This window comes from Oryzophilus luti, from assembly GCF_059726245.1.
This window is the reverse complement of sequence record NZ_AP040874.1, coordinates 345,789-461,131: the sequence shown is the minus strand read 5'-3', so window position 1 is coordinate 461,131 and position 115,343 is coordinate 345,789. Positions and strand designations below refer to the sequence as shown.

Genomic DNA, 115,343 nt, shown 5'->3' with positions numbered 1-115,343 from the left:
CCACAATCTTGGTGCCGTATTCGGCGCAGGCCTTGGCGTGGAACGTGCCTTCACGCCCGGTGAGCCCCTGCACGATGACCTTTGTGCTTTCGTTGACCAGAATGCTCATCGCGCACCTCCCGCCGCAGCCACCACCTTCTTGGCCGCATCTTCCATGTTTTCGGCCACGATGAACTTGAAGCCGCTGTTCTTCAGGATTTCGCGGCCCTGCTCCACATTCGTACCCTCCAGACGCAGCACGATGGGCAACTGGATGTTGGTCTTCTTGGCCGCTTCGACCACGCCGGTCGCCAGGGTGTCCACGCGCAGGATGCCGCCGAAGATGTTGATGAGCACGGCCTTCACGTGCTTATCGGCCAGCAGGATTTCAAACGCGTGCGTCACCTGCTCGGCGTTGGCGCCGCCGCCCACGTCAAGGAAGTTGGCGGGCATGCCGCCGGCAAACTTGATGATGTCCATGGTGGCCATGGCCAAGCCCGCGCCGTTCACCATGCAGCCCACGTTGCCGTCGAGCTTGATGTAGTTGAGGCTGTACTTGCTGGCCTCGACCTCCAGCGGCTCCTCCTCGGTCACGTCGCGCAGTTCCTTCAGGTCGGCGTGGCGGTAGAGCGCGTTATCGTCGAAGTTCACTTTGGCGTCGAGCGCAAAGACCCGCCCGTCCGTGGTGGTGATGAACGGGTTGATCTCAAACAGCGAACTATCGGTGTCCTCATAGGCCCGATAGAGCGCGAGCATGAACTTGACGGCCGGGGCGATGAACTCCGGCTTCAGGCCGAGCTTGAAGGCGATTTTGCGCGCCTGGAATGCCTGGAAGCCGATCGCCGGATCAATGTACTCCTTGATGATGGCGTCGGGGTTCTTTGCCGCGACCTCCTCGATCTCCATGCCGCCCGCGGCGGAGGCCATGAAGACCGGCCGCGAGACCGCACGATCGAGCAGGATGCCGAGATAAAGTTCGCTGGCGATGGGCAGCGTCTCTTCCACCAGCAGACGGTTGACCACCTTGCCTTCCGGGCCGGTCTGGTGCGTCACCAGCGTCATGCCGAGCATCTTGGCGGCCAGTTCTCCGGCCTCCTGCCAGCTCTTGGCAATCTTGACGCCGCCGCCCTTGCCGCGGCCTCCGGCGTGAATTTGCGCCTTGACGACCGCGCCCGTGGCACCGGCGCTCATCAAGTCCTTTGCGGCGCGCTCGGCTTCCTCGCGTGATGTGACCATCACGCCGCGCGGCACCGCAACTCCGTACTTCGACAGAATGGCTTTTGCCTGGTACTCGTGAATTTTCATAGTTCGGTGGTGCAGGCTTTGGCCTGCAAGTTGCCGGGTACCAAGACCCCAACAGCTTGCTCCCGGCGGTTGGTTCGTCCTTTCAATGGTCTCAGCCGGCGGACGTCACCGGCCTGCGTCGAAACACGCGATTATATTTGCCTGGCCGTTGGAAGTAAACACGAAGCGCATGGACGCGCAAACGTGAATTCTCCGACCGGATTTCCTGCATACGAGAATCTGTTTCCTCCATCATCCGCGAAGCAATCATCTGCCGCCGGAGACAGGATGCAGAGAAGCATTCCAGTTGTTTTGCTGTTTATGAGGTGAGGGTTCGCGCGCGGCGCAGTTTCAGTAGCGGCGGCGCATTTCCGCAAAAGCGTTGGGCATTCCTGCAAAAGGAAGCGGGCCGAATCTTCGGCCCGCCTGCAACTCGAAACCTGAAACTGGGAACTATTTCTATTCCACCGCCACCTTCTGCTTGTAGCTCGCAATGGAGACATTCCAGCGCAGCGTATCCACAATCGCCTCCTTCAAGGCCTGCGCGGCCTCCGGTTCGCCGTGGACGATGTGCGTGATATGCGGCGTCTTCTTGAAGGTCTCCAGCCACTCCAACAACTCAGGCGTATCGGCGTGGTCGCTGAACTGCTCCAGCGACGCCACCTGCGCGTGCACGGGAATGATATTGCCGTAAATTTTTACCTCAGGAGCTCGGTCCTTGATCTGGCGTCCACGGGTGCCCCGTGCCTGGAAGCCGATAAACAGGATGAGGTTGCGCGAGTCCGCCAGCCGCTGGGAAAGATGGTGCTGAATGCGCCCGCCCATGCACATGCCGTTGGAAGAGACGATGATGCACGGGTAGCGGCATTCGTTAATCTTCTTCGACTCCTCGGCCTTTTCCGCGAAGTGGAACTCCGGCCACTCCAGCGGCGAGCCGTAGCTGGCGATCATCTCTTTGGCAATCTCACTGAACTCTTCCTTGTGCTTCAGGAAGATCTCCACCGCCTTGATCGCCATGGGCGAATCAGCAAAAACGGGAACGCGCGGAATCAGGTTCTGCTCCATCATCAGCTTGAGCAGGAAGAGGAACTTCTGTGTGCGCTCCACGGCAAAGGCCGGCACCAGCACGCTGCCGCCTCGGGCCGCCGTCTCCGTAATCAGCTTTGCCAGCTCCGGACGAGGGTCCACATGCGGATGGCGGCGGTCTCCGTAGGTCGACTCCATCACCAGCACATCAGGGCCTTCGCCTTCCACGGGACCGGAGTGCACCACCTTGCCCGGCGCAATGTTGTTGTCGCGCACGCGGCCAATGTCGCCGGTGAACAGCAGCAGGCGCGGGCCGTTCGGAGTATTGAGAGTGATTTCCGCCATGGCCGCGCCAAGGATGTGCGCCGAGTGCACGAAGCGGAAGCTCAGCTCCGGCGTAATCTGCACGCTCTCGCGGTACGCAACGGGCTGCAACTGCCGCAGAGCCGCGTTGGCGTCTTCCACCGTGTAAAGCGGCAGGGCGGGCGTGTGCTTGGAGCTCTTGGTCTTGTTGTGGTACGCCGCGTCTTCTTCCTGCAGATAGGCGGAGTCCGGCAGTACAATGCCGCACAGATCGACCGTGGGAGGCGTCGCGTAAATTGGCCCGCGGAAGCCTTCGCGCACCAGGCGCGGCAGCCAGCCGCTGTGGTCAAGATGCGCGTGCGTCAGGATGACTGCTTCCAGGTTGCGCGGGTCCAGCGGCATCTCTTCCCAGTTCTTCAGCCGCCATTCCTTCGGCCCCTGGAACATGCCGCAATCGACAAGGATCTGCGAGCCGGTTTTGCCGGCCACGTCGCCATTTGTGTTAATGAGATGTTTGGAGCCGGTGACCGTGCCCGCCGCTCCCAGGAACTGTATGTAACCCACAGCGCCCTCCTTGTCCCTGCCCGACAGAATGTTGTAGTCCCGGGCGGAGCCGCGCGCAAGTCCGCAGCACTATTTGGAGGAGGACTCCACGCGGTAGGAGTTGTTGCTCACGTCGCCCTCGGGCACGCTGCCGTCATTCACAGTGACTTCCGTTGGCTCGTCCGTTGTGGGGATGCGGATGGTGGCCTTGCCATGCGCGGGCACTTCCACGCGGCCCACGCGTTCGCCACGGAGCGAGCGCACAACCACCGGCACTTCCGCGCCGGCACCGCCCAGGTTTTGCACCGTGACGGCGGCCACGTATTCGTTGTTCACCAGCAGCTTGCGCACGCCAACGCTCTCCACGGTGAAGTCCGGTAGGCCGCGGTCACGGTAGACCCAGTCGTCAAAGAACTGCTCAAGGCTGCGCTTGCCGATGCGCGATTCAATCAGCCGCTGCATGTAGGAAGGCTCGTGGTCATCAGCGGCGCGGTAGGCGGCGATAGCGCCGCGCAGCGCATCATCGTCGAGCATGTCGCGCAGCATCCACCACACAAACGTTGCCTTGGTGCGGAAGAAAAGTTGATCGCTGGTCTGCGTGAGCGGCTGCGGGGCAATTACCGGCGTGGGCTGCGCGGCATCGCCGGGAGCAGGCTCGGCTGCCGCCGCACTCAGCTTTGCCCCGGGGCGGTCGGCGGTGGCCAGCGCGTCTGCAAACTGGTTGAGGTAGGTGACGGCGGCACGGCGACCGAACTCGCGCTCCCGAACCAGCACCTGCGCAAGCCCCGCGAGGCCCTCGTTGATCCACGGGCGCGGCGAACTGAAGCAGGCATGCGCAATGGTGCGCGCCAATGCTGTGTCGAGCGCGCCTTCCGCATTGTGTTGGAGCGGCACGAACAGAAACGAACCAGCGTCGAACGGCAGAGCCTTTGAATCCGCAAGATCGACGATGACAACCTTGCGGCGCGGCCTGCCAAGCCAGTCTTCCAGCACCCCCGCCGTCCGCTCCACGGAGATGGCATATTCGCGCGCAGCATTGCCGTGCGGCGCAAGATAGTAAACGACGCTGCCTTCGTGGTCCTGGATGGAAAACGGGGCAAGAGTGAAGACCGGAACTTCCGACGCCTTGAAACGGATCGTCGCAACCGCGCGGCCCTCGGCGGGCTTCTCGCCCGCGGGCTGCGCCTCTCCGTTGGTCACCAGCCGGATGGGCGAAGACTTCTCGCCCTCGCTCCACAGGAATGTTACTTCCAGCGTTGCGCCGGCTTCGCGCGCCTTCCACAGCGCAATCTCGTCGTAGAGTTCGCTGCCGTTTGAGAGGCTGGCAGCCTCGGTCTCCACTGGATACCACGCCACGTTGCCAACGCCGCGCACGGCGGCAAACTGCGGCGCAAGCTGGTCCCACTCGCTGCGTGCGGCCACTTCGGCCGGCGTGCCAATCGCGGTCAGCCGCGTGCCATCGGCTTCGATGGTCCCTTCATATTCCACGCGCAATGTTGTGCTCGCGCCGGGTGCGAGCGGCTCCGGCAGGCGCACCACGGCCTCGGAGAGAACGCCGGTGTGGTCAATATCAGTGGTGTAGTCGGCAGCGACGAAGCTGAGTTCCTCCTCGCCGAACAGCACGCGTTTCCACTCCAGCGAGGAGCTGATTTGCAAGGAGACATCCCGCTGCGGCTGCTGCGAGATGTTGCGAACCTCCACGGTTCCAGTGGCCGAAACGGCGTGGCCCGCGGTGTTGACCATCACGCGCAGGCGCGTCTGCGGAAAGGCAAAGGCGTGACGATCCAGCGCGTGCGCCGGCGCGAACAGCGAACAGACAAATGCAGCAAGCGCCAACGCGCGCAGAATCTTCACCGCTTCTTCTTCCCTTTCTCCGGCGTCGCTTTGCGCTGCCGCAGCACCTCGTACATCACAATGCCTCCGGCCACGGAAACATTCAGCGAATCGACGGCGCCCATCATCGGAATGGACACCAGCATGTCGCACTTTCGGCGGACGAGGTCGTGCAACCCATGCCCTTCGGCGCCCATCACGATGGCGCAATTCATGTGGTAGTCCAGCTCGTCGTAAGTCTGTTCGCCGCGCTCATCCAGTCCGACGATCCAGACGTTCTTCTGCTTCAATTCGTCGAGAGTGCGCGCAATGTTCACCACGCGAGCCACCTTCAGGTGTTCGGCGGCTCCGGCGGAACTCTTCACCACCGTGCCGCTGATGCCCGCGGCGCGGCGCTCCGGAATGACGACGCCATCGACGCCTGCGCCGTCGGCCGAGCGCAGCAGCGCGCCCAGGTTGTGTGGGTCCTCCACGCCATCCAGAACAAGAAGGAAATTGTGCTCGCCGCGCTTGGACTCCAGCAGGTCCTCAACGTCGAGAAACTTCTTGCTGGAGGTCTGCGCCATCACGCCCTGGTGGTTGCTGGTGCGGGTCAGGCGGTCAATGTCTTCGCGCGGCACAAAGCGCACGCTGATGCCCTGCGCGCGGCAATCTTCAATGATGCGCTGCACGCGAGGATCGTTGCGGTCCTTCGCGATGGAAACATGGTCGAATCGGCGTTCGGCGCGCTTCAGCGCCTCGCTTACCGGGTGTATGCCAAAAAGAATGTCGCTCATAGGGCTCTCTGCTGTCCGGGCGCGGCTGCGCCCATCCAACCATTCTACAGGCATCAGACGATTGAAACCCGCGGACGCGAGCAGAATCCCATTCCGCAAGCCTGCGGTGCCCGCGCACCGTCCACGCCTCACACGCCATCAGCTATACTTTTCCGCAGGAGCTACCCATGGCACTTTCCGTGGTGATCGTGGACGACGAACAACTGGCGCGCGACGAACTCGCCTACCTGTTGCAGGACGTACCGGACGTAGAGGTCATTGCGCAGGGCAAGAACGGCCTCGAAGCCGTCAACCTCATCCGCGAACACTCTCCCGACCTCGTGTTTCTTGACGTGCAGATGCCCGGACTCGACGGCTTCGGCGTCATCAAGAAGCTGCTGGAGCACAAGGTCACGCCGCCGCAGATCATCTTTGCCACCGCCTTTGACCAGTACGCCGTGCGTGCCTTTGAGGTGAACGCGCTCGACTACCTGCTGAAACCCTTCGACAAGAAGCGCGTGGTGCAGGCCGTGGAACGCGCCCGCAAGAACCTTGAGGCCGCCGTGCCTCCCACCCAGAAGCTGGACACTCTGGTGCGCCTGCTGGAAGAACAGCAGAAGCCGCAGACCTCGAAGGTGCTGCTGAAGTCCGGCGGCCGCCTGTTCCTGGTCGACCAGAAGGACATCTGCTTCGCCTCCATTGAGGACGGCGTCATCACCGTGGTGGCGCAGGGCATGGAGGGCCAGTCAAACTGCCGCACGCTGGAAGAACTTTTGGCGGCGCTCGACCCGTCAATTTTCTGGCGCGCCCACCGCTCGTATCTGGTCAACATCAACCGCATTAAAGAAGTGGTGCCGTGGTTCAAGAGTTCGTATCAGATCCGCATGGACGACAAGAAGCAGACGGAAATCCCCGTCAGCCGCGCACAAACGCGCCGCCTGCGGGAACTATTCGGACTCTGATCGCTACGGGTTCTTAAAGAAGGAAGAAGGGCGGCATGATGCCGCCCTTCTTCTTGTCCGTGAAGCTGTCTCGACCTTCTCAGTGTTGGGCCACGGCAGCGTCATAGATCGCGCGGGCCGCTGCAGCGATGGTGCGATTGCGCGCATCGGAATCCGCGCGCGAATCCGTGAGGAAGATCGCCACGGCGAGCCGACGTCCGTCCGGCAACTCAATGAGGCCGATGTTGTTGGTTGCCGCAGCCAGACCATCGCGCGTGCCGGAGCTTCCGGTTTTGTCGTAGGTCACCGTCTGCGGCGGCAGTTCGGCCCGTATGCGCTGCGCACCGATCGGCGAATTTCGCATCCAGCCAAAGAGCAGCGCCGTGTGCTCCGGCGTCAGCGGCGAGCGGTCATTCAACAGCCTCAGCAGTGCCACGGCCGCGACCGGCTCAAACCAGTTGCGATATTGCGCCTGCCAATCCTTGTGCAGCCGGTGTTCGTTGTCCTCGATATGGAATCCCCGAATCCCCAGCTTTGCAATCGCCTGCTGCGCCGCTTTGGGGCCGCCGACGGCCTTTAAAACCAGATCGGCTGCCGCGTTGTCACTTGTGGTGACCGAGAGGGCCAGCAGCTCACGCAATGTCACATCCGCGTTTCCGTGAGGAAAGCGGTCCTGCAACTCGCTGTGCGTGCGCGGCAGAATGCGGTCCGCGGGCGCGAAGTGCACCTTTTGGTCCAGCGAGAGCCGCCCGGACTCCACCTGCTGCAGCGCAACCACCGCCACCGGCAGCTTGAAGACCGATTGCATCGAAGGGTGCCCCCGCGGATTCAGGTCGCAGTCCAGCACCGTGCCCGGCAGCGAGCAGGCTACATGGAGCTTTCCCTGGGAGGCTCCGGCGATGGCTGTCAGCCGCTCATGAAGCGGGCTCTGCGCAAACAACTGCGTGGTCAGCAGCAGGAAAAGCAGTGGACGAAACATGGAATCATCATAGAATTGAGTCCGCGTCCCTGTCTCCGCCGCCAGAAGGAGAATCTCAGCGGGGTGCGTTATAATCAGACATTCGCGATGAAAGCCTACGTTTACGTTTCGCTGAAGAAGAGTGTCCTCGATCCGCAGGGCAAAACCATACAGGGCGCGCTGGCCAAGATGGGGTACCAGGGCATGGCCGACGTTCGCCAGGGCAAATACTTCGAGATCACGCTCGACGACTCATTAAGCAAGGAAGCCGCCAAGACCGAGATTGAGAAGGCAGCACGCGAAGTGCTCACCAATCCCGTCATTGAAGAATTCCGCTACTCCATCGAAGAGTAGCCTGCCTCGCGTTCCCCCTCGTTGTCACGCGGCCGAGACTTCTTGCGGCTTGCGGTGTTCAATTCGCGGAGAAGGAGTGTTCCCATGTGCGGAATTGTCGGATACGTTGGCAAAAAGCGCGTCGTCCCCGTCATTCTTGATGGACTGAAGCGGCTGGAATATCGCGGTTACGACTCGGCGGGCATTGCCGTGGGCGGCAACGGAGACGGATTGCAGATCCGCCGCGCCGAAGGCAAGCTGCGCAACCTCGAAGAGGTCATCCGCCTGAAGCCGATCGACGGCACGTATGGCATTGGCCACACGCGCTGGGCCACGCACGGCCGTCCGAGCGAAGAGAATGCGCATCCGCACCGCGACTGCACGGGCAAGATCGTCGTCGTCCACAACGGCATTGTGGAAAACTACATGCCGCTCAAGCGCCAACTCCGCGAAGAAGGCCACACCTTCAACACGGAAACCGACACCGAGATCATCGCCCACCTGATCGAGAAGTTCTACTTCCAGGGCGAAACCAAGATTGCGCTGGAAGAAGCGGTGCGCAAGACCGTAAAGCTGCTGACCGGCGTCTTTGCGCTCGCCGTCATCTGCTCCGATGAGCCGAACAAGATTGTTGCCGCTCGCAACGGCCCCCCGGCGGTCATCGGACTGGGCAACGATGAATACTTCGTCGCCAGCGACGTGCCGGCCATCCTGCATCACACACGCGACCTGTTCTTTATGGCCGATGGCGACCTCGCGGTGCTCACGCCCAACGGCGTCACGCTTACCGACTTTGACGGCAAGCCCATTCATCGCGATGTGCAGCATGTGACCTGGGACCCGATCATGGCGGAAAAGGGCGGCTTCAAGCACTTCATGCTCAAAGAAATTTACGAGCAGCCGCGCGCCGTCCGCGATACCTCGCTGGGCCGCATGTCGCTTGAGACCGGAAAAATCTTCCTCGATGAGATGGAGTTCACCGAGGCCGAGTTGAAGGCCGTCGACAAGCTCTACATTGCCGCCTGCGGCACCAGTTGGCACGCCGGCATGGCCGGCAAGTACATGATCGAGCGGCTGGCGCGCGTGCCTGTCGAACTCGACTACGCCAGCGAATTCCGCTATCGCGACCCGATCATGGAGCCGAGCGACATCGCGCTGCTGATTACGCAGTCGGGCGAAACCGCCGACACGATCGCCGCGCAGCGTGAGAGCAAGGCCAAGGGCTGCAAGACCATCGCGGTGTGCAACGTGGTGGGCGCCATGATCGCGCGCGAAGCCAACGGCACCATCTACACGCACGCCGGCCCGGAGATTGGTGTTGCCTCAACCAAGGCATTCACCTCGCAGTTGGCCGCGCTGTTCCTGTTTGCCATGTATCTGGGGCAGGTGCGCGGCACGCTGAATGAGGAACAATCTCACCACCTGGTCACGGAGCTTTCACGCCTGCCCGGCAAACTGGAAGCACTGCTCGGCTGCGACGAGGAGCTTGAGGCGCTCGCAAAGCGCTATCAGCGTGCCCGCGACTTCCTCTACCTTGGACGTGGCATCCACTTCCCCATCGCGCTGGAAGGCGCGTTGAAATTGAAGGAAATCTCCTACATCCACGCCGAAGGCTATGCTGCCGGCGAGATGAAGCACGGCCCCAACGCGCTGATTGATGAGGACCTGCCGGTCGTCATCATGGCCACGCGCGATGACAATGATCCGGGCAGCGTGCTGCGCTACGAGAAGACCATCAGCAACCTGAAGGAAGTGAAGGCGCGCTCCGGCCGTGTGATTGCCATCGCCGTCGAAGGCGACGAGGAGATTCGCGAGTCGGCCGACCACGTCATCTACATCCCCAAGGCGCCGGAGCTGCTGCTGCCAATTCTGGAAATTGTGCCGCTGCAACTGCTGGCTTACCACATCGCCATCCGCCGCGGCTGCGACGTTGATCAGCCGCGCAACCTGGCCAAGTCTGTGACGGTGGAGTAACCCTCCACCGTCGTTTCCTTCCTTTTCTTCTGGAAAATCGATAGTCGCGGCTGCTACCAGCCGACTTGGCTCATGCGGCGCAGGATGACCGCGCTGTAATGGCTCATGCGTTCGGGCTTGCGTTTGAGTGGTGAAGGCAGAATTGCCGCTAGCCGCGCCGCCTGTTCCCTGCCAATGCTCCGCGCAGAAGACTTGTAGTGGTAGCGGCAGGCCGCCTCCGCGCCGTAAACACCGGGACCCCACTCGACAACGTTGAGGTAAAGCTCCAATATCCGCTGCTTGCCGAGAATCAGCTCTGCCATGGGAACGATCGTCGCCTCGGCGCCCTTGCGCAGGAACGAGCGCCCGGTGCCGAAGAAGATGTTCTTCACCAGTTGTTGTGTGAGCGTGGAGCCGCCGCGCGTGCGGCCGCCTTCCATGTCTTCCTGCGCCGCAAGCTGAATGGCCCGCCAGTCAAAGCCGTGGTGTTTGTAGAAGCGCGCATCTTCCGCCGAAATGACGGCGTGCTGGAAATTCGGAGAAATCTGGCTGAGCGGCACGAACTTGTAGCGCTCCTGGTACGGCGTCTGATGAATGAAGGCCTGCACGCGGCGCTGTACGTGCACGGCAGTTGTCGGCGGATCGATCCACTTGATCGCCACCAGCGTCAGAACCGCAAGCCCCCACCCCGCCACGAGACAGAGAAATAGCCACTTGAAAAACGAACGGATGAATCCCCTTCCACGCGGGGAGCGCGAGCGTGTGCCTGACACTGCATTCATATTTGTAATGATATCCGAGTGAGGCACGCAGCGGCCGCACGATCCACCGCACCATCGTTACCGCAGAACAGGGGACTCACGCGCGATTCGAACACCTGCCCCGAATCTAATTCTGCTGAGCCATCTCCGCCGCCTGCTCAAACTCGGCGGGCGTGTTGGCGTTGAACAGACCCCGCGCCGGGTGCTCCACGAGCGCGGTGCGCGGGTGATCGAAAAGCTCGGCAATGCGCATACGCTCCGGCTCCTTCACCGTAGCCGAGTGCTCCAGCACCTCGAGCGCCTGCGGTTCAAAGAGCGCGAATGTTGGGCAGGCGTGCCCGTCCGGCTGCTTTGGCACCACCGCCCAGCGCCCCGGACGCCGCTGCCGTATCAGCCTCTGCACATCGTCCGCGCTCAGCAACGGGTGGTCACACGCGGCCAGTACCCACGCGGCTTCGGGCTTCCAGCGGTGTGCCGCCAGCAGGCCTGCGATTGGCCCGAACATGCGCGGCACATCCGCGAGCCGCGTTAGATCTTGGAGCGAAGGCGGCAACTCACCCCCACCGAGGATGGCCAGCGATTCGCCATGCCCCTCTGTTTTCGCGGAAATTCCTCCACTGAGCGCACCCGTCACAATCTCTCCCAGCGTGCTTCCCCGGAACGGCAGCAACTGTTTGGGACTGCCCATGCGCGTGCTCTTTCCGCCGATGAGGACTCCCCCAAGAATCGGCCGCGACGTCCATGCGCGCGCCACGCTCTGCGCCAGAGAGGAGACAAGCTGCGGCAGTTGCTGTTCGCCATGCGGAATTGTCAGCAGATTGTTTCGAGCGCCCACGGAAGGCTCAGGCGCGTCGTCACCAGCCAGCCACACCTTCGCCACCGCAGACTCGACGCTGCACGTCACCAGCAGCAGGTCATGCGCAAGCGCGAGCCGAGCGAGCGGCCCATCGTCCGTGTGCACCACGGCAACGTCCAGCCCCTGCGCTGCCAACTGCACGGACGCGGCTTCCACCAAGCCCGCAACAGCCACCGGCGAGACGCCGCACACGCCCACAACCGCGGCGCCCGGAGCAATCACCTCATTCATGATCCCTGTGTCCCAGGCCATCATTGGTCCTGTTTGCCATTCGTCGTGGTCGCTGTGGTGGCCTTCACCATCCGGTCGGCGTCGTTCTCCGGATGTGCCGTCTCGTTGCGCATCATCTTCACCGCGTGCGGCAAAATCGGCAGCAGAGCCGTCAGGTTTTCGGTCGCAGCCTTCTTGCTGCCGGGCAGATTCACCACCAGCGTTTGGCCGCGTGTCCCGGCAATCGCGCGAGAGAGCCACGCATTGGGAGTCACCTGCGCCGAGCTGACGCGCATGGCTTCGGCCAGCCCCGGCATCTCGCGGTCAATCACCGTGCGCGTTGCCTCCGGCGTCACGTCGCGTGCGCTCATGCCGGTGCCGCCCGCAGTCAGAATCAACTCGGCATGCTGGTCGCAAAGCTCGCAGATGGCGGCGGCGATCTGCTCAACCTCATCGGGCACCAGACGCATGGCGACGATCTCTGCTCCGAGCTTTTCGCGCAACAGATCGGCCGCCGCCGGTCCTGCCGTGTCAATCATCGTCCCGGCCGCGCAACGGTCGGAGACGGTGATGACCGCCGCACGAATCGGCGCAGCCTTCGGTGTCTCGCCCGACTTCGCTGCCCCTACGGCTGCCGCATGCATGTCTGTCTTCTGCTCCATGACTCTCCTTTGCCGCTGCCCTTCCCGGCCGCCGGACTTCATGGTTCGGCGCGTTGGCACCCTCGACGCGCTTTTAGATCTTGGCCAGCATGATGTCGATGATCTTCTGGTCCACGCTCGCCATGGAAACATTCAGACTTGCCAGGTTGTGAATGGTCTCCGTGGCCGTGTGAGCCACAATTCCGTTGTCGTCCGGCACCTCGGCGTGGCGCATGGCCAGCATGGCTGCGCGCAGTGCCATGTCGGAGGCGCTGCTGACCTTGAGCGCGCATCCGGCCTTGGCGCCGTCGCAGATCATCCCCGTCAGCGTGGCGGCCATGATTTTGACCGCCCGCGAAATCTCTTCGAGCCCGCCGCCCATCAGCCGCGTCAAGCCGCAGGCCGCGCCAATGCCAGCCTTGATGGCCACGCCGCACAGCGCCGACAGGTAGCCGACATGCGTGGTGATGTACATGGTCACCAGGTGCGAGAGCGCCACAGCCTTCAACAATTCGTCTTCCGCGATGAAGCGCGAGCGGGCGTAGACCACCAGCGGAATGGTGGCCATGATGCCCTGGTTGCCCGAGCCTGCCGAGCTCATGATCGCCACCGGGTAGCCGGCCATGCGGGCATCGCTGCCGGCGGCGGTGAGGTTGGCAATCTGGTGAAGCTGGGCACCGTTCTCTCCCGCGCCCCAGTAGCCGGTGCCCACGCCCATCGGCTGGTCAATGGCGGCCTTGCAGGCGGAAACATTCATCTCGATGGCGCGGCGCAGCAGTTGCTCCACATCAGGCGGCAACTGGTCCACCATCGCAACCACGTCTTCAAACGGCAGCGCGCGAAACTCGCGCAGCATGGCGTCTTCCGTTACACCTTCGTTCTGGGCATCGGAGCCATAAACCACTTTGCCGTCGCGCCACAGGCACTCCACGCGCGTGTGCTCGCCGTGGATGACGCAGGCAGCACTCGCACCTTCCAGTTCGATCTCGGTGCGGATGTAGACGTCCGACGGAAATACATCGGCAATCTCAATGGCGATGCGCCGCTCGGCCACCAGTTGCTCGGCCGCACGCAGCTTTTCCTCGTTCAGGTCTTCCAACAGGCTCATGCCCTTTGCGGGGTCGCAGAAGAGGCCCAGCGCCGCCGCCATGGGCAGCCCCTTGTGCCCGGCGGCATTGGGAATGATGATGGCAAAGCTGTTCTTGAAGATGCTGCGCGAGACCTGCACGCGCACGCGCCGCACCGCAGCAGGCGCGGGAAACGACAGGGGGGGGACAGCATCCGGCGTCCAGCCGGAAAGCGACTGGCAGGCTGCAGCCGAGGCCAGCGCCACCGAAACCGGCTCCGTACAACCCAGGGCCGGCTTCAGAATTTTCTGGAACAACAAGCTCACATTCATGGGGTTTACTCTCTGGAACGATTGTAGCGGTTCCGGGCGGTGGAACTCATGGCAAATTCACCGCACGTTGCTAGAATGGCCGGTCCGCGAACTTTGCACCGAGGTGAGCCTGATGCGATCTCCCCTGCGAGTTTCCCTGCCGCGCCCCGTGCTGGCGCTGCTCCTGCTTTCTATTCTGCTTCCGACGGCCTGCGCGTGGGCGCAGGAACGTGCTGAAGCCACGCGAGCCGACGGCTTGCGCACGCCTCTGATGGTCTACTCCGCCGCGCACCCTGTGGGCGAATGTGCGCCGCTGGCCATCATCTCGCACGGCGCGGGCGGCTCCGAACGCGGCTACCGCTACCTGGCGCAGGCGCTCTCCGAGGCTGGCTACACAGCGATCGTCATGGGCCACCGCGAGAGCGGCATGAAGGCCCTGCGTGGCGACATTCGCCAGCAGGGCTTCCGCAACGGCGTGGAAGCCTTGGTGAAAGATCCCGAGGCCGAGCAGGACCGCCTTGTCGATGTGACCGCCACCCTGCGCTGGGCCGACGCGAAATGTCACGCGCCCTACCGCGTGCTGATGGGCCACTCCATGGGTGCGATCACCACCATGCTTGAGGCGGGCGCACAAAACATCATCGGCATCCGCACCCCACCGGCTGGGGCCGACCGCTTTGATGCCTATGTTGCCTTTTCCCCGGAAGGTCCCGGCGTGGTCTTTGGCGAACACGGCTGGCGCGGCATCCACAAGCCCATGCTCATCCTGACTGGCACGCGCGACCAGTCGCTCAAGGGCGGCCCGCAGGCGCGGCAAATACCCTGGCACGACCTGCCCGGCACCGGCGCGCAGCAGTGCCAGTGGATGGGCGTCATCGACGGCGCCACGCACATGAACTTCGGCGGCAACGGCCTTGGAGCCGACCGCGTGGTCAACATGGTGAACCCGACCATCAAGGCCTTCCTTGCCGGGGCACGGCAGGACCGCTGCACGCTGCCGCCTGCGCTTCCCGGCATGAACCTGCAAGCCAAGTAATGCATCTGACAATCCACCGGCAGACACCCGTGAGCGAGCAGACTTTAGAAATTCTGCTTCGTGGGGCGTGGGAGTAGTATCAAATCGATGTTGCGGCCTGTTGGCGTTGCCGCGGGCCGCAATGTTGTGTTGTATGAACTAGGTTGTGCCGATCCCAATGAACGCCGATACGGCGCAGGTGACTCCGTGGAACGTGACCTTCTCTCAGCGCGGTTGACCAAATCCGTGCTCCTCAGCGAAAAGACCAAGCACCTTGAGTTCGAAGTGCTCGACACGCCGCGCTTCGACTTCACCGCCGGACAATTCGTTTCCGTGCGCGAGCCGCGCCCCGACGGCAAGGTTGTCACTCGTGCCTACTCGATCGCCAGCGGCCCGAACGAGCGCAACACCTTCGAGCTTTGCCTCAACCGCGTCGACGAAGGCTTCATGTCGAACTACCTCTGTGACCGCGAGCTTGGCGAGGTGGTGCGCTTCCACGGCCCGCACGGCACGTTCACCCTGCGTTCTGAGCGCCGCGACACGCTGTTCATCGCCACCGGCACCGGCGTTGCGCCCTTCCGCAGCATGGCCGAGTGGCTCTTCAGCGACCCGAGCCACCATGACGACCGCGAGTTCTACCTCGTCTACGGCACACGCTACCCAGAGGACGTTTATTACAAGGAAGAGTTCGAGCGCCTGGCGCAGGAGCAGCCCCGCTTCCACTACATTCCAACGCTCAGCCGAGCGCCGGAGACTTGGACTGGCGCGCGCGGATATGTGCAGGAGCACGTCCGCCAGATTGTTGGCCAACGGACCGACATGGAAGCCTACATCTGCGGCCTGAATGAGATGGTCAGCGGCGTCCGCGCACTGCTGAAGGATGAGCTCGGCTGGGATCGCAAACAGATTGTCTACGAGCGCTACGATTGACCCTGCTCATGTGCGGAGTCTGCCAGTTTCGGAGGTTTGGAAGGGCTGACGTTCTGACAAAGCGCGGGATCAACAAGGGGAAGGGATTTGAAAGGGCACGGCTTTAGCCGTGCCACTGCGAGCCGTGTGTTGAGCGGCTTCAGCCGCTGAGGGAAAAGCCAACAGCATTGTTCGTTCAGTCTTTCACTTCCGTCACCAGAGTCTCCTGCTCGTTTCCGCCGCGCAGGGCGCGCACAGCCACATAGGCCAGCGGCCCGGCGGCGATCAACGCCAGCCCCAGTTCCAGCGAGCTGAAGCGCCCGAGGCTCTCCGTGCGGTTGCGCCAGAAGTCGACGGCCACCAGCAGCGTGGGCGGCACCGCCAGCAACACACAGCCAAGCACTCCGCCGGGCACGCGGTACGGACGCGCCAGCCCTGGCTCTCGCAGGCGCAGCACAATCAGCGCGGCAAACTCCAGCACGAGACTCAGGCCCCAGAGCATGATGTCCAGCAGCACGAGCTTGGAGAAGCTCAAACTCAGCGAAAGCATCCAGGCCACGGCGCAGACGAGCACACTCACCCACGGCACGCCGTTTGGCAGCACGCGCCCGAACGCCCTCGGCGCCAGCCCGTCACGAGCCATCGCGAACGGCAGGCGGGTAAAGGTCATGGTCAGCGAGTTGAACATGCCCAGCCCGCAGATCATGCCGCTGAGCGCCACGGCCACCTCCAGCCCATGACCGGCAATCGCGCCCGCCGCATCCGCCCAGCCGCCGGTCTCCCAGCTTGCCGCCGGCAGGCCGAAGTGAGCCACCGCCGCCAGGCACGCAAGATACATGCCGACAATCAGCACCATGGCCCCGGCAATCATCTTCGGGTAGGTGCGCTGCGGGTCTTCCACCTCGCCCGCCACGCACGAAGCGTTGTCCCAGCCCATGTAGTTCCACATGGCCACGGTCATGCCGCCAAGCAGATCGGGCGCGGCATTCATCGGCGTCGCAAGGTGCGCCGCCGGGTGCCGGAAGGCGACGATCACCATCACCGCGAACGGCGAGAGCAGCAGAGCGCCCAGCCATTGCGAACCGTTGCCGACCGAGACTGCGCCTTTCAGGTTCCACAGCGCGCACACCACGATGAGCGCCGCGCCGATGAAAACGCCGTTGTGCCCTTTGTCCGCCGCCGGCCACAGCCGCGCCAGATAGCTGACGAACAGCACCGGGTAGATGGCCATGTCGAAGATGCTGGAGGCCAGCGAGAGCCACGCTTCCTGAAAACCCCAGAAGCGCCCAAGCGCGCGCCGCACCCAGACGTAGTAGCCGCCCTCGGCCGGAATGGCGGTCGAAAGCTCCGCCACCAGCATCGCCGTGGGCAGCGACCACAGCAGAGGCGTCAGAATCAGAATGAGGAACGAGGCACGGTAGCCGGCCTTCGTGAATAGCTCCTCCAGCCCAAACGGGCCGCCGGAGACCATAAAGAAGGTCGCCATCAGCAGCGGAAGCGTGGTGAGGCGGCTCCTGCCCGCCCGCGCGTTGGTCATCGTCGGAAGATTCGATGATACGGAAATTTCCGCCACGTGCAACGGGCAGCACCGAGAAATTCAGTCTTGCGAGAGCGGCGCCTCAGTTCGAGTGTGCCGCCAATGTCTCCGTGCCCCGGCCCAACTGCTTTGCATCAAAGCGGTAGACGGTCTGGTCTGCGGTGAGCACCAGAAAGTCCCCATTGGCGCCAAACCAGATGGAGGTGAATTCGCTGGCAAAACTTAGTTCGTCTTTGCGCGCCATGGTGTTCGTGTCGTAGATGGTGAGCCGGCCTCGCCCGGTCTTCACAAAGAGCCATTTGCCGTCCGGCGAAACCGTTGCATCCTTCCCCTGCGCGCGCCCGATCAGCTTGTTGCCATCCAGCGTGTAGGCCAGAATGCGATCCTGGCTGTCACTCACAAACAGGCGGTCCGCTGAGCTGAAGATGGTGCGAGGCCAGTAGGCGCCCCTACCTGTGCTCAGCAAGGCCCGGCTTGCCACGTTGCCGGTGGCTACGTCCAAAATCTCCAGGTAATATGCGCCATCCCGTTCGTTCGGCTTGATGTTGCGCTCCAGTTCACGGTGCGCAGAGAGCGCCGCGCGGGCCACGTCCTGGTAATAGTGCCAGAGACAAATCACGGTCTGAGTGCGGTGAGCCAAGTACACCAGTGGTTCTTCCTTGGTGAATGTGCGGCTCCAAACCAGCGCATCGCTCTTGACATCATGAATTTCGACCTTGCCCGGGTGCCCGCCAGCACCCTTCTTTTCGAGATCCATCTTTGCACGGTAGTGCTGCCCCACGTGCATGCTTCCGGCGTCGTCTTCCAAGGTGGGCAACTGGTCAATGCGCGGCGCAGGCTGCAACACGGCCTCGGCCAATACACGCTTCGACTCTCCTGCCCGTGGAAACTCCATCAGCAAGGTGCCGTTGTCCTCAAATTGCGCCAGGGTGAAGCCGCGCACGTAGACCGGCCTCTGATTCGACTCCAGCGACCAGACGCCACCTCGGCTCCTCGAGGAAAGCGCGAGTAGCTTCATGTCCGGAGACAACGCGCTGCTCCACAGGTGCGCCAGCTTTGTGTCCGGCATGTCAATCTCCTCGACCTTGGCGCCATCCTTCATGGCGTTGACGATCAACTGGCCGTTGGCATGCTCGCGGACGGAAATGTCGTCATAGATGTCCATGCCCGGACTCTTCGCTCCGAAGAGCATCTTATTGTCCTTGATGGAAAAGACGCCGACAGCGTACCCGGCCGACGGACGCAGCATCACATAGTCGCCGTGCGCCGCCGCCGTCGGGAGGCTGCCGACGGTCTTGAGGCCTTCGGCAACCACCTGCCCATTGGAGAGGCGGACGATCAAGCTTGGTTCCTTCTCCGGCGTGCTGATGATGCGGTCGTCATCCAGGAAAGCAAAGCGGGAGTGAAGCGCGCGCTTCAGGTTCGCATTCAGCGGAAAGTTCTTCCCCGTCGTCAGATCCACCGCGAGCACATCGTCTTGCCGGACGCCAATCAACAGCTGCGCGTTGGGAGAGAACTCAAGTTGATCCAGAATCGCCATTTCCTGCCGGTCGCGCATCGAGATCATCGTTGCATAGCGCGCACTCCACCAATCAATAATCTGGAAGGTCTTCTTTTCAAAAACGACCTCGCCTGTGGCCACGCGCTGCACCTTCAAATCGAAGGCCGGCTCAAGACCACGTCTCTCATCCGGAAGGATACAGGCCAACAGACTGCCATCACGCGAGAGCGCCGACTGCACGCACCCGCTCCGCTCGCGCAGCTCGTAGACCTCGTGTGACTGATCGGCAATGGTCCAGCGCTCCACGCGCGGCGAGGCCCGATACGAGGTCTCGTAGAAAGCGATCGTGGTGGAATCCGGTGAGAAGCTGGCGGGCTTTGCGCCGGGTGCGTCAATGTTGAACAACAGCTTGTAGCCCTCGCGCTGGAAGACGCTGATGGTGTTTTCGTCCTGGGCGAGGAAGTAACGGCCATTGGGGCTGATGCGTATCTGGTCGAGTTCACTGCGTAGGGCCGGACGGAGCGGCTTGCGCTGCAGCACGCCGTGCAGGTTCTCCTTGTGCCCGGTGCCGTTGTAGTTCTGCACCATCGTCTGCCAGTGCTTAAACTGCCCGGCATCCGCCTTGGGCGCGGTTGAGACGCAGTTGGCAGGCAAGGTAGCACTCTCCCGAGCCAGCTGCCGCAGTCGTTTTGACTCATTGCTGGTGGTGCCGAACAGGTCGGCCAACCAGTTGCCCTTGTTGCCACGCGTCTCAAAGAGCCGATCCATGAAGTCGACCATCGTGCTGGGTGAGTACCCGGCGCGGACGAGGGCTTCGATCCCCACCCGATCCGCTTCCAACTGGTCGCCGGACATGCTGTCTTTGCCGCGCCAGCTGCTGAGGCGCGCCTTTTCTATCAGCTCGTTGTAGCGCTGGAAGACTTCATCCGGCTCCACGTGGTTGATCTTCAGCACTCCGCGCATGGCCTGTGAAACTTCCACCGCAATCTGGTGCGTCACCGAGTGCCCCAGCTCGTGCGCCAGTATCCCGGCCAGTTCGTCCTCATTGCGGAACATGGCCATCAATTTCCGCGAGACCAGGATGCGGCCGCCGGGTAGCGAGAACGCATTGGCGCCTTCCAGATCAAACAGCACGAAGCGGTAGTGCAACCCGGTGGGTGGCATGGATGCGGCAACCCGCTCGCCGACCGACTGCAGATATCCCGTCAGCTCCGGGTCATCAATCACCCGGTAGCGCAGCTCCAGATCGTATTGAACGATATTGCCCAGTTCCATCTCCATTTCGCCGGTAAACATGTTCTGCGAGTTGGAGAACTGGGGCAGTGGGCTGAGTTGGCAGGGCGTCGCTTGGGCCGCCAGCATGACTGGAAGGAACAAGAGCAAGATCAAAGACCACAGCATGGCGCTGCGATGGATCACAGAGGCCTCCCCGGGGATATCGCGCAGCGTAGCTCACTTCTCCGGCAGTGTCACCTGAACTTTGAAGCTTTTGGAATGAATTCTTTCCTTCTCCACTCTCCTAAACGATTGAAAATCCTAAGCAATACCGCTGCAACCATTATAGCGGGAGACGCATCTAAAAACTTGACAATAACTCACTCAGGTCTTATGCTCACAAACGTAGAAGGCCGGAGTCAAAGGCATTAGATCCAAGCATCGCCCAAGCGTGGCCAAGCACATGGCCGCTGGCAAGACCGGCAAACATCAGATTTCTGTTTTCAAGTTTCAGCGTTTCAGGTTTCAGAGTTTCAAGTTTCAGGCTTTCAGTTTTCAGCCCCAGGAGGCAGTTTCAATGGCAAAGATTATCGGCATCGACCTCGGCACCACGAACTCCGTGGTGGCGGTCATGGAGGGCGGCGAGCCCAAGGTGATCGCCAACGAAGAAGGCGGCCGCACTACCCCGTCGGTGGTTGCGTTCACCAAGAACGGCGAGCGGCTGGTCGGCCAGGTTGCCAAGCGCCAGGCCATCACCAACCCGGAGAACACCGTCTTCTCCATCAAGCGGTTCATGGGCCGCCGCTATGACGAAGTCAGCGACGAGATGAAGATGGTGCCCTACAAGGTCACACAGTCGGGCGACCACGTGGCGGTCATCGGACAAGACAAGGAGTACACGCCGCCGCAGGTCTCGGCCATGATTCTTCAGAAGCTGAAGAAGGCCGCCGAGGACTACCTTGGCGAGCAGGTGACCGAAGCGGTCATCACCGTGCCTGCCTATTTTAACGACGCGCAGCGCCAGGCCACCAAGGACGCCGGCAAGATCGCCGGTCTGGAAGTGAAGCGCATCATCAACGAGCCGACGGCTGCTGCCCTGGCCTACGGCCTGGACAAGAAGAAGAACGAGACGATCGCCGTCTACGACTTCGGCGGCGGCACCTTTGATATCTCCATCCTTGAGGTGGGCGAAGGCGTCATTGAAGTGAAGTCGACCAATGGCGACACGCACCTGGGCGGCGACAACATCGACCAGCGCATCGTCGAGTGGCTGATCGCCGAGTTCCAGAAGGATGAAGGTCTCGACCTGAAGGGCAAGGGCAATGAAATGGCCCTGCAGCGTCTGCGTGACGCCGCCGAGCGCGCCAAGATCGAGCTTTCCACCACCATGCAGACCGAGATCAACCTGCCGTTCATCACGGCGGATGCGACCGGCCCGAAGCATCTGGTGAAGACCCTGACGCGCGCCAAGCTGGAAGAGATGGTCCGCGAGCTGATCGACCGCTCGATTGAGCCTTGCCGCCGCGCCCTGGCCGATGCCGGCCTCGACGCCAGCAAGATCGACGAAGTGGTGCTGGTTGGCGGCCAGACCCGTATGCCGAAGATTCAGCAGACGGTGAAAGAGTTCTTCGGACGTGAGCCGCACAAGGGCGTGAACCCGGATGAAGTGGTTGCCGTGGGCGCTGCCATTCAGGGCGGCGTGCTGCAGGGCGAAGTAAAGGACCTGCTGCTGCTCGACGTGACCCCGCTGACGCTCTCGATTGAGACCCTCGGTGGCGTGGCTACGCCGATGATTCCGCGCAACACGACGATCCCGACGCGCAAGACCGAGACGTTCTCGACCGCCGCCGACAGCCAGACTTCGGTGGAGATCCACGTCCTGCAGGGCGAGCGTCCGATGTCGGCGCAGAACCGCACGCTTGGCAAGTTCCACCTGACGGGCATTCCGATGGCGCCGCGTGGCGTCCCTCAGATCGAGGTGACGTTCGACATCGACGCCAACGGCATCCTGAACGTGACGGCCAAGGACACCGCCACTGGCAAGGACCAGAAGATCACCATCACCAGTTCCAGCGGCCTGAGCAAGGAAGAAGTGGAACAGATGGCCAAGGAAGCCGAGGCGCACTCGGCCGAAGATAAGGCCAAGCGTGATGAGATCGAGACCAAGAACCAGCTCGACGGCATGGTCTACCAGGTCGAAAAGATGCTGAAGGAAAACGGCGACAAGATCAGCGGCAGCGAACGCGGCGACGTGGAAAACGCGCTGGCCGACGCGAAGAAGGCCGTTGAAGCCGGCGACCTGAAACAGATGCAGGGGGCGCGTGATCGTCTGCAGGAGGCTTCGCACAAGCTGGCCGAGGCCATGTACAAGGCCACGGCTGGCCAGGCGCAGCCGGGTGCGGGTCCGCAGGCAGGTCCGGCCGCGGGCGGCCCCAGCGCGGAAGCCGGTCAGCAGAAGAAGGACGACGGCGTGATCGATGCTGAGTACGTCGACGTCGAAGAGAAGAAGTAATCGCGTCTGGCGGGTGTCTGAACCCGCCGCGATGATCCTGAGGAGCCTTCGCGACGAAGGATCTAATTCCCGGGCGGCGTGGACACGAAGTTCACGCCGCCTGATTTCTTCGGTCACCTGTGCACGCAAGCCGGGCACGCAGAGAGGTTTTAGTTCCGGCTGGCGGCTCAGTGACGAAGGTTTGGCTTTGCGGGTACACGCGTGTTGATTCTCTTTGACAGCGCACCGGCAAGGCCCTAGAGTAGCGGAACCTGATTGGGGTGTTGGGCTTAGAAAACAATGCGCCTTTTCGCTCCACGCGGAGTCCAATAGGCAAGCAGCCGTGACGGTCGTGGGGGACCGCGCGGACAACAAGCAAGGTGGGGAGGGCTCTATGAACTTCGATGTGAACGGTGTGAGATATTTTCTGACGTTCAACCCGGCGGAGGGTGAGTGGGTGTTGCTGACGCTGGCCGAAGAAGGCCTGCGCCGCATCGAGATCGTGAATGACAACGAGCCGTTGATCCCTGTCATCCAGCCCGGCTACGAGCCAGGCGACCAGCACACGCTGTGCTAGACGCGGGCTGCTGAGCCCTCAATTGCGAAAGTTTTCTGGTTGCGCCGGGCTTAAGGCCCGGCGTAACTGCATGTGGACAACAATTGCCACGCGCCGTGCAATCGCACCAAAGGTCACGGCGAAGCGTTAAGATTCTCTCAACCGCGCGCGTTTCAGTTGCCGCCCGGGCACGCGCAGTGCGATGCTGAACCGGAGCGGCAGACGAGGCTGAGGACAGCCTCCGGACAAAGAGCAGACAGATGGCAGCCACTGACAAAAAGGATTACTACGGCACGTTAGGCATCAAGAAGAGCGCCTCGCAGGAGGAGATTCGCAAGGCTTTCCGCAAGCTGGCGCGCAAATACCACCCGGACGTGAACCCGGGCGACAAGAAGGCCGAGGAGAAGTTCAAGGAAATCTCCGAAGCCAACGACGTGCTCAGCGATCCCAAGAAGCGCAAAATTTACGACCAGCTCGGCTTCTATTCGGACAACATTGATCCGGCGGCGGCCGAGGCCTATGCCCGTGGCGGCGGCTCGCAGGGTGCTGGCGGCTTCCCCGGCGGTGGCTTTGGCGGTGCGCAGGGCGGCGGCTTTGACTTCCGCGACTTCGACTTTGGCCAGGCTCGTCAGGGCGGCGCACGCGGCGGTGGCGCAGGCGGCTTCCGCGACATTTTCAGCGGCATCTTTGGCGGAGGCTTTGGCGAGCCGGTTCCGCAGCACGGCACCGACCTCGAATACCAGGTGAACGTCGACTTCTGGCAGGCCATCAAGGGCGGCGAAGTCTCACTCAGCATCCAGCGGCCGGACGCCAGCGGACACATGAAGGTGGACCCGCTGCAATTCCGCATCAAGCCGGGCACGCGCGACGGACAGCGCATACGCTTGGCCGGACGCGGCAATCCCGGCAGCCGCGGCGGCCAGTCCGGCGACCTCTACCTCATCATCAAACTTGCGGAGCACCCGGTCTTCCACCGCGAGGCCGACGACATACACGTGACCGTGCCCGTGATGCCGTGGGAAGCCGCGCTCGGCGCGCGTGTCGAGGTGCCCACCATCGACGGACGCGCCATGCTGCGCATCCCTCCCGGCACGCAGAGCGGGCAGAAACTGCGCATGCGCGAAAAAGGTGTGCACAGCGCCACGCGCCCCGGCACCACCGGCGACCAGATTGTACACATACGAATCGTGGTGCCCGAGGTGCCGAACGTGGAGGCCAAGGAACTCTGGCAGAAGCTCGAGAAGCTCCAGCCCGAAGACCCCCGCAAGGAGCTGTGGAGCAAGGTGTAGCGATGACTGCGACCACGCAACCGCAGTTCACGCCCATCTCCACCCCGCGCCTTCTGCTGCGCCAGCTTGCGCCTGCGGACGCCGAGGCGATGTACGACCTGCTTGGCGATCCCGAGGCGATGTACTTCATGGGCCGCGCCTTCACGCCCGCCGAGTGCGACTGGTGGATCAACCGCAATCTGCAGCGATACAGGATTTTCGGTTACGGCCTGTGGGCGGTGACCTTGCGCGAGAGCGGCGAGTTGCTCGGCGATTGCGGCCTCTCCTGGCATGAGATTGACCGCGACCTTCAGCTTGAAGTTGGCTACCACTTCCGCCGACGCCACTGGGGGCACGGCTACGCCACGGAGGCGGCGCGCGCGGCGATCACCTGGGCCTTTGCCAACGTACCGGTCGACCACGTGATTTCGCTCATACGCCCGGGCAATACGGCTTCGCGACGGGTGGCTGAGCGCAACGGGCTTTCCGAGACGCGCACGGTAAACTGGTACGGATTCGAGCACATCATCTACCGCATGGAGCGCGCCCGCTGGGCGGAGCTGGAAGCGGAGCGCCAACCGGAGGCCAAGTGAACGTAACCCCATTCCTGATGTTTGAAGGCCGCGCGGAAGAGGCCATGCAGTTTTACGTCAAGACCATTCCCGGCAGCACCATCGACGAGATCATCCGCTACGGCTCGGGCGAGAGCGGCGCGGAAGGCTCGGTGGCGCGCGCCAAGTTCTCCCTTGGCGGACGCCAGTACCTGTGCATCGACAGCCCGATTCACCACGCCTTCACCTTCACTCCCGCGTTCTCGCTGTTCCTGGAGTGCTGCGATGAAGCGGAGATGCTGCGCATCTACGAGGCGCTGGCCGAGGGCGGAACGCTGCTGATGCCACTGGATGATTACGGCTTCAGCAAGAAGTTTGCGTGGCTGAACGACCGCTTTGGGGTATCTTGGCAATTGAACGTTGCTGGATAGAAAGCGTGCGTAGACAACCATGACGAAACGCAAAGGCAAAGGGGCGTACATGATCTCGGTGGTGGCCGAGATGTATGACATCCACCCGCAAACACTGCGGCTGTACGAACGCGAAGGCCTGTTGAAGCCCTCGCGCAGCGAAGGCAACACCCGTCTTTATACCGAAGATGACCTGAAGCGTCTGGAGTTCATCCTGTCGCTGGCGCGCGATCTCGGCGTCAACATTGCCGGCATCGCCATCATCCTCAACATGCGCGAAAAGATGGAGCAGATGCAGGTCCAGATGCAGGAGTTTGTAAAGTACGTGCAGCAGGAAGTGATGACGCGCGCGCAGAATGCCATGCCCAAGGACGCGCTGGTTCCGGTCCGCCGCAGCTCCATGCGCTCGCCGCTGCGCGAAGGGGTCATCATTCCCGGCGAGGCACCGAAGCGGAAGTAGACCGCGCGGAAAGCCGCATGGCTTCCGCCTGCGGCGTGAAATTCGAGGCAATGAAAAGCGGGGGACCGTAGTCCCCCGCTTCTATTTTGCGCAACTGCGTCAGTGCTTCGAGGGGTTCCAGCCAACCCATACCGGTACGCCTGCGTCATCGCGCAGCACCAGCATGTTGTTGTTCACTGTTACTTCGCGAGCCAGCATTTCAGGGCCTTCGGGGCCTGCCACCTTGGCACCCACCACTTCCACGTTGTCACCTTTCTGGTAGGTGATGCCCAGTTCCTTCATGAAGGCATCCGGGCCAAGGCGGACAGTGACGGTTTCACTGGAGGTTTTGATCACCAATGCCATCGGGCCGTCAGGCAGCACGCGGACATCGTCGACAACGCCCTTCAGCTTTGCTTCCTGACCCTTGTCATACTTGGGGCCATTTTTCGCGGCTTGGGCGGTGCACAGAGAGAATGTGAGGGGGATGAACAGTACGAGTGCCAACGCTGCTTTGAAAAATCCCGGCCGTAGCATGGCTGAACTCTCCTTTCAGCTCTTGCGCCTTGGAAAGAAGACAATCACGGGGCCCAACGGATTCCGGCTGTCGAATTCGAGCGGGATGTACCCGCATTGCTGTGCTCCATCTTGCGGAACAGACACACTCCGCGCCCCTGCGGCTTGGCCGCTTTTCAGGCACCTTTTTCAGGCGCTAACAAGTTAGTTCCGTCCCGTCCGCGCCGCAGTGAGTCCCGTCACATTCGCCAGTGAGGCAAAGCACGTAAGCCCCCGCTCTGGCACCACTTTAGTTGCCCGTCTCCGCGCCATTGGCGATAATAGCTGCGACCTACGGTTTCCGGGTTCTCCCATTGCGCTGGCCGATTGCAAAACGGTATCTCCGGCGCCTGCACTCACCGTCCACGGACGGCGAACGGGCGCGCATTGAGTACGTGCTGGGTGTCGCACGCGCCGGGCTGGCCTCGTTGGCGGTCGTCGCACTCTCCATTGACACGCCGGAACCTGAGTTTCTGCGCCCCTTTGCCTATTCCCTGCTGGCCCTGTGGGTCGCCTACAGCTATTGCTTCCTGATCTGGGTCCGTGGACGCGAAATCAGCCAGCGCACGGCCGCTGTGCTCCACACTATCGACCTGCTGATCTCGGCTTGCCTGACCGTGGTGACGCACGGCCCCAGCAGCCCGCTGTTTGTGCTCTTCTCCTTCAACCTGATTGCTGCGGGCTTCCGCTGGGGCTTTGAAGAAACGATCCTGACGGCGGCCGTGACCATCGTGGTTCTCAACACGGAAGCAGTCATCCTGCGCGGCTCAACCAGGCCTTTCCACGAACTGATGGAAGGGGAATTTGAGATCAACCGCAACATCCTGCGCTGCGCCTACGTTGGCGCCCTGGGGTTTCTGGTGGGAACGCTGGGCGAAAACGAGAAGGTCCGCCGGGCCGAAGCAACGGTATTGAACCGCATCCTGCGTGCCGCCGACGCGCAGAACTCCGTGGGCAATGTACTGCGCAAGCTGCTCGGGGAATTCTTGCAGGTTTTTGCTGCACGCCGCGCCTGCCTCGTCACGCACGACCTGAAGGCGGATCGTTACTTTCTGTTCGTGCTGCGTGCCGAAGACTCCGGGGGGTATCCCCGCCAGATCGAGTTGACAGCACAGCAGGGGCAGGAACTGGAAGCACACGGCCTGCCAAAAAACTTTTTTCTCCAGCGCCAGGACTCCCGTCTCATCTGCTACACACTGGCTGGCAATGAAGTCCAGAAGAAGAGCATGGCCGCGCCGTTCCCGTATTTTGACATTGCGCCGCCAGACGTCTCGCGGATGCTCAGCGTCATGCACGAACTGGGCCGCGACTGGCGCATGCGCCTGTTTCTCTTCGATGCCAACCTTGGCATTCGAGCGCGATCCGAACTTCGCTTTGCGAACACCATGGTTGCACAGGCTATGGCGGCCCTGCACAGCGTCTACCTTGTACGACGCATGCGCTCGCGCATTGGCGCCATGGAGCGCGCACGCGTCTCCCGCGAATTGCACGACGGCATCATTCAGTCGCTCATTTCAGCGGAAATGCGCATGGAGGTGCTGCGCCTGCGCTCCAACCGAGAGGCCCCGACGCTCGAACCGGACATTCATGGCGTTCAGGACCTGCTGCGCGAGGAAGTGCTGAGTGTTCGCGAACTGATGCAGCAATTGAAGACCGTGGACCTCGGCCCGGACCAACTGCTGGAGCACATGGCCGAGATGGTGGAGCGCTTCGGGCGCGAGACCGGCATCACCACGCATTTCATCAGCGGCCCGGAAGAAGCGCGTCTCAGCCCCAACACCTGCCGCGAGCTGATCCGCATTGTGCAGGAGGCGCTGGTAAACGTGCGCAAGCACGCTCATGCCTCCCAGGTAGTGGTCACATTTTCGCGTGAGCATGACCATTGGAAGCTGCGCGTGGCCGATAACGGACGGGGCTTCCCCTTCCACGGCAGGATAGAATCGAAGGAATTGATGAATTCCGCCAAAGGTCCGACGGTCATCAAGGAGCGCGTTCGCACCATCGGCGGTACCATGGATGTGGAGTCTTCCCCGGAGACGGGAGCCTGCCTGGAGATCAGGCTGGGAAATAAGGGAGAAGCGGCACATGGAGAATAAGACCAAGATCCGGATCGGCATTGCCGATGACCACGCTATTTTGCGCGACGGCCTGCGCCGTCTGCTGGAGACCGAACCAGAGTTTGAAGTCATCGGCGAGGCCGCTGATGGCGAAGCCGCTGTCGAACTGGTTCGGAGCAAGGCCCCTGAAATTCTGCTGCTGGACCTGGCCATGCCCAAGATGCCGGGACTGGAGGCTCTGCGCGAGCTTTCCACCCAGCGCACTTCCACCCGCGTCATCCTGCTGACGGCCGCAGTTGAAAAGCGGCAGATTGTGGAAGCCCTGCAGATTGGCGCGCGCGGCGTGGTGATGAAGGAAGCTGCCACCCAGATTCTGCTGACGGCCATTCGCGCCGTCATGAACGGACAGTATTGGATTGGCCGCGAGCCGGTCACCGACGTGGTGCGTTACCTGCGCGAGCAGGCTGCCGCTCAGGCCAGCCCCAAGGCCAAGAGCTACGGCTTGACCCGGCGTGAAATTGAGATTCTGGGAACCATCGTCAACGGGCTGAGCAACAAGGAAATCGCACAGAAGTTCTCTCTCAGCGAAGACACGGTGAAGCACCACCTCACCAACATCTTCGACAAGGTCGGTGTCTCCAGCCGCCTGGAACTAGCGCTGTTCGCCATCAACAACCGGCTGATCGAGGCCTAAGCACGCGCGGGGCTGCGCTCATCGCGAACGCAACCCCGCCTGCATTGCAGTCAGCCAACCACTGTCACACCCCGGGAGCGCCGCCATGCCCGAACCCGACCTGCTGAGGATGTTGCGCTATGAACTGAACTACCTCGACCAGATTGCGCAGCAAGGCGCCGAGGACTCCGTCGACACACCATTCCGCGACAATGAGATCTGTCCCAACCATGATGACCCGCTGCGCCGCCATGCCTGCCACGAATGCCTGCTCTTTCAGTTCGTGCCGGAAGCGGCGCGGGTGGAAGATGTTCCCTGCCATTTCATCGTGGTCTCCCCTGCCGGAGAAACATTGAAGACTCTGATAGACCGGGGCGACCGGCGCTACATGGTCTCCACCATGCGCGACTGGCTGCGGCGCACAATTGCGCAACTGGAAGTGCAGCAGCAACAATCCGGGCAGTAATCGTCCGGCGGCGAGCACACGCACACACCATCCGCAGAGCCCGGAGTCAGCAAGTCTACGATTGGAACAGGGATTATTTGTTGGGGGGCGCGTCCGAATCGTCGGCCGCAAACGAGGCAAACTCAACGCTGCGCGTCTCGGCCTTGTCCTTGCCATCCACTTCGGCGTGCGTGGTCAGCGTTCCGTTCATCACCAGGAAGCCATCCTGCTGCGGCTTCTTATCCACCGCCTGCTTCACGGTCCCGCTGAACTCGTACCAGACGCCCTGCGCCTTGCGGGTGGCAAACGTCAGTTGGCCGTCCTTCCACTCCGCCTTAGCAAAGAAGTGGTCAACAAAACTGTCCCGCTGATCATTGGCGTAGCGTGAGATGAAGCCGCTCAATACAGGCGCATTGAGCGTAAGCTGCACAAACTCGCCCTCCTGCAGAAAACCGTACATACCGGAGATGTCCATTGGCACCGGAGCGGTGGCAGCCGTTTGCGCCAGGGCAGAGGCCGCGCAGAGCAGGAGAACAAGCGTGGGCAGGATTCGTTTCATCATGGTCTGCAGCCAGTATATAGGGATTCCGGCTTGCACGGAGTGCCATGCGAATGCACGGATACACGCCCTCCGGCGCTGTCCGCAACTAGGACAGCGAGGCCGCCCCCGCCGTCACGCTCAAGGCTCTGTCCACCAGCTTGGCCACAGTCTCGTCGGTGCAGACCTCGAAGTAACGCCGGTCGGTCCAGCGCTGGAAGGTGAATTCGCGCGCCTGAATCTGCGCGGTACGGGCCTCGCGCACGGTGATGTTGCGGAACAGGCCATCGGCGATAGGCACCACGCCGCGGTAGAGCTTCACTTCCTCGAAACCGAATATCGTGGGGAACGTCAGCACGCAACTGCGCAGCGTGATCTCCTGCTGCAGCTTCTGGAACGCCGTCTCATTCAGTTGAATGCCGCCGACGTTGAAGGTCAGGGCAAACTCATCGAAGGCTCCGCCTGCGTCCTCGTCGTTGACCGTCTGGAAGCGGAACACATGGAACGGTGATTTGCGCTCAGAGAGGAAACGGCGGGCACGCTTGGAGCACGACGCCAGACGATCGCTTTCGTTGAGCGCCTTGGAGATCATGATGCGCTCCTCGCCGTCCATCAGGTAGAGCGGCGCCGCGTCCTGATAGCAGATGCCGACGCCAAGTTCGAGCGATGGCAGGCCGTTCTCGGCCGAACGCTGGTTGTAGGCGCGCACAATGTCGATGATTTCCGCTGCCAGCATGCTGGTGCGGGCCACGCCGAACGGCGGCTCGCTGTCGCGCTCGAACAGCGCAACAATCACCGCGTCGCCCTCGATAAAGACCTTGGTGGCTTCATACTTGGGCAACAGCTTGTTTACCGGCTCGTAGAAGTTCAGGCTGAAGTACGAGGCCGGATTCAGGCCGCGCTCCATCAGGCTGCGCGTCAACTCGGTCGAATCACGAATATCAGCCTTCAGCACCACGTGCGCAATGATGCGATCTTCGGCCGGTTTCTGCTCCTGCGGCAGCGGAAACTCGTAGAGCGTTCCGTTGATGCGCGACAGTTCGCGCATCTTCTCGCTGGCCACCACGTGCACCACGTCAAGCGCGCCGTTCAACACGGCCAGCCGTGAGCGGTCGCGATGAAAGCGCATGAAGTCCCGCAGAAAGCGGGCGGCAATCCGTTCGCGCTCCGCCGAACCGCAGCCATTCACGCGGCGCGTGGCCGCGCTGATCCTATCCAGCGAGAGCCTCTCCTGAGACTCCAGTAGCATCTCAACTGCCTGCCTGTCCTTCCGGGAGATCAGTGCATTCTTTATCTGCTGAGGATTGATGAAGGGCGCGTATTCCGCCAGCAGCGGCACGGCTTCATAGGCCGCCAGAATCTTCGGCAGCAGCCCGGCCTCTTCCAGCGTATCCACCCAGGCGGAGAGAACGGCGCGCCGCGCCCGGACCTTTGGGGAGCCATCGTCGCGCAGGATACCCGTCGGAGCCATGCCGGTCATTTCAATCGCATTTTCCGGCACCGTCAGCATGGCGTTGGCGGCATCGTCGTCCGAAGCCAGCTCCAGCTTGCGCATGAATCCGATGGCAACCTTCAGGACGGCGTCGTAGCGGTCGATATCCGAGAGGTAGTTGCCGAGCATGACGTAGTACTCGGCGTTCATGTAGTCGTCGTGCCCGTCCTCGGTGAACAGCAGGCGGTTCATGAACAGCGTGTAGCTGCTCTCTTCCTGTCCGGAGAGCAGCGACTGGCGCATGGCAACAATGCGCTCGTTCTCGACTTCGAGCTGCGTGGTCAGCAGTTCCTGCCCCGCGCGGCGGCACACCAGCCGCTTGGCCACCTGGAAACGCTGGAAGCGTTCGCGCATGGCAAAACCACGTCCGGGATGTGAAACCTCAAATCCGCGCAGCTTGGCGCGGCAGCGCTCCAGCACCTGGCTGTACTGTGCCTGAATCTCACTGCGGAAATACTTGACCAGCGCGAGCCGGAAAAGTCGATCGAGCACGGGCTGACCGGCGGTGCGGGCAATCTGTATGGCGTTGGTTTCCAACTCGGCCAGCAACCGCTTGAATTCGGCGGCAATGTCGGCGGGCTTGGGCGGATCAGGCCGCGCCGGCATGAAGGCGCGCGCGTAGGCGGGCGCGCCAGAAAGCCCGCCCAGGTCCTCGCGCGCAATGTCCTCCACGTTGCCGTGTCGCTCTACGAGCTGCGCAATGTGGGTGCGCGCCTGCTCGCAGAAGCGGGGGCTGAGCAACACGTCGTGGCGCACATTGTCCACGCCGGGCACCAGCCCCGCGATCGTGATCGACGGCGTATAGGAGCCGAGGCGCAGTTGCGCCGCATGCTCGCTCAACGTGGTCCGGTCAAAAAATGGCAGAGCCATCCGCCTCCGTTTGCGCCTTGCTACTTGGCGAACTGCGCCAACCGGCGCGACTCAAACTCGTCGCCCTTCTTCCACTGCTGCACCTCCGGAGCGTCGGCGGCCTTGTAGCCCAGCGCCAGCCCGAAGCGCGCCATCAGCGCGTTGCAGCGGTAGTCGTACTCCGGATGCCACTCATCCGTCGGCTGGTGATAGCTGCGCTCCATCTCCTCGGCCTTCTGCTTCACCCACTCCGCCGGATGCCCCTCGAACTTCTCGCCCGTGCTGATACTGAATGCGGGCACACCCTGCCGCGCAAAGCTGAAGTGGTCCGAACGATAGTAGCCACCGGCCTCCGGATGCTCCGGCGCAACAATCTTCAGCTTGAAGTCGGCCGCCGTCTTTTCAAACACCGGCGCAAAGCTGGTGCGCTCGTAGCCCTCGGCTTCCACTTCCAAAGGCAGGCCGAGCGGCGGAATCGCATCATAGTTCAGGTTCAGCGCAATCTGCGAAGGTTTCACCGGCGGATGCTGACCAAGGTAATCAGATCCCCATAACCCCTGTTCTTCGGCGGTCACCGCGGCAAAGTACATGGTGCGCTTGGGGCGGGCCTTGGCCGCAGCCGCCGCGCGCGCCATCTCCATCAGCATAGCCGTGCCGGAAGCGTTATCCAGCGCGCCGTGGTAGATGTTGTTGCCCGGCATCTCTGGACGAATGCCCAGGTGGTCATAGTGCGAACTGAAGATGACGGCCTGCTCCTTCAGCTTCGCGTCGCTGCCCGTCAGTTTGCCAATCACGTTCTGCGAGGCGAACGGACGCACCCGGTTGACGATGTGCGCGTTCACCTCCAGCGGCAGCGCCACCGGCTTGAACCCACGCTCTCCGGCCGACTTCATCAGCGCGTCCAGGTCCTGCCCACAGTCGGAGAGCATCTTGCGCGCCACCTCCAGTTGCACCCAGCTTGCCAGGTGCAACTTCGGGTCAGCGTCGGCGGCCAGCATGCTGCGCTCGCCCGACCACGAGCTGCGCACCACGCCCCACGGGTAGCTGGCCATCTCCGTCTTGTGGATGAGGATGACCCCGGCGGCTCCCATGCGGGCAGCCTGCTCAAACTTGTAGGTCCAGCGGCCGTAGTAGGTCAGCGCCTTGCCGCCGAAAAACTTTGGGTCCTGCGAGGGCGGCTCGTTGACGAGCATGAGCAACACCTTGCCCTTCACGTCCAGCCCCGCATAGTCGTTCCAGTTGAACTCCGGCGCGGTGATGCCGTAGCCGATGAAGATGATGCCGCCCTTGACGTCGCTGCTGGGCTGCTGGCTCTCGTCCATCACCACCGTGTCTTCAAGCTGGCGCAGGCTCAGCACCCGCTTCGGCGTCTTCACCGCCATGGTGGTGCCGTCCAGCGTGCTGATGCCGACCATCGGCACCTTCTGCAGATAGGTTCCGTTGTCGCCCGCCGGCTCCAGGCCCGCAAGCTCAAACTGGTTGGCAATGTAGGCGGCGGCAACATCTCCGCCGCGCGCGCCGGTGCCACGGCCTTCCAGAACGTCGCTGGCAAGGAACTTCACGTCGGCGCTGATGTGCTCGGCGCTCACCTGCTTCATCGCGTCAAAGGCGCCATTCGGCATGCCTCCGCCGCCGGAGCGGGCGCGGCCCTTGCCGGAGTGGTGCGCGGCTTGCGCAAGACAGGTGAGAACACAGCACAGCAGACACAGCGTGAGAACCTTCCGCATCAGTTCAGTCTCCCGGAACAAATTGATTGAAATGAATTGCTATTTTACAGCGGACGCCGTGCAGTGGTGCAGGCATCCCTTACTCGCAAGTACCACGCCCCGCACGCCCAACCAGCAATGCGGACGGCCAGTGGCCTTCGCGACACGTCCATCCTACTCCGCGGCACGCGTGCCAGCCGCCAGCAATCCGCGGCGGCGAAGCACCTTGCGCGTAAGCCCGGTCAGCGCAAGCCGCGCCGCGTCCGGCAGCGAGACCCACCGTCCGCCGCACAGGCCGCGACCATCGGAGGCGTAGATATCGACCTCGTAATCGGTGTCAGTAATCGAGTGGCGCGCCCGCAGCAAAGGCTTCTCACCCGCAGGCGGCTCGGTTTCCGGAAGCTCCCACATACCGGCCATCTTCGCCGCCGAAGCTTCGCGCTGGACGAGGTAGAGCCTGTCTCCACGCGTGGCCAGCAGCCGCGCCATGTGCTTGCGCCGACGAACTTCCGGCTTCTTTGATTTGGCCGCGTCGGCTTCATCCAGTTTGCCCGCGCTCGCGCACCACTTCTTCAGTGGACACACCTCGCACCGTGCCGCCAGCGGCGTGCACACCATCGCCCCCAGCTCCATCATCGCCTGATTCCAAGCCCCGGCGTCCGCGACCGGAGCGGCACTGGAGGGGCCGCGTACCCGGCGCGAAGCGTCACCCAGCGCATCTTCCGCCAGCCACGCCTGCGCCGCCTGCCAAAGCTCTTCGCCCTCGACGGGGCGTACGGCAAAGCGGCTGATCACTCGCTCCACGTTGCCATCCACCACCGCCACAGGCTCCCCGTAGGCGATGCTGGCAATGGCCGCCGCCGTGTAGCGCCCCACGCCGGGCAACCGACGAAGCTCCGCACTCGTGCGCGGCAGTTCGCCGCCAAACTCGCTGACCACCACCTGCGCCGCCTGGTGCAGCATGCGCGCCCGGCGGTAGTATCCGAGGCCGCTCCACGCCGCCAGAACCTCATCGATCTCCGCCGAGGCCAACGCCCGCACGTCGGGAAATAGCTCCATCCAAAGGCGGTAGTGCTCCAGCACGGCCGCCACACGGGTCTGCTGCAGCATGATCTCCGAGACCCATATGCGGTAAGGATCGCGGGTGCGCCGCCACGGCAGGTCGCGCTGTTCGCGCTCATACCACGCCAGCAGCGCGCGGCGCAGAGAGGCCAATGTTCTTGGAGACGGAACTACCGGGGTCATGGCTGCGATTGTAGCCGATGCCGCGCATATGAGCCGCGCCACGGCAAGTCACCTTTTCCAAGCGCACTTTCGGCAAAAACAACAGGGCCGCCCGCAGGCGGCCCTATCTTTTGCAACTTGCCTTCGACTACGCCTTCGCGTTTTCGATCTGCGCGAACTGGAAACGGTCCAACTGCTTTTCGAACGGGATCGAGAACTCCTTTTCGATCTTGGTGCGATAGGTGGGACCGGAGTTGTAGGTGCAGAACGGATACAGCTTGCCGTCCGGCGCCGCGTAGTGGATGACGCAACGCTTCACGCGTTCCACGTCGTAGTCGTAGTGATCCATGAAGTGCATGCCCGCGCAGAGCAGCGTGCGGTAGGTGAACGTGCCGTCCATGCCGTCGCGGCCCAGCTTCTTGTTGGTCATGCCCTGGATGGTGTTCAGGAACTTCTCGAAGGTCAGGCCCTCGGGCGCCTTGTCGGCCTTGAAGTGCTTCTTCAGGTCCATCCAGGCCTTGGTGCCGTTGTAGAGCTTGGAGAGGCCGCTCCACTTCTTGCGGCTCAGCTCTTCCACGTCCTGCAGCATGGCGGGAATGTCGACAAACTGCGTGACCGGGATGGCCTTGCGCGACTTCTCGTCCACGAACAGGTAGGTGCCCATGGAGCAGTGCGGGTGCGCCGAAATGGTCGGCACCGGACGGCCTTCAATCGCCGAGATCAGCTTGCTGAACGGCGTGACGGCCGAAAGCGGGAACCAGTCGTTGTAGGTGTCAAAGATGCCGGTCTGCTCGGCCAGCGCGTGCGCCAGGTCGGCCTGGGTAAAGCGCTTCTCTTCCAGCTCGCGGCGCGAGATGCGGCCGGTGAAGCTGACGGGCTGCCAGCTGATGCCGCTGACGGTGTCCACGTTGTTGACGGCCACCTTCAGAATGTCGCCGAGCTGATGGTCGTTGATGCCCTTGACGATGGTGGGCACGAAGACGACCTTGATCTGCGCCTGGCGGCAGTTCTCGATGACCTGCATCTTCTTCTCAAACAGCGCCTCGCCGCGCGTCTTCATGTAGACGTCGTCGCTGACACCGTCGAACTGCAGATAGATGGTCGACAGGCCCGCCGCCTTGCACTTCTTGGTGAATTCAAGCGAGTTGGCCATCATGATGCCGTTGGTTGCGGCCTGGATGTGGGTGAAACCCAGTTCCTTGGCCAGCGCAACGATCTCGACGAACTGCGGGTGGATGGTCGGCTCACCGCCGGAGAACTGGACTACGCGGCTGTCGATCGGGCGCGTGTTGCGCAGCGTCGTCAGCATCAGCTTCACCTGGTCAAAGGTCGGCTCGTAGAGATAGCCGGCGGCGTTGGCATTGGCGAAGCAGACCGGGCAGGTCAGGTTGCAGCGGTTGGTCAGGTCCACGTTGGCCAGCGCGGCGTGCGAGGTGTGCAGCGAGCACATGCCGCAATCATCCGGGCACTTGTCGGCAGCGCCCTTGTTGTTGATGGGGTTGGAAAGGCCCGGCATGTCACCGAACTCCCACTCTTCCATCTTCAAATAGAGCTTCACGTCGGAGTAGACGCAATCCTTGAACTCGCCGTGCTCGGCGCAGGTCTTCTCCATCATCACCTTGCCGTCTTCTTCGAAGATGCGGGCGTCAATGACCTTGCTGCACTCAGGGCACAACGACTTGACCTGCTTGGGCAGGCCTTTCTGCAACTGCTCGATGGGACCGCCGGTCAACGTCTGTTCCGGCTGAATAACTTTGAGTTCCGGCCGCTTGGCCGATGCAAATCCAGTGCTCACGGCACTCTCCATGCACAAAAAATTTTCTATGGGGATTGCCCGCACGCACCCCGGTGGCATTCGTGTCTAAAGGCGGGCTACTTACACGTTTCCGTACATAGTTTGACAGGTGGGGCGAACCCAAGGCAGTGAGGCGAGTCACCCGGAAAAGTGAGGCCCTTTTGCGGAAACCGGTCGTTTCCCGCACTAAACGGTCGATATTTGGCCCTTAATGGGGGACCTGTTTCCCGCCCCGGAACCCCCACTAATTTCCTACGTTAAATCTTTGACTTCCGGAGCCACCACTGCTACTCTTATTGCAACGTCGACTTCACTCTCGGCAGTGCTTCAGCAGGATACCCCCTCCTCGACACACTCTGGATGAACTCAGCGTAATTCAACAAAGAAAGTTGTGTGCAACAAAATGGAACAAGGAATCGTGAAGTGGTTCAACGACGCCAAGGGCTTTGGCTTCATCTCCCGTCAGAATGGTGAGGACGTCTTCGTCCACTTCAGCGCGATCCAGGGCAGCGGCTTCCGCAGCCTCCAGGAAGGCCAGGCCGTTCAGTTTAACGTGGTGAAGGGCCAGAAGGGTTGGCAGGCTGAGAACGTTCAGCCTCTCTAATCGAGAAAGATTTTCTAGCGAAGGGCGGCTGCGGCCGCCCTTTGCCATGCCCTGAATCCTTTACTCTTCACTCCGCAAATTCTTCCCATCCTCATCCCGTCTGTGTTTCAATGCTGGTAATCGAAGTCGAAACCCAGCACTTCCGAGGCCCCCAAAGAATGTCTGCTACCAGCGTTACCACCCCGCAACTGATTGCGGAAATGCAGGAAGCTGCTTCCCTCGCCCGAACCGCCACCGATCTAATGACCCGGATTGTCGAGCGCCTCAACGAGTGCCGCCTCCGCTACAACTGGGTCGGCTTCTACCTGCTGGAGCGCCAGCCGGATAGCGATCCCGTTCTCGTGCTCGGTCCTTTCGTCGGCACCATGACGCCGCATGTGCGCATTCCGCTCAATCAGGGCATCTGCGGTGCGGCAGCCTCCACCGGCGAAACCATTGTGGTCGATAACGTAGTGAATGACCCGCGCTACCTGGCCTGCTCGCTGGAAACCAAGTCGGAGATTGTTGTACCCGTCTTCGCGCACGGCGCCGTGGTCGGCGAACTCGACATCGACAGCCACTTCCCTTCCGCCTTCGGTCTCGACGACCGCCTGCTGTGCGAGACCGCCGCGAAGATTGTCGGCAAATACGTTGAGGACCACGCGTAACCGCCCGATCGGACGCCTGGAATCCTGCTCAAGCAAAAAGGCCGGCATCGCGCCGGCCTTTCACATTCTGCGTGTCGCTGCTTCCGCAGAATCCTATTTGAAGTAGTTCTTCGCGATGAACAGCACGTTTGCCGGGCGCTCCGCCAGACGGCGCATGAAGTATGGATACCACTCGGTGCCGAACGGAATGTAGACGCGCACACCCCAGCCTTCCTTGGCCAGCTTTTCCTGAAGGTCGCGACGCACGCCGTGCAGCATCTGGAACTCAAAGGCCGACTTGGGCACGCCCTCTTTCTGGCACCAATCCATCATGTGGCGGATGATGTTCTCATCGTGCGTGGCCAGGCCGTGGAAGGTGCCGCTGGTGACCAGCATCTTGGCCAGCTTGATGTAATTGGCATCCACGTCATGCTTGTCCGGCCAGGCCAGGCTGGGCGGCTCCTGATAGGCGCCCTTGCACAGGCGTATGCGGATGCCTTCCGAACAGAGCAGCTTGGCGTCTTCCTCGGTGCGATAGAAGTACGCCTGCAGCACGGTGCCGACCCGGCCCTTGTTGCCGGGGCGCTGGTGCAGTTCGCGCGTGAAGTCGATGGTGCGCTGCGTGTAGTGCGAGCCTTCCATGTCGATGCGCACAAAGTTATCGATGCGGGCGGCGTGCTCCACCAGCCCGCCCACGATCTCGTAGGCCAGCGCCTCTTCCACGTCAAAACCCATATGCGTGAGCTTGCAGCTCACGTTGGCGTCGAGTTTGCGCTTCTCAATCTCGTCGAGCAGTTGATGGTAGAGATCGCGGCTGTGCAGCGCCTCGTCGCGGTTGGTCACGTTCTCGCCAAGGTTATCGACCGTGACGCGCACGCCTAGTTTGTTCATCTCTTCGGTCGCGTGGATCAGGTCCTCGACCGTCATGCCCGCCACAAAGCGGGTGGAGACCTTTTTTCCGACTGCGGATTGTTCGGCAAAATGGCGGATGGACTTGCTTTCAGACAGGCCAATGAAAAATGCTCTGAGCATATCGCTCCTTCAGGTCGCGCCGGGCGCTTCCTGAACAACCGTAAAGAGGGAATGATGTAACTGATGTTTTTATCACAGCGCAGCGCTGGCGGAGTAGTTTCTTGCATCACAGCCTTGCCTGCGGGACGCGACGGCTTTCCTCTGATGAAATGGCAGCCGCGACCTGGCCTCCGCCGGAAGCGCCCTCACAAAAAGCAAACGCCCCGCAATCTGCGGGGCGCATGGTGAAACCGTTCGGCACATTCTTCTTATTTGCCCTGCTCCTCTAGGTACTTTTCCACCTCGATGGCAGCCATGCAGCCGGTTCCGGCGGCGGTGATGGCCTGGCGATAGCGCCGGTCGGCCACGTCTCCACAGGCAAACAAGCCGGGCACCGTGGTGTGCACAAAGTTTTGTGTCTTCAGGTAGCCGTCGGCGTCGGCCTCAATCGCGCCCTTGAACATGGCCGCGTTCGGCGTGTGGCCAATGCCCAGGAACATGGCGCTGGTCGGGAAGTCCCACACCTTGCCGGTCTTGAGGTTGCGCAGCTTCAGGGCTGTCACTTCCTGCGCCTTCACATCCAGCACCTCTTCCACAACCGTGTCGGTGAGGAAGGCGATCTTCTCGTGCGCCTTGGCGCGGTCGAGCATGATCTTGGAGGCGCGGAAGCTCTCGCGGCGGTGAATCAGCGTCACCTTGCTGGCAAAGCGCGTCAGGAACAGCGCTTCTTCCATGGCGCTGTCTCCGCCGCCGACCACCACAATCTCCTTGCCGCTGAAGAAGAAGCCGTCGCAGGTGGCGCAGGACGACACGCCGTGCCCGATCAACTCCTTCTCACCCGGAATGCCCAGCCAGCGCGCGCTGGCGCCGCTGGCCACGATGAGCGAACGCGTCTTGATAACTTCCTTGCCCAGGTTCAGCTCAAAGGGCTGCTTGCTGACGTCGACGGAAACGACGTCGCCCATGCGGAACTCGGCGCCAAAGCGCTCAGCCTGCTTGTGCATGTTTTCGATCAGCACCGGGCCCTGAATGCCTTCCGGCCAGCCCGGAAAGTTCTCCACCAGCGTGGTCATGGAAAGCTGACCGCCGGGTTCGTGCCCTTCCAGCACGAGCGGCTTCAGGTTGGCGCGTCCGGTGTAAATCGCTGCGGTGAGCCCGGAACAGCCCGAGCCCATAATCACTACGTTGCGAATGTCCTCTGCCATGGTCTCTCTCAGTAGTCCCTTATATATAGATTCCGAAGATGCAAATTCGTTGCAAACCGGGCGGCCGCGCTACTTCTTTGCCGCCGGCCTCGGCAGCAGATGCCCCAGTTCCTGCGGCACAATGCGCGTGGTGCCCATCGCCTTGCGGTAGCTGGACATCAGCCGCGATGCGCTGGCAAACAGATCGCTCAATGCCGCCTGGTCCACGCCCTCGCAACGCGCCACCACCACGCTGGACTTGCCAAAGCGTTCCAGCCGTATGTGCGTGACCGGACTGTTGGCGGCAGCTACCTGTGCCGGCACGTTGGAAAGCGCCGCGCTGGAGAGCGCGACCTGCAGCAGGTCTTTCGGCTCGCGCGCACGCAGCACCAGCGTCTCGTTCACCTTCGGCCCGGTGACGCTGAAGCTGTATTGCGCATTCAGCAGCGGGCTGCGCTCGCCAAACTCCCGCCGCACGCGCACCCAGTTGGAAACCGTGCGCGGCTGTGCGCCGCCAGCCTGCTCGGCCAGCGAAAAATCGGCCGCTCGGCTGTCGGTGCGCCCGCGTGAAACCTCAAAATCATCAATAAACGCAGGTTGCGGCATGCGCGCCAGAGCCCGCGTCACCAACTCGCGCTCTTCGGCCGTGGGCGCGCAGGGGTTCACCATGTTCACCCGGACTTCGGGCTTGGCCGCCGGTTCCTGCGCCGCGCAATGGCCTGCGCCCAGCGTCAATACAGCTGCGAGCAGAATTCTTGTGGATGGAAGTTGCACGTCTGGATTGTAAACGACGCAGCGCGCATGCTTCCTATGAATGACGCGGCCTCACGCGCCACGTCCTCATTGCGTGGAACCTTTTGCGGAGGCGCGCGTATGTTCCCCTGGGTGGCTCCGCGAAGGCCCGGCAAAACAGCTATAATTCCGGGACTGGAGCAAAGGGCATGTCGGTAGGCCAAAAACCGGTCAATCTCGTCGAACGTCTTCGCCAGGCCTTGGCCCGCGCCGGGTGGCGCTCACGCTCGCGCGCGCAATCCCTGCTCCTTGGCTCATTCAGCCTCACGCTACTGATGTATCTGGCGCGCCGCACCTGGCCCGCGCTTGGGCAGTCCGGCTCCTGGCAGAGCGCGTATTTCACGCTGATCGTGGTCGCGCTCGGCAGCCTGGCCGTGGTCTTCTACCGGTGGCTTACCCAGGAATTGATGTGGCGCCTGCGCAACCGGTTGGTCGTCACCTATATCTTCATCGGCGTCATTCCACTGGTTCTGCTGGCCACCATCTTCACCTTCGCCGGGTATATCTTCGCCGGACAATTTGCCACCTTTGTTGTCTCCAATGACCTGACGCATGAGCTGCGCCGGCTGGAGAGCGCCAACTCCGTGCTGGCCAACTCATTGGCCGAGGCCGTGCGCCGCGACCCAACCGCCCTGGATAAGCCCTCCGCCAAGAGCACCACACAGGCCTTCGCCGGACGCCAGGTTGTGGCCTATCACCACGGCAAGGCGCATGAGTTGGAGCCTTCCTCCGAGCGCGTGCACCAGCAGCCAACGCCGATGAAGACCGCCGGGGCCTTGGTGGTGGAGAGCGACGGCAAGTTCTATCTGCGCGCATGCCGCAAGGTTGACGTGCCCGACTCGAACGAGCCAATCACCGTCGTCTCCAGCATGCCGCTCGATGAAAAGCGGCTGGCCGAGATCGCCTCCGGCATGGGCATCGTCAGCCTCTCCTTTGGCGATGTGATCATCACTCCGTCCGGGTCGAGCAGCCTCACGGCAAACTCCGCGAACGCTCCCAATTCCGCCACGCACGCCGCCATTCAGTCGGGCGAACTGGCTGCGCCGCGCAATTTCTTCGACATTCCGCTCAACGGCTTCGGCGTTTCCCTGCCCGTGGTGACACACGAGACCGGCGAGGAAGGCAACGCGTTCCTTGCCGTGCGCACACGGCCCAGCGTGCTCTACGCGCGGCTCTTCCGCAGCCTGGGCGATACGACCGAAGTAATGACCTGGGGGCTGATTGCCGTCTGCATCATCTTTGCCCTGATCGAGCTTGTGGCGCTCATCGTTGGCATCCGGCTGACCACCACCATGACCGGCAGCGTTGCCGGACTGTATGAAGCCACCGAACACATCAACCGCGGCGATTTCGCGCACCGCATCCAGATCCGCCGCAAGGACCAGCTCGCCGCGCTCGAATACTCGTTCAACTCCATGACCGAGAACCTGCAGAAGCTCATTGTGGAGCAGAAGGAAAAGCAGCGCATTGAGAGCGAACTGGGCATCGCCAAGGAAGTACAGTCGCTGCTCTTCCCTCACGATGTTGGCGGCACGGACGGACTGGAGATTCACGGCGTCTGCCGTCCGGCGCGCACCGTCAGCGGCGACTACTACGACTTTCTGCCGATGAGCGCCTGCCAGATCGGCATCGCCGTCGGCGACATCAGCGGCAAGGGCATTTCGGCAGCTCTCATGATGGCCACCGTACACGCCTTCGTGCGCGCCTATACGCTGGTGGAGCAGGTACCGGCGCTGGCCGCCGTCAACTGCACCTCCGCCACGCAGCCCGGCACTATCGACGCTCTGCGCGACGGACGCATGACCGCCGGTGAGTTGCTGGCAATGCTGAACCAGCAGCTTTACCAGAGCACTCCGGCGGAAAAGTACGCCACCATGTTCCTCGGCTTCTACTGCCCGGAGACGCGCAACTTCCACTACTCGAACGCCGGGCACCTGCCGCCACTGCTGGTCGGTGCTGATGGCCGCGTGCGCCAGCTCTCCGAGGGCGGCACCGTCTGCGGCCTGTTCGGCAACATGACCTACCCAGACGCCAGCGTGCAACTCACCCCCGGCGACATTCTGGTGGCCTACAGCGACGGCATCACCGAGCCGGAAAACGAGTTTGGCGAATTCGGCGTGGAACGGCTTGCCGAACTGGTGCAGATCCACCGCGAGCAACCGCTCGACCGCATCAGCGAGGAGATCCTCGCCGCCGTCACCGACTGGATCGGCGGCCGCGAGCAGCCTGACGACTGCACCGTGGTACTGGCCCGCGCGGTGTAAGCCGCGCTCAAGCGCCTAACCTGAGCTTCAGGCTTCTCCCGCAAATCAAAAAGGGCGCCGCAGCGCCCTCCCGTGTAAAACACAAGACTGAATTCCTATTTGTAATATCCGTTGCGGGCCTGCACCGTCACGTCCTTCTCCGTGCTCTTGACGGCAATCTTGTGATAGCCGCTGCCGGGGTTGCTGGGCGTGTAGGCCAGGCTGTACTGGTTGCGCAGGTCTTCCTGAATATCGGCGTAAATCTTGTCGAGCGGCATCTTCTTGTCCTTGTACTCGAAGTACCGTCCGCCGGTTTCCATGGCCAGCCGCTGCAAATTCTTTTTGCCTTCAGCGTGCTGCTCCTTGGATTGGCCGCCGCTCGGCCCGCCGGGGTCTCCCTGTCCGCCGCGCCCACCGCCGCCGGGGTAGCCACCGCCCCCGCCCGGCCATCCACCACCAGGAAAACGCGGCATGCCGCTGCCCATGCCACCGCGATGCTCCTGGTTTTGCTGCGGCATGGAATCCTCAAAGTAGACGGTGTAGACCACAACGTCGGCGCGATGTGCCGCTTCCACCGCGCGCTCCAGCGAGACGCGGCTGGCATCGTCCATGCCATCCGACATCAGAACGAGCGCCTTGCGTCCCTGCACCGGCTTCAGCACCTCGTCCGAAGCGAGAAAGACGGCATCGAACATCGCAGTGAAGCCCTGCATGTTGCGGCGTCCGCTGCGTCGGCTGCTGCGGTCATCGTCATCACCGCGCCGGCGGTCGTCATCGTCGCCGAAGTTCGGCATGCGCTTGGACTGCACATTGTCGATGGCCTCGCGCAGCTTGGCGCGCGAGTTGGACAGGTCCTCGGAGAGCTCCACGTCGGTGTCAAAGTGAATGAGGAAGCCCTTGTCCTTCTCCTGGCGCAGGACTTGATCCACAAAGGCCTTGCTGGCCTCGCGTTGCTTTTGCAGGTTGGCGCGCTGAGAGGGGCTGGAATCAAGCAGCAGTCCGAAGGTCAGCGGTGCATCCGCGTCATGGCTGAAAAACTTGATCGTCTGCGGCTGGCCGTCATCTTCCACACGGAAGTCGTCGCGGCCGAGATTGTTGATGACCTTGCCTTTTTTGTCGCGCGCCACAAACACAACGTTGACCAGGTTGACCTGGCTGGTGATCTTATCGGGCGCATCCGATGGCGGCGCGGGCTTGCGCAGCACCGGACCGTCCTGCGCCGAAAGTCCGGCACAGAGCAGCAGGGCCGCGCCAAACGCGGTGAGAGCTTTCAACACACATTCCCCCTAGTTTAGAAAAGACGCTGCCCGTAAGAAGATGTTAGCTCAAGCGCGCTCCCTCCGGCCTACCCGGAACGTGGCACCCGCACTGCCTGCGCGCTGCGGAGAATTCCGGCAGACATAGAAAAAGGGCATCCGGCGTGACCGGATGCCCATGAGGTGCGAACGTAACGAACGCGCTTAGAACGCCGCGTCGATATCGACCACGTCGATGACCTTGTGGTTGACGAACTCCTTCAGGCCAAGGCCCAGCAGTTCGCGGCCGTAGCCCGAGCGGCGCACGCCGCCGAACGGAATGTCAGCCTTCACCATCGTCGGGTGGTTGACGAAGACCATGCCGGTGGAAATTTTCGCTGCCACTTCGGCACCGTGCTTGGTGTTCTTGGTGAATACCGAGCCGCCGAGACCGAACGGCGAGTCATTCGCGATGTGGATGGCGTCGGCTTCGTCCTTGGCGCGCAGAATCATCGACACCGGGCCGAAGAACTCCCAGTAGTACGCGGGGTTGTCCGGCGTGACGTTGGTGAGGATGGTCGGCTGCACGAACGCGCCCTTGGTCGGAACCTTCGGGCCGACTTCAGTCGCCGTGGCGCCATTCTCAACCGCCTTGCGGATCTTCTCCTTGACCTCATCGGCTGCGGTCTGCGAGGACAGCGGAGCCAGCGTGGTAGCAGGGTCAAACGGATCGCCGGCCTTCAGTTCGGCAACGCCCGCCGTGTAGCGCTTCAGGAAGTCGTCGTAAACCTTGGCGTCGATGATCATGCGCTTGGACGACACGCAGACCTGACCGCCGTTCCAGTGGCGGCCAAAGACAGCCCACTTCACGGTCTTCTCCAGGTCGGCATCGGCCAGCACCACAAACGCGTCCGCGCCACCCAGCTCCAGCGTCGACTTCTTCAGGGCCTTGGCGGCCTGCGCGGCCACGACGGCACCCGCGGCTTCCGAGCCGGTCAGCGCCACGCCGTGCACGCGTGGATCGTTCAGGATCATCTCAAGCTGCGAGCGCGTGGCATACAGGTTCGTGAAGCCGCCCTTGGGCAGACCCGCTTCGAGCATCAGCTTCTCAAAGGCTTCGGCGCTCTGCGGCACGTTGGAGGCGTGCTTCAGCAGGATGGTGTTGCCGGCCGAAAGCTGCGGCGCAATGATGCGCGCAATCTGGTAATACGGGAAGTTCCACGGCTCAATCGCCAGCAGAACGCCGAGCGGCTCGTGAACGAGGATGGCCTCGCCTTCCGCCGGGTCCTTCACCGGAATCTTTTCCGGCTTCAGCAGGTTTTCAGCGTTGTCGGCAAAGTACTCGAAGATTTCCGCTGAAAGTTCCACTTCCGCCAGCGCCTCAGCCGTGATCTTGCCCATCTCGAGGGTCAACAGCTTGGCGTAGTCATTCTTCTTTTCACGAAGCAGCTTGGCGGCCTTGCGCAGCACCGCGGCGCGCGTCGCAAACGGGGCTGCTTTCCAGGTCTGGAACGTCTTGTCTGCCTGCTCAATTGCCTGCTTCACTTGTGCATCGGTTGCATCCGGAAATTGCTTAACCACTTCACCCGTGTACGGGTTGGTTGTTGCGTATGCCATTTTTTCCCCTTTAACTTCTGCACTCGGCGCGGCACGGTCGCGCCAGAGTTGTTGCCATCCTGTTAGATGCAGTTGGGGGCGTGCTGCGATTCCACCCCGCGTGATTCTGGCGTCTTTCGCATCCGCAGCCATGCGGGACCGCTTACTGCGCGAGTCCGATCTGCTTCATGAAATCCAGGTTATCCCAGAACAAGTACTCTTCATCCATCACACCGGCTTTCGTCCAGTGGCCGATGGTTGCCATCGCCAGCTTGAACTTCTTGCCGGTCGGAGCGATGGTCTTGCCGTCGCCAATCGGCATGGGCTGCGTGAAGGTGCCTTCCATCACGCCGATGACAGCCGTCCATTCGCCGCTGCCAAGGCGCACCGGATGCTGCTCAATGCGCGTGTCAGGGGCAAAGACAAACATCGGCTTCAGGGCCTCAATGTGGTCGTGCAGGCCCTTGGTGGTGTGGCCGTCGGGATAGTGCACCAGAATGTCGGCAGCATGGCTCTCGCCGAGCCGCTCCCACTTCTGGTGCGTGTACACGTCGAAATCCAGCGTGTCAAAAGTCTTCAGATTCTTATCAGAGGTCTGTTCCGCGGACTGGTACTTCTCCAGCTCCTGCAACAAAACCGGAACCGGCGTCTTGGACTGCGTCTGGGCGCTCAGACTGCGGGCACTCATGGTCAGAAGGCTGAAGCTGACGGCCACGAGCAGAAGCGCTTTCAAATGTTTCATTGTCTTGCCCTCTTCTTTCTTCGTCGGGATTCCGCTTGCGAACTCCGCCGCACAGCTTCCAGACGCCGAAGCGCCGTTCCGCAAAACCTGCCGGGAACGAACTTCAATCACTTGGATGACGGAAGTTAGCAAATGGAACCAAACTTTTAACAACATTCGTTGCAACAAATATTATCTTACAAAACAACCCTTCCGGCTTCCAACGGCCAGGAAGGGCTTCTGCGTTGCCGCGGAAATACATTACACCAGGAAGAAGCGCCGAGTGAAGCAGGCGCTGACGCCAGCCAGAGCGCCGCGGTGTTCCGTAACGATGGCGTTCAGTAAAGAAGATGGGGCTGCATCGCGTTGAGCCACCCGGCTGTATTGAGCAGCTCGTCCATTTGTCTGAGGAACTCTGGCATCGGCCGCTCGAACAGCGCCCCGGCCCCGGCGACGCCCAGCAATTTCTCCAGGTGCCCTTCTCCGGTGGGGTTCACGCGCGTGGGGTAGCCAGCCCAGCGGAAGCTGTCGGGATGCAGATCGTGAATCAACTTGATGATCGTCATGCCCGTGCGCACCGGGCGGAAGCTCTCCCGGTCGGTGACGTGCAGCATGACGGCGCGGCAGAGCTGGTGCGCATACTTCGCGTCGGCGGGCGTACAGCTGAGGGCACGCGCCGCCACCCCGGGCACGGACATCTCATTGAACTTTGCCGCCACGCTCTCGGCCTTGAGCCACGGCGCGGCCGCCACACGGAATGGCATTCCCGTGCCGCGCCCTTCACTCAGGTTGGTGGCCTCCAGCAGTCCCAGCCCAGGGTAGAGCAGCGCCGCCTCAGCCGAGGTCATTGCCGGTGAGGTTGGCACAAACGAGCGCCGCCACTCATCCACGTACATGCTGCGCTGCCAGCCGCGCACACGAATCACATCCAGCTTCAACTCCGGCAGTCGCGTCTGGTGCCAGAGGCTGGCTAGCTCGCCGAAGGTGCAACTGTGCCGCAGCGGCAACGCCCAGCGTCCGATGAAGGACGAACAGCGCGCTTCATCGAGCATCGGCCCCTCGGCAGCGTCGAGCGCGCCGGAGATGGGGTTGGGGCGGTCGAGCACGATCAGCTCGCGGCGGTAACGCGCGCAGGCTTCCATCACGTGCGTCAGCGTCCACAGGTAGGTATAGAAGCGGCAGCCGATGTCAGGCAGGTCGAAGAGCACGGCATCCACGTCGGCCAGGTCGCTGGCGCGTGGTTGCAGGCAGTCGCCGTACAGACTCACGATGGGCAGGCCGGTCAGTTCGTCGTCGCCATCCGGCATGGCCAGGCCATCGGTACCGATGACGGTCATGCCATGCTCCGGAGAGAACAGCCGCACAATCTCCACGCCCGCGGCCAGAAGCTCGGCGCGTCCCGCGCGGTACTGCGAAGTCACCGCAGCCTGGTTGGTGACCAGCGCACAGCGCTTTCCCCTGCAACCGGCAATGTCCTTGAGCAGGACGTCGATCCCCAGCTCCACGGCCATCCGCGTCTCCCAAGAGCAAGGGCAGCCCGGACTCCCGCAGGAGTTCGCTGCCGCCCCATCGTGTTCTGCTCTCTTATTTAAACCGGTTCCATGCGCGCCGTGAAGTGACGAAGGAACGGTGGCTCATAGGTAAGCCGTAGGCCGCGAATCTTCTCGCGCTTGCGCCACACTTCCAGAATGACCTCGATGACGTAATCCATGTGGCTCTGCGTGTAGGTACGCCGCGGAATTGCCAGCCGCACCAAGTCCATTTTGGCCGCCGCACCGAACATGAGCGCGCCAATCTCCACCGAACGGATGCCGCCTTCGAGATAGAGTTCGCAGGCCAGCGCCACGCCCGGGAACTGTTCGATGGGAATCTGCGGCACAAAGGCGCGCGCATCGAGGTAGATGGCGTGTCCGCCCGGAGGCATCACCAATGGCACTCCCTGCTCATGCAGGTGGTTGCCCAGGTAGGCGGTGGAGGCGATGCGGTAGCGCAGGTAGTCCTCGTTCACAGCCTCCTGCAGTCCGACGGCGATGGCCTCAAGGTCGCGACCGGCGAGACCACCGTAGGTCGGGTAGCCCTCGGTCAGGATGAGCAGGTCTTTCTCCTGCTGCGCCAGCAGGTCGTTGTTCGTGCATAGGAAGCCGCCAATGTTAGCCATGCCGTCCTTCTTGGCGGACATGGTGCAACCGTCGCCGAGCGCGAACATCTCGCGCGCAATCTCCTTCGGACTCTTGTCGGCGTACCCCGCCTCGCGCTGCTTGATGAACCAGGCGTTTTCGGCGAAGCGGCAGGCATCGAAGTAGAGCGGAATGCCGTGCTTGCGGCAGACGGCGCTGACGGCGCGCGCGTTCTCCATGCTGACCGGCTGGCCGCCGCCGCTGTTGTTCGTCACCGTCAGCATCACCAGCGGAATGCGCTCGCGCCCGACGCGCTGAATGGCCTCTTCGAGAGCCGCCACGTCCATGTTGCCCTTGAAGGGATGAATGGTGGCGGGCTGCTTGCCTTCGGCAATCACCAGGTCGAGGGCCTCGCCGCCGGCGGCCTCAAGGTTGGCGCGCGTGGTGTCAAAGTGCGTGTTGTTGGGCACCACGTCACCCTTCTTCACCATGCAACTGAACAGAATCCGCTCGGCGGCCCGCCCCTGGTGCGTGGGTATGACGTGGGTGTATCCAAAGATGTCCTGAATGGAGTTCTTGAAGCGCGTGAAGCTGCGGCTGCCCGCATAGCTCTCGTCGCCCTCCATGATGGCGCCCCACTGGTAGGTGGACATGGCGCCGGTGCCGGAGTCGGTCAGCAGATCGATCAGCACGTCGTCGGCGGGCAGCAGAAACAGGTTGTAGTGCGCGGCCTTCAACAGCTTCTCGCGCTCCTCGCGCGTGGTCCAGCGGATGGGTTCAACGCTCTTGATGCGGAACGGCTCAATGATGGTGCGAATCGGCATGATAGCTCCCGGCCCGAAGCGCTGCGTCTTCGGGCGACCCGCCATTGTAGACCGGCAGACGATGCACGCAAAGCACCGTTCATGCACAGTCACGCCCGCGCAATTGCACCACCGCTTATAATGCTGTTCACCTTCGTGGAGGTCCCCGATGCTTATGCGTCACGCGCGCGCTGCCTGCGCGCTGCTGGTTGTACTTTCCTTCTGCCTCATCGCCACCGCTGCCATTGCGCAGGCGACGATTGAGCCTGAACTGCAACAGAAGATCGACAAGATTGCCGCCGACACGCTGGCCAAAACCGGTGTGCCCAGCGCCTCGGTCGCCGTGGTCAAGGACGGCCGCATCCTCTACACGCGCGCCTACGGCAACGCACACCTTGCGCCCGACGCGGCCGCCACGCCGCAGATGCGTTACTCCATCGGCTCCATCAGCAAGCAGTTCACGGCCGCCGCTATCCTGCTGCTGGCTGAGCAGCACAAGCTCTCGCTCGAAGACAAGGTCGGCAAGTACATTCCCAACCTGACGCGCGGCAATGACATCACCATCCGCCAGGTGCTCTCGCACACCGCCGGCTACCAGGACTACTGGCCGCAGGATTACGTGATGCCGATGATGCTGAAGCCCGTCACGGCCGAGAAGATTCTGGATGGCTGGGCGCGCAAGCCGCTCGACTTTGAGCCGGGCGCCAAGTGGCAGTACAGCAACACGGGCTTCGTCGTCGCCGGGGCCATCGTGGAGAAAGTCTCCGGCAAGCCGCTCTTCCAGTTTCTGACCGAGAAAATCTTCAAGCCGCTCGGCATGAAAAGCGTCACCGACCAGGACCAGGCCAAACTGACCGAACCCGATCCGCAGGGCTACATTCGCTACGCGCTTGGCCCGGCTCGCCCGGCACCCAAGGAAGGCGCGGGCTGGATGTACGCCGCAGGCGAGCTGGCAATGACCGCCGAAGATCTTGCCCGTTGGGACGTTGCCATGATCGAGCAAAAGGTTCTGAAGCCGGAGTCCTTCCGCGAGATGGAAAAGATGGTCATGCTGACCAGCGGCCTTCCCAGCGGCTACGGCCTGGGCGTCACTATCGACTCGCGCGACGGACACCGCGCCATTTCGCACGGAGGCGAGGTCTCCGGCTTTACGGCTGAGAACATTGTGCTGCCCGATGACAGCGCCGCCGTGGTGGTGCTCACCAACCAGGACGCAGCTTCCGCAAGCGGTGGCATTGCGAACGCCATTGTGCCGCTGCTGGTTGCCGGCAAGGCCGACGCCGAGGCCGATTCGCGCACCGCGCAGGCCAAGGCCATCTTTGAAGGACTCCAGAAGGGCACGATTGACCGCAGCCTGTTCACGGACAACTGCAACTTCTACTTCAGCGATCAGGCGTTGAAGGACTTTGCCGCCAGCCTTGGTCCGCTGGGCGCGCCGCAGAGTTTTGTGCAGCGCCGCACCGCCCTGCGCGGCGGCATGCGTATGCGCGCCTTCCTCGCCAAGTTCGGAGACAAGACGCTGCGGGTATGGACCTACCAGATGCCCGACGGAAAGCTGGAACAGTACATGGTTGCCGCGGTGGAATAGCGAGCAGCAGAGGCAAACACAAAGGCCGGGCGCTTTGCCCGGCCTTTCCCTTTAAGAATTCGATTTTGCCCTTTAGCGGTGGAATTCAACCGACACGGTGATGGTCTGCTCCGAGCCCGGCTCATATCTCCATTTGGCGACGGCCGTCTTCGCCGACTCCGCCAACAGTGGATTGCCGCCCAGCACCTTCACCTGCTTCACTTCCCCGCTCGCACTCACGGTCAAAGCCACTCGGACCGCTCCCTCAATGCGCATGCTCTTTGCCACTTCCGGATACACCGGGTCCACCTTGGACCGCAGCTTGCGCGTGCCTTCCTGCGCCTGCGCACCGGCGACCAACATGCCTGCAACGAGCACCATCGAGATGAATCGACCTGGTCCTGATAGAAATTTCACTTTTTGGCCCCAAATAATCCGTGACGAACTTCAAAAGTGGATTGATTTTGGCACAGATTCGCGGCTTCGCTGGAAACAATTGCAATTTGTACAGTTACTTTAGGAGTACGTCCTGCGTTTTCCGAGCCAAGCCGTACTGTTTCGTGACACAAGAAACCCCGCGCAGGCTCTCTGCGCGGGGCGATGACTTGCAAACAGGAAGCTCAGGCGCCCATCTGCTTCAGTGCGCGTTCCAAAGCCTCCAGCATCGCGTCCGGTGAAACCGGCTTGCCCGTGGCGTTCTTCATCCACAGATCCGGCGCAACACTTCCGCTCTTGACCATGCGCGTGAACTCCGGCCCGACGACGCCGCTCTTGTGAATCTGCTCGTCGATCTGGAAGGCGATCATGTGACCGATCGGGTAATCCGGCAGGTAGAGGAGCGAATCGATCATGTGCGAGTAAACCGCCAGCAGCACCACGTCCTGCTTGTGGAAGACCGGCGCGTAGTACTTGTTCCAGATGCCCTTCGCAATGCCGAGTGTGGCCTCGCGCAGTTCGGCCGGGGTGGCGTTCGGGTGGTCATACATCCAGTGCCACACCTCCATATCCACCAGCGCAACGCCCGCGATTTCGTAGGTTCCCCAGAAATCGTTGAGCGTCTTCATGGCCTCGGCCTGCGGGTCCGGCTGCTCCAGACCAAGCAACTCGAGGTCGCGCGCCTGGAAGACAAAGGCCAGCGCCTCGGTAAAGGCCGTGTTGGGCACGCCGTGCAGCAGGTAGTGATCCATGCGGTTCAGTGAGAGCGTCTGCTCCACGTTGTGCCCCATCTCGTGCACGGCAATGTTGAAGCCCTTGTAGTTCATGCCGGTCTTTTCAACGCGCGTGCGGAGGTGCGCCTTGCCTTCGCGGAAGCCCGCGCCCATAGCGTGTCCGGAGCCGCGCGCTGGGTCGACCACAATGTTGGCCGCAACGTAGTCGGCATCGGCCGCGGTGAAGCCGAGATGCCGCAGCAGGTTCGGAATGTCCTTCTGGTAGGCCTCCGGCGTCGGATACTTCTTCGCCACGATCTGGTCCAGCTCGGCCTCCGTGTACTTGGACTTCACGCGGAAGCCGTTGTACCAGATGTCGAACGGCTCAAGCTCGCGCCCCAGCCGCTTGCTGATCAGCGCCGCCACGCGCGGCACCAGTGGAGAGCTGAGTACCTGCTCGAGCATGGCCTTCACGCGCGCTTCAGGCAGTTCGCGCTCTTCGTCAAACTTGCGCGCAATGTGCGTCGGCGCCGAGGGCGAGTATGGATCGGCTTTGCGCACGGCCCGGTAGCAGTTCAACAGCGTGGCATAGCGCGTATCAGGCTCGCGCTCGTTAAACGGTTCCGCCTTGGCCACTTGGATCGGCGGCCGCTCGCCATCCCAGTCCTTCGAGTTTTCGGCAGCGAGACTCAGCTTGTTCGTAAACGGGTCCCAGTCATACCGCGGATCATTCACGACCCGCTGTGGGATGGTCTGCGTCACAATGCGCTCCATCACCTGCTGGATGACCCTCTGCTTGGCCAGCCCGTTCTGCGGGTCGGCGTAGTCGCCCTTGATCTCGTCGCGCAGGTTCCAGTGCGAGAGCAGCCGCATCTTTGGCGGGAACAGCCGCTCGCCCCTGCCGTTCACCAGGTGATGCATCCAGATGTTGTACTCGGAGATGTAGCGCTCGCCGTCGGCGGTGGCCGAGGCAATCTCCAGCGAGACACTGGCGGGCACGCGCTTGCTGAATGCCTGCGCCAGCCGCGCCTCCGCCCACTGCCGACGCGTCCACCCCGCGCCCTGCGCCAGCCGCTCATCCAGCGTGGTCAGCGGGAAGTTCAGCAGCACCACGAACGCGAGCTTGTTGGCAAACGCATCATCCAGGAAGTGCGCCGTGGGGTCGTACCCGGCAAAAATTTCGTCATACGGCTGAATCGGCCCGCGGTCGAGGTCGCTCTGGGTACGGAACTCGCGGCCAATCTCCTGCATGTGTCCCGAGTACTGCTCCAGCAGGTGCTCGTAGCGGTTGAAGACCGTGTCCAGCGCCTCGGGCGTGCCGGCAAAATTGGCGGTCACGAAGGTGCGGAACTCTTCGGCCGATCCGTCTTCCGCGCGCCAGAACTCGCCCACCTGCTTCAGTCCACGCTGAATGCGCGGCCGCTCGGCTTCGCCATATTTGGCGATCAACTGCTTCTCCAACCCGGCGGCCTCCTGCGCGTACCACGCGGGCATCACGGTCTTTTCTGCTTTTGCGGTTGTGGCGGTGTCAGACATGGTTGCGGGCTTCTCCTGCGCGAACAGCGTGGCCGCCAGCGCGGCCGTGAACGACAAAATCCATAACGTGCGGAGCTTCATCGGGAACTCCCGGGGGGCGGCCTTGGCCGCAGAGTACGGCGCGCAACCCGCGCGCCCAGCTGAGCTACGTTACTCGCCCGGAAGAAAAAGGAAAAGAGGAAGCGGCCGCAGAAACGAAGCCCCCGGTCAGCGGCTGCCAGCCACCGACCAGGGGCCATCGTTTCGGGTCTCAGAAAGAAGTCTACTTCGCGGTGATGACGCCGCAGGCGATGCGGTCGCCCGCGTTGCCCGCCGGGTCACTCTTCATATCGTCGGCCTTGGCGTGGATGACCAGCGCCGTGCCGCCGTTGGCAAACAGCGAGTCCTTCATCGAAGGGTCGGCAAGGCGCACGCGCGGGTTCACAAACTTGGCGCTGCACGTGCCGTTTTCCTTCACGGTAAGGTTCGGCATGTCACCGGCGTGAGCGCCCTGCGGATTCTCCAGGCCATGATGCTTGGCCTCGGGATTAAAGTGCCCACCTGCGCTCTTGAAGTCCGGTGCCTCACACTTGGCGGTCTGGTGGAAGTGTATGGCGTGCTCGCCCGCAGGCAAGCCCTTCAGCTTCACTTCAACCTGCACGCCCTTGTCGCCCAGGTCCTTCAGCTTCACGGTGCCCACGTCCTGTCCCTTGGCGTCCTTCACTGGGACAGTCAGCTTCTTGGGCGTGGCGGTCTGGGCCACGGCGCCGATCGCGAACATTGCAACCAGAACTGCTACTGCCAATCCACGAATCTTCATCCATTCCTCCTAAATTCGAATGCAGTCGGCTAGAGAATCTAGCGCGTGCGGTCATGAATCGCCAAATAAATTTCCAGCCAAGGGCTGCCCGACGCAGACATCAAGCGCCAAAGGCACCACCGCTCTCAACAGAGCGAGCTGATGTCAGTCACCCACCAGCAACTCGTATTGCGCCTTCGTCAGCGGCACCACAGAGAGCCGGCCCTGCTTGACCAAGGGCGAGTCCGAGAACAGCTTGTGCGTCTTCAGCTCGCCGAGCGTCCACTGCAAGCCCAGCGGGGTGCCCACGGAGATCGTCACCAGCGGCGTCTTCGGGTCGGTGGCGTCCACGCTCACGACCTTGGCCGTGCCCATGGCGCGGCGCACCTCGCCCGTGTGGTAAATCACCAGTTCGTCGCCTTTATGCATTTCGCGCAGATACTTCACGGCCTGCGGGTTGGTCACGCCGTCCCAGACGGTGCGGCGGTCTTGTTGAAGCTGCTCAAAGCTGTAGTTGGCGGGTTCGGTCTTCAGCAGGTAGTACATGGCTGGCTCATTGGATGCGCGCATTCTGCCCACGGGCGCAGCATTCGTGGTGCAAAATGGCGGCAATTCGCGCCCATTCACGCCAGAAACGCACTTTCGTGCGCAAAACCCCCTCGCCCCAGCCGCCGCGTTTCGATACCATAGAAATGCTGCCGGAGCGCGACCTTATACTGCCGCTAAATTCAGTCCGGATACCCTGCGCACATCGAGGAAGTCTATGTCGGAACACTCTACGAAGACGGTTGTGGACCAACCTGTGAACCCGAACCAGGCCGCAATCGACCAGCTTTCGGTCAACACCATTCGCACCCTGGCCATTGACGCCGTTCAAAAGGCGAACAGCGGACACCCGGGCGCGCCCATGGGGCTGGCCCCGGTCGCCTACACCGTCTTTGACCGCATTCTGCGCCACAGCCCAGCCAACCCGCATTGGGCCAATCGCGACCGCTTCGTGCTCAGCAACGGACACGCCAGCATGCTGCTCTACTCCATGCTGCACCTGACCGGCTACGGCCTGTCGCTCGATGACGTAAAGAATTTCCGCCAATGGGGCTCCAAGACCCCCGGCCACCCTGAGTTTGGCCTGACCGCCGGTGTGGAAACCACCACCGGCCCGCTCGGACAGGGGCTGGCCACCAGCGTGGGTATGGCCATTGCCGAGCGCTATCTGGCAGCCACCTTCAACCGCCCCGGCCACGAGATCATCGACTACCGCATCTACACGCTCTGCGGTGACGGATGCCTGATGGAAGGCATCTCGCAGGAAGCCGCATCGCTCGCCGGGCACCTCAAGCTCGCCAACCTGGTCTGGCTCTACGACAACAACCGCATCACCATTGAAGGCTCCACCGACCTCGCCTACAGCGACGACGTGGCCAAGCGCTTTGAGTCGATGCACTGGAACGTGCTGCACGTGGCCAACGCCAACGACCTCGACGCGCTCGAAAAGGCGATCAAGGCCACCGAAGGCGCTACCAAGCCGTCCATCATCATCGTGGACAGCCACATTGCCTGGGGCTCGCCGAACAAGCAGGACAAGGCCAGCGCCCACGGTGAGCCGCTCGGCCCCGACGAGATTGCGTTGACCAAGGCCGCCTATGGCTGGCCGAACGAGCCGTTCTACGAACCAGCCGAAGTGCTGGAGCACATGGGCAAGGCCGTCGCGCGCGGCAAGCAATGGGAAACCGAGTGGGACGCGAAGCTCGCAGCGTGGGCCAAGGCCTACCCCGAGCTGGCCGCGCAGTGGGAAGCCTTCACCAAGGGCGAGCTGCCCGCCGGCTGGGACGCCGATATTCCGGTCTTCCCCGCCGACGCCAAGGGCCTCGCCACCCGCGACTCCAGCGGCAAAGTTGAGAACGCGATTGCCAAGCACGTGCCGTGGCTCATCGGCGGCTCGGCCGATCTTGGCCCGTCGAACAAGACTCTGATCAAGGACGCCGCCTCGTTCGCGCCCGCCAGCTACGGCGGACGCAACCTGCACTTCGGCATCCGCGAACACGCCATGGGAGCCATTTGCAACGGGCTGGCCCTGAGCGGCCTGCGCCCGTTCGGCGCAACGTTCCTCGTCTTCTCCGACTACATGCGCGGCTCCATCCGCCTGTCGGCGCTGATGGACCTGCCCGTCACCTACGTTTTCACGCATGACTCCATCGGCGTGGGCGAGGACGGCCCCACGCACCAGCCCATTGAGCACGTGATGAGCCTGCGGGCCATGCCCCGCCTGATCGTCATGCGCCCCGGCGACTCCAACGAAGTGGCCGAGTGCTGGAAGGCTGCCATGCAGATCAAGGACCGCCCGGTGGCCTTCGTCCTGAGCCGCCAGAACCTGCCCACGCTCGACCGCACGAAGTACGCGACGGCGGAAGGTGCGCGCAAAGGCGCCTATGTTCTGGCCGACTGCGCCGGAACGCCCGAGGTCATCCTGATCGGCACCGGCAGCGAGCTTTCGCTCTGCGTCGAGGCCGCCGAGAAGCTCACCGCCGAAGGCGTAAAGGTTCGCGTGGTCAGCATGCCCTCCTGGGAGCTGTTCGAGCAGCAGGACGCGGCTTACCGCGAGCAGGTGCTGCCCAAGCAGGTCGGCAAGCGCATCAGCGTGGAGGCTGGCACCAGCCTCGGCTGGGCCAAATACACCGGCAGCGAAGGCGTTTCCATCTCGCGTGACGACTTCGGCGCTTCGGCTCCGGCCAAGATCCTGTTCAAGGAGTTCGGCTTCACCGCCGAGGCCATTGTCGCAAAGGCCAAGCAGCTTCTGAGCAAGTAGCAGTGAAGCGGAGCCCTATGAGGCTCCGCTTTTTTCATATTGGATTCAGACTGTAATCAAAGTATTGTTCTGCACGCGCCCGCACGGCACAGAGGACCTTATGAAGAACCCGTTGAAGCATGTCAGCGACTTCGGCCAGAGCATCTGGCTCGATTCGATTCAGCGTTCCATGTTCCGCACCGGCGAGCTGCGCCGCCTCATCAGCGATGACGGCCTGCGCGGCATGACCTCGAACCCCACCATCTTTGAAAAGGCCATCGCCAGCTCCAGCGACTACAACGCCCAGATCAACGAACTGGTGACCAAGGGCTCCAGCGGCGAGCAGATTTACGAAGCGCTGGTACTCGACGACATTGCGCATGCCGCCGACGAGTTCCGCAGCGTCTACGATGCGACGCAGGGTCTCGACGGCTACGTCAGCATTGAGGTTTCGCCTCTGCTGGCCAATGACGGTCCCGGCACGCTCGAAGAGGCACGCCGCCTCTTCAAGCAGCTGGCGCGGCCGAACATCATGATCAAGATCCCGGCGACGCCCGAGGGCCTTCCGGCCATTGAACAGGCCATCGCCGACGGCATCAACGTCAACGTCACGCTCATCTTCTCGGTCGACGTCTATGAAGACGTGGCCGAGGCCTATATTCGCGGACTGGAAAAGCGCGCCGCCGCCGGTCAGCCCATCGACCACATCTCGTCGGTTGCCAGCTTCTTTGTCAGCCGCCTGGATTCGGCGGTTGACAAGCAGCTTGAAGCGAAGATCGCCAGCGCCACGGGCGACGCGAAGAAGCAGTTGCAAGCGCTGCTCGGCAAGGCCGCCATTGCCAACGCACAGCTCGCCTACCAGTCGTTCCTGCGCACCTTCTACAGCGACCGCTTTGCCAAGCTGCAGGCCAAGGGCGCGCGCGTGCAGCGTCCGCTGTGGGCCAGCACCAGCACCAAGAACCCGGCTTACCCCGACGTGCTGTATGTCGAGTCGCTGATGGGGCAGGACACGGTGAACACCCTCCCGGCCGCCACCGTCGACGCCTACCGCGACCACGGCGAGCCTGCCGCGCGCATCACCATCGGCATGGAGAAGGCTGCCGACGTCTTTGCCGCACTCGCCAAGGCCGGTATCGACATGAAGGCCGTGACCGACAAGCTCACCGCCGACGGCGTCAAGTCCTTCGCTGAAAGCTTCATTCAACTCGGCAAGGTGATTGAGCTGCGCCGCGAAATTGCTGCCTCCGAGAGCATCACGCGCCACCCCATGCATCTTTCCGGCAACGAGCAGCTGGTGAATGACGCGCTCGCCGCGTTGAAGAAATCGAAGGCCGCCGAGCGCATCTGGAAGAAGGACGCCACGCTGTGGACCTCCGATCCCGCCGGGCAGAAGATCATCGCCAACTCACTGGGCTGGCTCAACGTCATTGAGACCATGCAGCCGCGCGTGAAGGAGATCACTGACTTCGCGCAGGAAATGCAGACGCTCGGCTTTGAGCACGTGGTCGTGCTCGGCATGGGCGGCTCCAGCCTGTGCCCCGAGGTTCTGCGCCGCACCTGCGGACACCACGCCGGCTGGCCCAAACTGCACGTGATCGATTCCACCGTGCCCGCCACAGTGCTGCGCATTGAACGCGAGCTGAACCTGGCCAAGACGCTCTTCGTGGTCGCCAGCAAGAGCGGCACCACCACCGAACCGGTCATGTTCCACCGCTACTTTTATGATCGCGTCCGCCAGATTGCAGGCAACGACGCTGGACGCCACTTCATCGCCATCACCGACCCAGGCACGCAGATGGTTGCCGACGCCGAGCGCGATGGCTTCCGCAAGATCTTCCTCAACATGCCGGATATCGGCGGCCGCTACTCGGCACTCTCAATGTTCGGCATGGTGCCCTTCGCACTCGCCGGTGGCAACGTGGCGGAGCTCCTGCGCCGCGCGCACGTCGCCTTCTCCGCCTGCCAGCCCATGCTGCCCGCCGCGGAAAACCTTGGTCTGCGCCTTGGCGCCGCGCTCGGTGCGCTGGCCCGCGCCGGACGCAACAAGATCACGCTCATTGCCGAGCCGCCCATCGATTTCGTTGGCCTCTGGATTGAGCAGCTGGTTGCCGAAAGCACCGGCAAGCTCGGCAAAGGCATTGTGCCCATCGCGGGCGAGCGGCTTTACGAACTGCGCGCCTACGCCAACGACCGCGTCTTCGTTTACCTTGGCGCCAGCGAGCCGGATGAGATCACGGCCTCGCGGCTGGAAGGCCTTGCGCGCTGCGGCCACCCGGTCTTCATCCATGCCCTGCGTGACGTGATGGACCTTGGTGAAGAGTTCTTCCTGTGGGAGTTCGCCACGGCCGTCGCCGGAGCCGTCCTCGAGGTGAATCCGTTCGATCAGCCGAACGTGCAGGAGTCGAAGGACAACACGAAGAAGCTGCTGGCGGAATACACCGAGAAGGGCGCACTGGCTTCGCTGGTGACCATCGCCTCTGCGGACGGACTCACGGTCAGCAGCGATGATGCCAACGCCAAGGCACTGAAGGGCGGTACGCCCGAACAGGTACTTGCCGCGCACTTGGCGCGCTTGCAGCCCGGCGACTACCTGGCGCTCACCGAGTACATCGACGAGCTGCCGGAGCACGAGGCACTGCTCGCCGACATCCGTGCAGTGTTGAGCATGCGCACGCGCAACGCCACCACCACCGGCTACGGCCCGCGCTTCCTGCACTCCACCGGACAGCTCCACAAGGGCGGTGCCGATAACGCGGTCTTCATCCAGATCACCGCTGACGACGCCGAGGATGCGCCGCTGCCCGGCGAGCCTTACGGCTTCGGAGTGCTCAAATCCGCGCAGGCGCTGGGTGACTTCCAGTCGCTCAGCACGCGCTCGCGCCGCGCCATCCGCCTTGACCTTGGCAAGGACATCATCGGCGGCCTGAAGAAGCTGCTGGCCGTAGTGATGGCCCTGCCGCAGCAGTAGCACTCTATCGGGCGCCCGAAGCCTGGGTGCCCCAGGTTCGCGAGCGTAGCGAAGCTAACCTGGGATGCGGAACCATCCAAGCCCACGCAGATTCATAATCTGCGTGGGCTTTACCTTTTCGCGAACGACCCGGCGCGCACGCGCCTTCCCCATTCTGCTAGCATGAAATGAGTGACCACGCCCGTACACATTCTGGCCATTGAAAGTTCCTGCGACGAGACCGCTGCGGCCATCGTGCGCAACGGCGAGGAACTTGTCTCCAGCGTTGTGGCCTCGCAGATTCCGACCCACCAGCCCTATGGCGGCGTGGTGCCGGAACTTGCCTCGCGCGAACATCTGCGCAGCATCATTCCCGTGGTGCGCGGCGCGCTGGAGCAGGCCAACCGCACGCTCGATGACGTGGACGCCGTGGCCGTGACGCGCGGTCCCGGACTGGCCGGTGCGCTGCTAGTCGGCGTCAGCTTTGCCAAGACGCTGGCCTTCGCCGCCGACAAGCCTCTCATCGCGGTCAACCACATCGAAGGCCATATCCACGCCGTGCTGCTGGAGCAGCGCCAGCGCGGACAGCACGAATTGCGCTTCCCGGTGCTCGCGCTCGTGGTGAGCGGTGGCCACACGCACCTCTTCCTTGCCGAGCAGACCGCCGGCATGTGGCGCTACCGCAACGTGGGCCACACGCGCGATGACGCCGCCGGTGAGGCCTTCGACAAAGTTTCAAAGCTGCTTGGCCTCGGCTACCCCGGCGGGCCAATCATCGACCACCTCGCGCGCCACGGCAACGCGAAGGCCGTGCCGTTCAGCATTTCGCAGATGAAGCACCGCGACCGCAACGACCGCGGCAAGCCCGCGCCGGAAGGCCCGCAGTTCGACTTCTCCTACAGCGGCATCAAAACCGCTGTGCTGCGCCACGTGGAGACCCATGACCTGTTCGCGCAGATCGAGGCGCGGCGACGCGCGCTGATGCAGATTGCCAAGCCCACGCACGAGGACTACCTCGCCGTCTGCGACCAGCCGACGCTCGACCTGATCGCCAGCTTCCAGCGCGCCGTGGTGCATGACCTCGTCAACAAGACGATGGCCGCTGTTGAGGAATTCGGCGTACGCACGCTGCTGGTAACCGGCGGTGTGGCCGCCAACAGCGCGCTCCGCGAGGCCTTTGAACACAAGGGCAAGACGCACGGCCTCTCCGTGTTCTTCCCTTCGCGTCCGATGTCCACGGACAACGCTGCAATGGTGGCCGCTGCGGCCTACCCGAAATTTCTCGCGCGCGATTTCGCAACGCTTGACCTGAGCGCTGAAGCCAACCTGCCGCTGAAGTAGATTCGTCTTTTCCTATCTCTCTCTGAAAGTGCATGGGCTTTTCTTATAAGCGCCCGCGCAGGCATCCTCATGCTCCTTCCGTGAGCTTTCCACAACAATGTGGAAATGCTTGTGAGCATTGCGTGTTTCCTCAGTGTTCATGCGGGTCCGCTGGCATTGCACCATTTTCGGAGCATGCCACAAAGTGTGTCCCGCTCTCATGCACACACAGTAATTAGTGTTGCGGCTGCGGGCACAAAGACAATGTTTTTCAGCCTTCCACAACAACTCCACAGCCGAGTGTGCTTAACCGCCGCGCGCGCAGGTTCTCCACAGAAGTGTGGAAATGCTTGTGAGCATCGCTCGTTTCGCCAGTGTTCATGCGGGTCTGCTGGCATTGCACCATTTTCAGTGCAACCCACAAAGTGTGCTTGGACTGCTCGAAGCCCCTGCAATTTGTGTTGTGACTGAGGGAACAAATCCCATTGTTTTTCGGCCTTCCACAACAACTTCACAGCGAAGTGTGCATGCGCGGCATTCACGCGGTTCTCCACAGAAGTGTGGAAATGCTTGTGAGCATCGTGCGTTTCCCCAGTGTTCATGAGGGTCTGCTGGCATTGCACCATTTTCATTGCACCCCATAAAATGTGTTTCGCGCGCTCACACCCCCTGCAATTTGTATTGCGTGTGCGAATGCAGTGGTGCTCATTTTTCCGTCTTGCACAACAACTTCACAGCAAAGTGTGCATGCGTGGCATTCACACGGTTCTCCACAGAAATGTGGAAATGCTTGTGAGCATCGTGTTATTCGCCAGTGTTTATGCGGGTCCGCTGGCATTGCACCACGGGTGGTGCATGGAGTTTCCATGCGAATTTGTGGCGCGTACACTGTGCGCATGAAGGCCCGCAGTGAATTCCGCGCGCTTGAGCAACTGCCCCAGGCGTTCCGCCTACTGCATGATGCATGGGGCGTGCAGCACTGGTGGCCAGCGGAGAGTGCGTTCGAGATGGTCTGCGGCGCGTTCCTGACGCAGAACACCGCGTGGACTAATGTGGAGCGCGCGCTCAGACGCCTGCGCGGGGCCGATGCGTTGAACATCCGGGCCGTGCGCGAGCTTCCGTCTGGAGAACTGGAAGAGCTTCTGCGGCCCGCCGGATACTTCCGCCAGAAGGCGCAGCGGCTCAAGCGTTTTGTCGAACATCTGGATCTTCACTACCTGGATGCAACTTCATCGCTGCCTGCCGACGCAAAGGACAACGCGGCTCTGGCGCGCATGTTTTCCCAGCCCGTTGATGCGCTGCGCGAAGAGCTGCTCGCACTGCACGGCGCGGGGCCGGAGACCGCCGACTCGATTCTTCTCTACGCAGCGCTAAAGCCGGTCTTCGTCGTTGACGCCTATACACGCCGCATCTTTCATCGCCACGGATGGATTGATGCCAGCCTGCCCGCCAACGCCGCTGGCTACGAGCACATCCGCCAGCTTGTGGAGCACGCGCTACGCACCGAGCGCTGTACCCCGGCGGCCTCCCCGCTGGCGAAGGAAGCCGGATGTTTCATTCCCGAGGTTCACGCGCCATCTGTCATGTCACGCGCAACGCGCGAAGCCACGGCGCAGGTCTTCGGTGAGCTCCACGCGCTGATTGTGCAGGTGGGCAAGCATTACTGCCTCAAGCACGAGGCCCGCTGCGAGCTGTGTCCGTTGCGCGAGTTGCTGCCGCACGGTGGCCCCGTGCCCGCAGTGGTCGCGCCCGCAAAGCGCGTAGCAAAATCGCGCAGCCGTTCGAGCAAAGCGTAGAACTTTTGTTCGCGCAGCGCCGTGCGGCGCGCACACGTTTTGCGTTTTCGGGCTAGGCCGCAACCCGCAAAAGGCTTTACACTTTTTAGATGGAACCGGCACGCGGAATTCTGGCGAAGGTTGTGGCTCAGTCGCTTCGCGGCCTGCCCGACGCGGACGTGCCGATGGCGGCATGGCCGTTCGCCGCCGGTGGCAACGTGGCCGAGCGCACCGACGCCGTCTGGTTCCGCGATGGCGTGCTCACCGTCTCGGTGCCGGACGCCAACTGGCGCAACCAGATGCGCGACATGGCCGCCGGATTCCTCAGCCGATTAAATCAGTACAGCCGGGTGCGCGTGGACCGCATAGAGTTCATCGTTGCCTCCGCACAACCAGCACAGGACAAGCAATGAAAGTTACCGAACAGGACGTGCTCTACGTCGCCGACCTGGCGAACCTGGAGCTGACCGAAGCCGAACGCTCCTCCATGGTGCAGGACCTGAACTCGATTCTCGAGCATGTGGACGCCCTCGCCGAACTGGACACCGCGAACGTGGCGCCGCTGACCGACGTCAGCCAGTTCGTCATCCACACAGAAGGCAATGGCGACCGCTACGCCTACGCGCAGCGCGCCGACGAGCCGCGCCCCAGCCTTCCCCGCGAGGAAGCGCTGGCCAACGCGCCGGACACCAACGGAGAGTTCTTCCGCGTCCCCAAGGTAATTGAGAAGTAGGCGGAGATGACCATGACCAAACCTGTGCACACCATCGACTCCGCCCGCTCGGCCATTGCCGAAGGCAAGACCACGGCCCGCGCGCTGACCGAAGCGTACTTCACAAAGATTGAGGCCGGTGACGGCGAGATCGGCTCATTCCTCTCCGTCAGCCCCGGGCGCGCCTACGCGCAGGCCGACAAGATTGATGCCCTGGCCAAGGCGGGCGAACCGTTGCCGCCGCTGGCAGGCATTCCTGTCGGCGTCAAAGACGTGCTGATGACCAAGGGCCTGGTCACCACCGCTGGCTCAAAGATTCTGGAGAATTTTGTAGCGCCCTATGACGCCACGGCCGTGACGCGGCTGGAGGCGGCCGGCGCCGTCGTGCTCGGCAAGCTGAACTGCGACGAGTTCGCCATGGGCTCCTCGAACGAGAACTCCGCCTACAAGCCCGTGCACAACCCGCATGACCTCACGCGCGTGCCGGGCGGCTCCAGCGGCGGCTCGGCGGCGGCGGTTGCCGCGGACTTTGCCGTGGCGACGCTTGGCACCGATACTGGCGGCTCCATCCGCCAGCCCGCGGCCTTCTGCGGCGTTGTGGGCCTGCTGCCCACCTACGGACGTGTCTCGCGCTACGGACTCATCGCCTTTGCCAGTTCGCTCGACCATGTTGGCCCGCTGACGCACACGGTCAAGGACGCCGCCACGATGCTCGGCGTGCTGGCCGGTCGCGACCCGATGGATTCGACCTCGGCCGATGTGCCGGTGGCGGACTACGTTGCAGCCACGGCGCAGGACGTGAAGGGATTGAAAATCGGCGTGCCCGAGGAGTATCTGAGCGAGGGCCTCGATCCGGAGATCAAGCAGGCGGTGGAGCGCACGCTCGACGCGCTGCGCGAACAGGGTTGCACGGTGCAGCGCGTGAGCCTGCCGCACACCAAGTACGCCATCCCGACTTACTACATCGTCGCCACCGCCGAGGCTTCGGCAAACCTGGCGCGCTTTGACGGTGTGCGCTACGGCCACCGCTCGCACCACTCCGGCACCTTGGCGGAGATGTACCGCAACACACGCGACGAGGGCTTTGGCCCGGAGGTGAAGCGCCGCATCATGCTCGGCACCTACGCGCTCAGCGCCGGATACTACGACGCCTACTACCTGAAGGCGCAGAAGGTTCGCACGCTTCTAGCACAAGATTTTCAGAAGGCTTTCCAGCAGGTGGATGCCATCGTCACTCCGGTCACGCCGACTCCGGCCTTCAAGCTGGGAGAAAAGTCGAACGACCCGCTGGCGATGTACTTGAGCGACATCTTCACGGTGACTGCCAACCTGGCGGGCATTCCGGGCATCAGCGTTCCCTGCGGCCAGACCGCGACGGGGTTGCCGATAGGCGCGCAGGTTCTGGGACGCCATTTTGACGAAGCCACCGTGCTGCGCGTAGCCGCCGCCATCGAGCGCAAGCACTCCTAACTGCAAGAGGCGGAAGCCGCTTCGGCCTCCGCCTCAATCCTTCCTTCTGGCATCTCCTGCCCTTCCTTCTGAAAATTGGCACAAAAAAAGAGCTCGCCGTCGCGAGCTCTCATCAGGAGGTCATATAAATGTCGCGCCGGGCTTCTTCCCCGACTGTCTACTAATCTAGATCAAGATTTCCGCACTTTGCAAGAAATCTAGAGTGATTGACTGAAATTTCATTTAAAAGTGAACATTTCTCCCTCCAAAGACAAAAACAAGCAAAAAAACGAGAGCCCGGAGGGGCTCTCAAATCAGGAGGTCTGTCTTCGCATCGGGTCTCTTGGCCCTGGCTGAAGCCAACATATCTTTCTTCCGCGACTTTCGAGCCATAAATCCATCCAATCTAGGGAGAACACTTCAGGTACGGGAAGCTTAGGATTTTCTTGCACTTAATTGGGAACCGAATCGCTCAGCTTCCGCGTCTCTGAAACCATCACTCCAGATTCCAGTGGGGACTGGGTACATGCCTCAAATTGGTAGTTTTTCGCTGTTGCTCGCGCTCGCCCTTGCCGTCTATGCCTTCATCGCCGGTGCCGTAGCCATTTACCAGCGTGACGACCGCCTGGGAGAGACCGCACGCCGCGCCGGCATCGCTGTGTTTGTCGCCGTCACCGCCGCGTCGCTCGCGCTGGTCATCGCCGCCTTCCGGAATGATTTTTCGGTGGCCTACATCCTTCACCACTCCAACCGCGACCTGCCGGTGCAATACAAATTCGCGGCGCTGTGGTCCGGACAGGAAGGCTCGCTGCTGTTCTGGAGCTGGCTGCTCTCCTGCTATGGCCTTGTGCTGCGGCTGCGGCACAAGGTGGATACAAGGCTGGTGGCGCATGCCTCGGTCATCATTTCCGCCGTGCAGGTGTTCTTCCTGATCCTGGTCACCTTTGCCTCGCATCCGTTCGCGCTGGTGGCGGGCACCATTCCGCCGGACGGCAACGGCCTGAACCCGCTGCTGCAATATCCGGAGATGGTCATACACCCGCCGATGCTCTACCTCGGCTACGTGGGAATGACAGTGCCATTCGCCTTCGCCTTGGCCGCCTTGATCATGAAGTATCCGGGCGAAAAGTGGATTCACATCACCCGCCGCTGGACGATGGTGGGCTGGCTGTTCCTGAGCTGCGGCATCTTCCTTGGCAGCTATTGGGCCTACAAGGTACTGGGCTGGGGCGGCTGGTGGGGTTGGGACCCGGTGGAGAACGCATCGCTGCTGCCATGGCTGACGGGCACGGCCTTCCTGCACTCGGTAATGATGCAGGAAAAGCGCGGCATGATGAAGGTCTGGAACATGTGGCTGATCTTCAGCACCTTCCTGCTGTGCATTCTGGGCACGTTCCTGACGCGCTCGGGCGTGGTCAGCTCGGTGCATGCCTTCGCGCAGAGCGGCATCGGCGTTTACTTTGTCGTCTTCCTGGCATTGATCCTCGCCACCTGCGTCTTCTTCTTCGTGCGCAACCGCGGAGAGCTGAAGAGCGAGCATCAGCTTGAGTCGCTGATTTCGCGCGAATCGAGCTTCCTGTTCAACAACGTGCTGCTGCTGGTGGCGGCCTTTGCCGTGCTGTGGGGCACGCTGTTCCCAGTGCTGAGCGAGTGGGTACAGGGCACCAAGGTCACGGTAGGCCCGCCGTTCTTCAACAAGGTCAACATCCCCATTGCGCTGCTGCTGTTGCTGCTGACCGCCGTTGGCCCGCTGCTGGCCTGGCGCAAGACGAGCGCCGAGAGTCTGCGCCGCAACTTCCTGTTGCCCGGCATTGTGACCATTCTGTTTGGCATCGCGCTGGTGGCGGGCGGCCTCAAGCCCTGGCAGGACGTCAACTACTTCTACGCCCTTGTGGCGCTGATGCTGGCGACGCTGGTGGCCTCCACCGTGGTGTCGGAGTTCCTGCGCGGCGGCCGCGTGATGGCCACGCAGCGCGGCACCAACCTGCTGAATGGCATGTGGATTCTGACCCGCCGCAACACGCGCCGCTACGGCGGCTACATCGTGCACCTCGGCGTGGTCTTCGTCATCGTCGGCTTTGCCGGCGCCGCCTTCTATCAGGACACCGAGCAGGAACTGGGCTTTAACGATCAGATGAAGATCGGCGCCTACACACTCATCTGCAAGAGCTACACACAGGACGACAAGCCGAACTACGCGTCGGAGTCGGCCATCATGGAAGTGTGGAAGCACGGCAAGCTGGTGACGACCTTGTACCCGGAGCGCCGCATCTACAAGGCCAGCGAGCAGCCGGCAACCATGGTGGCACTGCGCTCGACCGTGATGGATGACGTTTATCTGGTTTACACCGGACGCAGCCCCGACACGGGCAAGCCGATCATCAAGGCGCACGTGAACCCGCTGGTGTGGTGGATCTGGGCGGGCGCGCACATTCTGTTGATCGGCACCATCGTTGCGCTGTTCCCCAACATGCAGGCCGCCAAGGCCGCCGTAACCGAGCGCCAGCGCCAGAAGGCGATGGAGGAAATACGCCGCGCGGGCAACGCTGTGGGGGCCGGAGACTGAGATGCGCACGTTGAACCGAAAACTGCTCTACCGCTCGGCGCTGGTGGCGCTGCTGGCGGCTGCCATGTTCTTCTCCATGGGCGCGGGCGAGCCGAATGACTCGCGCTTCAGCCGCCTGGGACACAACCTGATGTGCATGTGCGGCTGCAACCAGATTCTTGTGGAGTGCAACCACGTCGGCTGCTCCTACTCCGAGCGCATGCGCAAGGAACTGAAGGACGCCATCGACAGCGGCGCCACCGACGACCAGGTGTTGGCTGGCTTTGTCTCGCGCTACGGCAACACGGTGCTTTCCGCACCCACCAACAAGGGCTTCAACCGGGTGGCGTGGCTCATGCCCATCGTCATCTTCCTTGCCGCGCTGGCCACGGTAGTGGCCGTGGTGCGCGCCTGGAACAAGCGCGTGACCTTTGCCACCACTGGCGCGAACGCCGGGGCTTCCGGAACCGGCACACCCGCCGCGGACACCAAAGCGGATGAGTTCCGCCGCCGTGCCCGCCAGGAGACCGAACTGTGATCGCACTCTTTGCCTTGCAAATGCAATCGGCGCAGCCCGACGGCTCCAGCACCAGCTTTCTGCTTTTTGGCTGCGTGCTGTTCGCCGCCATGCTGATGCTCTACATCTTCAGCCCATCCACGCCATTCAGCGCCGAGGACAAGACGCGCCTTGGCTACCTGTACGAGCGCAAGGAACAGATTTACGAGAACCTGCGCGACCTGAACTTTGAGCACAAGGCGGGCAAACTCAGCGAGCAGGACTTCTTGAGCCTGCGCGACTCGATGGAGCAGGAGGCCGCCTCGGTGCTGGCCGAAATTGACCAACTGGAGCGCGCCGGTGTGAGCGCCGGAAAAGGGGCTCAGGCATGAGAGGAATTTCAAATTTTCGGATTGCGAAATGTTCGGATCGTAACGCTGTGCACTCGACGCTCGGTACACCTTCGGTTGGCACGGCTAACCTTGGACGCCTCATCCTCGCACTGACTCTGCTCTGCTCCGCCGCCGTCGCACAGACCGTTACCGGCTCGGTGGTGAATGCCACCACGGGCAGGCCAGCCGTTGGCGTTGACGTAACGCTGGTGGAACCGATGCAGGGCATGGCCGAGGTCGGCAAAGGCACCACGGATGCGCAGGGGCGCTTCACTATCCGCTCGGCGCAGGCGGCGCAGGGGCCGCGGCTGGTTCGCGCGAACAAGGACGGCGTCGGCTATTTCAAGATGCTGCCGCCCGGCACCTCCAACGCCGATCTGCAGGTCTTCGACGCCTCCGCCAAGGTCGACGGCATTGCGACTACGGTCGATGTGGTGCGTCTGCAGTCTTCGGGCGGAACGCTGGAGGTGACCGAGCTTTACGCCGTGCAGAACTCCAGCAACCCGCCGCGCGCGCTGGCCGGGCAGAACACCTACGAGGTGGTGCTGCCGGAGGGTGCGCAGCTTTCCGGCGCAAGCGCGCAAGGCCCTGGCGGACAGCCCATCCAAGCCGTGCCGCAGCCGCTTGGGCAGAAGAACCACTACGCCTTCAGCTATGCACTGAAGCCGGGCGAGACGCGCTTCCAACTGGCTTACACGCTGCCCTACAACGGGACGGCAAGCTTCGTGCCGCAGTTGCCCGCCAAGGTGCAGCACTATGTGGTGGAGTTGCCCGCGACGATGCAGTGGAAGCCGAAGAACCCGTCGGCCTTCCAGCCCATGCAGGATCAGCCGGGCGCGGTGGTGCAGGTGGCCTCGAACCCGAAGAACGAGGACGTGGCGTTCAGCGTCTCCGGCTCCGGACAGATTGCCGACCAGCAGGCGGACGACAGTCAGCAGGCACAGGGCGGAGCCATGGGCGGAAGCATGGGCGGCAATGACAACCGCCCGGGCGGCGGCCTTGGCGCACCCATTGACGCGCCCGATCCGCTGGAGAAGTATCGCTGGTGGATTCTGGGAGGATTGGCCGTGGTGCTGGGCGGCGGCGCGCTGTTCACCTTGCGGCGCAACCCGCAGGGCGCAACGGGCGCGGCGGCAGTGGCATCTCACGCACAGCAGCCTGCGGCACTACCCGGCAGCATAGGCGCACAGGTGGCAACCGCAACGTCTTCGATGCCTTCGCAGGCGCAGGTTCTGCTGGCGGCGTTGAAGGACGAGCTGTTTCAGCTCGAACTCGACCGGCAGCAAGGCAGGGTTTCCGAAGACGAGTACGCGAAGAACAAGGCGGCGCTCGACCTGACGCTGACGCGCGCGCTGTCACGCGGAGACTCCTAGCACTCTCTTCGCTCCAACAGACAAGGGCACGGTTCGCGCCGTGCCCTTTTGCTTGAAGCAAGCTTGAAAATCAAGCGCATTCCGCTTGCGCGTCGCGTGCGGAAGCGAGCATTCTAGAGCTTCGCCGCCTGCGTGCCAGCGCATCATCACCGCGCACGCATTCGGCCAACTTTCGGGGGAATTGATGTCCGTTCTTGAGAAGAGCCTTGCTGCCTTTGCCCAACGCGCGCCCAAGATGCTGAGTCCGAGGGCGCACGCTGCCGTCGATTACGCACTGGCCGGTTCGTGTTTCCTGGCCGGGGCGCTGTACTGGCGTCGCAACCGCCGCGCTGCGCTGGGCGCCATTGCCTGCGGCACGGCTTCGGCCCTGAACGCGCTGTTCACCGATTACCCCGGCGGCGTCTCGCGCCAAATTCCATTCCAGGCCCACGGACGCATCGACGCCTCCATCGCGGCACTCTCCGCCGCCGTGCCCTCCACCATGGGCTTTGCCGAGGAGCCAGAGGCGAACTTCTTCCGCGGACACGCGGCGGCCACCACGCTGGCCACGGCGCTCACCAAGTACACGCCCGCGGGCGCGCCGGAGGAATTGACCGGGCTGGAAGCCACCGACGATGAGGAGTGGGAAGGCTTCGTGTAGAACTGCCATCCTCCGCAGCGCAATCCTTCGCGCCTTCCGAAAACAACTATCTTCCAATCAGGATTCCGGCCAGGAAAAGCAGGCCGTAGACGGTGTTGGTCTGCGCCACGCGCTGCATGGCAACAATCATCTCCGGCAGCGTGGCGCGGCGGAAGCGCATGATAGCGCTGCGCCCGGTTACGAGGCTTCCCAAACACAGCAGCAGCCACGGTGAGCCCTGTTTGGCCGCCACCAGTCCGGCGGCCCATAGGTTCGCCGCCGCAATGCAGGCGGCCAGGAACCACACGGCCCGCCGATGCCCCAGCAGAATGGCCAGCGTGCGGCGTCCGCTGGCTTTGTCGCCTTCCAGATCGCGGATGTTGTTCGCCGTCAGGATGGCCCCGATGAGGATGGCGAACGGGATGGACGCAAGCAGTTCGCGCAGCCCTATGCTGCCCTGCTGGATGAAGCACGCCAGAAGCACGATGCCGGTGCCCATGAAGCCCCCGGCAAACAGCTCTCCAAAAGGTGTGGCGGAGATGGGATGCGGCCCCGCTGAATACGAGATGGCGACCAGGATGCACACAAGACCGATGACTGCCAGCCACCAACTGCTGCTGGCGCAGATATAGACGCCCAAGGCAAGCGCCACGGCCACGGTCGCAATGGCCGTGGTGAGGATGATGCGCGGAGCCACCTTGTCCTCGGTGATGGCCCCGGCGATGCCCACGGACTCTTCCGTATCGAGTCCTTTCACGTAGTCAAAGTACTCATTGAACATGTTGGTGGCAGCCTGTATGAGCGTGGAAGCCACGAACATAGCCACGAAGAGCGGCCAGCGCACATGCCCGGTTGTTTTGTACGCCAACGCCGTGCCCACCAGCACGGGGATGAACGACGCCGTCAGCGTGTGTGGACGAAACAGCCGCCATGCAATGGAGAGCGTTCCGCGACGCCCGGTTTCTGTGGCCCCTGTGTTCGACAAGAATGCGTTCCTTCAAGAAATGAAATGGGAGCGGCGGCTCCAGTTGCTGCAAGCTTTCAATTTTCGATCTTAAATCGCCCACGGACAAAACGGCCTTGCACAACGACACAGGCCGGTGCGCCAAGTCCATAATTCGTTGATTTATATAGCTATTCCGTAAGCGCCTCCCGAGGGGAACCTTCTGCGGCAAAATTGCGTAGAACATACTGGAGGGGTGTGCGTGGATGCCGGCCGTCGGCGATGCTCACGGGTTGGCCGCGCCTGCGTCTCATGCGATAGCATCTAACAAGCTATGGGAAACAATTTCAAAACCGTTTTGCTGCTGGGAGGCATGACTGCCTTCGTCATCGTCGTCGGGCAACTGCTCGGGGGCTCGCGCGGGGCTGTGTTCGCCCTGGTGCTGGCAGCGGCGATGAACTTCTTCAGTTACTTTTTCAGCGACAAGATCGCCATCATGTCGAGCGGCGCGCAGCCGGTTTCGCGTGAGGAACTACCGCAACTCTACGCGATTGTGGAGCGGCTGACGGCCAAGGCCAACCTGCCGATGCCGAAGCTCTTTGTGATTCCGACGGATTCGCCGAACGCATTCGCCACGGGCCGCAATCCGCAGCATGCGTCGGTGGCCGTGACTCAGGGCATCCTGCGCCTGTTGAGTGACGATGAGTTGGAAGGCGTGCTGGCCCACGAACTGGGCCACGTTCGCAATCGCGACATCCTCATCAGTTCGGTGGCCGCTACCCTGGCCGGCGCCATCACGCTGCTGGCGCGCATGGCGTACTACGGAGAGCTGTTCGGAGGCCTTGGCGGCCGCGATCGTGAACGCGACGGGGGCGGCATCATTTCCGCGCTGGCCATGATGATCCTGGCTCCGATCGCGGCCATGCTGATTCAGATGGCGGTTTCGCGCTCGCGCGAGTTCGAGGCCGACGCCACGGCGGCGCGCACCACGGGCAATCCGTATGCGCTGGCCAGTGCCCTGCGCAAGATTGAGGAATGGTCGCAGCGCATTCCAATGGCGGCTTCACCCGCAACGGCGCACATGTACATCTCCATGCCGAGGCTGGGAAGGAACTTTGGCAACCTGTTCAGCACGCACCCGCCCACGGCCGAGCGCATTGCGCGCCTGACCGGCATGCGCATGGAGCAGACAACGTACTAACCACCGTTTGTGAGACAGTGAGCGCCCGGCTTCGGCCGGGCGTTTCCATTACCGCAAGTCGCGCACGGAGGCCACCGCAAGAAAACTTCAGGCAAATCAGCATCAGAGACCGTGCCGCGCCGCTCGCCTTTCACCACCCTCGCGCGTCACTAGAAATAGCCCTGGTGGAAGCCAGATAGGACGCGCCTTCCGCGTGTTCCGTCGTGCCGCCGTACAATTTCATCCAAGGAAGACCAGTGCCTGAAACCTCAGAAGATTCCAGTCCTGTGAAGACGCGCTCAACTCTTGCAACCGTTCTCGGTTGGCTTGCGGTGCGGATTGAACGGCACCAGACCCTGCTGGCTTTGGCGCTGCTGGCCGTGATTGCGCTCTCCGGACTCGGCCACGCCGCGCAGCGGATGTTCACCTACGACGAGCAGATCTCCTGGCGCACGGCGCGAATGAGCGCTCGTGCCATCTGGGACTTTTATGCGCAGGGGCTGGATACCACCGGCCCGGTACCATCGCTGATCGCCCATGCCGGACTGTGGCTGCCGCAGTCGCCGGAGATTGCCCTCCGCGTTCCGTTCCTGCTGGCCTTCGCGGCCATGTGCTGGGGACTGTGGACATTCCTGCGGCAGCGGTACGCGGCAGGCTTCGCCTTGGCCGTGCTCGTACTTCCACTGGAGCTGATGAAGCTTGTGTATTTCCGCACCGACGCGCGCGCCTACGCCATCATGCTTTGCGCGGCGGGTGCGGGCATGCGCCTGTGGCAGATAGCCTCCGAAGGCAAGGCCCGGCCCTGGAGCGTCTTCGGGCTGTGGCTGGCGCTGGCCGTGGGTATGAGCGCGCACTTCTTCACTGTTTTTTTGTTCGTGCCCTTTGCCGTGGCGCAACTGGTGCTTGACCGTGCACGCAAGCGCTTCGACTGGCCGGTCTGGTCGGCTCTGGCGTTGTTTCCACTCGGCTGGCTGCCGCTGGCTCCGGGTGAGCTGCGTGCACACAAGCTCTATGCCGGAAACTTCTGGAGCAAGCCCACGCTGGAGAACCTCGGTGACGCCTACGAGCAGATGATCGAGTCGAGCTGGCCTATTATCTTCGTGCTCGGCATCTTCGTCCTCGGAGTGGTGATCTGGCGCTGGAACGCCGCGCGACGAACCGAAGGCGCACAGACGGCCTACCGCGCTGACATTGTGGAACACACGGGCCTGCGACGGGCGGAGTGGGTACTGGTCATCGGGATGCTGCTACTGCCGCTGGTGGCCTGGTGCGCGGCGCAGGCCATCGGGGCCTTCCAGCATATCTATGTGATTTCCTACGCAGCCGGGCTGACGGTGGCGATTGCAGCCGGCGTGGCCGAGCTTGCCGGGCGCAACGCGCGCACGGGCGTTGTGTTTCTGGCGCTGATGGCCGTGCTGGCCCTGGCTGACAACAACGGCGCGGAGGCAGTGGACGGCGTGCTGGCGCTGGCCGATCGTGGCGAGGCCCAAGCCGAGTTGCAGCGGCGCTTCCAGTCCACCGATTGGGTGCGCTGGCTCGAGCACTCCAGCCTGCCGGTGGCCGCCGACAACGAGACCTACGTGAAGCTGGCCCTATATGGCTCGCCCGCGCTGGCCGCGCGCAGCTACGCCATCACCAATCTTTCCGAGGCCGGCCGCTACCCGCGCGCCATGACCGACCAGAACAACATGCGCTACTTTGGCCGGCAGATTGGTTTTCAATCCATTGATATTGGCGACTTCCAGCGACACAACCAGCACTTTCTGCTAATACAGCAGCGCCCGCACCGCTCCTATGAATGGATCACCAACTGCCTGCTGGAGCAGCGCAAACAGAGCGGCAGCCCGCGGCTGGAGATGCGCTACATGGATGGCGAGGGGCGCCTGTTCATCCTCGAAGGCTCCTCTACCTTTTAGAGCGCCGCATGAGCGCTGTTTCTGCGGTGCCTGCGCTACAATCAAGCCATGTCGCAAACCGCTCCGGTCCTGCTTGAACGCGCCACGCAGTTGGAGTCCACGCTGCGCACCGTCATTCGCGGCAAGGACGAAGTTGTGCGCCTTGCCCTGGTCGCCATCCTGGCCAAAGGCCACCTGCTGATTGAAGGCGCACCCGGCGTGGGCAAAACCACGCTGGCGCAGGCACTGGCGCGCGCCATCGCCGGTGAGTTCCAGCGCGTGCAGTTCACCAGCGACCTTCTGCCCAGCGACGTGCTCGGCATCAGCATCTACTCGCAGGAGAAGCAGACCTTCGAATTCAAGCGCGGCCCCATTTTCACCAACATTCTGCTGGCCGACGAAATCAACCGCACCACGCCGAAGACGCAGTCCTCTCTGCTGGAAGCAATGAACGAACGGCAGGTCACGGTGGACGGACGTCCGCACCCTCTGCCCAAGCCGTTTCTCGTCATCGCAACGCAAAACCCCGTGGAGCACCACGGCACCTATCCGCTGCCGGAGTCGCAGATGGACCGCTTCATGGTTCGCGCGCGTATGAGCTATCCGGAAGCTGCCAGCGAGCGCGAAATTCTGCGCGGCACCGCCGGCGCCGTGCAACTGGATTCCGTGAAACCGGTGGTGACGGCCGAAGAAGTTGTGGAACTGCAAAAGGCAGTGAAGCAGGTCACGGTCGATGATTCGCTGATCGACTACGCGCTGCAGATTGTGCAGCGCACGCGGCAGAATGACCACCTCTCACTCGGCGTTTCGCCACGCGGCTCGCTGGCGCTCTACCACGCCGCTCAGGCCATGGCCTACCTGGAAGGCCGCGCCTTCTGCACGCCGGACGACTTCAAGAAGCTGGCCGTGCCCGTCTTTGCGCACCGCGTGGTGGTGAACGCGCGCTACGCCTCAAACCTGAAGAAGGCTGACCAGAACGACCAGTTGCTGCGCGACATTGTGGCCAGCGTCCCCGTGCCGGTGTAGTTGATTTCCGAATTTTCGAATTTCAATATTTTTGAATTTGGAAACCGCATGCCCTGACGTGTCTACAATTGTCGGCCTGCGGTTCGCAGGAATTTCAAGTGCACCTGACGCGCCTGTTCAAAAGCTGCCGAAACTTTTCGCAACCATTCGCACTCTTTTCTTGTCCATAGAACAGGACACACGAAATCTTCCGTCCCGCTTCACAGACTCCTACAAGGACTATTCCCGAATGACTTTTCTTCGCTTTCTTGCCTCCCTTGCGCTGGCCCTGTGGCTGGGCGCCATCCTGTTCTTCGGCATTGCGGTTGCACCCACGGCGTTCGCCGTGCTGCCCACGCACGCGCTGGCCGGGGAGGTTGTCTCCCACTCGCTCGACAAGCTGCACTGGCTGGCCTGGGTTTGCGGCCTGCTGCTGATTGTGCTGAACCTTGCAAGCCCGAAGCTGCGCGGCAAGGGCTCGCTCGGCTGGGCCAAGATTGTGCTGGTGGTGGCCATGCTCGGCCTGACGGCCTACACGCAGTTTGGCGTGGGCAAAACCATGCTGGCGCTGCGCACAAACATGGGCGTCATCGACAATGTGCCCAGGGACGACCCACGCCGCGTCGAATTCAACCGGCTGCACAAGTACAGCGAGGGTGCGGAAAAGGCCGTGTTTGCACTCGGCTTGGGCGTGCTGCTGCTGAGTTCGCGTCGCGATTAGCCGCGCAGTTCGGCGCGGACGGAATCCCCATATCCCCCGCCCGCAGAACAGTCACGCCGCGCTTATGCGCTGATATTTGCGAGCGCGTTTCGCCGTATCCGCCGCAGTCGTTTATCATGGAGACTGAGCGTTTGTGCGCCGTGGGTTTCTCCGCGCGCAGTGCGCAGCCGGATAGAGGCGACACTCGAAAAGATTATGAAGATTGGCATTATTGGCCTGCCGCAGGTGGGCAAAACTTCTCTGTTCAAGATTCTGACCAAGGCCGACGTCAGCAACCGAGGCTTTGCCAACCCCAAGGAAGCACACATTGGCATTGCCACCGTGCCCGACACGCGCCTGGACAAACTGGCCGAGCTTTGCAATCCGAAGAAGCTCATCCACGCTCAGGTGGAATACGCCGACGTGGCCGCCATCGGCCAGGACGCGCTGAAGGAAACCGCGTTCCTTGCCAACCTGCGCACGGTCGACGCGCTCTGCCACGTGGTGCGCGCCTTTGAGGATGACTCCATTGCGCATGTTGGCAGCATTGATCCGCTGCGCGACATCAAGAACGTCGATTTCGACCTCGTTGTCAGCGACCTTGGACAGGTGGAAGCCCGCCTGGAGCGCATGAAGAAGGACCTGCTCAAGCGCAAGACTCCGGAGCTGGAAAAGGAGAACGAACTCCTCATCCGCGCCAAGGCGCATCTGGAGACCGAGCGTCCGCTGCGCGAGATGGAGATGACGCGCGAGGAGAAGAAGATCGTCCGCGGCTTCATGTTCCTGAGCGAGAAGCCAATCCTCTTCGTGCTGAATATCAGCGAGAGCACCACGCTTGGCAAGGACTTGGAAGAAGCCATCGCGAAGTACAACGTGACCGAAGCGGCCAGCCGTCTGAACACCGGCGCCACCGCCATCTGCGGCAAGGTGGAAGCCGAACTGGCCGACATGAGCGACGAGGAAGCCGCCGAATTCCTTGGCAGCTACGGGCTGACCGAGAGCGGCCTCTCGCGACTGGTGCGCAAGAGCTACGAACTGCTGGGCCTGATCTCGTTCTTCACTGTGGGCGAGGATGAATGCCGCGCCTGGACGATTGAGAAGAACATGCGCGCGCAGAACGCCGCTGGCGCCATCCACTCGGACCTGGAAAAGCACTTCATCCGCGCCGAGACCATCCACTGGGACACCCTGCTGGAACTTGGCTCGGAAGCCGCCGCGCGTGCCGCCGGCAAGTTGCGCCTCGAAGGCAAGGACTACATCGTGCAGGACGGCGATATTCTGCACATTCGGCACAGCGGATAACAGGGATCTGACGAATGACACCGCTTGAACTCTCCCTCGTGCTTGGCCTAACGGCCGCCGGCGCTAATGTGGCTGGCGGCGCCATTGTGGCGCGCAACCACTGGGAGCCCCATTTTCTGAAATACTTCATGGCCCTGGGCGCGGGCTTCATGCTCGCCACCTCGGTCACGGAGATGTTGCCCGAGAGCATTGCCCTGAACGGGGAGAACGCCGCGTTCCTGGTGCTTGGCGGCTACCTGCTCATACATTTTTTCGAGCACGCCGTTACACCGCATTTCCACTTTGGCGAGGAGACGCACCACGACGAATGCGTGACGCGTCCGCACCATGACACCAGCGTGCTGCTTGGCCTGCTCATTCACACGTTCTTCGACGGCATCGCCATCGCCAGCGGCTTCCAGGTTTCCAACTACCTGGGATGGGTCATCTTCCTTGCAATTTTCCTGCACAAGATTCCCGAAGGCTTCACCATCGCCAGCGTGATGCTGGCCAGCGGCCGCACGCGCATGCGCGCGTGGATGGCCTCCGTGCTGCTGGGCCTGGCAACCTTTGCCGGAGTGCTCGCCATGAGCGTGACGCAGCAGGCGGTGAAGTTTGGTCTGCCCATCTCGGCCGGCGTCACCATCTACGTTGCGGCCAGCGACATCATTCCCGAGGTGAACCGCGAGCCCGGCGTGAAGATGCCGCTGCTCGTCTTCGTCGGCGTGGCCGCGCTGTTCGTGATGGAGCACGTCTTCCACCTGCACTAGCCGCAATTTGCGCAGATACGTGAAACGCTCCGCCGAGGCGGAGCGTTTCCATTTGCGGAGAACCGCATGGAGCGGCGCTTAATTGTGTGTTTGCAGAAACTGCTTCACGCGCTCCTCAATCTCACTCCGTACGCGGCGGAAGACCTGCATGCGCTCCTCGTCGGAACCAGCGGCCTCTGCCGGGTCTATGAGCGGCCAGTGCTCGCGCACGGCGCGCCCCGGAAAGATTGGGCACTGCTGTTTGGCGTTGTCGCAGACGGTGATGACGAAATCGAACTCGATGCCAAGAAATTCCTCGAGGCTCTTGGAGCGATGCTGCGAAAGATCAATTCCACACTCGCTCATCGCGCGGATGGCCAGAGGGTTCACCGTAGAAGGCTTTGTACCGGCGCTGTGAACCTCAAAGTGCTCCCCACCGAGCGCCCGCAGAAAACCTTCCGCCATCTGGCTGCGGCAGGAATTGCCCGTGCAAAGGAACAGAACCCGCTTCTTCATCGGCACTTCCCCGCGCACTCCGGCACAGCCACAGAATCATCCGATGCGGCGGCCGGAAAGTACCGGCGCTGGAACCAGAAGGCGACGTTCACCAAGGCGATCATGACCGGCACCTCCACCAGCGGGCCGATGACGGCGGCGAACGCGGCGCCGGAGTTGATGCCAAAGACCGAGACGGCAACCGCAATGGCCAGCTCAAAGTTGTTGGAAGCCGCCGTGAACGAGAGCGTCGTGGTCTTTGAGTAGTCCGCGCCCAACTTGCGGCCCATGTAGAACGAGACCACGAACATCAACACAAAGTAGATGAGCAGCGGCACCGCAATGCGCAGCACGTCGAGCGGCAGGCGCACAATGTATTCGCCCTTGAGCGAGAACATGACGACGATGGTGAACAGCAGCGCGATCAACGTGAGCGGTCCCACGCGCGGCACAAAGTTGTGCTCATACCACTCGCGCCCTTTGGCGCCGAGCAGCACCTTGCGCGTCAGGAAGCCGGCGATGCACGGCACGCCCAGGTAGATAAATACGCTCTGCGCAATCTGCCCGATGGAGACGTGCACGGCCATGCCACGCAGGCCAAACCACTGCGGCAGCACGGTGATGAACGCCCACGCATAAACCGAGTAGAAGAACACCTGGAACAGCGAGTTGAACGCCACCAGCCCGGCAGCGTACTGCGTATCGCCCTTGGCCAGCTCGTTCCACACAATCACCATGGCAATGCAGCGCGCCAGGCCGATCATGATCAGCCCCGCCATGTACTCCGGATACGCGCGCAGGAAGACCACCGCCAACACGAACATGAGGATCGGCCCAATCACCCAGTTCTGAACCAGCGAAAGCGTGAGGATGCGCTTGTCGCGGAAGACCTCGTGCAGTTCCTCATAACGCACCTTGGTGAACGGCGGGTACATCATCACGATGAGGCCTACGGCGATGGGAATAGACGTGGTGCCCACGCTGAAGCGGTTAAGGAATGGAACCAGCCCGGGAACCAGCCACCCGGCGATGATTCCCAGGGCCATCGCGGCAAATATCCATGCGGTTAAATAGCGGTCTAGAAATGCGAGCTTTCCGGTGCGTGCCATGAGGAGACCGTAGCACAACATATTCGCTAATTCAAATATGTTTTTCAGCCCGCAGGACGCCTATCACTTAGGGCCTCGGAAGCTCTCCGGAGCGGCTGTGCGGCGGCCCTCTCACCTGCTAAGATATTAGGTTCCAACCGATTCGAAGAGCCAACCAGCCCAAGGAGACTGCCGTGATTCCGCGTTATACACGCCCTGAGATGGGCCGCATTTGGAGCGACGAAAACAAGTTCCGCACCTGGCTTCAGGTGGAAACCGCCGCCAGCGAAACGCTGGCCGAAGCCGGGCTGGTGCCGAAGTCGGCCGCCCGCGCCATCAAGAGTAAAGGCGATTTCGACCTGAAGCGCATTCAGGAGATTGAAGCCGAGGTCAAGCACGACGTCATCGCCTTCACCACCGCGGTGGCCGAAAAGGTCGGCCCCGAGTCGCGCTGGCTGCACTACGGGCTCACCTCGAATGACGTGGTGGACACCGCGCAGGCGCTGCTGGTGAAGCAGGCCTCAGCCATCATCCGCCAGGACATCGTCGCCTTCCTTGAGGTACTCAAGCGCCGCGCCTTCGAGTTCCAGCACTCGCCGCAGATTGGCCGCACCCACGGCGTGCATGCCGAACCAATCACCTTCGGACTGAAGGTCGCCATCTGGTACAGCGAGATGCAGCGTAACCTGGAGCGCTTTGACCTGGCCGCCGAGCAGATGCGGGTGGGCAAACTCTCCGGCGCTGTGGGCAACTGCGGACACCTTGAACCGGAGTACGAGGAAGCCATTTGCGAGCGGCTCGGCCTGAAGACCGCCGCCATCTCGTCGCAGGTGATTCAGCGCGACCGCCACGCCTTCTACATGGCAACCCTGGCGGTCATTGCCAGCACGCTCGACAAAATCGCCCTCGAAATCCGCCACCTGCAGCGCACCGAGGTGCGCGAGGCGGAAGAGTTCTTCAGCGAGAAGCAGAAGGGCTCCTCGGCCATGCCGCACAAGCGCAACCCGGTCACCTGCGAGCAGATATGCGGACTGGCGCGTGTGGTGCGCTCGAACTCGCAGGCGGCGCTGGAAGACGTGGCGCTGTGGCATGAGCGCGACATTTCGCACTCCTCGGTGGAGCGCGTCATTCTGGTGGACTCCACCACGCTGACCGACTACCTACTGTCCAAGACCACCAACCTGATCGACAAGCTGATGGTCTACCCCGACCGCATGCTGCGCAACCTGAACTCCACGGGCGGGCTGGTCTTCAGCGGACAGCTTCTGCTCGACCTGGTTGAGGCCGGCGTGCTGCGCGAAGATGCCTACCGCATTGTGCAGCGCAACGCCATGCAGGCCTGGCGCGAGGAGATGCCCTTCCGTGACCTCATCTTCCACGACGATGAAATCATCAACCGCGTGGACAACGACACGCTGGAGCGCGCCTTCGACCTCGACCGCCAGCTCCGCAACGTGGACAAAATCTTCAAGCGCGTCTTCGGCAAGAGCGCCCCGGAAACCAAGGCCGCGCAGAAGACCACGGCCAAGCGCATTCTGGAAGCTGCGAAGTCCCGCCGCAAGCGGTAACACGGCGATTCAATCCGGCAGAAACACAAAGGGCGCGGAGTACTCCGCGCCCTTCCCTTTTGCAATCCTGAATTCTCTTCGCTACTGCTCGCGGCAGCGTGCTTCGTCCAGCAACTTGATGAGGTCGCGCAGACGGCGTTCGCCCATGTGTCCAAGCAACCCGAGGCCGAAGTCATCGATGGGGCGGTCCATTTTGCGCAACAGGTCGAGCCCCTTGGGGCCGATGCGGGTGATGACCACGCGGCGGTCGCGCACATCGCGCTTGCGCGTGATCCAGCCGGAGCGCTCCATGCGGTCGAGCAGGCGCGTGATGTCCGGGTCGCGCTTGACCATGCGCTCGCCAATCTCCCCGCACTTCAGGCCGCTGGGCTCGGCGCCACGCAGAATGCGCAGCACGTTGTACTGGGTGGGCGAGATGCCGAACGGCTTCATGGTTTCAGCCGCCCGGGACTGCAACTCGTCGGCGGTGCGTTGCAGCGCGAGGAACGCTTCCTGCTCAATGTTGTGGAAGGGCTCGTTCTGCTTCAGCTCGGCTTTTAGGTTTTTCTCGGCGTTCACAATATATGTGATAACGATAAACCGCCGTGCGATGCAAGAAAAATCGTCTTACGAAATCTATAGCCGGTTGATGAGCGAGGCAACATAGCCCGCGCCAAAGCCGTTATCGATGTTGACCACCGTGACATTGGAGGCGCAGGAGTTCATCATGCCCAGTAGCGCGCTGACTCCGCCAAAGCTGGCGCCGTAACCCACGCTGGTGGGTACGGCAATCACCGGCACGCCAACCAGCCCACCAACCACGCTCGGCAGCGCGCCCTCCATGCCGGCGCAGACGACGATGACCCGCGCATGGGCCAGGATGTTCTGGTGGGCCAGCAGCCGGTGCAGACCGGCCACGCCCACGTCAAAGACACGCGTTACGTCATTGCCCATCAGCTCGGCGGTCAGCACGGCTTCTTCCGCGACAGGAATGTCGCTGGTTCCGGCCGAGACGACGACGATGGTGCCCTTGCCGTGCTTGTCATGCCGTTGGCGCAACACCAGCGCGCGCGGCAGTTCGCAGAACTCCGCGTTCGGCACCAGCTCGCGCACGGCGGCCACCTGCTCCTGGTTGACGCGCGTGGCCAGCACGTTGTTGCCGCGCTCGGCCAGCTTCAGAAAGATCTTGGCAAGATGCTCGGGCGCCTTGCCCGGCCCGAAGATGACCTCCGGCGCGCCCACGCGCAAGCCGCGATGATGGTCGACCTTGGCAAAGCCGAGGTCCTCAAACGGCAGCGTCTTCAAGGCGTCCATGGCCTCGCTGGGGGAGACCTCCCCGGCACGGACTTGCTCCAGCAGATTCTTTAAGCTCTCAATGCTCACGCCTTGAGCCTATCAAAACCGGGCGGCGGATAACAGGGTACATGCCTCGGAGGCCCGGAAATGGCGTGTTCTGCGCGCTTGACACGCCCATCGTACAGGCCGGTAACCGCCGCCGTACAAGGCCCGATGAGTTGCGGATTCGTGATTCGAGTGGAACCGATCGCAATGCCTTCCCCGAACGGGAAGCCGCGCGTGCGCGCGCAAAATCAGCACTCCAGCGCCGCGGGCGTTCGCCCGTTTCTGAGGATGTTGCAGCAAGGCTGAGCACGCCGCAGCCCTGCCACACCAAACGCCGCACTCGAGCGCAAGCCTTGCGCTGCGCCCTGACGCCACACAGCAGGATGCGCTCGAGCGACGGCCGCCTTTGGCGCTGCTAACGGAAGCGGCGCGCACACGCACCAAGCCCCGCGTCCCGCCGCGGCTCTCCCTCCTTCGCATCCTGCGGCGCGACGGCAAAGGGGCGGAGCCCGTCACAAGACTCCGCCCCTTCGTCAATCTCTGAACTTGTCTATTTCCTATGTCGACCGGTGAAGACGCCTTGCAAGAAAAGAGGGGGCGACGGCAGTCGCACCGCTCTTGTTATACCGGCAGCTCTTCCTGCTGCCAGCCGTCGCCCTGGGTGGGCTTGGGCTCGGCGCAGAGTTCGAGCACGAGGTTCTCAAGCACCAGCCGCTTGCTGGGCGGGTTGGAGCGCAGCGCGAGGTCGGCCTTGCCGATGAGGCGGATGGCGCGCGTCAACTCGCGGCGTGACTTGTAGCGGCGCGCCTGCCGAATGACGTCTTCGGCCGCGAACGGCGGCACGCGGAAGCCCTGCCACAGCACCTGCCACAGCGCACGCGAGTCGCGCACGTTGCGCTCGCCAATCACGAGCATCTGCCGGAAGGTTTTGGCCAGCATGTAGAGGTGGCCGATGGCCGCATCGTCACCATCGCCAGTGGAGAGCATGGCGTCCATCACGGACAGCGCGCGCGGGCGGTCCTTGGCGCTGATGGCGTCGGTCAGCTCGTACAACGTGCGCTGCTTGGCCGCCAGCACCATCGTCTCCACGTCGCCGAGGGTGATGCGCTTCTTCTCTCCAACGTAGAGGATGAGCTTCTCCAGCTCGCCGGAGATCATCATCATGTCGCCGCCGAGCGAATCGACCAGCTCGCGCGCCGCGTCGGTTTCAATCTTCACGTCTTCGCGCGCGGCGGTGTCGGAGAGCCAGCGCACGGCCTCGCCCTCGTCCACGCGGGCGAACTCGATCAGCGCGCAGTAGGAGCCAAGCGTCTCCTTGATGCGCTCGTAGCGGTCCTTGTCCTGCATCTCCATGCGGCGCGTGTCGGCCGGAATGTTGATGTGGTCGGCGATAAAGATCAAGAGCGCGTCAGGGTTCGGATTGCGGAAGTATTCTTCGATGGCGGCGAACTCGGCGTCATGCTTGCCGCGCCCATAGAGCGCTTTGATACCGCGCACGAAAAAGACCTGGAACGGCGCCATCAGCGACGGCGTGCGCGCGCGGTCCAGCACCTCGACGACCTCCGTGTTGTCGAGGTCAAACTCGTAGAGGCAGAACTCGCGCATGCCGGGCGGCACAAGGTGTTCGAGCACCGCGTCGCGGCACTGCCGGCGGAAGAACGCCTCGTCCCCGATAAAGACGTAGCCCGCCTGCAACTTGTGGCTGCTGACGTCGGAGACAAAACGTTCCGTGGATGCGAAGGTCTTCACCTAGAAGGCCTCCAGCATGCCGCTGACGAGGGTACGCGCAAAGTCGCGCGAAATGCGGTCAAGCGCCGGCCCCTGCTCCTCAAAGAAGTTGGCCGACTCGCGCGCCACCTGGTACTGCTCGCGGAAGATGAAGTTCGGGTTCTCGTAGAGCACGCGGCCGCTGCGGTCGGTGAGCGTCACCTTGATGGCCACCGTCACCAGCGAAGTGGAGACCTGGCCGGTGCGCGAATCATAGGTGACGGGCGCGACCTGCGCGCTGGTCACCACGCCGCGCAGCACGGCGTCGCCCTCGGCCTGCGAGGTGACGATGCGGTAGCGCGTGCGCGTGTTGAACTCACGCACCACGGCCTCGGTCAGGCGCGTCTCCACGTGGTAGGTCTTGGTCTGGTTCTCAAACGGCAGCACCGCGATCGTGCGCAGCGTGGGCGGCAGTTGCGAGCCCTTGCCCGCAACGTGGTAGCCGCAGCCAGCACTGGCCAGCAACAATCCCAGCGCGCACGTCATCAGCAGACGCAACTTCATTGCACCTTCCCCCGGGGACGCGCGGCCGCCATCTGCTCGGCGCATTCAATGGCCTGCGCCACGCTCACGCGGAGATTATCGGCCACGGCCCACACCCAGAATCCATGCGGGTTGGCGCCATCTTCGCGCACCAGGCACTGCACATCGTCCTCGCCAATGGCGGAGGCGCTTGCCGCCTCGCGCGCATCCTCCAGCAACACAACATGGGTGCCGTCGAGCGCGTTTTTCACCTGCTCAAGGTCAGCGTCCTTCTCGGTTTCAACGTAAAGCGCGAAGCTGTCCGTGTGGAAGACCGGCGCCTGCAGCACCATCAGCGCCGGGCGCGGCGCCTTGCCTGCGGAGATGGCTGCAATGTGGCGGCTGATGCGCTGACGAGTCTGTTCCAGCGAGCCTTTTGCCTGCTCCCCGAACGCGGGCAGCAGGTTGAACGCCGACTGCGCGCCGAATACCTTCTCCGGAATCTGCTGCAGGTTCAGCAGAGCCACCGTTTGCTCGTGGAGTTCATCCACGCCGCCACGGCCCAGTTGGCTTGCCGGCTCCAGCACGGTGGCCACCGCAGTGCGCAGCGGCAAGGCCTTGTGCAGGCGCACCAGCAACAGAGCCAGCACCGAAGCCGCCGGATGGGCCACGACGACCGGGGCGGAAGCCAGCTCAACGCCCGGCTCGCCGCTCAATTCCTTCTCCAGCCACGGCGAACGCAGCTTGGCCTTGGGCTGCGCTTCCAGCGCGTAGCTCAGGTCGATGATCTCGCTGCCCGCGTCGGCAGCCATCTTCCAGCTTTTGGCCGTGAAGGACTGCTCGCTGGCAAAGAAGGTGAAATCGGCATCCGTCAGATGCTCAGGAAGCACGCTCTGAATGAAAGTCGGCTCGTCGCCAACGGCTTCGAGCTGTCCAAGCGAATCGTCATCGTCGAGCAGCTTCACGTCCGCCGAGGGGAACCGACGCTCGCTCAACTGCTCGGCAAGTTCCTTGCCCGCCAGCGTGGCCGCGCCAACCACAGCGACTTTGAACCATCCACCACGGGAATTTTCACTGTTCATATCGTGCTCGCTCATTGTGCCTGCGCCTCCTGCGGCGGGGTCGGGGTCTCCTGACGACGGCGGAAGCCGTACGACAGCCGAGCGCAAACGCCCATCAGCATATACGTCACGGTCAAGGCCAGCAGCACATACCGCGAGAAGTTCCACACCGCCCAGATCGTCAGGCCCAGTACCAGCAGGATGCGGAACGGATGCTGATGACGCACGTCCAGACCCTTGGCGCTCCAGAAGCGCCAGGTGCTCACCATCAGGAAGCCGATAAAGGCGACGAAGACAATCCAAGCCACGGCCAGCCGCCAGTCATGAATCGGCTCGCCCAGGCGGAAGTGCACCACCGCCGCCAGGCAGCCCGCGCCGCCAGGAATCGGCATGCCGACAAAATACTTGCGCCCCGGAACACCGGGGTTCTTGGGCTGCGGGTTTACCGAGATGTTGAAGCGCGCCAGCCGCGCCGCGCCAGCCGCCAGAAACAGGAACGCGACAATGACGCCAACCTGCTGGATGTTTCCAAGGATGTCAGGGTTGATCGTGGTCGGCAGCAGACGGAAGCCCCACACCCAGGCCATCAAGGCCGGGGCGACGCCGAAGGTCACGGCATCGGCCAGCGAATCAAGCTCACGCCCGAAGTCGGTCTGCGTGTTGGTCATGCGCGCCACAGCGCCATCCAGGCCGTCAAACAACACGGCGAAGCCGATGGCCTTGGCAGCGATATCAAGGTGCCAGGGCTCGGACGCCGAGGCCATCAGGACCTGCGTCAGGGCAAAAAAGCCCGCCGCCATGTTGCCCGTGGTGAACAGCGAGGGCAGCAAGAACATGCCCTTGCGCATGCGCCGTTCCTGCGCGGCGGTTGGACGCTTCGGTAACGGCAATCCCAGGTTCATGCCTGCTTCTCCACCTGCGCGTCCGCCACCGGCAGCGTCGCCAGAATGGTGGAGCCGCCGCGCACATGCTCGCCGAGCTTCACCGCCACGCTCGCCGCCGCGGGAAATACCACGTCGCAGCGCGAGCCAAACTTGATGAGTCCGAAGCGCTGTCCGCGCTCCAGCCGGTCGCCCACCTTGGGCCAGAAGATAATGCGCCGCGCAATCAGCCCGGCGATCTGCTTGAAGATAATGCGCGCGCCGCTCGCGGTGCGCATGGTCAGGATGCTCTGCTCGTTCAATTCGGCCGATTCGGCCGCCATGGCGTTCTTGAACTGTCCGCGGCGGTACTCGATGGCCTCCACCACGCCGGTTTCAGGCGCGCGGTTCACATGCACATTGAACACGCTGAGGAAGACGCTGATGCGCGTGCAGGCTTCGCCATCCACCGTCACCGGAGAAATGTCGGTCACCTTGCCGTCGGCAATCGAGACAATCGCGCCCGGCGTGGCGGGAATCACCCGCTCCGGGTCGCGGAAAAACCACAGGAAAAATGCCGCCAGCAGCAGCGGAATGACCGCCAGCCAGCACATCGAGGTAAGCCAGCCCAGCACCGCAGCCGCCACCACGCAACCTATTCCGTAAAAATATCCGTCGCGAACCATGGAGACCTTTGATTATAGCGAATTAGGGGTGTGCATTTCGCCCGGAACGCTACAGACCGTCGGTTCACACGCTGCGTGATCGACTGGCTCGGCCTGGGAGTGGCGAGCAGATTGGGCCACGCGCAACGGAAAGCCCCGGCACGCGGCCGGGGCTTGGGGGTTGGATCTTGGTACGTCATACGGACACGCGTGCCCTCGCAGGCGATCTGCGTCTCCACTGCGTCAGGCGTGAACGGGTCTGGCCAGCTCTCAGGCTGTCGCGTGTTGGCCGCCGAAGGTTTTCTCCAGAGTCTCCATCTGGTCCTTCAAGCGTAATTTCATCTTTTTCAGGCGGACTTCTTCGACTTTATCGTCTTCGGAGGGGTAAGGCTTTTGCATGAGGGAATCAAGCTGCTGGGAGTAAGTCTTGTGTTCCTGAGTCAGGCGGCGAAATTCTTCGCTGCTGGCCAGGAGCTGCTCGCGTACGGGAGTCGTCATTTTCAGCACCTCCAGAGCAGGGATTTAGTGCTCGTGAGGCTAACACCGCGTTCACGTTCCTTCAACAATTTTCGACGCGAAAATTCACAGATTTTTGCGGTAGATGACGGCGTCTTCTAAGGGATTGTCATAGTAAGACTTGCGCGTTCCGGCCTGCTCGAACCCGGCGGCTTCGTAGAGCTTCCGGGCCGCTTGATTCGAGATTCGCACCTCGAGAAAGACGCACTCGGCACCCTCCGCGCGAGCAGCGTCCAACATGGCCGTCAACAGTGCGCGACCGTGTCCGCGACCACGCGTAGCCTCGGCGACCACAATGTTTTCCAGCTCCCACTCCACCGTCTGGCGCAGCGCCAGCAGCAGCCCGCAGGTATCCCCGCCCTCTTCGGCGACCAGCACCAGCCGCCTCGGCTCGCCGCCGCGCAGAGCGTGTTCGTAGGCCTCGCGGGGCCAGTGCGCGGCCGTTGCGCTGGATGCGGCAATCTCCACCATGCGCTCAACGTCCGCGAGTTGTGCGGGGCGAATCACTTCTTTTCCGAAAGGTAGTTGGCGGGGGGCTGCGGTGTGGCGCTGGTAATGACCGCATGCGGCGCTTCACCCTGGATACCAAGCTTGGGCGCCGAGAAGACTTCGGCGTCCGAGCGCCGGATGTAGTTGGCATCAAGCAGCTCGGGCGCAACCGTGATGCCCGCGGCAAACTTGCGCGCGCCAAGCTCGGCAAAGTTGCGCGCCGTCGGGCGCGCGGCCTTCGCCGCCGGCAAACCGGCTTCGGCGAGCACCGTCAGCACCGTCTCGTCGCAACTCACGGTACGGAGCGGCTTCGCGCGCAGTTCCTCAATCAATTTCTCCTGCGGCAGAAGCACTTCGCGCAGCATCTTCGGCAGCGGGCCACCGATCTCGTACTCGCCGGCGTAGACCTCGTCGCGCTGCGCGTCGAGCAGGGCCAGCACGCTTCCTTCGCCATTGGCGGCTGCGGCCATAGCCTCCAGCACACTGACCTCAACCACAGGCTTGCCGAAGACCTCGGCCAGAGCCTTCACCGTGGCGATGCCGACGCGCAGTCCGGTGAATGAGCCGGGGCCGCTGGCGACCGCGTACAAGTCAATCGCGCTCTTTGCCACGCCCGCGCGCTCCAGCACGAAGGCCAGTTGTGGCACCAGTTGCGCCGAATACGTTTTGCCCACCAGCGAAGCTTCGGCCAGCAGCGTGCACACGCCGCCTTCCGCGCGCACCAGCGCGACTCCACCTTGTTTGCCACAGGTATCTATACCAAGAACAATCATCTATTCATCCGGGCTGGGCTCGGTCAAACCGGCCAGCAATTCGTCCACGAGCGTGTAGGGGTCTCGCTTGTGCTCGCTGATCTCCGCCGCATACTGCTGGGCTGCCGCGCTGTCCATGCGCTGACGCACCACGCGCTCCAGCACTTCTTCGCGCAGCATCTCCTCCAGCCGCGCGCGCCAGTTGGCGACGCGACGCTGGCGGCCCACCTCGCTCGTCTGCAAAAACTCTTCGTAACGCGCAATCTCCGCCGCCAGCTCCGGCACGCCCTGTCCGGTGGCGGCTACGGTCTTCACCACCGGCGGAATCCAATCGTCATGCCGTGTGGCCAGCGACTGCATGGCCTTGATCTCGCGCTCGACGCGCTCGGCGCCTTCGCGGTCCGCCTTGTTGATGACGAAGATGTCGGCGATCTCCATGATGCCGGCCTTGATCGACTGCACGTCGTCGCCCATGCCGGGCACCAGCACCACCAGCGTGATGTCCGCGAGGCGCACAATGTCGACCTCGTCCTGGCCGACGCCGACGGTCTCGATCAGCACCACATCACGACCGCTGGCATCCATCACGGTCGCCACGTCGGCGGTAGCGCTGGCCAGCCCACCCAGCGAACCGCGCGTTGCCATGCTGCGGATGAACGTGCCGGGGTCCGCGTGGTGCGACTGCATGCGAATGCGGTCGCCAAGAATAGCGCCGCCGGTGTAGGGACTCGACGGATCGACGGCAATGATGCCGACCGTCTTCTGCTGCTTGCGGAACTCGCGCGCCAGCGCATCCACGAGCGTGCTTTTGCCCGCGCCGGGAGCGCCGGTCAGGCCCAGCACACGCGCGCGTCCGCTGGAGGGAAACAGCGCACGCAGCAGAGCATGCGCCTCCGGCGTGCGGTTTTCCACCAGCGTGATGGCACGCGACAGGGCACGCAGATTCCCCGCCGCAACTTGCTCCGCCCATTGTTCGATGGTTGCGCTCATGGCCACGCAACAGTTTACCAGCCGCGTGGAAACCGCAGGAGATTCCGCGCAGACGACCGCGCCCCGCACAGGCAGACCTGAACGGGCGCGTGAGACTTTTGCGAACGGATGATGCTACTTGTTTTGTGCCGCAGCTTCGGCTTCTGCCTGGATGCGGCCGACCATGTAGGCGATGCCCTGTTCCAGCGGCCCGCGGGCGCGGTCGCCAAAGAACATCAACGGCGCGCCGCTGAACTCCTGCACGGTCTTCAACTCGGTCTTGCCGCCATCCACCGCACTGAACTTAAATTGCAGGTCAGCATCAATGCCGCTCTTGCTGGCCGTCAGGCGGAAGCCTTCTGGCGCGGTAACCTCCGCCAGCGTTGCCGTCAGGGTCAGCTCCATCGGCTTCAGGATGACCAGTTCCAGCTTTGAACCGGCCGTCCAAGGCTCGCCCTCCACCCAGCGCGCCGAGCGCAGCGCGGAAGGGTCCCAGCGGGGCCAGCGGGTTACATCTTCAAACACGTGCCAGACATCGGCAGCCGTGCAATTGGCTACGGAGGCAAATTCCACTTTCAGTGACATGGTCGTCCTTTGGATGCGCGCCCGCACCGGGCGATCACAAATTTGTACTGCCAGCCTGGTTACGCCGCACAGATCTTTTCCAGCTCCACCAGCGCCTGCTTGCACTCGGCGGTCGTCACGTCCTTGTGCGTGCAGAAGCGGATGGTCTGCGGCGTCACGGCACCGCAGAGCACGCCGTGCTCCTTCAGGGCTGTCACGATCGCCGACGAACTCTTGCCCGTGCCGCTCACTTCGAAGATAAGGATGTTGGTCTCGACGGTTGCAACGTCAATGCTGACGCCCTTGATCTGGTTCAGCCCTTCGGCCAGCAGACGGGCGTTGGCGTGATCCTCATGCAAGCGCTTGGGGCCTTCTTCGAGGGCGATCAATCCGGCAGCGGCCAAGATGCCGATCTGCCGCATGCCTCCGCCGAGCGCCTTGCGCGTGGCGCGCGCAGCCTTGATGAAGTCTCGCGAGCCAACCAGCATGGAGCCTGACGGCGCGCCCAGGCCCTTCGACAGGCAGAACATCACCGAATCAAATTCCTTGGTGATCTCCGCCACCGGCCGCCCCAGTGCCAGCGCGGCGTTGAAGACGCGCGCGCCATCCAGGTGAACGGGCAGCCCGCGCTTGTGCGCCTGGCGGCAGATATCTTCCATGTTCTCCACCGGCGTGACGGTGCCGCCGGCCATGTTGTGCGTGTTCTCCATGCTGATGAGGCCGGTCTGCGCCAGGTAGTAGGTCGGACCGGCAATCTTCGGCTCCACCAGCGACCAGCTCAGCACGCCCTTGGGCGCGGCAATGGGCCGCACGATGCAGCCCGAGAACCAGGCGAGCATCGCCATCTCAAAGTTGAAGACGTGCCCGCGCTCTTCGCACAGAATTTCCTGCCCCGGCTTGGTGTGCAGCTTGATGGCGATCTGGTTGCCCATGGTGCCGCTGGGCACAAAAATCGCGGCCTCGCGCCCGAAGACTTCGGCGGCGCGCGCCTCCAGGCGGTTCACGGTCGGGTCTTCGCCATACACGTCGTCGCCGACTTCGGCTTCGGCCATGGCGCGGCGCATCGCGTCGGTCGGCGTGGTAACGGTGTCACTGCGCAGGTCAATCCACTTCTTTGTAAGAGAACTCATGGCCCCAAGCTCCTGATGGAATGCTTTCAGTCTAGTCCATCCGGCGCGCGGGGCGCACAAGCCAATGCGGCAGAGGCGCTATTTTGCGGCCTTCGACTCGGTGGGCTTCGTCAGCAGCCCCTGCACGCGCAACCAGCGCTCCAGCAGCAACGGCCACTGCTCCAGCGTGGGATCGCCCTTGCCAAGTCCCGCGCCGTGAGCACCGTCAGAGAAGATGTGCAGTTCAATCGAGATGCCTGCCTTGCGCGCCGCATCATAGAAACGCATGGCCTGCTCCACGGGAACGGTGGAGTCGGTCAGGGTGTGGTAGAGGAACGTGGGCGGCGTCTGCGCGTCCACAAACAGGTCGGGCGAGTACGCGGTGCGCAACTGTTCGCAGCGATCCATCAGGCCGAACAGCTTGCAGTAGGAAAGATGCGAAGTATCGCTGGAGATACCGCCAATCCACGGGTAGGCAAGGATGAGGTAATCCGGGCGGCTGCTCACGCGCTCCACCGGGTCGGCAGCCTTGAGCTTACCGGGCTGAGGCTGCGTGGCGGCCAACGCCGCCAGATGGCCTCCGGCGGAAAAGCCGACAATGGCGATGCGGTCGGGCTGAATCTTATATTCGGCGGCCTTGGAGCGCACCAGTTGAATGGCGCGGCGGGCGTCCAGCAGCGGCACGGGCAGCACGTAACCATCGGAGGTCAGCCGGTAGCTGAGCACGAAGGCGCGGAAGCCTCGCGCGGCGAACCAGGTGGCCACCTGCAGGCCTTCACTGTTGCCGGAGAGCTGCGCATAGGCGCCGCCGGGGAACACGAGCACCGCCGAACCATTGTCGGAGCCGGTCGCCGGGTCCACCACCGTGAGCGTGGGGATGTCACGGCAGGCATTGCCGCGTGCCAAAGGCGCCGCGCCGGGCCACAGGCGAATGGTGTGCAACCCGAGAAAGGCGTTGTCATTGCCCGGCAACGCACAGGGAACCTTCTGCGCCCAGAGCGCGCTGCTTATCGCCACCATCCCAACCAGCACCGCAATAATGCGTTTCATTTCCGGCCTCTGCATCTTCGGCAGCATTATAGGTGGCGCTGCCGGCTGCGGCCGAAGAACTTGCACAGCAGAATATTTGTTGTGACAATTATTCTGCGACGCGGGCTCTCGCCCCCTCATCTGTTTCCTTGTAAGCCGCCAGCCAGCGCCTGCGCGGCATTCGATCAAGGCTCGCAGCGTTGCGGGCGACCGTAAAAGGAGATTGCCATCATGCCGTTGTATTCCAAGCCGTTTTCCCAACTCATGGCCGAACGCCGCGCCACTTCGAGCTTTGATTCCACGCCCATTCCGGACGAGGACCTGAAGGAGATTCTCCGCTTGGGCTTTGAAGCCCCCAGCGGTTACAACCTGCAGCCGTGGCGCTTTGTCGTGGTCCGCGACCCGGAACAGCGTCGCAAGCTGCGCGAAGCCGCCTTTGGCCAGCCCAAGGTGGAAGAAGCGCCGGTGGTACTTGTTGCCTGCGGCGACCCGCTGGCATGGAAGGATGGCGACCTGGAGAAGATGATTTCCACGGCAAAGGAGCGCGGCACCATCACGGACGAGATTGCCGGGATCATCCGCAAGAACGTCACCAACTTCCTGGGCAGCCCGGCAGGAGATGCGGGCGGCGTGGCGCCGGACTTCGGCCTCTGGGTGAACCGCGCGACCATGATCGCCTACACCTCGTTGATGTATGCCGCCGAAAGCCTGGGTTATGACACCGCGCCGATGGAAGGCTTCTCGGAATCAAAGGTGAAGGCCTTGCTCGGTATTCCGGAGCGCGTGCGCGTGGTGGCACTGCTCGCCATCGGACGCCGCAAGGGTGACAAAAAGCCGTATGGTGGCCGCTTCCCCATCGACTACCTGGCCTATGACAACGGCTGGGGCAAAGGCTTGAAACTGTAAGACGCATGTAAGATGTGGAGTGTCCGCGCCCGGCAGCCAAACAACTCCGGGCGCGGACACGAGGTTCCCATGCGAACGTTTGCCTCTCGACTCCTGACCGCCACTCTGCTCGGCCTGCTGCTGTGTGCCATGCCAATGGCAGCGCAGGACGCCAGTCAACCTTCCGCTTCGTCACTGCCCACTTCGTCGGAAGCCGCGGCCCTGCTCCACATCATGAGCAATGGTCTGCTGTCGCATGACTCCCGTCTGTTTCTCTCCGCCTTCGACACCGCACAGATGCCCGCCTACGAAAGCTTCTCCGGGCAGGTACGCGCCATGTTCCAGCGCACCGATGCCCTGCGGCCTCACCTGCACCTGCTGAGCATTGAGGACGCCGGGAGCGGCACCGCTCGGGTGCAGGTGGAAGCACAACTGGAGCTGAACTTCGCCGATGGTTCGGTGGAGCGTCGCGAAAAGACGCTGTTTTTGACGCTGGCGCGCAGCGCGAAGGGCTGGCGAGCCGTGGAGTTGGAACCGCGGACGCTCTTCTATTGAGCGCCCGGAGCGGGTGTCGTTGAACGGACTCCCGGCTGCATTCGACGCAGAACATCGTCCGCGCTTCTGCGCGTGTTTCAATAGAGTTATGACCCGCGAATATCCGGAACATCCTTTGGTTGGAGTTGGCGCCGTGGTGGTGGCTGAAAACCGCGTGTTGCTGGCGCGCCGCGCCCATGCCCCGCTGGCCGGGGAGTGGTCAGTGCCAGGCGGAGTGCTGGAACTGGGCGAAAAGATGCGCGAAGGCTGCGTCCGCGAAGTACGCGAAGAGACAGGGCTGATCGTGGAGGCCGGCGAGGTGCTCGACGTCTTCGACAGCATCTTCCCCGACGCAACCGGCCGCACGCAGTATCACTACGTGCTCATTGATTTTCTTTGCCGGGTACAGGGCGGCACGCTCCGCGCCGCCGACGATGCCGCCGAAGTCCGCTGGGCCACCCGCGAGGAACTCGACACGCTCGGCATCAAGGCCGTCACCATCGACGTGCTGCGCAAAGGGCTGGCCCGGGCCACGCGGTAGAATGCCGCTTCACCATGCTCCGTAGAGGACCGCTCACCCACCACCCCAAAGCCACTCAGCAACTCCACCGTCGGAAGGCGCTCCCCGCTACGGAAGCGCCGCGAGAACCTTCTCAATCTGCTTGCGGTGATACTCAACGACCTCCGCAGGAGTGCCCCATGCACTGGCCTTGCGGGCCAGAACCATCACAACCTGCATCAACGACGCCTTGTCCGGCGCGCTGAAATCACTGCCCACCTCATGAAATGTTCCGCGGATGGCGCCCTCTACCGTATGCATCAGGTCCTCATCCTTCGGGACCAGGCCCAACATTTCGGCGGCTCCGGCAAACCGCTCCTTCTGCGCCTCAAAAAAGCACCTGCAGATGAGATCGCGAGCCTTCGCAGCGTTCAGATTTTCAAGTTCCGACTCCGGAACCGACCAGCGGTGATACTCAACCATGGTTAGAGTTCTCCTGCGTCAGCCTGTACTCGGGATGCCGTGAATGCATGTGGGCGCCACCCAATGGCAGGCGTGATGACAAAATCGAGATCGACGTGGGAACGTGATTGGGATCATTGAGGTCCAAGGAAACATCGCCCCAAGCGCCGTAGTTTCAGCTTAAGGCGGCAACAGCCTTTGAACCCAGCGATGTTGGAGCAGAATCTGGAGGCAGAAAAACTTTCGTACCCAATTCACCAGCACTTCCCGTAGACAGGGGCATGGCACAGAATGCAAGACAAAGGTGCCAGCCTGCTTACCAAGCCAAAACTGTTCCCGGCGCGTCTAAGTTGTGTATCCGTCTGCCCCGCCTGGCGATGGTAGAATCCCCGGATACGAGGTCTGTGATGAATCCTGTGTGCGCGATTAGTTGGAAGGCTTGCCGGAGGGCGTTGTGGCCATGCTTCATGGCGACGGCGCTGGTTCTACCCGGCGCCGCGCAACAGCCCGCACAGGGGATGCAACCTCCTCCGGAGATGCGTTCTCCGCGTGGCGACCGGCAGGATGCGCAATCGCAGCAGGACTCACCCCAGGGTGAGCGGCAGCATGGACCACGTGCGCACCATCCGGGAATGTTCTCGCAACGGCCTTTGCAGTCCGTTGCGGCTCCGCAGGTGCAGCCCGCACCTCAGGTGCCCTCCACAGTGGCGACAGCGCCTCAGACACTGGTGGCACCCGCGCCGGAAACGTTGCTGGCCAAGCCGCCGGTGGTGCCGACGGTCAAGATGCAGAATGGGCTGCTGACCATCGACGCGCCCAATTCCAATTTGAATGACGTGCTCAACGCGGTGCGCAAGGCCACGGGAGCAACCGTGGACGGCAATGTGAGCGCTGACCGCGTGGTGGTGCGCCTTGGGCCCGGCACGCCGAGCGAAGTCGTCTCGGCTCTGCTGACCGGCTCGCGTTATGACTACATGCTGCTCGGGGCCGAACAGCAGCCCGGCTCGCTGGTGCGCGTAGTGCTTACCCCGCGTCAAGGCGCTCCGGCAGCTACGGCCTACGTACCGCCGGTCGCCGCCATGCAGCAGCCGGCCCGGCAGGCACCGCCGGATGACAATGATGATGGCTTGAGCGACGAGCCGCTCGACCAGAACCAGCCGCAACTGGCACAGCCGCCGCAGCCCGCAAGCCAGAAGGCCGGGCAGCCTTCCAATGACGGCCAGGCGCGCAGCCCGCAGCAGATGTTTGAGGATTTGCAGAGGATGCAGCAGCCGCCGCAAGCGCCGCAGCAGACTCCCCCGGACTCGCCACCACAGCAGACCCCGCCCGATTCTCCGCCGGAGTCCTAGCCGCACTTTGCTCTGAGTCCCGCTCCATATCTCCAATTCTGAAAAAACAACGAGTTGGGAGACTCCTGTCCAGCCGGAATGCTGTCACAGTTCTAGCGTGATGGTGCTCACTGACCGGCTGTGCGCCACAGGATAGAGTCTCCGGTTTCTATAGAACGTCTGCGCCCCCTCGTTGCAAACCTTGGCAGACGTTCTTTGAGGTAAAGACAAACATGCCGATTCTTGATTCTGCTACTCGCCAGCCGTTGCGCCGTTACACCACGGACGAGTTGAAAGCCCAAGCCACACTGATGCGCGGGTATAACCTTGCTTCCCTCTATTGCGCGGGCTCCGGACATGCTGGCGGCACGCTCTCCATCATGGACATCACCGCCGCCCTCTACCTGGAAGTGGCAGACCACGATCCAATGAATCCGCGCTGGCCCGACCGCGACCGCATCATCTGGTCGGCCGGACACAAGGCCCCGGCGCTCTACACCGGGCTGGCGTTTTCCGGCTACTTTCCCAAGAAGGACCTGGCCCTGCTTCGCAAGCTGTCGTCTCCGCTGCAGGGGCACCCGCACTGGCTCAAGCTGGCGGGCGTGGAGGTTTCCAGCGGCTCGCTCGGGCAGGGCCTGAGCGTGGCGGTGGGCAATGCGCTGGCCGCGCGGCTTGACCACAAGGATTACACCGTCTTCTGCATGATGGGCGACGGCGAACAGCAGGAAGGCCAGGTCTGGGAAGCAGCAATGGAGGCCGCCCACTACAAGCTCGACAACCTGGTCGCCATCCTCGACAAGAACAACCTGCAGATCGACGGCAAGGTTTCCGACGTGATGGACATTGAGCCTATCGCGGAGAAATACGCAGCCTTCGGCTGGGAGGTGGCGCAGGTCAACGGGCATGACATGGAGCAGTTGGTGACCATGTTGACGGCTGCCAAGACGAGCCGCAACGGCCGGCCGAAGGTCATCATTGCCGACACCGTCAAGGGCAAGGGCGTCAGCTTTATGGAGAACGTTGCCGGCTGGCACGGCAAAACGCCGAACCATGACGAGTTGCTGAAGGCGCTGAATGAGCTGCAACTGGATTCGCAGATCGACGTGGAAGCCCTTGGCGTGGTGGCAGCCGACTACCAGCGCGAGGTGGAGCGCAAGCTCAACGCGCGCCTGCCCAAGTTCAGCACCGACTACTGGTGGAACCACCGCGAGAGCATGAAGGTGGCCATGGAGCCGACGCGCAAGGGCTTTGGCAAAGGACTGGCCGAAAGCGGTGCCGATGAGCGCGTCATCTGCCTCGGGCTGGACATCTCCGGCTCCATCACCATCAATGAGTTCTATGCCAAGCATCCGGAGCGCAAGCCGCGCTGGCTGAGCATGGGCATTGCCGAGCAATCGGCCACTGCGGTTGCCGCCGGTCTGGCCAAGGAGGGCAAGCTGCCGGTGATGGGCACCTATGCCACCTTCGCCGCCGCGCGCAACCTCGATCAGATCCGCGTCTCCATCTGCTACGGCAACTTCAACGTCTTCATCGCGGGCGCGCACGGCGGCGTCAGCGTGGGGCCGGACGGCGCGACGCATCAGGCGCTGGAAGACCTGTTTGCCATGTGCGGCCTGCCCAACATGAAGGTCGTGGTACCGGCCGACGCCATTGAAACCTACAAGGCCACCAACCACATGCTGCTGCATGAGAAGGGGCCGAAGTACGTCCGCTTTGCGCGCGAGGCCACGCCCATCATCAGCAAGGACGAGACACCGTTCGTCTTCGGCAAGGCCAACGTAATCCGCTTCCGCGGCGAGCAGCCGAACTTTGTGGACGCCTTTGAGACCGTGCTGGCCGAGCAGTACGTGACCGAGAGCGAGGACCTGACCATCATTGCCTGCGGCCCCATGGTGCCGGAGGCGATGCGCGCCGCCTGGATTCTGAAGCGCGACTACGGCTATGAAACGCGCGTGATTAACATGCACACGCTCAAGCCGCTCGACCGCCACGCCATCCACCGCGCCGCGCTGGAGACGGGAGCGATCGTCACCGCCGAGGAGCACCAGATTGGCGCGCTGGCCTGGCACGTGGCCGGCGTGATTTTGGAAGATGCCGCGCTGTATGGGCGTCCGGTGCTGACCGGCTACATCGGCGTGCAGGACCGCTTTGGCGACTCCGGCGCTCCGTGGGAGCTGGTGAAGGAGTTCGAGGTGAGCGCTGAGCACATTGCGCGCAAGGCCACCGAGCTGATCGCAGCCCGCGAGCATGCACGCGACCTGGCGCGCGAAGGCGTGGTGGTCTCCACGCACTAACCCTTACCCCGCACCGGTGCTGATGGGCCGTGCGCGGGCAACAACTGAAGCTCGTGGTGACCCGCCTGGCGCACGTCGCGGACCGGTCACCCTCCGGGGGCCTGCGGAAACGCGGGCCCCTGCCAATTTGACCGAAGATTTCATCGCAAAAGGAAAAGAGGGACCGAAGTCCCTCTTCTTTTCCTGGCAACAATTGTTTCAGAATGGCTAATCGCCGGTGGGTCCCACCTGCGGCACCAGCGCGACGGGAGCCGTTTTGGCTCCAGTGCGCCTGCGCCCGAAGAAGTTCAGGATCCCCACGATCGCGGCATAGCCCAGTACAACACCAAGCGCAAGCGAGGCACCGATTACCAGCACCGTCGCAAACGTCACAAGCACGGTATTCACGACGTTCTCTTCTCGATTCTTGCCGGTGCGATCAATCGCCGCATCCAGCAGGTTCGTCATCTAATCTAAACCACCAGGACGGCCAGCGGAAACCTTCCAGCACTTTCTCGCGGTTTGACGCTCGGCGCTATTGGCAAATAAGATACTTGGGTCGAGTTGTCTTCCTACCTTGTAACGCTGACTGAGCGCAGAGCCAAATCACGCAAGGTCTTGGCCCATTGCCGGGACGGAAGCAGCCCATTTTCCCGCAGATGGCGATTACCCAAATCACGGTCCGAGGCGCGCGGCAGCACAACCTCAAGAATGTCAGCGTCGAAATTCCGCGCAACTCACTCACGGTCATCACCGGACTGAGCGGCAGCGGCAAAAGCTCGCTCGCCTTTGACACCATCTACGCCGAAGGCCAGCGCCGCTACGTGGAGACACTGTCGGCCTACGCGCGCCAGTTTCTGGACCAGATGGAGCGGCCCGACGTGGACGCCATCGACGGCCTGAGCCCGGCCATCTCCATCGAACAGAAGACGACCTCCCGCAGCCCGCGCTCGACCGTGGGCACCATCACCGAGATTTACGACTACCTGCGCCTGCTCTACTCCTCCATTGGCGTGCCCCATTGCCCGCATTGCGGGCGCCAGATCTCACGCCAGTCGGCCGACCAGATTGTGCAGATGGTGATGGAGTTGGCCACGCGCGAGGCAGGCAAGGAAGAACGCGTGATGCTGCTGGCACCCATCGTGCGCGGCCGCAAGGGCGAGTTCAAGAAGGAACTGGAGAAACTGGCGCAGCACGGCTTTACGCGCGCCCGCATTGACGGCGAGCTGTGCAGCACGGAAGACGACCTGAAGCTCGACAAGCGCAAGAACCACACCATTGAGGTGGTGGTGGACCGGCTGGTGATCAAGCCCGGCATTGAGAAGCGGCTGGCAAATTCCGTCGAGGTGGCCATCAAGCTCGGCAGCGGGCTGGTGGTGGTCAGCATTGTGGGCGGCGAGGAGCACCTTTACAGCTCGCGCATGGCCTGCCCGGAGTGCGGCATCAGCGTGCCGCAACTGGAGCCGCGCTCGTTCAGCTTCAACAGCACGTTTGGCGCCTGCCCGGAATGCAACGGCCTCGGCTCCAAGTATGATTTTGACCCGGCAAAGGTGATTGTCGACTGGAGCAAGCCGCTGTTCGACGGCGGCCTTGGCCCCGGCTCCGGCTCGGCTTCGCTCGCCTCCATGGTGAAGCGTTTTGCCGAAGAACAGAAGATCGACCTCGACCAGCCGTTCGAGCAACTCACGCACGCGGAGCAACAAGCGTTGCTTTACGGCAAGGGCGATACGCCTCGCAGCCGCGCCCGCAGCGGCTTCCGCGGCATCCTCGCCTTCCACAAGCAGACGCTCGACGAGACCAGTTCCGACGGTTACCGCGAATGGCTGATGGGCTACATGTCCGCCACGCCGTGCCCCGCCTGCCATGGGCAGCGGCTGCGCGCGGAGAGTCTGGCCGTCAAGATCAACGAGCTTTCGATTGCGGAGTTCACCGCACTTTCCGTGACGCGCGCGCTTGAGAGCATTCAGACCTTGAAGCTCAATGCCCGCGAGGAGCAGATTGCCGGACGCGTGGTGCGCGAGGTACGCGAACGACTCGGCTTCCTGCAGAAGGTCGGCCTTGGCTACCTCTCGCTGAGCCGCTCGGCCGCAACGCTCAGCGGTGGCGAAGGCCAGCGCATACGGCTGGCCACGCAGATTGGCAGCCGCCTGCGCGGAGTGCTCTACGTGCTCGACGAGCCTTCCATCGGCCTGCACGCGCGCGACAATGAGCGCCTGCTGGAGTCCCTGGAATCCCTGCGCGATCTGGGCAACACCGTGCTCGTGGTGGAACACGACGAGGAGACCATCCGCCGCGCCGACTACGTCATCGACCTCGGCCCCGGCGCGGGCACGCAGGGCGGAGAGTTGGTAGCGGCAGGAACGCCCGCGCAAATTGAGCAGGAGCCGCGCTCGCTGACCGGGCAGTACATCTCCGGCGCGCGCACCATCGTCTCTCCGCACGAGCGGCGCAAGCCCAACGGGCACGCCATCACCATCGTGGGCGCGCAGGAGAACAACCTGAAGAGCGTGGACGCCACCTTCCCGCTGGGCATCATGACGGTGGTCACCGGCGTCTCCGGATCGGGCAAGTCGACGCTGGTCAATGACATTTTGTACGCGGCACTGGCGCAGAAGCTCTACAAATCGCGCCAGGAGCCGGGCAAGCACAAGTCAATCAGCGGCACGGAGAACATCGACAAGGTCATCTGCATCGACCAGTCGCCCATCGGACGCACGCCGCGCTCAAACCCTGCGACCTACACCGGGGTCTTCACGCAGATTCGCGAACTCTACGCCATGCTGCCGGAATCGCGCGAACGCGGCTACAAAGCCGGGCGCTTCAGCTTCAACATCAGCGGCGGACGCTGCGAAGCCTGCCAGGGCGAGGGCCAGCGCCGCATTGAAATGAACTTCCTGCCCGACGTCTACGTGCAGTGCGAGGTCTGCGGCGGCAAGCGCTACAACCACGAGACGCTGGCGGTGCGCTACAAGGGCCACTCCATCTCCGAGCTGCTGGACATGCCGATCTCCGACGCGCTGACAGTGCTGGAGAGTATTCCGTGGGTGCACCAGAAGTTGCAGACGCTGGTGGATGTGGGGCTGGGCTATATACGTCTGGGGCAGTCCTCGGTCACGCTCTCGGGCGGCGAGGCGCAGCGCATCAAGCTGGCGCGCGAGTTGAGCAAGCGCCAGACCGGACGCACGCTCTACCTGCTGGACGAGCCGACCACGGGCCTGCACTTTGAGGACGTCAGCCGACTGCTGGAGGTGCTGCACCGGCTCACCGACCTGGGCAACACCATCATCATCATCGAGCACAATCTCGACGTCATCCGCAACGCCGACTGGATCATCGACCTTGGCCCCGAGGGCGGCGAGGACGGCGGACGCATTGTGGCCGCCGGAACACCCGAGCAGGTGGCACGCGTCAAGAGGAGCTACACCGGCCAGGCCCTGGCGCACGCGCTGAAAAGCTAGCGCGGCCCTTTCTCACTCAACTTAAGTTTGGAAGTCATTGATGCGCGCCACACACGTTGCAGGCCTGAGCGCCTGAGCTCAGTAGCGGCGCGGGCCGGCCAGCACGCGAGCGGGCAGCAGCACCACGGCGCGAATCAGCTCCAGCACGCCATCCACCGCAATGCCCAGAATGCGGAAGGGCAACAGCAGCAGCCACACCAGCGGGTAGAGAATGAGCGCCAGCAACGCCAACGGCCAGCAGAAAAACAGCAGCACCAACCAGACGAGGAATCCCATCATCAGCGCCTCCACGAATTAATACGGAGCGCGGCGCAGGGCGGTTCCCTGTTTGTGTGGCGCACGCCTCAACGGGCAACCTGCACGCGGAAGCCGGGCTACTCGGCGGATTCTTCGGGAGGCGTTTCGAGGCCGTCGAGGATGTAGCTGGACATGACGGCGCCGCACTGCGCGTGGCAGTGCAGGCAGGTGGCGGCCCCGCAGGGCAGCGGCTTGCGCGTGCGCGGCGGCAGCGTTGGCGTGGAGCGCGGTGTGCTCGCGGCCTTCGGATTCTGTTTGGAATCAGCCATCCTCATCTCTTCTTGCCTTCAACGTACCGCAACTCAGAGCGGCCTAGCTGCGACCTAGGTCACAGTTCAGATGGCAGCGCATTCCCCTTGGAAAGCGAGCAGCCCCGCGACTTACAGGCGCTCGCGGGCGGTCTCCGGGGCCGCGCCCCACACCAGCAGGCGCTCAATCAACGCGGCGGGGTTCGTGTCTGCCAGAAGTATTTCCCGGTTCTGGGGGCGGAGAAACTTCTCGCGCTCGGCGGCGGCGAACATCTCCAGCAGCGGCGCGTAGTAGCCCTCAACATTCAGCAGGCCGCACGGCTTGTGCTGCAGGCCAATCTGCGTCCAGGTCAGAATTTCGCAGAACTCATCGAAGGTTCCGAAGCCGCCGGGCATGGCGATGAAGCCGCTCGAAAGCTGTGCCATCAGCGCCTTGCGTTCGTGCATGGAGCTGACGATGTGCATGCGGGTCAGACCGGTGTGAGCCACTTCTCGGTCGACAAGAAATTGCGGAATGACGCCGATGACCTCGCCGCCTGCGGCCAGCGCCGCGTCGGCCACCACACCCATCAGTCCCACGTTGCCTCCGCCATACACCAGCGCGATGCCGCGCTCGGCCAGCTCGCGTCCAAGTTGGGCGGCGGCCTCCGAATACGCCGGGCGCGCGCCCGTGCTCGAGCCGCAGAAGACACAAATCCGTTGGGTAGCCATGCAGTGAGCATAGCGTCTTTCTATGAACGTTGTGAAACAAAGAAACCAGCCAAGACGACGCTGACGGCTTGAAGCGCACAGGCCTGCGAGATCGGCTCAGTCCGCAGCGGGCTGCGGCTGCGCGGCGAGTCCGGCGGTCTCCACCGCAGTCTTCTGTGCGCTGTCCACTGTGGCGGCACTCGGCGCAGAAGACAACTCCTGGTCCTTGTACTGGAGCTGATAGAGCTTGTAGTAAATGCCGCGCTGCGCCAGCAACTGCTGGTGGGTGCCTGCCTCACGCACGCGCCCCTTGTGCATCACAATGATCTGGTCGGCACGCTGGATGGTGGAGAGCCGGTGGGCGATGATCAGCGATGTGCGCCCCTCAACCAGCCGCGTCAAGGCCTCGCGCACGCGGAACTCGGTCTCGGTGTCGACGCTGGAGGTCGCTTCGTCGAGGATGAGGATGTGGGGCTTGTGCGCCAGCGCGCGTGCAAAACTGATGAGCTGCTTCTGGCCGGTGCTGAGCGTGCTGCCGCGCTCGACCACCGGCGTCTCGTACTTCTCCGGTAGAGACTCGATGAAGTCCGCGATGTTGACCTCGCGCGCGGCCTCCTCCACGTCCTGCATGGTCACCGTCTTGGTGCCGAGCCGGATGTTGTCCGCAATGGTGCCGGTGAACAGGAACGGATCCTGCAGCACTACACCGCAGCGGCGGCGAAGCTGCTGCAAATCCATCTCGCGGATGTCGACGCCGTCGATCTTGATGGCCCCCTGCTGCACGTCGTAGAAGCGCAGAAGAAGAGAGATGATCGTCGTCTTGCCCGCGCCGGTGTGGCCCACAAAGGCCACGGACTGGCCCGGCTCAATGGCGAAACTGGCGTCGCGCAGCACCCAGTCCCACTCGTCGCTATCACCTGCGGCCTTGTGCGTAACCGGGTCTTCCGGCAGCGGCACATGGCGATAGGCAAACCAGACATGGTCGAACTCGATGCGGCCGGGACCTTCCGGCTCCTTGATCTGCGCGGGAGAGACAACTTCAGGCGGTGTATCGAGCAACTGGAAGATGCGCTCGCTAGAGGCCATGGCCCCCTGCAGGATGTTGTACTTTTCGCTCAAGTCCTGAATGGGCCGGAAGAAGCGCATGGAGTACTGCGTGAAGAGTGTGAGCGTACCAATGGTGGTGGCACCAGCCAGCACCTGATGTCCGCCATACCAGATGACGCCAGCAATGGCACAGACCGAGATGGTTTCCACGATTGGGTAGTAGAGCGCGTAGGCCAGGATGGTGTCCTTGAAGGCCTCCATGTGCTCGGCGTTGACCTTCTCAAAGTCGCGGTAGCTGCGCGCCTCGCGGTTGAACAACTGCAGCGGCACAATGCCGCTGACGTGCTCCTGCAGGTAACTGTTGATGCGCGCAATAGCCACGCGAATGCGACGGAAAGCCGCGCGGACCACCTTGCGGAAAACGTTTGTGGCGATCAGGATGAGCGGCACCATGGAGAAGTTCACCAGCGCCAGGCTCAGCCCGCCGGTTTCATGCCAGCTTACATAGAGCATGACGCCGACGATTCCGGCAATTACAAATATGTCCTCAAAAATGGAGACCACGCCGGAGGTGAACATGTCATTCAGCGCGTCCACATCGCTGGTCATGCGCGTGACCAGCCGGCCCACCGGGTTACGGTCAAAAAATGCCAGGTGCATGCGCTGCAGGTGCCGGTAAAGCTGGCTGCGCATGTCGAACATCACCTTCTGGCCGGTCCACAACATCATGTAGGTCTGCGTGTATTCCAGCAGGAAGCCGACAAACAGCAGGCCGAGATACAGCAATGCAATCTGCGTAACGCCGCGCACGGGATCGGCGCTGAGATAGCGGTCCAGCAGGGAGAACGCGCCTGCTTTGTGCGACATGTAGCGGTCAATCGCCGTCTTGATCAGCAGAGGCGCAGCCACGTCGAGGCCAGCCTTCAGCAGGATGGCGGCCAGCGCCACCACAACCTGAAGACGATAAGGCCGCAGATAGCGCAGAAGGCGCGCAATGATGCGGCTGTCGTATGCTTTTCCTAGTACTTCTTCTTCCTGGGCCATGCGTTCCTGTAGCGTTCGATAAGTGCTGAACTTTTATTATCTCAGTTGATTGGATGTTGCGGGCGGCGGCAGGATGCGGACACGCTGAAAGTGTCGGACAATGGAAGCCTGAGAGTGTGACTGCGCGCGGCCTTGGCGCGATTGGAATGAAGTGATCTCGTGACGCTTGGACTCTACATCTCGGTGCCCTTCTGCCGGACTAAATGCTCGTTCTGCAATTTTGTCTCGGGCGTGGGACGGCCGGAGACCTTTGCGGCCTACCTCTCGCTGGTGGAGCGCGAACTGCGTGCGTCCGACAAGCTGGCAGCGGAGATGGGCGCAGAGTTTTCGCGTGCGGTCGATACGGTCTATCTCGGCGGCGGAACGCCGAGCGTGCTGGCGCCCGGGCAACTGCGCTCGCTGTTTGCCGCCGTGCGTGACGGCTTCGACCTCACGCCCGGCGCGGAGATCACCGTGGAATGCGCGCCGTCGACACTCAACGAGTCCATGGTCGAAACGCTTGTGGCCTGCGGCGTCAACCGCGTCAGCCTTGGGCTGCAATCGTGGCAGGAGCGGGAATCGCGCGCCGTGGGCCGGCTGCATACGCCGGAAATTGCCCGCGAGGAAATTGCGCGGCTGCGCGCGGCGGGTCTCACGGAGATCAACCTCGACCTGATCGATGGCCTTCCCTACCAGACGCGCGAGAGCTGGCGCGACACCCTGCGGCAGACCATCGAGAGCGGCGTGCCGCACGTCAGCGTCTACATGCTGGAGGTGGACGAGGATTCGCGGCTCGGGCGCGAGCTGATTGCGGGCGGCGCGCGCTACCACGCGCACCATGTCCCGGACGAGGAGCTGACCACCGAGCTTTACGAAATGGCCTGTGCGGAGCTGAACACCGCAGGCATCCGGCAATATGAGATTTCCAACTTCGCGTGCGAAGGCCACCGCTCCCGCCACAACTTGAAGTATTGGCATCGCGAGCCGTACATGGGCTTTGGCGTGGATGCACATTCCCTGCTGCCGCTGGCAGCTGGTGCAGAGAGCGCCGGTGCAGCGAGTCATTCCTCACACGCTGCCGTGCGCTTCGCAACCTCTGACGCCCTTGAGCCGCTGCTGTCCGTGCACGAAGGCTTCGCCCCTCGCACGCGGACGCTCGTCGGCGAGCAGCAGGCGGTGGAAGAGGCATGGTTCCTAGGTCTGCGGCTGAATGACGGTGTGAACCTCACTCAGATGCGGCGCGAATACGGCGACGCGGCTGTCAGCGGCTATCGACAGGAAATTGAGCAACTGCTGCGCGATGGGCTGCTGGAACGTGCAGGCGAGAGCCTCCGCCTGACCCCGCGCGGGCGCCTGCTCTCCAACGAGGTCTTCGAGAAATTTCTGCGCTAGCAAGTGTTTTGAAAGGTGAACGACACTCCCGCCATCAGCAGCGATGCTAATGCTTGGCGGGCGCTTCGCCATGTTCTGCGGGCTTGGACTCGCTCTTGCCGTGCTCACCCTCTTTGCCCTTGGCGGGCTCCTCTTCGTGTTTCGGCGCTTCCTTGCCCATCACGTGGTCTTCGCTCTCACTGCGGCGAAGGTATTGCACGATGAGCGAAATCCGTCGGTTGGAGGCATCGTTCGGATCGTCCTTCTTGCGCAACTCCTGATCGGCATAGCCGCGCACCTGCTTCACCTGGTCGGGACGCAACCCGGCCTGCATCATGATGCGGCGGCACATGTTGGCGCGGTCGGCGGAGAGTTCCCAGTTGCTGTACTCGCCCTTGCCGCTATAAGGCTTGGAGTCGGTGTGGCCCTCGATGGCAACTGTGTTCGGAATTTTGCCTATCTCCTCGGCGAGCTTCTTCATCAGGTCCACGCCGTTCTGCGTCGGGTGCGAGCTGCCAATGTCGAAGAACGTGCCCTTGTCGCTTTCCAGCAGCTCAATGCGCAGCCCCTCGCCGGTCACGGTCATTTCAACCTGATCCTTGATTTTGTCGAAGTTCGCCATCTTCTCGATGGATTTTTCGATCTCCTTCTTGATCTTCTCCATGTTGTCGGGCGTGGCGGTCAGGGCCTCTCCGTTGCCGCTGCCGCCAATGCCAACCTTGGTCGACGTGCCATTAGGGTCGCGGAAATAGCCGCCCACAGCCTCCTTCACTTCCTTGCTGCTGTTGAGCAGCCAGAGCACAATAAACAGCGCCATCATGGCGGTCACAAAGTCGGCATATGCAACCTTCCACGCGCCGCCGTGGTGCCCGCCGTGCGAGACCTTTTTCTTGATGATGATGGGCTGTTTTACGCCTTCCGACATGGCTTCCTCTCAGATTCGATCAGCTTCCGTTCAGCGGCTTACGCTCCTCCGCCACCTTTGCAGTACTTCTCCACTTCCTGAAAGCTGGGCCGTATGTTGCCAGGAATGACCCGCCGCGCCATTTCAATGGCCAGCAGCGGCGCCACGCCCTTGATGAAGGCAATGACCAGCACGCGCATCACGTTGTAGTAGGCATGCTCGTCGTCGACCATCTTGCTCATGTTCGAGGAGAGTGGCCCGAGGAATCCGTAGCAGAGCAGAATGCCGAGGAAGGTTCCCACCAGTGCGGCGGCCACCTTGTGTCCAATCTCTTCCGGCGGGCCGCCAATGGCGCCCATGGTGATGCAGACGCCGAGCACGGCGGCCACAATGCCAAGGCCGGGGAGTGAGTCCGCAACAGTGGTGAGCGCGCTCGAAGGCATGGCGGACAGGTGATGATGCACGTCCATGTCGGCCTCCATCATCTGCTCCACGTCGAACGGCTCCACGCCGCCGGTGATGGCCATGCGCATGGTGTCGCAGACAAAGTCGCGGGCGTGGTGGTCCTTCAGAAACTTTGGATACTTGGAGAAAACCTGGCTCTTGTCCGGCTCTTCAATGTCGGATTCCAGCGCCAGCAGCCCCTCTTTGCGGGCGCGGTTCAGCAGTTCGTACATCATCTTCAGAAAATCGAGATAGAGCTGCTTGTTGTAGGGCGAGCCCTTCAGCGCGCCAATCACGCCGCCCACCAGCTTCTTGATGACGTGCATCGGGTTGCCGATGAGCACGGTTCCGATGGCCGCGCCGCCGATGATGACCAGCTCGGCCGGCTGCACCAGCACGGCCAGCTTGCCGTGCTCCATCAGATATCCGCCCAGAATTGCGCCAATAACCACAATCGCGCCGATGATTACGAACATGGTTCCGCTCCCGCCAATCCGTTGCCCTCCGTTGGCGTCTCAGTCGCCGGAGCCGCGCCCTGCGCGGGCAGTTCAAGCCTCTCCAGCAGTGATTCCCAGGTGTCCCCGGCGTGGACCAGCACGCCATTGGCCTTCACGTTTACCGATGAATAGCCACCCCACCACGGAATGGCGGCCTGCGCCACCACGTTGCGGATGCGCTCACCCACGCGATGCAGCGAGCTGTCCGAGGCTTCATGCAACAACAGCATGAAGCCGTCCTCCTCCCAGCGCCCCAGAAGGTCCAGCTCGTGCAATTGCTCGTGCAAGGTTTCGGCAACCACCTTCAGGATGGTTTCACCAGCCTTCGCCCCTCGTTGCTCCACAAACTGGTGGAAGCTCTCCACGCGTATGTACATCAGCCCGAAAGCGCACTTGCGCCGCCCCGCCAACAGGGTGTGGGCAAGGGCGCGGAGAAAATCCCGCGTCAGCAGGCCGGTCACAGGATCGAATGCAGCTTCGCCCAGCCAGGGCGAACGCTCACGCAACGGATGCCGTGTCCGGCGGTTGAAGACCTGCGCCACACCCACCAGATGACCATCGTCATCACGCAGCGGCAGAATCCGGACAAACACCGCAAGCCGGTGCCCAGCCTTGTGACGCAGGTAAAGCTCTCTCATGCGGGGCTTGCCGTCACGTCGTACTTCGTCCATCACGCAGTGGCCACCGCAGCAGGCTCCCTCCTGGTGGCCGTCGCAGTGCACCAGGATGTTGTCACCACAACTCCGGCCAATCACTTCCTGGCGCAGAAAGCCGGTGATCTCCTCGGCCGCATGGTTCCAGTAGACGATCCTGCCATCCATTCCCTGTATGTAGACCCCGCTGCTCAGCCCCTCGACAATGCCGAAGAACATGGCGGGCAACACCACTGGCATAAAAAGACCTCGCACGTCTCATCGGCAGAGCCTGCGGGGAACCTGAATGGGAATTGCGGAACGGAACGCCGCACAGGAGCGAAGAGGAGACGCGCCGGGAAGCTCGCTCAGGCTGGGAACGTGGGCGGTAGCACTGTGTGAGGGAGCTTCAGGAAGGAAAGTATCGTGACTGCCGCAATCTGGCGCGAAAGCCGAGAATTTGTTGCTGATGGATCATGTCCAGGTGTCGCTGGCAACAGATTGCGCCAGGCATCTGCCTTTGGTTGTGTCCCCCGTACAGGGAGAGGGACACAACCGGCAGAAGATTGCTCAGGCCGTGCTTGCCGCGGAGGCTGAATCTACTCGGCGTTCAGGCGGGTGGGTGGCTGCACGTCATACGGCGCCACGGTGCGCTGGAAGATACGAGCGCCGCGCAGGCCGAGCAGATCGACGTGGCCATCTCGCACGCGCAACATGGCTCCCTCGCGCAGGCCGATGACCGGTGTCTCGTTCTCCTCCAAGTATTGGAGCAGGCGCTCCTCGCGGGTCTCGCCCATGTGGGTGGAGTTCGGGTCCGGGTCGACGTAGTGAGGGTTGATCTGCCAGGGAAAGACGTTGAGCGCGTTCAGCGTACGAGGCTCCACGATGGGCATGTCATTGGTGGTGCGGATGGTGGGGCCGGAGACGTTGCTGCCAGCGCTGGCGCCCATGTAGGGCATGCCCGCCAGCACACGTTCGCGGATGGCCTCCAACAGCCACTGCTCCTGAAGGGACTTCAGCAGTCGGAAGGTGTTCCCGCCACCGATGAAGATGGCTTCGGCAGAGGCCACGGCGGCACGGGGATCGGCCGCCTCATGCACCGAACGGCAGGAAATGCCCATACGGGCGAAGCGCTCGCGGGCCCTCGCAGAATAAGCGTCACGATCCAACAGAGCATAAGGCACGAAGAGAATCTCGCGCACGCCCTCAAGGTGCTCCCGCACCTGCGGCTCGGCGTGGTCGAGGTAACCGGTGCCATGCACCGTGGAAGTGCTGATGAGCAACAGGCGGACGCGGGGATCAGGTGTGCAGAAGTGCGGCATGTACAACAGGATAGCAACCAGCGACGGGGCTGCATACCACCCGTTCTTAAGTTGTTACGACTCTCCGGGACTATAAAAGGCGGGCCGCCGAAGCGACCCGCCTCCTAACCTGATGGAGCCGTCCTCCCCCAAGTCCGACCACATCAGCAGCAAGGATGAACCAAGCTGTACAGAACTTTGAGGCAGCATTGGGGACAGGACAAGAGGGTGCGAATGAATTCCGAATGAAATCTTTTGCCTCTGGAGGCGTCACGAATGGCTGTGGCAGACCACCAATAAGGTAACTGCATCCGTTTTGGGCAGGGCCGAGCCTCAATTCTCTTTTGGAAATCACCAAAGGAGAGGGGCCGTCTCAAAAGAGTCTTCAGGCAGGAGAATCCGGATGTCCGCAGCCGCCGCTAACCCGGAACCAGTACGCTATCGATTCGGTTCGTTTGTGCTCGACCTTGAATCCGAAATGCTGTTGGAAGATGGACAGCCGATTCCGCTACAGAACAAGCCATACCTTTTCCTGCAGGCCTTGGTGCGCCATGGCGGGCAGGTGGTCAACCGCGACGAGATGGCCCGCGTGCTCTGGCCAAACACCTTTGTGCAGGTGGACCAGGGATTGAATGCCGCCGTCCGTAAGGTGCGCTGCACGCTCCGCGATGACGCGCGGCGCCCGCATTACGTGGAGACGCTGGGCAGCCGTGGTTACCGCTTTGTGGCTCCGGTGGAAATTGTGGGCTGGAGCAACACCCCGATCTCAGCCGCAGCGGGGCCGATGGCCGTGGTCTCCCCGGCTCAGGATCTCTACGTCCGTGCGCGCTATCTGCTGGGTCAGCGTACGCCTGGCTCGGCCTGGCGCAGCGTGGAACTTCTGCGGCAGGCCATCACGCTGGATCCCAAGCACGCGCTCTCCTACGCCTGCCTGGCCGACGCTTATAACGTGCTGGGCACCATGCACCTCATGGTTCCCCATCTGGCCTTCGATCTGGCGCGGGATACGGCTCGCAGGAGCCTGGAACTGGATCCGGGGCTGGTTGAGGGGCTGGTTCCACTGGCGTGGTGTGCCATGGCGCTGGAACACGACTGGAGCCGCGCCCGGCTGCTGGCGAATGAGGCCCTGCGGCTAAATCCGCGCTATGCCCCGGCCTATAACCTGCTTGCCCACCTGGAGATGAGTTGCCAGCGCGCCCAGGAGGCGTTGGCTCTGGTGTGCCACGCCCGAACGCTCGATGCCCAGGTGCTGCCGCATAACCTGTTTCTGGCGCAATTTCTCTACTACTCCGGCGACTACGAAGGAGCGGTGGCCCAGGCGATCCATACCCTGGAGGTAAACCCCAGCGCCCTGACGGTACTCCCGGCATTAGGCTCCGCGTTGATACGGCTGGGCCGCACGGGTGAAGCCGTCGAGATGCTTTCGCGAATTCTGACCCACGAGGCTGACTGCTACCCCATGCTTCCCTGCCTGGCCCGGGCGCTGGCCGGCAACGGGCAGCGAGCAGAAGCCATTGCTCTGATGCACAAGGTGGAGCAGGAGAGCAGCCGCCGTCCGCCCTACTCCTACCTGATGGCACAGTCCTGGCTCACACTGGGAGAGCGCGAGGCAGCCGAACGATGGTTGCAGCGCGCCATTCTTGAGCGCAACCATCTGACTCTGTTCGTGCAGGTTGACCCAACCATGCGCGAGTTGCTCACCTTGCCGAGCCTGACGCAGTGGTTGCAGGGCCTGCGCAGAAACACGCAGACATCCGATCGGTCCACTTCCTTGAGCACCACCGCCTAACCGGCCAGAGGAGACTCAACCCGGGGGCAATGGCTGCCCCCGTAGGAGCCTGCCGCGGAGTCTTCCGAATCCGCCAGTGCTTGCCCCGGCACCCGAGGCTTGTTGCTTCCGTTCATCACTCTCAGAGTCGCTGCATTCAAAGCATTTGCACGGCTCGCTGTGCATTTTCCCGCTCCCTGTTCTTCCCGATTTTGCGAACGCTCCCGTTCGCGGAAGCAGTCGCACTTTCTCCCCCATTCCCGCACCTGAATTCCGCCGGGGCAAGTGCATTCTAAGAATTGTCTGAAATCGCCCGAAGCTGGCTGTCTGCCCACAAAGGCAGAGGTCCGGCGTGGGAGATTCCCGGGGGAATGTGGATCATCCGATGTCTCAGGTGCTCGAATCTTCGATTCTGCTTCAGGCATTCAAGCAGGCTTCCGCCCGGTTGCTATTGCTCGATCTTGATGGCGGCATTCTCCTGGCCAGCGAGCAACTGCGAAGAGTTCTCGCTGTTTCCGAAGAATCGAAGCTGGCCGGGCGTATCCAGGAATTTCTTTCCCCTGAGGACCTGCCGTCGTTCGAGCTGCAACTGGCCCAGTTCCGAACTGCGAGCCTCTCGCAGGGAGAGTTGGAATTGACCATTGTGGGGGCTGGGGGAGAGCTGACGCCGGTGTGCGCGGCACTGGAAAAGCTGGAAGGGCCACCACCGCGACTGCTCCTGACTTTCGAACTTCGGCAAGCGCCCCCTGCCAATGAACCCAGCCCACGTTCGGGCGAGCAGCGCTTCCGGCAGATGGTGGAAAGCAGCGACGAGCTGTTCTTCTACGAACGCGATGCCGAAAACCGCTTTACCTATGTCTCCCCGTCCGTCTTCAAGGTGCTGGGCGTGTCGCCGGAACGGATGATTGACCAGGTTCCGGAACATTTTGATTTCCGCATAACCGAATCAGCCCAGCAACATGACACCTGCACGCCGCATTCCCGTCAGGGGGTCTACGCGGCAACGGCGCGGCACACCCGCGGACACAAGATTGCGCTGGAATTGCTGGAGCATGAAACGACAGTCGATGGCGTGCGCCGCACCTTCGGGCTGGCCCGCGATGTAACCCAGCGCCAGTCCACGGAAGAACGGCTGCTGCTTTCGGACCAGATCCTCCAGAATGTGGACACGCTGGTTCTTGTCGCCAACGCCGACGGGTTGATTGTGTACTGCAGCCCGTCGATCACGCGCATCCTCGGCTATCAGCAAATGGAGGTCACCGGGTACGGCTGGTGGAGCAAGAGCTTCCGCAATGCGCTGGACCAGCGGAAGGCAGCCACGCATGCAGCCGAGCTTGCGACCGGGGTGCTCCCCACGCGCGACGACCTATGGGAGATGGTGATTCCGGATCACGCCGGACGCGCGCACTGGCTTCTGTGGCAGGAACGGCGCTGTGCCGGCGACCTGGTCATCTTCTGCGGACAGGACATCACCAACCGCCGGCAGACCGAACACGAACTTAGCAACCGCACCGAGCAACTGCACTCTCTGATCGAGAACAGCCCGATCGGAATCGTGGTCACCGACCTGGAAGGCCGCACGCTGTTAACCAACGCGGCATTTGAGCGGCTGTTCCGCTATTCGATCGACGAGCTGCAGAACCGCTGCGTGGACAGCCTGATTGTGCCTGAGTGGCTGCGCACGGAGGCCAACGCCGTCAACGCCGCACTGGACCGCCACGAGGTTGTGCGTATACAGACCAAGCGTCTGCGCAAGGACGGCGTGGAAATTGACGTGGAACTGCACGGCGTTCCACTCATTCACGACGGTGAGGTAATCGGCTGCTACGGCATGTATTCCGACGTAACCGACCGCGTGGAG

Annotated in this window: 103 protein-coding genes (2 of these 103 cut by a window edge); 46 read left to right on the top strand and 57 right to left on the bottom strand. The window is 62.6% G+C overall.

The genetic code is table 11. The features are described from left to right. From sucD to rlmB, 5 genes are all read right to left on the bottom strand, one after another. Positions 1-109, bottom strand: partial view of a succinate--CoA ligase subunit alpha gene (gene sucD / locus AC6IZO_RS01980; RefSeq protein WP_497807470.1) — the start only. It extends 779 nt beyond the left edge of the window; only the first 109 of its 888 coding nucleotides appear in the window; it begins with the start codon at positions 107-109; its stop codon lies off the left edge, out of view. Beyond that, positions 106-1,284: an ADP-forming succinate--CoA ligase subunit beta gene (sucC, locus tag AC6IZO_RS01975; RefSeq protein WP_497807468.1), complete on the bottom strand. Its 1,179-nt coding sequence runs from the start codon at positions 1,282-1,284 to the stop codon at positions 106-108. Before sucC ends, sucD begins: the two co-directional genes overlap by 4 nt. A gap of 438 nt (positions 1,285-1,722) precedes the next feature. Next, positions 1,723-3,156, bottom strand: a complete 1,434-nt coding sequence (locus AC6IZO_RS01970) for an MBL fold metallo-hydrolase RNA specificity domain-containing protein (protein ID WP_497807466.1) — start codon at positions 3,154-3,156, stop codon at positions 1,723-1,725. 69 nt (positions 3,157-3,225) lie between these two features. After that, positions 3,226-4,989: a M1 aminopeptidase family protein gene (locus AC6IZO_RS01965; protein WP_497807464.1), complete on the bottom strand. Its 1,764-nt coding sequence runs from the start codon at positions 4,987-4,989 to the stop codon at positions 3,226-3,228. Further along, positions 4,986-5,744: a 23S rRNA (guanosine(2251)-2'-O)-methyltransferase RlmB gene (gene rlmB / locus AC6IZO_RS01960; protein ID WP_497807462.1), complete on the bottom strand. Its 759-nt coding sequence runs from the start codon at positions 5,742-5,744 to the stop codon at positions 4,986-4,988. The genes AC6IZO_RS01965 and rlmB overlap by 4 nt, the downstream gene beginning before the upstream one ends. 167 nt (positions 5,745-5,911) lie before the next feature. Between rlmB and AC6IZO_RS01955 the strand changes: the two genes are divergently transcribed. Further along, positions 5,912-6,685, top strand: coding sequence for a LytR/AlgR family response regulator transcription factor (locus AC6IZO_RS01955; protein WP_497807460.1), 774 nt, complete (start codon positions 5,912-5,914; stop codon positions 6,683-6,685). A 79-nt stretch (positions 6,686-6,764) separates the two neighbouring features. Here the strand turns inward: AC6IZO_RS01955 and bla are convergent, their stop codons facing one another. After that, on the bottom strand, positions 6,765-7,643 hold the full coding sequence (gene bla / locus AC6IZO_RS01950) for a class A beta-lactamase (RefSeq protein WP_497807458.1): 879 nt from the start codon (positions 7,641-7,643) through the stop codon (positions 6,765-6,767). Between the two features lie 63 nt (positions 7,644-7,706). On the opposite strand from bla, the gene purS reads away from it, so the two are divergent. Next, positions 7,707-7,976: a phosphoribosylformylglycinamidine synthase subunit PurS gene (gene purS, locus AC6IZO_RS01945; protein ID WP_497807456.1), complete on the top strand. Its 270-nt coding sequence runs from the start codon at positions 7,707-7,709 to the stop codon at positions 7,974-7,976. A gap of 84 nt (positions 7,977-8,060) precedes the next feature. Beyond that, positions 8,061-9,929: a glutamine--fructose-6-phosphate transaminase (isomerizing) gene (gene glmS, locus AC6IZO_RS01940; RefSeq protein WP_497807454.1), complete on the top strand. Its 1,869-nt coding sequence runs from the start codon at positions 8,061-8,063 to the stop codon at positions 9,927-9,929. A gap of 53 nt (positions 9,930-9,982) precedes the next feature. Here glmS and mtgA read toward each other — a convergent pair whose 3' ends face one another. The 4 genes from mtgA to AC6IZO_RS01920 form a co-directional block, all read right to left on the bottom strand. Continuing rightward, positions 9,983-10,690 (bottom strand): monofunctional biosynthetic peptidoglycan transglycosylase, encoded by a 708-nt coding sequence (gene mtgA, locus AC6IZO_RS01935; RefSeq protein ID WP_497807452.1) that lies wholly within the window; start codon positions 10,688-10,690, stop codon positions 9,983-9,985. Between the two features lie 106 nt (positions 10,691-10,796). Then, positions 10,797-11,756 carry a molybdenum cofactor guanylyltransferase gene (mobA, locus tag AC6IZO_RS01930; protein ID WP_497807450.1) on the bottom strand — a complete coding sequence of 320 codons (960 nt, stop codon included), beginning with the start codon at positions 11,754-11,756 and terminating at the stop codon, positions 10,797-10,799. Between the two features lie 20 nt (positions 11,757-11,776). Next, positions 11,777-12,397, bottom strand: a complete 621-nt coding sequence (locus AC6IZO_RS01925; protein ID WP_497807448.1) for a MogA/MoaB family molybdenum cofactor biosynthesis protein — start codon at positions 12,395-12,397, stop codon at positions 11,777-11,779. A 73-nt stretch (positions 12,398-12,470) separates the two neighbouring features. Next, positions 12,471-13,763, bottom strand: coding sequence for an L-cysteine desulfidase family protein (locus AC6IZO_RS01920; protein WP_497807446.1), 1,293 nt, complete (start codon positions 13,761-13,763; stop codon positions 12,471-12,473). 124 nt (positions 13,764-13,887) lie between these two features. On the opposite strand from AC6IZO_RS01920, the gene AC6IZO_RS01915 reads away from it, so the two are divergent. Both AC6IZO_RS01915 and AC6IZO_RS01910 read left to right on the top strand, forming a co-directional pair. Further along, a complete protein-coding gene (locus AC6IZO_RS01915; RefSeq protein ID WP_497807444.1) occupies positions 13,888-14,790 on the top strand; it encodes an alpha/beta hydrolase family protein in 903 nt (300 codons plus the stop codon). Positions 14,791-14,976: 186 nt separating this feature from the next. Beyond that, positions 14,977-15,699 (top strand): ferredoxin--NADP reductase, encoded by a 723-nt coding sequence (locus AC6IZO_RS01910; protein ID WP_497807442.1) that lies wholly within the window; start codon positions 14,977-14,979, stop codon positions 15,697-15,699. A gap of 175 nt (positions 15,700-15,874) precedes the next feature. Here AC6IZO_RS01910 and AC6IZO_RS01905 read toward each other — a convergent pair whose 3' ends face one another. Beyond that, positions 15,875-17,215 (bottom strand): APC family permease, encoded by a 1,341-nt coding sequence (locus AC6IZO_RS01905; RefSeq protein ID WP_497807440.1) that lies wholly within the window; start codon positions 17,213-17,215, stop codon positions 15,875-15,877. 82 nt (positions 17,216-17,297) lie between these two features. Then, complete coding sequence (locus tag AC6IZO_RS01900; RefSeq protein WP_497807438.1) at positions 17,298-20,135, bottom strand: M48 family metalloprotease; 2,838 nt, start codon at positions 20,133-20,135, stop codon at positions 17,298-17,300. Positions 20,136-20,508: 373 nt separating this feature from the next. Between AC6IZO_RS01900 and dnaK the strand changes: the two genes are divergently transcribed. From dnaK to AC6IZO_RS01870, 6 genes are all read left to right on the top strand, one after another. Next, positions 20,509-22,443: a molecular chaperone DnaK gene (gene dnaK, locus AC6IZO_RS01895; RefSeq protein WP_497807436.1), complete on the top strand. Its 1,935-nt coding sequence runs from the start codon at positions 20,509-20,511 to the stop codon at positions 22,441-22,443. 373 nt (positions 22,444-22,816) lie between these two features. Further along, on the top strand, positions 22,817-22,999 hold the full coding sequence (locus tag AC6IZO_RS01890; RefSeq protein WP_497807434.1) for a hypothetical protein: 183 nt from the start codon (positions 22,817-22,819) through the stop codon (positions 22,997-22,999). Between the two features lie 239 nt (positions 23,000-23,238). Beyond that, complete coding sequence (locus AC6IZO_RS01885) at positions 23,239-24,267, top strand: DnaJ C-terminal domain-containing protein (protein WP_497807432.1); 1,029 nt, start codon at positions 23,239-23,241, stop codon at positions 24,265-24,267. A gap of 2 nt (positions 24,268-24,269) precedes the next feature. Further along, a complete protein-coding gene (locus tag AC6IZO_RS01880) occupies positions 24,270-24,839 on the top strand; it encodes a GNAT family N-acetyltransferase (protein ID WP_497807430.1) in 570 nt (189 codons plus the stop codon). Then, positions 24,836-25,228, top strand: coding sequence for a VOC family protein (locus AC6IZO_RS01875; protein ID WP_497807428.1), 393 nt, complete (start codon positions 24,836-24,838; stop codon positions 25,226-25,228). The genes AC6IZO_RS01880 and AC6IZO_RS01875 overlap by 4 nt, the downstream gene beginning before the upstream one ends. A gap of 19 nt (positions 25,229-25,247) precedes the next feature. Then, positions 25,248-25,667: a MerR family transcriptional regulator gene (locus AC6IZO_RS01870; RefSeq protein ID WP_497807426.1), complete on the top strand. Its 420-nt coding sequence runs from the start codon at positions 25,248-25,250 to the stop codon at positions 25,665-25,667. Positions 25,668-25,766: 99 nt separating this feature from the next. On the opposite strand, the gene AC6IZO_RS01865 is transcribed toward AC6IZO_RS01870, so the two are convergent. Next, positions 25,767-26,153: a MamS/MamX family magnetosome protein gene (locus AC6IZO_RS01865; protein ID WP_497807424.1), complete on the bottom strand. Its 387-nt coding sequence runs from the start codon at positions 26,151-26,153 to the stop codon at positions 25,767-25,769. A 362-nt stretch (positions 26,154-26,515) separates the two neighbouring features. On the opposite strand from AC6IZO_RS01865, the gene AC6IZO_RS01860 reads away from it, so the two are divergent. The 3 genes from AC6IZO_RS01860 (at position 26,516) to AC6IZO_RS01850 (ending at position 29,397) form a co-directional block, all read left to right on the top strand. Continuing rightward, positions 26,516-28,297: a sensor histidine kinase gene (locus AC6IZO_RS01860; protein WP_497807422.1), complete on the top strand. Its 1,782-nt coding sequence runs from the start codon at positions 26,516-26,518 to the stop codon at positions 28,295-28,297. Next, positions 28,287-28,952 (top strand): response regulator, encoded by a 666-nt coding sequence (locus AC6IZO_RS01855; RefSeq protein ID WP_497807420.1) that lies wholly within the window; start codon positions 28,287-28,289, stop codon positions 28,950-28,952. Before AC6IZO_RS01860 ends, AC6IZO_RS01855 begins: the two co-directional genes overlap by 11 nt. A gap of 85 nt (positions 28,953-29,037) precedes the next feature. After that, complete coding sequence (locus tag AC6IZO_RS01850) at positions 29,038-29,397, top strand: hypothetical protein (protein WP_497807418.1); 360 nt, start codon at positions 29,038-29,040, stop codon at positions 29,395-29,397. A gap of 73 nt (positions 29,398-29,470) precedes the next feature. Here AC6IZO_RS01850 and AC6IZO_RS01845 read toward each other — a convergent pair whose 3' ends face one another. From AC6IZO_RS01845 to tes, 5 genes are all read right to left on the bottom strand, one after another. Beyond that, positions 29,471-29,938, bottom strand: a complete 468-nt coding sequence (locus tag AC6IZO_RS01845; protein ID WP_497807416.1) for a hypothetical protein — start codon at positions 29,936-29,938, stop codon at positions 29,471-29,473. Positions 29,939-30,023: 85 nt separating this feature from the next. Further along, positions 30,024-32,276, bottom strand: coding sequence for a hypothetical protein (locus AC6IZO_RS01840; protein ID WP_497807414.1), 2,253 nt, complete (start codon positions 32,274-32,276; stop codon positions 30,024-30,026). 20 nt (positions 32,277-32,296) lie between these two features. Then, the gene (locus tag AC6IZO_RS01835; protein WP_497807412.1) at positions 32,297-33,982 is read right to left on the bottom strand and encodes a M28 family peptidase; all 1,686 of its coding nucleotides are present in this window, start codon (positions 33,980-33,982) and stop codon (positions 32,297-32,299) included. Between the two features lie 153 nt (positions 33,983-34,135). Then, on the bottom strand, positions 34,136-35,206 hold the full coding sequence (locus AC6IZO_RS01830) for an A/G-specific adenine glycosylase (RefSeq protein ID WP_497807410.1): 1,071 nt from the start codon (positions 35,204-35,206) through the stop codon (positions 34,136-34,138). Between the two features lie 127 nt (positions 35,207-35,333). Then, complete coding sequence (gene tes, locus AC6IZO_RS01825) at positions 35,334-36,980, bottom strand: tetraether lipid synthase Tes (protein ID WP_497807408.1); 1,647 nt, start codon at positions 36,978-36,980, stop codon at positions 35,334-35,336. 403 nt (positions 36,981-37,383) lie between these two features. Between tes and AC6IZO_RS01820 the strand changes: the two genes are divergently transcribed. Together AC6IZO_RS01820 and AC6IZO_RS01815 are read left to right on the top strand one after the other, a co-directional pair. Then, complete coding sequence (locus tag AC6IZO_RS01820; protein ID WP_497807406.1) at positions 37,384-37,584, top strand: cold-shock protein; 201 nt, start codon at positions 37,384-37,386, stop codon at positions 37,582-37,584. Between the two features lie 158 nt (positions 37,585-37,742). Further along, entirely contained in the window at positions 37,743-38,231 is a 489-nt protein-coding gene (locus AC6IZO_RS01815; protein WP_497807404.1) for a GAF domain-containing protein, read from the top strand. Positions 38,232-38,324: 93 nt separating this feature from the next. Here AC6IZO_RS01815 and AC6IZO_RS01810 read toward each other — a convergent pair whose 3' ends face one another. From AC6IZO_RS01810 to AC6IZO_RS01800, 3 genes are all read right to left on the bottom strand, one after another. After that, positions 38,325-39,242 (bottom strand): proline dehydrogenase family protein, encoded by a 918-nt coding sequence (locus tag AC6IZO_RS01810; protein ID WP_497807402.1) that lies wholly within the window; start codon positions 39,240-39,242, stop codon positions 38,325-38,327. 248 nt (positions 39,243-39,490) lie between these two features. Next, positions 39,491-40,426 carry a thioredoxin-disulfide reductase gene (gene trxB / locus AC6IZO_RS01805; RefSeq protein WP_497807400.1) on the bottom strand — a complete coding sequence of 312 codons (936 nt, stop codon included), beginning with the start codon at positions 40,424-40,426 and terminating at the stop codon, positions 39,491-39,493. A 69-nt stretch (positions 40,427-40,495) separates the two neighbouring features. Next, positions 40,496-41,140, bottom strand: coding sequence for a hypothetical protein (locus AC6IZO_RS01800; RefSeq protein WP_497807398.1), 645 nt, complete (start codon positions 41,138-41,140; stop codon positions 40,496-40,498). Positions 41,141-41,346: 206 nt separating this feature from the next. On the opposite strand from AC6IZO_RS01800, the gene AC6IZO_RS01795 reads away from it, so the two are divergent. Next, positions 41,347-43,461, top strand: a complete 2,115-nt coding sequence (locus AC6IZO_RS01795) for a PP2C family protein-serine/threonine phosphatase (RefSeq protein WP_497807396.1) — start codon at positions 41,347-41,349, stop codon at positions 43,459-43,461. Positions 43,462-43,556: 95 nt separating this feature from the next. Here the strand turns inward: AC6IZO_RS01795 and AC6IZO_RS01790 are convergent, their stop codons facing one another. From AC6IZO_RS01790 to AC6IZO_RS01770, 5 genes are all read right to left on the bottom strand, one after another. After that, positions 43,557-44,717: a VWA domain-containing protein gene (locus AC6IZO_RS01790; protein ID WP_497807394.1), complete on the bottom strand. Its 1,161-nt coding sequence runs from the start codon at positions 44,715-44,717 to the stop codon at positions 43,557-43,559. Between the two features lie 183 nt (positions 44,718-44,900). Beyond that, positions 44,901-46,292, bottom strand: coding sequence for an NAD-dependent succinate-semialdehyde dehydrogenase (locus tag AC6IZO_RS01785; RefSeq protein ID WP_497807392.1), 1,392 nt, complete (start codon positions 46,290-46,292; stop codon positions 44,901-44,903). Positions 46,293-46,434: 142 nt separating this feature from the next. Continuing rightward, on the bottom strand, positions 46,435-47,013 hold the full coding sequence (locus AC6IZO_RS01780; protein ID WP_497807390.1) for an ester cyclase: 579 nt from the start codon (positions 47,011-47,013) through the stop codon (positions 46,435-46,437). A gap of 317 nt (positions 47,014-47,330) precedes the next feature. Then, positions 47,331-48,503 carry an exo-beta-N-acetylmuramidase NamZ family protein gene (locus AC6IZO_RS01775; RefSeq protein WP_497807388.1) on the bottom strand — a complete coding sequence of 391 codons (1,173 nt, stop codon included), beginning with the start codon at positions 48,501-48,503 and terminating at the stop codon, positions 47,331-47,333. 77 nt (positions 48,504-48,580) lie between these two features. Continuing rightward, positions 48,581-49,933, bottom strand: a complete 1,353-nt coding sequence (locus AC6IZO_RS01770) for a tryptophanase (protein ID WP_497807386.1) — start codon at positions 49,931-49,933, stop codon at positions 48,581-48,583. A gap of 148 nt (positions 49,934-50,081) precedes the next feature. Between AC6IZO_RS01770 and AC6IZO_RS01765 the strand changes: the two genes are divergently transcribed. After that, positions 50,082-51,500 (top strand): serine hydrolase domain-containing protein, encoded by a 1,419-nt coding sequence (locus AC6IZO_RS01765; RefSeq protein ID WP_497807384.1) that lies wholly within the window; start codon positions 50,082-50,084, stop codon positions 51,498-51,500. A gap of 72 nt (positions 51,501-51,572) precedes the next feature. Here AC6IZO_RS01765 and AC6IZO_RS01760 read toward each other — a convergent pair whose 3' ends face one another. The 4 genes from AC6IZO_RS01760 to AC6IZO_RS01745 all read right to left on the bottom strand — a co-directional run bounded on the left by AC6IZO_RS01760 (position 51,573) and on the right by AC6IZO_RS01745 (position 55,487). After that, entirely contained in the window at positions 51,573-51,860 is a 288-nt protein-coding gene (locus AC6IZO_RS01760) for an energy transducer TonB (RefSeq protein ID WP_497807382.1), read from the bottom strand. A 239-nt stretch (positions 51,861-52,099) separates the two neighbouring features. Continuing rightward, positions 52,100-54,244 carry a gluzincin family metallopeptidase gene (locus AC6IZO_RS01755; RefSeq protein ID WP_497807380.1) on the bottom strand — a complete coding sequence of 715 codons (2,145 nt, stop codon included), beginning with the start codon at positions 54,242-54,244 and terminating at the stop codon, positions 52,100-52,102. Between the two features lie 181 nt (positions 54,245-54,425). Further along, positions 54,426-54,962 carry a superoxide dismutase family protein gene (locus AC6IZO_RS01750; RefSeq protein ID WP_497807378.1) on the bottom strand — a complete coding sequence of 179 codons (537 nt, stop codon included), beginning with the start codon at positions 54,960-54,962 and terminating at the stop codon, positions 54,426-54,428. A gap of 144 nt (positions 54,963-55,106) precedes the next feature. Further along, the gene (locus AC6IZO_RS01745; protein WP_497807376.1) at positions 55,107-55,487 is read right to left on the bottom strand and encodes an EVE domain-containing protein; all 381 of its coding nucleotides are present in this window, start codon (positions 55,485-55,487) and stop codon (positions 55,107-55,109) included. A gap of 217 nt (positions 55,488-55,704) precedes the next feature. Between AC6IZO_RS01745 and tkt the strand changes: the two genes are divergently transcribed. From tkt to AC6IZO_RS01685, 12 genes are all read left to right on the top strand, one after another. Continuing rightward, positions 55,705-57,747, top strand: a complete 2,043-nt coding sequence (gene tkt, locus AC6IZO_RS01740) for a transketolase (protein WP_497807374.1) — start codon at positions 55,705-55,707, stop codon at positions 57,745-57,747. 100 nt (positions 57,748-57,847) lie between these two features. Next, complete coding sequence (locus AC6IZO_RS01735) at positions 57,848-60,694, top strand: bifunctional transaldolase/phosoglucose isomerase (RefSeq protein ID WP_497807372.1); 2,847 nt, start codon at positions 57,848-57,850, stop codon at positions 60,692-60,694. A gap of 171 nt (positions 60,695-60,865) precedes the next feature. Further along, positions 60,866-62,014 (top strand): tRNA (adenosine(37)-N6)-threonylcarbamoyltransferase complex transferase subunit TsaD, encoded by a 1,149-nt coding sequence (gene tsaD / locus AC6IZO_RS01730; RefSeq protein WP_497807370.1) that lies wholly within the window; start codon positions 60,866-60,868, stop codon positions 62,012-62,014. Positions 62,015-62,859: 845 nt separating this feature from the next. Next, positions 62,860-63,789, top strand: a complete 930-nt coding sequence (locus AC6IZO_RS01725; protein ID WP_497807368.1) for an endonuclease III domain-containing protein — start codon at positions 62,860-62,862, stop codon at positions 63,787-63,789. Positions 63,790-63,878: 89 nt separating this feature from the next. Next, positions 63,879-64,181 (top strand): DciA family protein, encoded by a 303-nt coding sequence (locus AC6IZO_RS01720; protein WP_497807366.1) that lies wholly within the window; start codon positions 63,879-63,881, stop codon positions 64,179-64,181. Continuing rightward, on the top strand, positions 64,178-64,501 hold the full coding sequence (gene gatC / locus AC6IZO_RS01715) for an Asp-tRNA(Asn)/Glu-tRNA(Gln) amidotransferase subunit GatC (protein ID WP_497807364.1): 324 nt from the start codon (positions 64,178-64,180) through the stop codon (positions 64,499-64,501). Before AC6IZO_RS01720 ends, gatC begins: the two co-directional genes overlap by 4 nt. A gap of 12 nt (positions 64,502-64,513) precedes the next feature. Next, a complete protein-coding gene (gatA, locus tag AC6IZO_RS01710) occupies positions 64,514-65,950 on the top strand; it encodes an Asp-tRNA(Asn)/Glu-tRNA(Gln) amidotransferase subunit GatA (RefSeq protein ID WP_497807362.1) in 1,437 nt (478 codons plus the stop codon). 505 nt (positions 65,951-66,455) lie between these two features. Continuing rightward, entirely contained in the window at positions 66,456-68,495 is a 2,040-nt protein-coding gene (locus AC6IZO_RS01705; RefSeq protein WP_497807360.1) for a heme lyase CcmF/NrfE family subunit, read from the top strand. Position 68,496: 1 nt separating this feature from the next. Next, on the top strand, positions 68,497-69,012 hold the full coding sequence (locus AC6IZO_RS01700) for a cytochrome c-type biogenesis protein (RefSeq protein ID WP_497807358.1): 516 nt from the start codon (positions 68,497-68,499) through the stop codon (positions 69,010-69,012). Then, positions 69,009-69,362 (top strand): hypothetical protein, encoded by a 354-nt coding sequence (locus tag AC6IZO_RS01695; RefSeq protein ID WP_497807356.1) that lies wholly within the window; start codon positions 69,009-69,011, stop codon positions 69,360-69,362. The genes AC6IZO_RS01700 and AC6IZO_RS01695 overlap by 4 nt, the downstream gene beginning before the upstream one ends. Positions 69,363-69,409: 47 nt before the next feature. Beyond that, positions 69,410-70,735: a carboxypeptidase regulatory-like domain-containing protein gene (locus AC6IZO_RS01690; protein WP_497807354.1), complete on the top strand. Its 1,326-nt coding sequence runs from the start codon at positions 69,410-69,412 to the stop codon at positions 70,733-70,735. Between the two features lie 184 nt (positions 70,736-70,919). Continuing rightward, positions 70,920-71,375, top strand: coding sequence for a hypothetical protein (locus AC6IZO_RS01685; protein ID WP_497807352.1), 456 nt, complete (start codon positions 70,920-70,922; stop codon positions 71,373-71,375). A gap of 46 nt (positions 71,376-71,421) precedes the next feature. Here the strand turns inward: AC6IZO_RS01685 and AC6IZO_RS01680 are convergent, their stop codons facing one another. Then, positions 71,422-72,339, bottom strand: a complete 918-nt coding sequence (locus AC6IZO_RS01680) for a 1,4-dihydroxy-2-naphthoate polyprenyltransferase (protein ID WP_497807350.1) — start codon at positions 72,337-72,339, stop codon at positions 71,422-71,424. 292 nt (positions 72,340-72,631) lie between these two features. Here AC6IZO_RS01680 and htpX point away from each other — a divergent pair, with 292 nt between their 5' ends. From htpX to AC6IZO_RS01650, 6 genes are all read left to right on the top strand, one after another. Next, a complete protein-coding gene (gene htpX, locus AC6IZO_RS01675) occupies positions 72,632-73,498 on the top strand; it encodes a zinc metalloprotease HtpX (RefSeq protein ID WP_497807348.1) in 867 nt (288 codons plus the stop codon). A 266-nt stretch (positions 73,499-73,764) separates the two neighbouring features. Next, positions 73,765-75,393: an ArnT family glycosyltransferase gene (locus AC6IZO_RS01670; RefSeq protein ID WP_497807346.1), complete on the top strand. Its 1,629-nt coding sequence runs from the start codon at positions 73,765-73,767 to the stop codon at positions 75,391-75,393. A 48-nt stretch (positions 75,394-75,441) separates the two neighbouring features. Beyond that, entirely contained in the window at positions 75,442-76,398 is a 957-nt protein-coding gene (locus AC6IZO_RS01665; protein WP_497807344.1) for an AAA family ATPase, read from the top strand. Between the two features lie 229 nt (positions 76,399-76,627). After that, entirely contained in the window at positions 76,628-77,098 is a 471-nt protein-coding gene (locus AC6IZO_RS01660; RefSeq protein WP_497807342.1) for a DUF4149 domain-containing protein, read from the top strand. Positions 77,099-77,293: 195 nt separating this feature from the next. Next, complete coding sequence (gene ychF / locus AC6IZO_RS01655) at positions 77,294-78,379, top strand: redox-regulated ATPase YchF (protein ID WP_497807340.1); 1,086 nt, start codon at positions 77,294-77,296, stop codon at positions 78,377-78,379. 14 nt (positions 78,380-78,393) lie between these two features. Next, entirely contained in the window at positions 78,394-79,128 is a 735-nt protein-coding gene (locus AC6IZO_RS01650) for a ZIP family metal transporter (RefSeq protein WP_497807338.1), read from the top strand. A 78-nt stretch (positions 79,129-79,206) separates the two neighbouring features. Here AC6IZO_RS01650 and AC6IZO_RS01645 read toward each other — a convergent pair whose 3' ends face one another. Together AC6IZO_RS01645 and arsB are read right to left on the bottom strand one after the other, a co-directional pair. Then, a complete protein-coding gene (locus AC6IZO_RS01645) occupies positions 79,207-79,623 on the bottom strand; it encodes an arsenate reductase ArsC (RefSeq protein ID WP_497807336.1) in 417 nt (138 codons plus the stop codon). Further along, entirely contained in the window at positions 79,620-80,711 is a 1,092-nt protein-coding gene (gene arsB, locus AC6IZO_RS01640) for an ACR3 family arsenite efflux transporter (protein WP_497807334.1), read from the bottom strand. The genes AC6IZO_RS01645 and arsB overlap by 4 nt, the downstream gene beginning before the upstream one ends. A gap of 173 nt (positions 80,712-80,884) precedes the next feature. On the opposite strand from arsB, the gene purB reads away from it, so the two are divergent. Beyond that, entirely contained in the window at positions 80,885-82,258 is a 1,374-nt protein-coding gene (purB, locus tag AC6IZO_RS01635) for an adenylosuccinate lyase (protein ID WP_497807332.1), read from the top strand. Positions 82,259-82,339: 81 nt separating this feature from the next. Here purB and AC6IZO_RS01630 read toward each other — a convergent pair whose 3' ends face one another. The 14 genes from AC6IZO_RS01630 to AC6IZO_RS01565 all read right to left on the bottom strand — a co-directional run bounded on the left by AC6IZO_RS01630 (position 82,340) and on the right by AC6IZO_RS01565 (position 93,842). Then, complete coding sequence (locus tag AC6IZO_RS01630; RefSeq protein ID WP_497807330.1) at positions 82,340-82,816, bottom strand: MarR family winged helix-turn-helix transcriptional regulator; 477 nt, start codon at positions 82,814-82,816, stop codon at positions 82,340-82,342. 57 nt (positions 82,817-82,873) lie between these two features. Beyond that, positions 82,874-83,620 carry a nickel pincer cofactor biosynthesis protein LarB gene (larB, locus tag AC6IZO_RS01625; RefSeq protein WP_497807328.1) on the bottom strand — a complete coding sequence of 249 codons (747 nt, stop codon included), beginning with the start codon at positions 83,618-83,620 and terminating at the stop codon, positions 82,874-82,876. A gap of 579 nt (positions 83,621-84,199) precedes the next feature. Next, the gene (holA, locus tag AC6IZO_RS01620; RefSeq protein WP_497807326.1) at positions 84,200-85,327 is read right to left on the bottom strand and encodes a DNA polymerase III subunit delta; all 1,128 of its coding nucleotides are present in this window, start codon (positions 85,325-85,327) and stop codon (positions 84,200-84,202) included. Next, positions 85,328-85,849: an LPS assembly lipoprotein LptE gene (gene lptE / locus AC6IZO_RS01615; RefSeq protein ID WP_497807324.1), complete on the bottom strand. Its 522-nt coding sequence runs from the start codon at positions 85,847-85,849 to the stop codon at positions 85,328-85,330. Next, a complete protein-coding gene (locus AC6IZO_RS01610) occupies positions 85,846-86,904 on the bottom strand; it encodes an Asd/ArgC dimerization domain-containing protein (protein ID WP_497807322.1) in 1,059 nt (352 codons plus the stop codon). Before AC6IZO_RS01610 ends, lptE begins: the two co-directional genes overlap by 4 nt. Next, positions 86,901-87,770, bottom strand: coding sequence for a CDP-alcohol phosphatidyltransferase family protein (locus AC6IZO_RS01605; RefSeq protein WP_497807320.1), 870 nt, complete (start codon positions 87,768-87,770; stop codon positions 86,901-86,903). The genes AC6IZO_RS01610 and AC6IZO_RS01605 overlap by 4 nt, the downstream gene beginning before the upstream one ends. Beyond that, positions 87,767-88,414 carry a phosphatidylserine decarboxylase family protein gene (locus AC6IZO_RS01600; RefSeq protein WP_497807318.1) on the bottom strand — a complete coding sequence of 216 codons (648 nt, stop codon included), beginning with the start codon at positions 88,412-88,414 and terminating at the stop codon, positions 87,767-87,769. Before AC6IZO_RS01600 ends, AC6IZO_RS01605 begins: the two co-directional genes overlap by 4 nt. A gap of 249 nt (positions 88,415-88,663) precedes the next feature. Next, entirely contained in the window at positions 88,664-88,891 is a 228-nt protein-coding gene (locus AC6IZO_RS01595; RefSeq protein ID WP_497807316.1) for an HP1242/YdcH family protein, read from the bottom strand. An 84-nt stretch (positions 88,892-88,975) separates the two neighbouring features. Beyond that, positions 88,976-89,416: a ribosomal protein S18-alanine N-acetyltransferase gene (rimI, locus tag AC6IZO_RS01590; protein WP_497807314.1), complete on the bottom strand. Its 441-nt coding sequence runs from the start codon at positions 89,414-89,416 to the stop codon at positions 88,976-88,978. Further along, positions 89,413-90,171, bottom strand: coding sequence for a tRNA (adenosine(37)-N6)-threonylcarbamoyltransferase complex dimerization subunit type 1 TsaB (tsaB, locus tag AC6IZO_RS01585; RefSeq protein ID WP_497807312.1), 759 nt, complete (start codon positions 90,169-90,171; stop codon positions 89,413-89,415). Before tsaB ends, rimI begins: the two co-directional genes overlap by 4 nt. Next, positions 90,172-91,140 carry a methylmalonyl Co-A mutase-associated GTPase MeaB gene (gene meaB, locus AC6IZO_RS01580; RefSeq protein WP_497807310.1) on the bottom strand — a complete coding sequence of 323 codons (969 nt, stop codon included), beginning with the start codon at positions 91,138-91,140 and terminating at the stop codon, positions 90,172-90,174. 114 nt (positions 91,141-91,254) lie between these two features. Next, the gene (locus AC6IZO_RS01575; RefSeq protein ID WP_497807308.1) at positions 91,255-91,704 is read right to left on the bottom strand and encodes an SRPBCC family protein; all 450 of its coding nucleotides are present in this window, start codon (positions 91,702-91,704) and stop codon (positions 91,255-91,257) included. A gap of 59 nt (positions 91,705-91,763) precedes the next feature. Further along, positions 91,764-92,813, bottom strand: coding sequence for a threonine aldolase family protein (locus AC6IZO_RS01570; protein ID WP_497807306.1), 1,050 nt, complete (start codon positions 92,811-92,813; stop codon positions 91,764-91,766). A 78-nt stretch (positions 92,814-92,891) separates the two neighbouring features. Next, positions 92,892-93,842, bottom strand: a complete 951-nt coding sequence (locus AC6IZO_RS01565) for an alpha/beta hydrolase (RefSeq protein WP_497807304.1) — start codon at positions 93,840-93,842, stop codon at positions 92,892-92,894. Between the two features lie 210 nt (positions 93,843-94,052). Between AC6IZO_RS01565 and AC6IZO_RS01560 the strand changes: the two genes are divergently transcribed. From AC6IZO_RS01560 to AC6IZO_RS01550, 3 genes are all read left to right on the top strand, one after another. Further along, positions 94,053-94,727, top strand: a complete 675-nt coding sequence (locus AC6IZO_RS01560) for a nitroreductase family protein (RefSeq protein ID WP_497807303.1) — start codon at positions 94,053-94,055, stop codon at positions 94,725-94,727. Positions 94,728-94,796: 69 nt separating this feature from the next. Then, a complete protein-coding gene (locus tag AC6IZO_RS01555; RefSeq protein WP_497807301.1) occupies positions 94,797-95,261 on the top strand; it encodes a hypothetical protein in 465 nt (154 codons plus the stop codon). 88 nt (positions 95,262-95,349) lie between these two features. Beyond that, on the top strand, positions 95,350-95,781 hold the full coding sequence (locus tag AC6IZO_RS01550) for an NUDIX hydrolase (RefSeq protein WP_497807299.1): 432 nt from the start codon (positions 95,350-95,352) through the stop codon (positions 95,779-95,781). Between the two features lie 87 nt (positions 95,782-95,868). On the opposite strand, the gene AC6IZO_RS01545 is transcribed toward AC6IZO_RS01550, so the two are convergent. Continuing rightward, entirely contained in the window at positions 95,869-96,222 is a 354-nt protein-coding gene (locus AC6IZO_RS01545; RefSeq protein WP_497807297.1) for a hypothetical protein, read from the bottom strand. 683 nt (positions 96,223-96,905) lie between these two features. Between AC6IZO_RS01545 and AC6IZO_RS01540 the strand changes: the two genes are divergently transcribed. Then, entirely contained in the window at positions 96,906-97,550 is a 645-nt protein-coding gene (locus AC6IZO_RS01540) for a hypothetical protein (RefSeq protein ID WP_497807295.1), read from the top strand. 212 nt (positions 97,551-97,762) lie between these two features. Then, positions 97,763-99,823: a transketolase gene (locus AC6IZO_RS01535; protein WP_497807293.1), complete on the top strand. Its 2,061-nt coding sequence runs from the start codon at positions 97,763-97,765 to the stop codon at positions 99,821-99,823. 207 nt (positions 99,824-100,030) lie between these two features. On the opposite strand, the gene AC6IZO_RS01530 is transcribed toward AC6IZO_RS01535, so the two are convergent. Beyond that, positions 100,031-100,270 carry a hypothetical protein gene (locus AC6IZO_RS01530; protein WP_497807291.1) on the bottom strand — a complete coding sequence of 80 codons (240 nt, stop codon included), beginning with the start codon at positions 100,268-100,270 and terminating at the stop codon, positions 100,031-100,033. Between the two features lie 191 nt (positions 100,271-100,461). Between AC6IZO_RS01530 and uvrA the strand changes: the two genes are divergently transcribed. Next, complete coding sequence (uvrA, locus tag AC6IZO_RS01525) at positions 100,462-103,260, top strand: excinuclease ABC subunit UvrA (protein WP_497807289.1); 2,799 nt, start codon at positions 100,462-100,464, stop codon at positions 103,258-103,260. A 78-nt stretch (positions 103,261-103,338) separates the two neighbouring features. Here the strand turns inward: uvrA and AC6IZO_RS01520 are convergent, their stop codons facing one another. The 4 genes from AC6IZO_RS01520 to AC6IZO_RS01505 form a co-directional block, all read right to left on the bottom strand. Beyond that, positions 103,339-103,539 (bottom strand): hypothetical protein, encoded by a 201-nt coding sequence (locus AC6IZO_RS01520; RefSeq protein ID WP_497807287.1) that lies wholly within the window; start codon positions 103,537-103,539, stop codon positions 103,339-103,341. A 95-nt stretch (positions 103,540-103,634) separates the two neighbouring features. Next, positions 103,635-103,826, bottom strand: coding sequence for a hypothetical protein (locus tag AC6IZO_RS01515; RefSeq protein WP_497807285.1), 192 nt, complete (start codon positions 103,824-103,826; stop codon positions 103,635-103,637). 111 nt (positions 103,827-103,937) lie between these two features. Then, positions 103,938-104,516, bottom strand: coding sequence for an LOG family protein (locus tag AC6IZO_RS01510; protein ID WP_497807283.1), 579 nt, complete (start codon positions 104,514-104,516; stop codon positions 103,938-103,940). A gap of 96 nt (positions 104,517-104,612) precedes the next feature. Continuing rightward, positions 104,613-106,586, bottom strand: a complete 1,974-nt coding sequence (locus AC6IZO_RS01505; RefSeq protein ID WP_497807281.1) for an ABC transporter ATP-binding protein — start codon at positions 106,584-106,586, stop codon at positions 104,613-104,615. A gap of 159 nt (positions 106,587-106,745) precedes the next feature. On the opposite strand from AC6IZO_RS01505, the gene hemW reads away from it, so the two are divergent. After that, the gene (gene hemW, locus AC6IZO_RS01500) at positions 106,746-107,957 is read left to right on the top strand and encodes a radical SAM family heme chaperone HemW (RefSeq protein WP_497807279.1); all 1,212 of its coding nucleotides are present in this window, start codon (positions 106,746-106,748) and stop codon (positions 107,955-107,957) included. Between the two features lie 46 nt (positions 107,958-108,003). Here hemW and AC6IZO_RS01495 read toward each other — a convergent pair whose 3' ends face one another. From AC6IZO_RS01495 to pepE, 4 genes are all read right to left on the bottom strand, one after another. Then, the gene (locus AC6IZO_RS01495; RefSeq protein WP_497807277.1) at positions 108,004-108,861 is read right to left on the bottom strand and encodes a flagellar motor protein MotB; all 858 of its coding nucleotides are present in this window, start codon (positions 108,859-108,861) and stop codon (positions 108,004-108,006) included. Positions 108,862-108,899: 38 nt separating this feature from the next. After that, positions 108,900-109,760, bottom strand: coding sequence for a flagellar motor stator protein MotA (gene motA / locus AC6IZO_RS01490; RefSeq protein WP_497807275.1), 861 nt, complete (start codon positions 109,758-109,760; stop codon positions 108,900-108,902). Further along, positions 109,751-110,674: a sensor domain-containing diguanylate cyclase gene (locus AC6IZO_RS01485; RefSeq protein ID WP_497807273.1), complete on the bottom strand. Its 924-nt coding sequence runs from the start codon at positions 110,672-110,674 to the stop codon at positions 109,751-109,753. The genes motA and AC6IZO_RS01485 overlap by 10 nt, the downstream gene beginning before the upstream one ends. 338 nt (positions 110,675-111,012) lie before the next feature. Then, the gene (gene pepE / locus AC6IZO_RS01480) at positions 111,013-111,735 is read right to left on the bottom strand and encodes a dipeptidase PepE (RefSeq protein WP_497807271.1); all 723 of its coding nucleotides are present in this window, start codon (positions 111,733-111,735) and stop codon (positions 111,013-111,015) included. A 382-nt stretch (positions 111,736-112,117) separates the two neighbouring features. Here pepE and AC6IZO_RS01475 point away from each other — a divergent pair, with 382 nt between their 5' ends. Continuing rightward, positions 112,118-113,503, top strand: a complete 1,386-nt coding sequence (locus tag AC6IZO_RS01475) for a winged helix-turn-helix domain-containing protein (protein WP_497807269.1) — start codon at positions 112,118-112,120, stop codon at positions 113,501-113,503. A gap of 364 nt (positions 113,504-113,867) precedes the next feature. After that, positions 113,868-115,343 carry the beginning of a PAS domain S-box protein gene (locus AC6IZO_RS01470; protein ID WP_497807267.1) on the top strand. 1,518 nt of this gene lie beyond the right edge of the window, so 1,476 of the gene's 2,994 nt are visible here — the first part of the coding sequence; it begins with the start codon at positions 113,868-113,870; the stop codon falls past the right edge of the window.

Excerpts from the sequence above, each read along its gene's own strand:
- AC6IZO_RS01475 (WP_497807269.1), top strand. The coding sequence starts at position 112,118 with ATGTCCGCAGCCGCCGCTAACCCGGAACCAGTACGCTATCGATTCGGT.
- AC6IZO_RS01785 (WP_497807392.1), bottom strand. The coding sequence starts at position 46,292 with ATGGCATACGCAACAACCAACCCGTACACGGGTGAAGTGGTTAAGCAA.
- AC6IZO_RS01775 (WP_497807388.1), bottom strand. The coding sequence starts at position 48,503 with ATGGCCGTGGAGCTGGGGATCGACGTCCTGCTCAAGGACATTGCCGGT.
- AC6IZO_RS01570 (WP_497807306.1), bottom strand. The coding sequence starts at position 92,813 with ATGAGTTCTCTTACAAAGAAGTGGATTGACCTGCGCAGTGACACCGTT.
- mtgA (WP_497807452.1), bottom strand. The coding sequence starts at position 10,690 with ATGAATGCAGTGTCAGGCACACGCTCGCGCTCCCCGCGTGGAAGGGGA.
- AC6IZO_RS01765 (WP_497807384.1), top strand. The coding sequence starts at position 50,082 with ATGCTTATGCGTCACGCGCGCGCTGCCTGCGCGCTGCTGGTTGTACTT.
- AC6IZO_RS01660 (WP_497807342.1), top strand. The coding sequence starts at position 76,628 with ATGACTTTTCTTCGCTTTCTTGCCTCCCTTGCGCTGGCCCTGTGGCTG.
- AC6IZO_RS01830 (WP_497807410.1), bottom strand. The coding sequence starts at position 35,206 with ATGACCCCGGTAGTTCCGTCTCCAAGAACATTGGCCTCTCTGCGCCGC.
- AC6IZO_RS01645 (WP_497807336.1), bottom strand. The coding sequence starts at position 79,623 with ATGAAGAAGCGGGTTCTGTTCCTTTGCACGGGCAATTCCTGCCGCAGC.
- glmS (WP_497807454.1), top strand. The coding sequence starts at position 8,061 with ATGTGCGGAATTGTCGGATACGTTGGCAAAAAGCGCGTCGTCCCCGTC.
- AC6IZO_RS01840 (WP_497807414.1), bottom strand. The coding sequence starts at position 32,276 with ATGGCTCTGCCATTTTTTGACCGGACCACGTTGAGCGAGCATGCGGCG.
- AC6IZO_RS01560 (WP_497807303.1), top strand. The coding sequence starts at position 94,053 with ATGCCGTTGTATTCCAAGCCGTTTTCCCAACTCATGGCCGAACGCCGC.
- AC6IZO_RS01735 (WP_497807372.1), top strand. The coding sequence starts at position 57,848 with ATGAAGAACCCGTTGAAGCATGTCAGCGACTTCGGCCAGAGCATCTGG.
- htpX (WP_497807348.1), top strand. The coding sequence starts at position 72,632 with ATGGGAAACAATTTCAAAACCGTTTTGCTGCTGGGAGGCATGACTGCC.
- arsB (WP_497807334.1), bottom strand. The coding sequence starts at position 80,711 with ATGGCACGCACCGGAAAGCTCGCATTTCTAGACCGCTATTTAACCGCA.
- tkt (WP_497807374.1), top strand. The coding sequence starts at position 55,705 with ATGTCGGAACACTCTACGAAGACGGTTGTGGACCAACCTGTGAACCCG.
- AC6IZO_RS01600 (WP_497807318.1), bottom strand. The coding sequence starts at position 88,414 with ATGGTTCGCGACGGATATTTTTACGGAATAGGTTGCGTGGTGGCGGCT.
- AC6IZO_RS01610 (WP_497807322.1), bottom strand. The coding sequence starts at position 86,904 with ATGAGCGAGCACGATATGAACAGTGAAAATTCCCGTGGTGGATGGTTC.
- AC6IZO_RS01850 (WP_497807418.1), top strand. The coding sequence starts at position 29,038 with ATGCCCGAACCCGACCTGCTGAGGATGTTGCGCTATGAACTGAACTAC.
- AC6IZO_RS01835 (WP_497807412.1), bottom strand. The coding sequence starts at position 33,982 with ATGCGGAAGGTTCTCACGCTGTGTCTGCTGTGCTGTGTTCTCACCTGT.
- AC6IZO_RS01955 (WP_497807460.1), top strand. The coding sequence starts at position 5,912 with ATGGCACTTTCCGTGGTGATCGTGGACGACGAACAACTGGCGCGCGAC.
- AC6IZO_RS01870 (WP_497807426.1), top strand. The coding sequence starts at position 25,248 with ATGACGAAACGCAAAGGCAAAGGGGCGTACATGATCTCGGTGGTGGCC.
- AC6IZO_RS01915 (WP_497807444.1), top strand. The coding sequence starts at position 13,888 with ATGCGATCTCCCCTGCGAGTTTCCCTGCCGCGCCCCGTGCTGGCGCTG.
- uvrA (WP_497807289.1), top strand. The coding sequence starts at position 100,462 with ATGGCGATTACCCAAATCACGGTCCGAGGCGCGCGGCAGCACAACCTC.
- AC6IZO_RS01520 (WP_497807287.1), bottom strand. The coding sequence starts at position 103,539 with ATGATGGGATTCCTCGTCTGGTTGGTGCTGCTGTTTTTCTGCTGGCCG.
- AC6IZO_RS01535 (WP_497807293.1), top strand. The coding sequence starts at position 97,763 with ATGCCGATTCTTGATTCTGCTACTCGCCAGCCGTTGCGCCGTTACACC.
- AC6IZO_RS01505 (WP_497807281.1), bottom strand. The coding sequence starts at position 106,586 with ATGGCCCAGGAAGAAGAAGTACTAGGAAAAGCATACGACAGCCGCATC.
- AC6IZO_RS01700 (WP_497807358.1), top strand. The coding sequence starts at position 68,497 with ATGCGCACGTTGAACCGAAAACTGCTCTACCGCTCGGCGCTGGTGGCG.
- AC6IZO_RS01885 (WP_497807432.1), top strand. The coding sequence starts at position 23,239 with ATGGCAGCCACTGACAAAAAGGATTACTACGGCACGTTAGGCATCAAG.
- AC6IZO_RS01650 (WP_497807338.1), top strand. The coding sequence starts at position 78,394 with ATGACACCGCTTGAACTCTCCCTCGTGCTTGGCCTAACGGCCGCCGGC.
- AC6IZO_RS01770 (WP_497807386.1), bottom strand. The coding sequence starts at position 49,933 with ATGCCGATTCGCACCATCATTGAGCCGTTCCGCATCAAGAGCGTTGAA.
- motA (WP_497807275.1), bottom strand. The coding sequence starts at position 109,760 with ATGTTCGTAATCATCGGCGCGATTGTGGTTATTGGCGCAATTCTGGGC.
- AC6IZO_RS01605 (WP_497807320.1), bottom strand. The coding sequence starts at position 87,770 with ATGAACCTGGGATTGCCGTTACCGAAGCGTCCAACCGCCGCGCAGGAA.
- AC6IZO_RS01665 (WP_497807344.1), top strand. The coding sequence starts at position 75,442 with ATGTCGCAAACCGCTCCGGTCCTGCTTGAACGCGCCACGCAGTTGGAG.
- AC6IZO_RS01815 (WP_497807404.1), top strand. The coding sequence starts at position 37,743 with ATGTCTGCTACCAGCGTTACCACCCCGCAACTGATTGCGGAAATGCAG.
- pepE (WP_497807271.1), bottom strand. The coding sequence starts at position 111,735 with ATGCCGCACTTCTGCACACCTGATCCCCGCGTCCGCCTGTTGCTCATC.
- dnaK (WP_497807436.1), top strand. The coding sequence starts at position 20,509 with ATGGCAAAGATTATCGGCATCGACCTCGGCACCACGAACTCCGTGGTG.
- AC6IZO_RS01880 (WP_497807430.1), top strand. The coding sequence starts at position 24,270 with ATGACTGCGACCACGCAACCGCAGTTCACGCCCATCTCCACCCCGCGC.
- AC6IZO_RS01555 (WP_497807301.1), top strand. The coding sequence starts at position 94,797 with ATGCGAACGTTTGCCTCTCGACTCCTGACCGCCACTCTGCTCGGCCTG.
- meaB (WP_497807310.1), bottom strand. The coding sequence starts at position 91,140 with ATGAGCGCAACCATCGAACAATGGGCGGAGCAAGTTGCGGCGGGGAAT.
- mobA (WP_497807450.1), bottom strand. The coding sequence starts at position 11,756 with ATGAATGAGGTGATTGCTCCGGGCGCCGCGGTTGTGGGCGTGTGCGGC.
- ychF (WP_497807340.1), top strand. The coding sequence starts at position 77,294 with ATGAAGATTGGCATTATTGGCCTGCCGCAGGTGGGCAAAACTTCTCTG.
- trxB (WP_497807400.1), bottom strand. The coding sequence starts at position 40,426 with ATGGCAGAGGACATTCGCAACGTAGTGATTATGGGCTCGGGCTGTTCC.
- AC6IZO_RS01495 (WP_497807277.1), bottom strand. The coding sequence starts at position 108,861 with ATGTCGGAAGGCGTAAAACAGCCCATCATCATCAAGAAAAAGGTCTCG.
- AC6IZO_RS01545 (WP_497807297.1), bottom strand. The coding sequence starts at position 96,222 with ATGGTTGAGTATCACCGCTGGTCGGTTCCGGAGTCGGAACTTGAAAAT.
- AC6IZO_RS01795 (WP_497807396.1), top strand. The coding sequence starts at position 41,347 with ATGTCGGTAGGCCAAAAACCGGTCAATCTCGTCGAACGTCTTCGCCAG.
- AC6IZO_RS01760 (WP_497807382.1), bottom strand. The coding sequence starts at position 51,860 with ATGGTGCTCGTTGCAGGCATGTTGGTCGCCGGTGCGCAGGCGCAGGAA.
- sucC (WP_497807468.1), bottom strand. The coding sequence starts at position 1,284 with ATGAAAATTCACGAGTACCAGGCAAAAGCCATTCTGTCGAAGTACGGA.
- AC6IZO_RS01595 (WP_497807316.1), bottom strand. The coding sequence starts at position 88,891 with ATGACGACTCCCGTACGCGAGCAGCTCCTGGCCAGCAGCGAAGAATTT.
- AC6IZO_RS01755 (WP_497807380.1), bottom strand. The coding sequence starts at position 54,244 with ATGAAGCTCCGCACGTTATGGATTTTGTCGTTCACGGCCGCGCTGGCG.
- AC6IZO_RS01820 (WP_497807406.1), top strand. The coding sequence starts at position 37,384 with ATGGAACAAGGAATCGTGAAGTGGTTCAACGACGCCAAGGGCTTTGGC.
- gatC (WP_497807364.1), top strand. The coding sequence starts at position 64,178 with ATGAAAGTTACCGAACAGGACGTGCTCTACGTCGCCGACCTGGCGAAC.
- AC6IZO_RS01925 (WP_497807448.1), bottom strand. The coding sequence starts at position 12,397 with ATGGAGCAGAAGACAGACATGCATGCGGCAGCCGTAGGGGCAGCGAAG.
- AC6IZO_RS01720 (WP_497807366.1), top strand. The coding sequence starts at position 63,879 with ATGGAACCGGCACGCGGAATTCTGGCGAAGGTTGTGGCTCAGTCGCTT.
- AC6IZO_RS01890 (WP_497807434.1), top strand. The coding sequence starts at position 22,817 with ATGAACTTCGATGTGAACGGTGTGAGATATTTTCTGACGTTCAACCCG.
- tsaB (WP_497807312.1), bottom strand. The coding sequence starts at position 90,171 with ATGATTGTTCTTGGTATAGATACCTGTGGCAAACAAGGTGGAGTCGCG.
- AC6IZO_RS01565 (WP_497807304.1), bottom strand. The coding sequence starts at position 93,842 with ATGAAACGCATTATTGCGGTGCTGGTTGGGATGGTGGCGATAAGCAGC.
- gatA (WP_497807362.1), top strand. The coding sequence starts at position 64,514 with ATGACCAAACCTGTGCACACCATCGACTCCGCCCGCTCGGCCATTGCC.
- AC6IZO_RS01905 (WP_497807440.1), bottom strand. The coding sequence starts at position 17,215 with ATGACCAACGCGCGGGCGGGCAGGAGCCGCCTCACCACGCTTCCGCTG.
- AC6IZO_RS01855 (WP_497807420.1), top strand. The coding sequence starts at position 28,287 with ATGGAGAATAAGACCAAGATCCGGATCGGCATTGCCGATGACCACGCT.
- AC6IZO_RS01530 (WP_497807291.1), bottom strand. The coding sequence starts at position 100,270 with ATGACGAACCTGCTGGATGCGGCGATTGATCGCACCGGCAAGAATCGA.
- AC6IZO_RS01745 (WP_497807376.1), bottom strand. The coding sequence starts at position 55,487 with ATGTACTACCTGCTGAAGACCGAACCCGCCAACTACAGCTTTGAGCAG.
- AC6IZO_RS01705 (WP_497807360.1), top strand. The coding sequence starts at position 66,456 with ATGCCTCAAATTGGTAGTTTTTCGCTGTTGCTCGCGCTCGCCCTTGCC.
- AC6IZO_RS01750 (WP_497807378.1), bottom strand. The coding sequence starts at position 54,962 with ATGAAGATTCGTGGATTGGCAGTAGCAGTTCTGGTTGCAATGTTCGCG.
- AC6IZO_RS01510 (WP_497807283.1), bottom strand. The coding sequence starts at position 104,516 with ATGGCTACCCAACGGATTTGTGTCTTCTGCGGCTCGAGCACGGGCGCG.
- AC6IZO_RS01780 (WP_497807390.1), bottom strand. The coding sequence starts at position 47,013 with ATGAAACATTTGAAAGCGCTTCTGCTCGTGGCCGTCAGCTTCAGCCTT.
- AC6IZO_RS01685 (WP_497807352.1), top strand. The coding sequence starts at position 70,920 with ATGTCCGTTCTTGAGAAGAGCCTTGCTGCCTTTGCCCAACGCGCGCCC.
- AC6IZO_RS01550 (WP_497807299.1), top strand. The coding sequence starts at position 95,350 with ATGACCCGCGAATATCCGGAACATCCTTTGGTTGGAGTTGGCGCCGTG.
- AC6IZO_RS01485 (WP_497807273.1), bottom strand. The coding sequence starts at position 110,674 with ATGCCAGTGGTGTTGCCCGCCATGTTCTTCGGCATTGTCGAGGGGCTG.
- bla (WP_497807458.1), bottom strand. The coding sequence starts at position 7,643 with ATGTTTCGTCCACTGCTTTTCCTGCTGCTGACCACGCAGTTGTTTGCG.
- lptE (WP_497807324.1), bottom strand. The coding sequence starts at position 85,849 with ATGAAGTTGCGTCTGCTGATGACGTGCGCGCTGGGATTGTTGCTGGCC.
- AC6IZO_RS01515 (WP_497807285.1), bottom strand. The coding sequence starts at position 103,826 with ATGGCTGATTCCAAACAGAATCCGAAGGCCGCGAGCACACCGCGCTCC.
- AC6IZO_RS01575 (WP_497807308.1), bottom strand. The coding sequence starts at position 91,704 with ATGTCACTGAAAGTGGAATTTGCCTCCGTAGCCAATTGCACGGCTGCC.
- AC6IZO_RS01810 (WP_497807402.1), bottom strand. The coding sequence starts at position 39,242 with ATGCTCAGAGCATTTTTCATTGGCCTGTCTGAAAGCAAGTCCATCCGC.
- AC6IZO_RS01845 (WP_497807416.1), bottom strand. The coding sequence starts at position 29,938 with ATGATGAAACGAATCCTGCCCACGCTTGTTCTCCTGCTCTGCGCGGCC.
- rlmB (WP_497807462.1), bottom strand. The coding sequence starts at position 5,744 with ATGAGCGACATTCTTTTTGGCATACACCCGGTAAGCGAGGCGCTGAAG.
- AC6IZO_RS01725 (WP_497807368.1), top strand. The coding sequence starts at position 62,860 with ATGCGAATTTGTGGCGCGTACACTGTGCGCATGAAGGCCCGCAGTGAA.